Raw genomic sequence first — 81,349 nt, 5'->3', positions numbered from 1 at the left:
GTAGATGCCCGGGGCGTCGGACGGATGCCCGCCCAGCGAAGCGGTGATCACCGCGATCGGCATCCGCGACACGTACAGGTCGGCCCGCTGCTGCGGAGTCGGTGTGCGCCATCCGCACAACCTGCTCGTCAGCAGCCGACCCGCCCGCAGCAGCGGCCGCCGGGACGTCCGGGAAACCTTCTCAACACCGGTAACACGGTGTGCAACAACAAAAGCCATGATCTTCTCCTGCCTGGTCGCCGACCGGCTCATGGCATTTCAGAACACACACTGCGCGTCTCAGGCGGGCAGTTTGGCGTTCGGGAAAGCTCAGGCAATAGCGAGAATGCCGGAACCGGGTCGGAACAAGATGGATTTCGGATGCGGACAATCGCTAGGACTCATCTCGCCCTCACCTCCTCACGGCCAAGACACACGCGGGTGTCACCACATTCACCGGCACGGAAGAGGCAACCGCCCGGCAGGTACGTTGTCGAACCCGCCGACCGTACACCCCTCTCGTCGGAGCTTCGGCACTGCACGGCGTATCTGGACCGTCGCCCAGAAGCCACTTGGGCTCAACCCTTAAGCCGGGAAGAGCTGTCCTGACCCGGGGCGTCTCTCGACGTTCGGGGTCAGTGGCCTGTATCCATGCAGACGCCTCACCTACCGAGGTGCATGCAGGTTCCATGCTCGCACCGTGACCCATTGCTCGTCAAACGCAGCAGGCAATCGGCTCGCCCGGCGTGTCGCGGCCGGCGTGTCGCTTGCCGCCACCCGGAGTTTGCCGGTGCCGGCCCGCTTAAGTGCAGGGCCTACGCTGTCAGATCGTGGCTATTACATTGCAGGACCCCAAAGTCGCGACCGCACTCGACCGGATGTATACCGAGGCGAAGAACCAGATGTCGCTGTTGCACGAGAAGCGCGACGAGCTGGGCCGTCCGATGACCGCCCAGGAACGCACCGAAGCGCTGAGCGAGTTCTACATTCCGGTGACCCCCGAAGCCGGCCGGTTGCTCTACGCGCTGGTACGCGGCACCCGCCCGACGACCGTGGTCGAATTCGGGATGTCCTTCGGCATCTCCGCCATCCACCTGGCCGCGGCGGTGCGCGACAACGGCAACGGCCGGGTGGTGACCACCGAACTCAGCGAGACCAAGATAGCTGCGGCCAAAAAGACATTCGCCGAGACCGGTCTGGACGACGTGATCACCATCCTCGACGGAGACGCACTGTCCACGCTCGCCGAGCTGGATGGGCAGGTTGATTTTGTCCTGCTGGACGGGTGGAAGGATTTGTATCTGCCGGTCCTCGAGCTGCTCGAACCGCGCCTGTCCGCAGGAGCGTTGATTGTCGCCGACAACACCAATGCCGAAGACACCCAGCCTTACCTTGATCGGGTGCGCAACCCCGACAACGGTTACGTCAGCTTCAACTTTCTGGTTCGCGACAGCGACAGCATGGAAGTCAGTTGCCGGGCAAGCGATTAGCCGCTACCTCAGCGACTCCTCGAGCCACGGCGTCAGCCATTTCACGCCCTCCTGGGTGAGGTGGACGCCGTCGCTGCGTACCTTGATGCCGTCGACCTTGGCGGTGTAAACGCCGTCCGGGCATAGCTTTTTGTTCAGGTCGATGATCTGGACATTCGGGTGATGGCTAACCGTATTGCGCAGCATGGTGTTCCACTGGTTGACGCGATCCGGTTGGTCTTCCGGATACAACCGGCCGTCCGGCTTTTCGCCACCGCGGCTGTAGGGAACCGTGGCAACCACCACTCGAACACCGGTGGAGCTAGCGATGTTCAGTGCCCGCTCCAGTTCGGCGTTGAGGTAGCCGTCGAAGGTCGGATCGCCGATGTGCGTCCATTTTCCTTCGTTGACCCGGTCTACGGTCTCCCAGCGGCCGATAATCAGCAGCGCGACGTCGGGCTGGTCCTGGTTGATCTGCGTCGACCACCTACCCGGCCAGGTGTCGCATTCCGGTCTCTGCTCCAGGGTTTGGCCGATGTACCGATACGGAGTGCCGCGCACCAGGCTGCACCCGATGACGGTGTGGTCGAGAAACGCGAATCCCGGTGTCGGCGGCAGATAGTGCATCCACGTCCACCCGATCGAATCGCCGAATACCGAAACGGTGAACGGACGCTTGGGATCCCGGGGCCGGGGCTGAGCGGGTTTCGGCGGAGACGGCGAGATGGCCGCGACGGCCGAGACACCCGGCGGCAGACCGACCTCACGTAGCCCGGTGCCCGTTCCGACTGGAACCACCATGATGGTCGCCGCGGCAGCGGAAGCCACGGTCGCCGCGGCCAGCGGCAGCAACGGCACCCGAGTCGGTCGCCAACGCCGGATGGGCTGTTCGAACACCCACCAGGACGCGGCGGCGACCGCCACTGTCGCGACGCACCGAGCGGCCAACAATGCAGATCCGGACCATCCGGTGCGTTCGCCGTTGAGCGCCAAGAAGATCGGCCAGTGCCACAGGTAGACGCCGTAGGAAATCCTGCCCAGCCCCACCAGCGGGCCCCAGGCCAAGGCGCGGGCAACGATGCCGCGTTGCTCCATCGCCACCGGGGCGATCACGAAGACGGCCGCCACGGCCACCCCGATCAGCAGGCCGTGACGGAACTCCCGTGCGCTGCCCGTTGCGTAGTGAGTCGCCGCCGCCAGACCTGCCAGGCCGAGGACCGGCAGCACCCGGGCGATCCGCCGTCCCCAGCGGGTCCGGATCAGGCACCACCCCCGGTTCAGCGACGGCCAGTCCCGTACCAGGAGAGCCGCTGCGGCGGAACCCGTGAGCAGTGCCTGCGCACGGGTATCGGTTCCGAAATAGATTCGGTCGCGAGTGGCGTCGGAGGTAAGGACGATGGCGGCCGCGGCCGACGCCAGTGCCCCCAGCGTGGCAATCAGGAAGATGGCGAACCGAACCCCGCCCACGGTGGCCCGCTGGAAATAGCGCCTGGCCCGCGCCGCCAGCAGCAGGGTCACCCCAATGATCAGGACGGGCCAGACGAAGTAGTACTGCTCCTCCACCCCGAGCGACCACGTGTGCTGCAGCGGAGAGGGCGGGGCGCCTTGGGTGAAGTAGTCCGTCTTCTGGGACACGAACCGCCAGTTCGCCATCCACAAGAACGCGGCGATCGCGTCGCCTCGCAGTCCGGCAAGCGACTGCTGCGGAAGAAGTTCGCGGGCCGCGCCCACGGTGAGGACCATCAGCACCAGTGCCGGCAGCAGCCGTCGGGCCCGGCGAATCCAGAACCCCGTCAACGCGATACGGCCGCTGCGGCCGAGTTCGTCGAGCAGCAGCGACGTGATCAAAAAGCCGCTGAGGACGAAGAAGACGTCGACGCCGATGAACCCGCCGCCGACACCAGGGATGCCGCCGTGCCCGACGAGCACCAATGCAACCGCTATCGCACGAAGGCCATCCAGTGCGGGAATGCCGTCGCGACGCTCGGCCCGATCCCAGATAGCCAGCCGACCGACTCGGCGGACCGGGGCCACCCACCGGCGGCGCCGAGCAGAAGGCGCCGGCGCGGGTTGAGTCCCGCCCGGCTCAGCGCTCGCGGTTAGCGCGCCCTGACCACTATGTTGTCCGGCGCCGTAGTTGCTGCCGATACGTCGCTGCCCCTCCTCTTGATCTCAGCCAGCCTAGGGGCGGTGAACGCGGTTTCCGCGGAGACACGCGCAGGCAAGCGAGCGAGCACCCGCGTCCGGAGTGGAGTTGAGGGCGTCCAGTGTGTACTGACTGCGTTCAGTGTGTACTGAGGGCGTTCGGTGTGCGTGTAGGGCGAGCCCGAGGCGCGGATTTCCGCCCAGACTTCACACACAAAGCGATGGATTCACGCGCTCAGCGCGGCTCAGCGGCTACGTCGGCGACGGCCAGGCCGAGCTCTTCGAGCACGTCCGCGGTATCGGCGCCCAGCTCCGGAGCGGGCCCGGCGACCCGGCCCGGTGTTCGGGAAAACCAGGTCGGCACGCCGGGGAAGCGCACCGGACCGTGGGGGGTGTCGACCGTCTGGAAAAAGCCGACGGCGTTGAGGTGCTGATCGTCGAACAACGTTGCGGGACTGGACAACGACGCGGCAGGTATCTCCAACTCGCGGAACAGCTCGAGCCATTCCTGGGTGGTTCGCTGCACCAGCGTTTCGGCCAGCAACGCGTACACCGTGTCGATTTGCCGCGCCCGCCGCTCGAGTGTTGCGTACAGATCGCTGGCCCACGGCGGCCGGACCGCGTCGATGAACGCGGTCCAGTGCTTGTCGTTGTAGATCAGGGCGGCGATGTAGCCGTCACTGGTCCGGTACGGCCGCCGGTTCGGTGCCACCGTGCGGGGATAGACTGCCGGGCCCAGTGGTGGATCGAACATGGCGCCATTGGCATGCTCGACGAGCATGAACGACGCCATCGTTTCGAACATGCCGATTTCCACCTCTTGGCCCTCACCGGTGCGCTCGCGATGGAACAGCGCCATCATCGTGGCGTAGAGCGCGGTGAGGCCGGCGACCTTGTCGGCCAATATCGTTCCGACGTAATTGGGCTCGCCGGTCAGTTGCTCTTGGACGAACGGCAACCCGCATGCGGCCTGAATCGTGTCGTCATACGCCGGCAGGTCCCCGTCGGGCCCTCGTCGGCCGTATCCGTAGCAATTCGTGTAGACGATCGCCGGATTGATGGCAGCGACCTCGTCGTAGCTGAATCCCAATCGGGCGATCGCCTTGGACCGCATCGAGTGGATGAAGATGTCGGCCTGCTCGATGAGCGCCCGCATCACGGTTTTGCCGTAATCGGACCGCAGGTCGACGGTGATGCCGCGCTTGCCGCGGTTGACGTTGACGAACACTCCGCTCATGCCGCGTGCCGGTCCCACCGAGACGTATCGGGTGTCGTCGCCTTGCGGGGGTTCGACTTTGATGACGTCGGCGCCCATATCGGCCATGATCTGGGTGCAGTAGGGCCCCATCACCATCGCGGTGAGGTCGACGACACGCACACCCGAAAGCGGGCCTGAGACAGGCCCTGAGCTAACCATGATGGGCTTCTTGCCGGCCGGCCGCTGCCGCGATCTCGAAGCTGTACCGGATGTGGTCGGCGTGACCGTCGGGCACGACCGGAAAGACCACTGGCTCAGCGAGATAACGGATGGCGTCGATCTGTGCGGCCACGTCTTCGATAGACCACGACGGACGATGCACGCCCGGTGTCTCGACCACCATGGCTCTGGCCACCCGGCCGGCGATGGCCACCAACATCTCACCGTTGACCGGGCACGTTTCGTGAGCCAGCAATCCCACCGCCGGCGCGACCAGCTCGGTGCCCATCGGCGGATATGCCGAGATATCAAGGCCATCAGCCATTCTCGTGACAGCTGACGGAACGATGACGTTGCAGAGCACATTGTCGCCGGCGCCCTCGAGTGCGGCGACGTTGGACAGCCCAATCAAGCCCGCCTTAGCGGCGGCATAGTTGGCGACACCGTGGTTGCCGTACAGACCGCCGATCGACGACGTCAAGACGATGCGGCCGTACTGCGCGTCGCACATCAGCGGGAACGCGGGCCGCACCACATGGAAGGCGCCCCGCAGATGCACATCGATGACGGCGTCGAAGTCCTGGTAGCTCATGTCTTTCAAAGAGCCCCGACGGACGGTGCCGGCATTGTGGATGAGGATGTCGATGCGCCCGTAGTGGTCGAGTGCGGTCTGGATGATCGCCTGTCCGCCCGCGGCCGTGGCCACCGAGTCGACAGATGCCGCCGCCTGGCCACCGGCGGCCCGGATCTCGGCCACCACGTCGTGCGCGGGAGTGCCGTCGGTGCCGTCCCCGGTCAGGGTGCCACCGGTATCGTTGACCACGACTTTGGCTCCCCTGGAAGCCAATAGCAGCGCGTAAGCGCGGCCCAGTCCCCGGCCGGCGCCGGTCACCACGGCGACGCGATCGTCGAATCTGAGCTCAGCCATCACGATTCCAGCACTAGACCGTCCAGGTCGCCCTTGCCGCGCCATGCGGCCAGCAGGTCGCCGAAGACATAGAACCCAGGCCCGTAGGGCTCGCCGAGGTGTGAGCGGATGCCCTCGCCGTCAGTCGCTCCGGTGCCGCCGCCCTCGTTGTTGTAATAGCCTGGCGTGCATTCCAAGTCGAACTGGCTGTTGTCGATCGCGGTCTCCCGGATGGTCCTGCACCACTCGTCCTGCGCCTCTTGGCTGGGCTCCACCGTCTGCGCGCCGCGTGCCAGAGCTTCGGAGATGATGTAGGCGATGTGCTCGCCCTGTAGCTCATAGTTGGCGGCGATGTTCGCCGAGATACCCACCTGCGTGAAGCCGGTGAAGAACTGGTTGGGAAATCCGCGGCTGGTAAACCCGTGAAATGTCTGGTAGCCGTTGCGCCAATAGTCGAAGAGCGACAGCCCGTCGCGCCCTTCGACAGCGTCGATGGAATAGCGGCGGCTGATTTCCGTCGTGATTTCGAATCCGCTGGCGTAGATGATGCAGTCGAGTTCGTACTCGACGCCATTGGCGACCAACCCCTTTTCGGTAGCTCGCTCAACGCCTTTCGCTGAAGACACGTCGACCAGCGTCACGTTGGGACGGTTGAACGTCTGCAGATAGTCGTCGTTGGTACAGGGTCTCTTGCAGAGGAAGCGGTAGTAGGGCTTGAGCGCTTCGGCGGTGCTCGGGTCATCGACGATGGCCTCGACGCGGCGCCGGAGGCGCTCCATGACCCGGTAGTCTTCCTCCTCACGGATGGCCATGAATTGCTCTGGGCTCATCGCGGCCGGATCCGGAAGCGCAAGAACCCGCGCGGCGGTGTTGCGTCCCAGTTCCGTCCAGAAGTCGCAGACGTAGTCGGGCTGGCCGAGCGCCATCCCTTCGAAAGTCCAGGCGTGGAAGTTGCGCTGCCGCTCCTTCTGCCAGCCCGGTTTCAACGAGTTCGCCCACTCCGGGTCGGTCGGCGTGTTGTTGCGCGGGCCCACCGACGAAGGTGTGCGCTGAAAAACGTAGAGGTGCTTGGCATGCCGCCCGAGGAACGGAACGATCTGGACCGCGGTCGCGCCGGTTCCCACCACCGCGACCCGCTTGTCGGCCAGCCCGTCCAGGCCGCCGTTGCTGTTCCCACCGGTGTATTCATAGTCCCAGCGTGACGAGTGGAAGCTGTGTCCTTTGAAGTCCTTGATCCCGGGAATGCCGGGCAGCTTCGGCCGGTGGAACGGGCCCGACGCCATGACCACGAAGCGGGCCCGGATGTCGTCGTCGCGGTTGGTGCTGACTCGCCAGCGCTTGATCGACTCGTCCCACTGCAGCGCGCGCACCTGGGTGGAGAAGATGGCGGAATCGTAGAGGCCGAAATGCTTTCCGATGCGCCGGCAATGCTCGTAGATCTCGGTGCCGTCGGCGAACTTCTTGCTCGGGATGTAGTTCAGCTCTTCGAGTAGCGGTATGTAGCAGTAGGATTCGTTGTCGCACTGCAGGCCCGGGTACCGGTTCCAGTACCAGACGCCGCCGAAATCGCCGCCCAGCTCGATGATGCGGACATCGTCGACACCGGCCTTCTTCAGGTACGCGCCGCACAGCAGACCCCCGAAACCACCGCCGAGGACCGCGACGTCGATGTCCGCCGATATCGGGTCGCGGACCAGTGGTGGTGTATGCGGGTCGGTTTCGTAGTATCCCGCGAAGTCGTCGGTGAGCTCGATGTACTGCTTGGACCCCTCTGGGCGCAGCCGCTTTTCGCGCTCCCGACGGTACTTTTCGCGCAGCCCGTCCAGATCGATGTCGTCCGGCGTATGGGTCGGCGGGCACTCAGAAATATTGGTCATGCCAGCGCGTTTTCCGGAAGCGCCGCAGGGTGCAGCGGCGCCTCCATCTTGTGCACGGCGGGCAGCACCTCTTTCGCGAACAACTCGGTACTGGCCATCGCCTCCGAATACGGCATGGTGCCGAACTGCGGGACGATCGTCAGCTCGCAGAACGAACAGGCCTGCTGGGCCGCGGCGATCCGGTTGAAGATCTCTTCTGGTGTGCCGATCAGCAGATTCGACGCGTGGTAGCCGGGCGTCTTGGGCGGTCCGCCTTTAGCGTCGCCGGTTACCGACGAGGCCAGGACCGCGGTCGCGCTGGCTTCGCGCGCCGCATAGGCTTCATATCCTTTGACGCCCTTGAAGTTCGAGGCATCGGCGAAGCCGTAGTGCACGGTGACGTCGCGGTTAGCGGTCCAGATCCATTCCTCGGATTTGGCAGGGTCATCGGTGGTGCAGTACATGAACATCACGTTCTTCGGCTGGCAGGGCGGCAGGCCTTCTTCCTTTCGGAAGATGTTCACCTTGTGCACTTCTCGCCCGGCATCCTCGATCGGCTTGTTCCCCACGAAGAGCGGAACCATCCCGCGCCGCGCCAGAATCTCCAGCGACTCGGCGGTCGACGACGAGCTGTAGATGCGTGAAAAGAGGTCGCTGCTCAAAGGCTCGGGACGAAGCGACATTTCGGGAACGGTGAATATCTCTCCTTCGTAGGAGAACCGTTCTCCGGACAGCGCCAGCTGCAGGATGTCGAGGGTTTCGTTGAACCGTTGCCTGCTTTCCTCGCGGGGTACGCCGACGGCGTCGAATTCTCCCTTGGAGACTCCGCGGCCGATTCCGATTGTCGTGTATCGGCCGTTGGAGAGGATGTCGAGATAGGCAATCTGGTGTGCCAGCCGGACCGGATGCCACCATGGCGCGACGACGACGAAGGTGCCAAGGCCCACACGCTCGGTACGTCCGGCAAAATAGCTCAACGCCTGAATCGGGTTGGGCGTCATGCCATATGGGGTGCCGCAGTGCTCCGGCATCCAGATGCCGTCGAAACCGAGCGGTTCGGCCAGATCGGCAATCGCGAGCGTGGCCTGGACGCATTCCCAGTCCGCCGTCGCGGGTGGGTGGCTGAAATCCCCCGCCAGCACGCGTTCCCAGTCGTGCGAATTGTGCGATCCGAACCCAAGATTGACTTTCATCGATCCATCACTCTTCCTATTTCAGTGCTTAGCTCTCTAGGTGTACCGGTGTCCATGTATCGGGCGAGGTTGCGGTGCAGGTTGGCGGTGGCGCGCTCCATGTACGGGTTGGGCTTCGGGCCGCGGAAGCCCAGCGATTTCATGCCCTGCTGGACGGCGGCCATGTTGGAGAAGTCCTGCGGCAGCACGCTGCGCCAGTTCGGGTCGTCGGGCGGAGCGTATACCCATTCGGTCTGCGGCTCTTCGCCTTTCGGATACAGTTCGTAGCACGACGCTTCGAAGACGCACTTGTCCGGGTCGTAGCCGTAGGGCCGGGCGCTGTAGCACAGGGCGGTGGTCAGGCCTTGCCCGATCTGGAAATTCGGGAAGATCTGCCACGCGGTCCCGCTCTCCGCCAAGTGTTCGGGATCGATCGTCGGCCAGATCACGCCCCGCGCAGCGTCATCGCGCCGCGCCGCCGACAGCCAGTGATTGAGCACCTGATCGGAGGGGGCACCCTCGGGCAGCTCCTCGACAAGGCGCAGCGCCGCGTCCACCAGCGTCTTGGTAGTGGTGGCGTTCGTTTCCTCCAACGTGTAGAGCTGCATCTCGGCGGTCGAGACCCGCGGGTCCTCGCCGGTGCCGAGCCGGATCTTCGATTTGGTTTCCTCCAGATCTTTGGGCGCGTCGTAGCCGATGTTGCTGTGCTTGCCGCGCGCGGCCGCCCAGCCGCGAAAGTTGCCGAATTTGTTGAACTGCGGATGCGTGGTGGCGACGTGGTATGTCTCGTTGAAGGCCTCCATTGCGACCTTCCAGTTGCACTCGAAATGCAGCCACTTCCGCCATTTGCAGCGCATGTCAGCCAGATTGAACGGGTCGAGCATGGTGGCGGCGGGTTCGAGGTAGTCGCGTAACGGCTCGGCCGCGGGATCCATGTTGATCCAGATCCAGCCGCCCCAGGTGTCGACGTTGACCACCGACAAATGGGTGTTCTCCGGTGTCAGCGCGCCCTGCCAGTCCGGTTCCTCGGGTATGTGGATGCAATTGCCGTCCTGGTCATACGTCCAGCCGTGAAAGCCGCAGACGAACGACTTCTTATGTCCGCAAGCACTTTTCGCTCCCGCAGGGATGTCCACCAGACGACGGCCACGATGCATGCAGACGTTGTGGTACGCCTTGAGCGTGTCGGGCCCGGTGCGCACCACCACGACGGAGTCGTCGAGAATGTCGTAGGTGAGGAAGCTACCCGCCTTCGGCAGATCTTCGACCCGCCCGACCTGCTGCCACACCTTGCGCCACAACTTGTCCCGCTCGGCGCGGGCGTACTCCGGCGAAATGTAGGCGTCGACACCGATCGTCACCGGTGCGGTCAGTTCGTCAGTGTCGTTTTCCGGCAAGTCCATTGCATCTCCTTTCTCGTCTCGCGCCGCTCAGGCCTTTTCCCAACTCTTTATCGCCGCTCGGAAAGACTCGTCTTTGAGGAACAGCGAGGTGTTGTCGCCGCCCAGGTGTGTCCATCGCAGGTTCACGCCACCGTCCACCAGCAGGGTCTGCCCGGTGATGTAGCTCGACAGGTCGGAGAGCAAAAACAGTATGGTGCCCGCGATTTCGTCGGGGCGGCCGCGTCGTCCCATTGCGATGGCACGGCGGTCACGTTCCAGGTCGTCGTCCACGTACGTGCGCGACGCCGGGGTCTCGGTAACCCCGGGTGCCACTGCGTTGACCCGTATCGCGCCACCGTCGTCGCCGGCGGCCAGTTCGAGCGCCATGGTCCGGGTCGCCGCCGCGATCGCGGCCTTCGCTGTGCCGTAGGCGATGTGGAATGGCGCGGTGTTCATCCCACTGATCGACGAGATCGAAACGATTGAACCCGGCTTATTGCGACTCTTCAGCTCGGCGGCCATGGCCTGGCTCATGAAGAACATCGTCTCCAGATTCCGGGTAAACAGCTCGCGCCAATCGCTGCGCGTCACCCGGGTCGACGGCATCCAGGTCGACGGGTCCGCGCCGCCCGCGACGTTGACCAAGCCGTACAGGTCGCCGTCGGCGCTCCGCGCTGCGGCCAGGGCGGCGCTGACGCCGACGTCGGTGGAAACGTCGGCCATGACTGGCACGACCGTGAGGCCATCGTTGAGCAGGGGGCCGAGATGCTGGTCGAGGTTGTCCTGATTGCGGCTCACCGCGACCACGGTCGCTCCGGCCTGGGCAACCACGCGTGTGACAGTGGTACCGATGCCACCGCCCGCGGCACCGGCGACCACGACAGTGCGGCCTTGGAGACTCAGGCGGTGGCTCAGCGGTTCTGGACTCATTCAGCTAATTGTCCGGACAAGATAACGGCATGCAGTCATTAGAGAGCATGATTCTCTCTGGGCAGCGCGCACGTCAAGGCCTAACCTCAAACTCCGCGCCAACTATTGTCTGGACTATTGGTTGATTGCTATCGTGCGACCGGTGACAGCCGGATCCTCCCTGCACAGTGTCGGCTCTCCAGCCCGCTACCAGACCGCCCGCCCGCCCGGCGTCGCGGACGGCTGGAGCCTGCAACGCCTCACGGCGCCCAGCCGGCTCTTCGGCGCCAACGGCCTGCGCACGGGTCCGGACGGGCGGGTTTACATCGCGCAGGTGACCGGCAGTCAGATCAGCGCGCTCGATGTCGCGACCGGCCGGCTCGAGACCATCAGCGCCAAGGGCGGCGACATCGTCGCACCCGACGACGTGGCCTTCGATCCGACCGGCAACCTCTACGCCACCGAGGTCATGGACGGCCGGGTGAGTGTGCGGGATGCTGCGGGCCGCACCCGAGTACTGCGCGACGACGTACCGGCCGCCAACGGCATCACCGTGCACCGAGGCCGGTTGTTCATCGGGGAGTGCCGGGAGGGGGGCCGCCTGCTCGAGCTGGACCTGGACGGCGGCGAGCCGCGGGTGTTGCTGGAGAGCGCGCCTTCCCCCAACGCCATGGAGGTCGGACCGGACGGCTTGTTGTACTTCCCGCTGATGGGGGCTAACGAGATCTGGCGCATCGACCCCGAAGGTGGTGCGCCACAGCGTGTTGCCGGCGACCTCGGTGTGCCGGACGCGGTGAAGTTCGATTCCAGCGGATGCATCGTTTCCACCCAGGTGCACAGCGGTCAGGTGCTGCGCATCGATCCGCGCAGCGGCGAACGCAGCGTCCTGGCGAACCTGAATCCCGGCCTGGACAACCTGACTTTCGTGGGTGATCGGCTGTTCGTCTCCAATTTCACCGGCGAAATCACCGAAATCCTCGGCGGCGGCGAAACCCGGACGGTGCTGCCGGGCGGTCTGAACTGGCCGCTGGACCTGACGGTCGGCGTCGACGGGAACCTCTATATCGCCGACGGAACCTACTTCTACGCGTCGTCACCCACCGGACCCTCCACATTGCGGACCGTCGGAATGCTGTTCAGCCCAGGGTATCCGGGATTCCTGCGTGGGGTCGCCAGCACGGGCGCCGGCGAGTTCGTGGTCACCACCTCCAACGGACAGGTGGCACGCTATCGGCCGGATAGCAACGAAAGCGAGGTGCTGGCAGACGGTTTCGATCAACTCTACGGAGTGGCGGTCGATTCAGGCGGGACGGTGCTGGCAGCCGAACTCGGCGCGGGACGCGTGCTGTCCATCCAGCCCGGCGGCGTCGAGGTACTGGCATCCGGCCTCAGCGAGCCTAAGGGCGTGGCGATCGCCCCCGACGGGGCTTGCCTGGTCTCTGAAGCGGGTGCCGGCCGGGTGGCCAAGTTAGACGGCACCGGTCCGATTTTGGACGGATTACAGTGTCCCCAAGGCATTGTCGTGCTCGAGAATCAGGTGTTTGTCGTCGATGCCGGCGCCAAAGAGCTCATCGCATTCGACCTGGGCACCCGGACCCGGCGCACCATCGCATCGGCGCTACCGGTGGGCGCCCCGCCCGGCGTCGTGCCCAAGCCGCTGCTCAGCATGCCGCCGTTCTCCGGCCCGCAGGGGCCATTCGCGGGGATTACCGCCGGGCCGGACGGCACCCTGTACGTCTCCGCAGACGCCGAGGGCAGCGTGCTGGCGTTGCGACGGGAATCGTGAAGGGCCGCAAGTAGATGCCTGATGCAGCGAACACCCGAGTCGTCGACCATCGCTATCTCCAGGTCGCGCGCACACTGCGTAAAGAGATAGTCGACGGGGTGTACCCGGTGGGCTCGCAATTGCCGACCGAACACGAGCTCTGCGAGCGGTTTGCGGTCAGCCGCTACACCATTCGGGAAGCGCTGCGGCGGCTGCGTGAAGACAATCTGGTGTCGTCGCGTCCGCGTACCGGAACCCTCGTCGTGCCACGGCCGTCGTCGGATTCTTATGTCCAGCACGTCATGTCGATCAACGATCTGGTGGCGTTTGCGACCGGTGCACGATTCGCGATCGAGTCCATCGCCATGGTCACGATCGACGACGAGTTGGCAGAGCGGACCGGCCTGAAAGGCGGCGAACAGTGGCTGACCGTGCGGGGCTTTCGGCGGGCCGACACCGCTGAGACTTCCGGGCGGGTGCTGTGCCGCACGGAGTACTACATCAACCGCGCGTTCGCGGCGGTCGGCCGACTGCTGCAGCGTCACGAGGGTGCAGTCTTCCCGCTGATCGAAGATCTTTTTGGCCTGAGTATCGTTGAGGTTCATCAGGAAATCGCCGCGGTACTCATCTCGCCGGCGCTGGCCGACGGGCTCGAAGTCGAGTCCGGAGCGGCAGCGCTGCAGGTACGACGTACCTATACGACATCTGACGGACAGGTCGCCCAGGTCACCATCAACACCCATCCGGCGTCCCGCTTCCGGCACTCGATGACAATGCGGCGGATCAAGGGCTAATCGGCGCCGTTGCCATGTCAACACCTCACAATCGAAAGCTGATCGGCGGACGACAGGTTCGTTGGAGCGACGAACGCGCGGCCAATGCCTATGCGCGGGGATGGTGGGTGCATTCCACGCTGGCTGATTCGTTGCGCGAGGCCGCGCAGCGCACTCCGCGGCGGGTGGCGCTGGTAGACGGCGATCTGCGGTTGGACTGTCAGGATCTCTACGAGCGGGCTACGTCGCTGGCGCATGCACTGCACACGCGGATTTCTCCGGGCAGCGTGGTGTCGTTCATGTTGCCCAACTGGCATGAGGCCGCGATCATCTATCTGGGCGTGACACTTGCCGGAATGGTGGCCAATCCGATCCTGCCGTCCATGCGGGACCGGGAGCTGCGTTTCATCCTCGAAGACGCCGATAGCCGCATGGTGTTTGTCCCATCGAGTTTCGGCAATCACGACTACACCGCGATGCTTCATCGGGTGACCGCGCAGATGGAGTCGCCGCCGGACGTCGTGGTGGTGCGCGGCGATCCCGATGCGGACGACGTCGGGCTGGAATCGTTGCTCGCACCGCAATCCGTCACTCGAGAGCTGCCCGCGTTGACTCCCGACGCCGTGCGCATGATTCTCTACACTTCCGGGACCACGGGACGCCCGAAAGGTGTGCTGCACACTCATAACTCGATCCACGCGCTGATCTGCCAGATCCGTGATCACTGGCTCGTCGAGCCGGGTGACGGGTTCTTGGTCGCGTCGCCGATCGCTCATATCGGTGGATCGATCTATGCGTTCGAATGCCCGTTGCTGCTGGACGCGACGGCGGTGTTGATGGATCGCTGGAATGCCGAGGAAGCGGTGCGGCTCATGCGGTCCGAACGGTGTACCCATATGGCGGGCGCGACGCCGTTCCTGGAACAGATGCTGGCGGCCGCTCAGCGTGCCGATACCCGGCTGCCGGATCTGAAGCTGTTCATCTGTGGCGGCGCCGCCGTGTCGCCGTCGTTGATACGCAGCGCGGCAGCGTATTTCGAGCCGACGATCGTCACCCGCGTGTACGGGTCGACGGAGGTGCCGGTCACCACGATCGGTGCACCTCAGCACGCCGACCACGCCGCCGACACCGATGGCCGGGTCGGGTTTGCCGACGTGAAGCTGGTTTCTGGGGAAATCCGTGCGTGCGGGCCGCAAATGCTGGTCGGCTACCAGCACCCCGAAGACGAGGCCGAATCGTTCGACGCCGAGGGATATTTCCGTACCGGCGATCTCGCGCGCTGGGTCGACGATGAGTACCTCGTGGTCACCGGACGCGCCAAAGACATCATCATCCGCAATGGCGAGAACATTTCACCCAAGGAAGTCGAGGACGTCCTGGCCGGTCACCCCGGCATCGCCGAGATCGCCATTGTCGGCCTGCCCGATGACCGAACCGGAGAGCGCGCCTGCGCCGTCGTCGTGCCGACGACCGCGCCTGGCCCAGACGTCGCCAGCGTGCGAGCATTTCTGGAGGCTTCGGGCGTTGCCCGGTTTAAAGTGCCTGAGCAGGTGGTTATCTGGGACGTCCTACCGAAAAACGACGCGGGAAAGATTCTCAAGCATCAGATCAAGGCGACGCTCATGGAGGCAGGCCAGTAACATGCAGGTAGCGATCGTTACCGGGGCAAGCGGCGGGATCGGAACCGGTTGTGCGACAAAGCTCGTCGAGGCGGGCATGGCGGTGCTGGCGACCGGTCGAAGTCAGCACAAGCTCGCCCAATTGGCGGACGGCGTCGGCAATCCGGACAGCGTGGCGACGCTCGCTGTGGACCTCACCGACAACGACGCGCCCAGGCGGATCACCGACCTCGCCGTCGACCGGTGGGGGCACGTCGACTTCCTGATCAACGCGGCCGGAGTAGGCAGTCCCCAGCCCATACATGAGACCGACGACGAATCACTGGATCATTTCCTGAATTTGATGCTGCGCGCACCCTTCCGGCTGATTCGCGAGGTGCTGCCGCACATGCGACCCGGCTCGGCCATCATCAACGTCACGTCGACCTTCGCTGTCGTGGGCGGTCTTCGCGGCGGGGCTTACTCGGCAGCCAAAGGCGGACTGACCGCACTCACCACCCATATCGCCTGCCAATACGGAGCATCCGGAATACGCTGCAACGCAGTCGCTCCCGGGGTGGTTCAGACACCGATGACCGAACATCGGTTGGCCGACGCAAGGTTTCGCCGGATCAATACCGAGATGACGCCGCATCAGCGGCTGGGCACGGTCGAGGACGTCGCGAGCACCGTGGCGTTCTTGTGCTCCCCCGGCGGGTCTTTCATCAACGGCCAGACCATCGTCGTCGACGGCGGCTGGAGCTCCACCAAGTATCTGTCCGAGTTGGCGCTGACGTCGGAGTGGAAGCCAGCCGAATAGATGCTCAGTTCGTCCGCGAGGGCAGCGCGGCGGCGAACAAAGAGACACCCGCGACCAGCACCGTCAACCGGTCTCGAAGTGACGCCGGATGCCGGCCAGCATCGCGACATGGGCTTTCACCGCCTCACGGGTGGTGAAACCCGCCAACGGCCGGGGCGCGGCTATCCGTATGCGTTCGGTGACGCAAGTACCGTCGCCGATCGGCTCGAAGCTCACCGTGCCACGCAGGCGCACCCCGGGGGACTGGTCGGCCTCGGTCAGCACGTCGCCGTCGGCGGGAACCTGCAGCCGCGCCTGATAGGCGGTCCGGATAGTGAACGGCCCCAGTGGAATTCGATCGACCACCCGATACGTCTGTAAGTAACCGCCGTCGGGGCTTTCGCTACGCGACACCACTTCCACCGACACGATCAGCGGGTGCACGAGCTTAATGTTGTCCAGGTCTACGTAGAAATCGCGAACCTCGCGCGGCGGCCCCGGCACCTGTTCGGACAACGTCCGCTCGGCATGCGCAATCCACCAGCTCATGCCGACCCGAGCTTGATGTAGCCACCGAACTCGGCAAGAAGAACGCCTGTGCGCCACCAAACGAGCCCGACGAACACGGCTAAGAGAGCTATCGTCACCCCAGCCTGAACCAAGTTCCGGCTGGCCCTGGGCGCATAAACGTAGGCAGCAGCGACCAGGGCGCCGGTGACCAGCCCGCCGATGTGCCCTTGCCAGCTGATCTGATGCGAACTGATGGCCGGGACCACGAAGGTGAAGACCAGGTTGACGACGATGACGGCGACGATCCCGCGGACGTCGAGCTCTAGTCGCCTTGCCACCACGAAAATTGCGCCGAAAAGGCCGAACACCGCGCCGGACGCGCCAGCGGTTGCCGAGTTGAGCGGCGAAAGCAGGTAGACCAGCACCGAACCGCCCAGCGCGCTCAGCGCGTACAGCGCGCCGTACCGCAGCCGCCCCAGCCACATCTCCAGCGGCGGACCGACCACAAACAGCGCCCACATGTTGAACAGCAGATGCATCGTGCCGTAGTGCAGGAACGCCGAAGTCACCAGACGGTACAGCTGCCCATCGGCGACGGCCGGCGGCCACAGGGCGAGCCGCTTTTCCAGATCCTGCGACGACAACTGAAGGATGAAAACCGTGACGTTCAGGGCGATCAACACATACGTGACCACCCGGGTGGCCGACCGCTCCCGCCCGCCGAACCGCGTCCGCGGCTGGCGAATGGTCTTGGCCCCTTCGCGGACGCACTCCACGCACTGGTGGCCGACTGCGGCGCTACGCATGCAGTCCGAGCAGATGGGCCGTTCGCAGCGGGTGCAGCGCACGTACGTCGGGCGGCCGGGATGCCGATAACAGCTCGCTGACTCCGGCGCACTCGGCATGCTCATCGCACCATTGTTGCCTGTGCCGGTGAGCCAGGCCGTTCGCCGAACGTATTCACTCGCACAGCGCATTGACCTAGCGTGTCTGTCGTGGCCGAAAACGACGGCTCGAATGGCTCAAACGGCACAGTCGAGCGCTACCTGTCGTGTCTGGCGGCCCACGATTGGGACGGCCTGGCGACCACGATCGCCGATAAGGGCTTGACCCGAGAAGGCCCGTTCTGCGATCGCATCGAAGGCAAGCAGCACTACCTGGACTACCTTCGTAAAGTTCTCACCGAACTGAGTGGCCATCGGTTGGACGTAACGCGGGTCTCGCATGTCAACGACCGGGTTTCCTACGTCGAACTGACCGAAGCCTTCGAGATCAACGGCGTGCCCGCCGCGTGGCCCGAATGCCTCCTTTTCGAGCGAAATGACGACGGCCTGATTTCTCACGTCAGCGTGTTCTTCAAGCAGCGAGGCGCAGGCCCCGGCACGCCGCGCAGCAGCGCTGGCTGATTGGCAGCCGCTCCACGAACTATTCCCTCGCCCGCGGAGTTGACCTACTGTGTCTTGGGTGGAGGCAGACGGAACACCGGAGCTTGTGCCGGTCGAAAAATTACACTCAGGCGACCCAATCACCGATTGCGGTCAGCGATACATAGTTCTCGAGTCAAAAGCCGTCGGCGACAGCTGCGTGGTTTTGGAACTCGAGTCCAGAGTGGATCACCAATTGCAGGTCATCGAGAAGTCTTTCCCCGCCGGTTACCACGTTGGCAGGGCAAACCACCGATACCTTTAGGCGAGATTTTTCGGCCGAATATTGCGATGCGTAGCCGTTAGGCGGCTACCGTTCTGCCACGTAATTCGGCATGCACTCGGGCGGACCCAGGTACACGAACGCAGGAATATTTCTTTCCGCCACGACGTCCACACTGCCCACCCGCCGCCACCCGAGGCCCTCATAGAGACCAATTGCGGCCACGCTGTCTTGCGCTACGTCGAGCACCGGCAGTGCGCCCTGTTCCTGCGCATAGCGCGTGGTCGCGGCTAGCAGCACCTTGCCGACACCGCGCCGTCGACGCGCCGGCTCAACGATCAGTCGGCTCACCACCATGAGCCGGTCGGCGGGGAGACCCGATGCGGCAGTCCAGATTTCGCCCGCTACGTTCTTATTCACCAGGTGCGCGGCAACGTGCCCGACGATGCCCGCCGTTTCGGCGTCCCGCGCCACCCATGCCGCAACCTCGTGCCGTGACGCGAGCCAGCGGGTCGGATTCGACGGCCAGAACATCGGATAGCCGTCCTTGAGGTGGACGGCCCAGAGGAGATCGATGCACTCGGATAGATCGTCCGGCTGTCTGCGAACCGCCGTCAACATAGTCGCCGCCCTCTAGGTTTGCTAGATCCTTACAGGTGCCGAGGCGCAACCGCAGCCGGGATGCGACAATATCGCCGGTAAGGCGATGACGACGCAGGAAGCCGGTGCAAATCCGGCGCGGTCCCGCCACTGTCATCGGGGAGCGACCCTCATATGCCACGGCCAATTGGCTGGAAGGCGAGGCGAGCGGCGATCCGAGAGCCAGGAGACTCGCGTCATCGCGTCCTGCTAACCCGGGGCGGTGCACCCTGGAGAAAGCGATTCTTCATGACGCTGCACGTCTTATTGCGCGGTCCAGGCACTGCCAGACAAATCGCGGGATGCCGCCGATGACCGCCCCCATCTGGATGGCTTTCCCGCCCGAAGTGCATTCGGCGCTGCTGAGTTCCGGGCCTGGACCCGGCCCGTTGCTGGCCGCAGCCGAAACGTGGACCTCGCTGAGCAGCGCGTACGCGGAGGCGGCCGAGGAGCTGGCCGCGCTGGTGGCCGCGGCGCAGGCCGGGGCATGGGACGGTCCGACGGCCGAGGCATACGTGAGTGCCCACGCCCCGTATCTCGCATGGCTGACACAAGCCTCGGCCGACGGGGCGGCGACGGCGGCCCAACAGGAGACCGCGGCGACCGCCTACTCCACCGCCCTGGCCACGATGCCGACCCTGGCCGAGTTGGCCGCCAACCACGCCACCCATGCCGTGCTGCTGGCAACGAACTTCTTCGGCATCAACACCATCCCGATCGCGCTCAACGAAGCCGACTATGTGCGGATGTGGATCCAGGCCGCCACCGTGATGAGCGTCTATCAGACGGTCTCGTCGACCGCGGTGGCGTCGGTGCCGGAGACCACAGCGGCGCCACAGGTCATGAAAGCCGACACGCTGGCGTCGACTTCCGACGAGGCGTTACCGCTGCCCCCCGACCGGCAGAACGAGATTTATCAGTGGTTGGAGCAGAGCGGCTTTATCGACTTCTACAACAACAGCCTGCAACCGTTGATTGACGGGCTGTCCAACATCCCCTTCCTCCAAGGGATGTTTGGCGGATTCGATCCGTGGCTGCCCATCCTGGGCAATCCACTCACCTACTTGAGCCCGTTCAATATCGCGTTCGCCCTCGGCTATCCGATGGACATAGGTACCTATGTCGCTCTGCTGTCCCAAATGTTCAGTTTTGTGGCGCTAGATCTCACAGCGGCGTTTGCTTCGGGTAATCCCGCGACTATCGGTCTCACCATTCTGTTCACCACCGTCGAAGTTATCGGCACGGTGATCACCGATACCATCGCGTTGCTCAAAACTCTGCTCGAGCAGACTATTTTGCTGCTCGTGGTTTTTGTGCCCCTGCTGACCGCCCCGTTATTGCCGTTGGCCGCCGGCGGGGTCTTGGCGCCCATCGGCGTCAAGGCCTTTGCGGCGCTACTCTCCGCGACACCGGCGCCGCCTGCCCCGCCGCCCGTCACGCCGCCCCTCGTGGCGCTTGGCCCGACCATCCCGACTTCCACGTCGTCCCCGGCACCTGCTCCGGTGGAGGCGACGGCTCCGGGGACCCCCGCCTCGTCACCTCCGCCGGCTGCCTCGCCCCCGACGCTGACCGGTTCGGCCCATATCGGCGCGGGCCTGGGCGCGGGCATGGAAAACCTCGGCTACCTCGTGGGCGACCTGAACTCCCCCGCCAGCGCCGCGGCACGCGCCGGCGCCCGAAGGAAGGTGTCGGAGCCCGAGGGCGCCGATACTTCAGCGGTCGCGGCGCCGCCTCGAGAACAGACGCAAACGCAGCGGCGGCGGCGAGCGAAGGTGCAGATGCTCGGCCGCGGCTACGAATACATGGACTTGGAGCCAGACTCGGAGCTGGTCGGCGCGGTGGCGGGCTCGGACACGGGTGCGGGCACGCAGGGATTCGTCGGAACCTCCTCCAAGGCTGGTCCCGGCCAGGCGGCCGGGTTGATCACGCTGGCCGATGGCATGTCAGGGGGCCCCCGCATGCCCATGATGCCCGGCACCTGGGGGTCCGACAGGGCGGACGACGACGCCACCTAACACTGCTCGTCACACCAGCCACTCGGGTACCAGAAAAGCAAGCCATGTTGCAGTCTGCGAAGCGATATCGCGGGTGATATCAACTTTGCGACGACGTGGCTGATGTGACTAGGTATTCCGGCGCGGCGGCCGTATGTCGTTGGGATCGTCCGGGTCGGGCTCGCCGAACCAACGTGACGGCTCGTGTTGGCCGTAAGCGTCGTGCCACGCCCACCATTCGTACGGCGCGGTCTGCGGATAGCCCTCCGGCGAATCCTCCCAGTACTCCTGGCGGCCCAACGCGGTCATGTCCAGGTAGCTCCAGGTGTTTCCCAGTGCCTCGTCACCCCGGTTGTTGATGAAGTAGGTACGGAATACGCGGGCGCCGTCGCGGATGAACGCGTTCGTACCGTGCCACTCATCCACGCCGAAGTCGGCATCGAAGCCGTCGGTAATCGTGTACCAGGGAATCCGCCAGCCCATCCGTCTCTTCAGCTGTTCGATGGCGGCCTGCGGTGCACGAGATGCGAACACCAGCGTGGTGTCGCGGGCGTTGAGATGGGCGAGGTGGCCGACGTGGTCGGCAATCATCGAGCAGCCGGGGCAAGCGTGTTCCGGCCAGCCGTGCACGCCCGGCTCGAAGAAGGCGCGGTAGACGATCAACTGTCGCCGCCCAGCGAACAAACCCAGCAAGGTCGCTTTGCCGTCGGGACCGTCGAACTCGTACTCCTTGTCCACCGCCAACCACGGCATCCGTCGGCGCAGTGCCGCCACCGCGTCGCGGGCACGCATCACCTCTTTCTCCTTGACGAGCAGTTGCCGGTGCGCTGCCTCCCACTCCTCCGCCGACACAATCTGGGGTGCGCTCATTGCGATCTCCTTCCGTTGCGATCAGGCCAGCGGCGACAGGCCCGCGGATGTGAGCAGATATGCATTGTGGGCCTCGGAGTCGCCGGCGATCTCGAGTACCGCCTTGCCGACTTGGTCCGGGCTGAGTGCGGGTCCCGACGACCGCACGAAGGTGTCGACATCGACGCCCTGCCGCTCGGCATAGGCGGCGACGGCTTCGGCGCCCAGGTCAGTAGCCGGCGTGAGCCGCGGCAACAACGACACGAAGCCGATCCCCAAGCCGGCCCGTTGCGATTCGACGGCGGCGTAGCTGGTGATGAATCGGACGGTGGCCTTCGCCCCCGCGTAGCCGCCGCTCAGCGGAGACCCGTTGACCGCGGCGCCGCTCGACAGAGCAATCACCGAACTTCCCGGCGCGAGCGGGGACCGCAGCGCCTGCCGGGTCCAGTGGAACGCCTGCGCGACGTCCACGTTCCAGTTCTCGCTGAAGGTCTCCCAAGTCTGTTCGTGCAGCGGACGCATCTGGGGGGTGGCGCCGGCGCACAGCACCAGGGTGCGCGGCCGGTAGTCACCGAGCAGTCGGCTGGCCACGGCCGGGTCGGCGGCGTCGGCGACCACCGGGGTGAACGCGTCGCCCAGCTCGTCGCGCAGCTCGCTGAGTGGCGCAGGCGTGCGTGCGACGCCAACGACACGCGCGCCGGCCGCCGCTAGCGTCAGGGCGATGGCGCGGCCGAACCCGCGGCCCGCTCCGGTCACGATTGCCGTTGTGCCGACGAGGCCGTCGGATGGGGTCTGAGGCGGTTGGTTCATGCTGGTGCTCACTTTCCGAGGTGTGCTGGTCACTAATTGAGATACGGCGAACCGCCCGGATTCATCGCTGCGGACCGATGAATTTCCACCCGCGGATGTATCCGTACTAAGGGAAGACAGGAGAACGACCGTGCCCGCTCAGCAGGAATTCATCGATCAGGCTGCGCCGTATCGTGCCGAGTTGATCGCGCACTGCTACCGCATGCTCGGCTCGGTGACCGACGCCGAGGACCTTGTCCAGGAGACGTACCTGCGAGGCTGGCGCGGATATGAGGCGTTCGAGCAACGCGCGGCCTTGCGGACGTGGCTGTACCGGATCGCCACGACCGCATGTCTGCGGGCGCTGGAGAACCGCGCCCGCCGGGTGCTGCCGGCCGGGGTGGGTGACGCCTCGGTCGACCCGGACGCCGGCCTCGGCTCCGGCGCGCATCAAGGTGGCGTTCATGACTGGCTGGAGCCGATCCCCGACGAGCTGACGGTGCAAACCCCCGAATCAGCCTTCACCGCAAGGCAAAGTGTCCGGCTGGCCGTGATGACCGCAATGCAGGAGCTTCCGGCGCGCCAGCGAGCCGTGTTGATCCTGCGCGACGTCGTGCAGTTCAGCGCCGCCGAGGTGGCCGAACTCCTGGAAACCACACCCGCCGCGGTGAACAGCGCGCTGCAACGCGCCCGCGCGCATCTGGCCGAGGTCGCACCCAGCGAGGAAAGCGTGGCCGAGCCCGACGACGCCGAGCTCCGCGCACTGCTCGACCGCTACTGCGCCGCATTCGAAAGCGCCGACATGGCCGCCCTCACCGAACTTCTGCAAGCCGATGTGAAACTCGAAATGCCGCCTATGCCAGTGTGGTTCACCGGCCGCGAAGCCGTCACCCGCTTCCTTGCCGTACGGGCCTTCACCAAGTCCGGCGACATGGCGCTGATCCCGACGGCCGCAAACGGGCAACCCGCCGTCGCCGAATACCGGCGCGCCGACGACGGCGTCATGCGGGCCCATTCGATTCACGTCATTACCGTCGGCACCACCGGAATCGCTGGCCTTACCGTCTTTCTCGACCCGACTCTCTTCGCCGCTTTCGGCTTACCGCCAAGCCGATAAACTGCGCTGCGCCTACCCTCGAGTTCACACGCGGTTCAGATGTGGACAGCGTGGTAACACACGATGAGTATTAGGCGCGGTACGGGTAGTTGAAGGGTGACTGAGTGAAAATTCCGGGTATCGGCCTGGTGGGCAGTTTGGCCGATGGTGTGACCAGCGGAGCAGCCCAGGTGGTGCGAGCCGGCGCGCGGGCCGCGGCGGATGCTGGGGGAACCGTGCAGATGCTGGCCAGCCCGGTACTGGAGCTGGTCGGCCCGGTGGTGGAGTCGGCGGCTCAGTCGACCGGGCGGATGCTGGGGACCACCAACGGCTCGACTACGCACCCCGTGCCACCGGTGCGCTGGCGCAGCGGCCGGCGGGTGCACCTGGACCTGGACCCGCTACTTCCGTTCCCGCGGTGGGACGAGCACGCGGCCGTGGTGGAGGAGCCGGTTCGCCGGATTGCGGGCGTCGCGAAGGCTCACGTCGAGGGTGCGCTGGGCCGGCTGGTGGTCGAATTCGAGAACGACGCAGACACCGAGGCCGTCTTGGACGAGGTGCTCGACGTGGTCGGCGCCGTGGCGGAGGACTTGACCCTGGTGGGGTCGGGGTCGTCGGCACCGGCCGCGGCGTTCGCCGACCCGGGCAACCCGTTGGCGATCCTGGTGCCGCTGACGGCTGCCGCGATGGATCTGGTCGCGATGACCGCCGCCATTACCGGCTCGGTCGCCAAACTGCCCGCCGCACCCCAAACCACCCGGGCCGTCGTCGCTCTGATCAACCATCAGCCGCGCATGGTCTCAGTGCTGGAGTCGCGATTGGGGCGAGTGGGCACCGATATTGCGCTCAGCGCCGCCACGGCGGCGGCCAACGGGCTTACCCAGGCGTTCGGCACGCCGATGCTGGATCTGGCGCAACGGACCCTGCAAATCTCGGAAGCGACGGCGCACCGGCGTGTGTGGCGAGACCGGGAGCCGCAGTTGGCGTCGCCCCAGCGGCCGCAGGCCCCCGTCGTACCCGTCATTTCGTCGGCCGGAGCCAAGTCGCATGCGCCGCGGCATGCCTGGGCGGCCGCGGCGGCGGGCGACGAAGCGCACGTCGTGGTCGGTGGAGCCATCGACGCCGCAATCGACACCGCGAAAGGGTCGATGAAGGGGCCCGTGGAGAGCTACGCCGACTCCGCGGCCAACGGATCGCTGATTGCCGCTGCCAGCGCCCTACTGGCCGGCGGCGGCACCGAAGATGCGGCCGGCGCGATCCTGGCCGGGGTTCCGCGGGCCGCACACATGGGCCGACAGGCATTCGCGGCGGTACTGGGTCGCGGCCTGGCCAACGCCGGACAACTGGTCCTCGACCCGGGCGCGCTGCGCCGTCTGGACCGGGTGCAGGTGGTAGTCATCGACGGTGCCGCGCTGCGCGGCGACCATCGCGCCGTTCTGCATGCAGAAGGAGACGAACCCGGCTGGGACGACGACCGCGTCTATGAGGTCGCGGACGCGCTGCTGCACGGTGAGGAGGCCCCCGAACCGGACCCCGACGAACTGCCTGCCACTGGCGCGCGGCTGAGATGGATTCCGTCGCAGGGACCTTCGGCGGCACCCGCCCAGGGCCTGGAACGCGCCGACCTGATGGTCGATGGCCAGCGGGTCGGCGGCGTCGCCGTCGGGTGGGAGGTCGACCCCTACGCGATCCCACTGCTGCAGACCGCACACCGAACCGGAGCCCGGGTGGTGTTGCGCCACGTGGCCGGCACCGAAGACCTGTCTGCCAGCGTTGGTGCGACGCATCCTCCGGGCACGCCGCTGCTGAGGTTGGTGCGTGAGCTGCGGGCCGATCGTGGACCGGTATTGCTGATCACCGCGGTGCACCGCGACTTCGCGTCGACGGACACGTTGGCCGCGCTGGCCATCGCCGACGTCGGCGTGGCCCTCGACGATCCGCGCGCGGCCACACCTTGGAGCGCCGACATCATTACCGGCACCGATCTCGCCGCGGCGGTGCGCATCCTGTCGGCGATCCCGGTAGCCCGGTCCGCCAGCCAATCTGCGGTGCACCTGGCCCAGGGCGGCACGACGTTGGCCGGACTGCTGCTGGTCACGGGCGGGGAGGGCAAGAGCAGTAGCTCAGTCGGCTTCCGACGCTGGCTCAACCCGGTGAACGCAGCCGCCGCAACGGCTCTGGTATCGGGAACCTGGTCGGCGAGCAGGGTGCTCCGGCTGGCCGATCCCACCCCGCAACCGCTGACCGCCTGGCATGCGCTGGATCCCGAGATCGTCTATTCGCGGCTGGCCGGTGGCGCGCGGCCGTTGGCGGTCGAGCCGGGAGACCCGGCCTGGCGGCGCATTCTGGACGACCTGTCCTATGAACCGGTGGCGGCGCCACTGCGCCGGCCACTTCAAGCCCTGGGGCGCCTGGCGGTGGCCACTAGACACGAACTCGCCGATCCGCTCACCCCGATCTTGGCGGTCGGTGCCGCGGCATCGGCGATCGTGGGCAGCAACGTCGATGCGCTGCTGGTTGCGGGCGTGATGACCGTCAACGCGATAACCGGCGGGCTGCAACGGTTGCGCGCCGAAGCGGCGGCCGCGGAGCTGTTCGCCGAGCAGGACCAACTGGTGCGCCGCGTCGTCGTCCCGGCGGTTGCCACGACACGGCGCCGGCTGGAGGCTGCCCAGCACACCGCCCGCACGGCCACCGTGTCCGCGAAGTCGCTGCGGGTCGGCGATGTCATCGACCTGGCCGCTCCCGAGGTGGTTCCCGCGGACTGTCGCTTGTTGGTGGCCGAGGACCTCGAGGTCGACGAGTCCCTGCTCACCGGTGAGTCGTTGCCGGTCGACAAGCAGGTGGAGCCCGTCGCCGTCAACGACGCCGACCGGGCCAGCATGCTGTTCGAGGGCAGCACCATCATCGCGGGACGCGCCCGCGCGATCGTCGTCGCCACCGGAGTCGGCACTGCCGCGCAGCGCGCGATCTCGGCCGTCGCCGATGTCGAGACGTCGGCCGGTGTGCAGGCCCGACTGCGCGAGCTGACCAGCAAGGTCCTTCCGCTGACGCTGGCCGGTGGCGTCGCGGTGACCGGTTTGGCGCTGCTGCGCCGCGCGTCGCTACGGCAGGCGGTTGCCGACGGCGTCGCGATCGCGGTGGCCGCCGTCCCGGAGGGATTGCCGTTGGTGGCGACCCTGTCGCAGCTCGCCGCAGCGCAGCGCCTGACGGAACGGGGTGCCCTGGTTCGCGCGCCTCGTACCATCGAGGCCCTCGGCCGCGTCGACACCGTGTGTTTCGACAAGACCGGCACGCTCACCGAGAACCGCTTGCGCGTCGTGTGCGCCGTCCCGGCGAACACCAAAGCGGAGGGGCCGTATCCCGACAGCAGCGATCCGCAATCGGCTGCGGTGTTGCGCAAGGCCGCGTGGGCGTCCACGCAGCCCCATGACGGCCAGGGGCACGCCCACGCCACCGACGAGGCGATTCTCACCGCGGCGAGTTCGCTTAACGGTCAAGCCGATTCGGGTTGGACCGTGCTCGCGGAGGTCCCGTTCGAGTCGAGTCGTGGTTTCGCCGCCGCGATCGGAACGATGAGCAGCGACCCCGATACGCCGCTGCTGATGCTCAAAGGCGCTCCCGAAACGGTGCTGCCGCGCTGCCGGTTCGCCGACCCGGACGCCGAACAAGGGCACGCCGAGTCGGTGGTCCACAGCCTCGCCGAGCAGGGCTTGCGGGTGCTCGCGGTGGCGCAGCGCCGTTGGGAGCACGACACCGACGACGACGATGACACCGATGCCGACGCCGTCGACGAGGCAGCGCACGACCTGGAGCTCATCGGCTATGTGGGATTGGCGGACACCGCTCGACCGTCTTCGCGACCGTTGATCGAAGCGCTGGTGGACGCCAGACGCAACGTCGTGCTGATCACCGGCGACCACCCCGTCACCGCGCGGGCGATCTCCCGACAGCTCGGCCTGCCGGCCGATGCGCGAGTAGTGACCGGTGCCGAGCTCGTCGGCCTCGACGAAGACGCATCCGCCAAACTGGCCGCCAATGTCCAGGTGTTCGCCCGGGTCAGCCCAGAGCAGAAAGTACAGATCGTGGCTGCGTTACAGCGCTGCGGTCGGGTGACCGCCATGGTCGGCGACGGTGCCAACGACGCCGCCGCCATCCGGATGGCCGACGTGGGCATCGGGGTCAGCGGTCGTGGTTCTTCGGCCGCACGTGGCGCCGCCGACATCGTGTTGACCGACGAAGACCTGGGCGTCCTGCTCGACGCGCTGGTCGAGGGCCGCAGCATGTGGACGGGCGTGCGCGACGCGGTGACGATCCTGGTCGGCGGCAACGTCGGCGAGGTGCTGTTCACCATCATCGGGACGGCGTTCGGCAACGGCCGGGCACCGGTGGGAACCCGGCAACTGCTGCTGGTGAACCTGCTCACCGATATGTTCCCCGCGCTCGCGGTCGCCGTGACCTCGCAATTCGAAGAGCCCGACGAGGCCGACTATCCGTCGGAGGAGGACGCCGAGGCGGCACGTCGTGCCTACCAGCGCGCGGTCCTGACCGGGCCGACGCCGTCACTCGACGCGCCGCTGATGCGCCAGATCGTCAACCGCGGCGTGGTCACGGCTGCCGGCGCAACCGCGGCCTGGGCCATCGGACGCTGGACGCCGGGAACCGAACGCCGCACGGCCACGATGGGCCTGACCGCAGTGGTGACCACCCAGCTGGCGCAGACGTTGCTGACGCGCCGGCACAGCCCGCTGGTGGTGGCGACGGCCCTGGGCAGTGCGGGGGCCTTGATCGGCATCATTCAAACCCCGGTGCTCAGCAACTTCTTCGGGTGCACGCCGCTGGGCCCGGTCGCCTGGATAGGCGTGCTGGGCGCGACGGGCGGAGCCACCGCGATCTCGGTGCTGGCACCGCAGTGGTTGACGAAGACGGTCGGGGCTGTAATACCCGAACAGGAGTGAGAGTTTAAGCCGGCGCCATTTCTCAGGCATTGTTGAAAGGGCGGGTTTTGTAATTACATGCGTGGTATTTCGCATCGAATCATCCGGCTAAACTAAGCGAAATTCTTTCGTCTCCGAAATGTGATGTTTAATGCGGTGACCTGTCGGCAATCCACTAGAGTTCTCCCGAAATACCTTGTCGCAGAACGTATTCTACGTACATACTCCCGCAGGCCAGCACGCCAACACGTGTCAAGACCACGCGGTAGGTCACCATTCGGAAAAGACGCAGTCACGGCGCGGCCCTTGCTCCGTATCAGTTCTGCAACCAATTCAGTCGCCCATCTAGGCAAAATTTCCAGAGCGCGATACGGTTCCGCTGTACCATTTGACACAAGAATAACTAAGCAGGGGTAAAAGGAGCATGTTGAACATGTTCGATCGATTCAACATCACGATCGTTGTCGGCACCGGGTTGTGCGGGGCGGCTTTGGCGTTCAGCCCTGACTCGGCGGCCGCCCCACTGCCTATGGTGCCGATGGGCGGGCCCACGTGCATCGAGCAGATGGCGGGCACCGTATTTCCCGTCGACGCTGCCGCGCCAGTGCCGGCGGTGCTGCCCGGTCCCCCTGTCGCTCCCGTACCGCTCGGTGCGCCTGTTGCACCGCTCGGCGGGCCTGTTGCGCCGGTCCCGGCGGGTGCGCCTGTAGCTGCGCCGGCGGCAGCTCCGCTCGAAACCATGGCGGGTGCCGTTCCGCGGGCGGGCAAGGGGGTGCCGACCGTCCCGGCGGCGCCGGTGTCCGCTCCCGTGGTGCTGCCCGGGCCGCTGCCGCCGCCGCCTCCCGCCATCTCGTCAGTGTTGGTCGGGGTCGTGGCTCCGGATGCTCATCCGGGTTGCGCGCCACCAGCAACCGGACATTAACGACCCCCTTTCGGGCGGCCGGGAAACCTAGTCCTGCACGATTACCGGGTCGCCAATGTTGACCGCGTTGTAGTACCACTCAGCGTCGGCCGGGCTCAGGCTGATACAGCCGTGGCTGACGTTCTCGGCCCCCATCGATCGGAGCGCCCACGGAGCTGAATGCACATAGAGGCCACGGCTGCTGATGCGGACGGCATACTCCACCTTGAGCCGGTAGCCCTCTGGATCGTCGACGGGAATGCCGACGCTGCTCGAATCCATCGTCACCGAACGGTCTTTGGCCATCACGGTGTAGGAGCCGACCGGCGTCGGGAAGGCCTCCTTACCCATCGAGGCCGGCATCACCCCTTCCTCTCCCCAGTGCGGCCGGTGATGCGGAGCTGGTAGCGGAGGCGCCGCTCCCGGCTCGACTCCGTCGATGCTCACGGTAAAGGTGTGTTCCGAGATTTTGGCAATGCCCACGACAGCGGGACCTGTTTTGAACTCCGTGGGCAGGCCTCCGACCGACAATGCGATCGTGCGATGCGCCGGCCAGTATCGGTCCGGAACCCATTGCACGACATCGCTGTCAAGCCACTCGAACCTGCCGGTCATCGCGGGCGCCGATTTCACGTCAACGGCGCGCTCGGCCGCCCGCCGGTTCGCGACGGGCCCATTGAACTTGACCACGATAGGGTGCGCGACGCCCACCACCTGCCCCCGCGCGGGCAGTACCGATGCGATGGCAAAGTCATGCGGCTGGTTCACCGCCGTCAGACGGACGCGCACTGGTCCGACGACCAATGTCGCGGCGATAGCGACCACCACAAGAACAGACCGAACTAGCGCCCGCATCGCTTACCGTCACTTTTCAGGATGAATTGCTGCTGCCGTTGGTCGATGGTAGGGAGTCCGCGACGAGTGGATGCGCAAGCGCGCGTCGGCATTTCGGTCAAGTCTCGGTCAAGATTTGATTACGGCCGGGGGCTCGGCGTCGGCGTGAGCGTGCACAAATGCACGCCGTCGCTCGGCGCGTCGCGTACAAACACGCACGCTCGCGGCGAAGAAGGCTGCTCGCCCTAGGAGGTGAGTTGCTTGCGCAGCACCTTGCCGGCCGGATTGCGGGGAATACTGTCGACGAGGTTGATGTCCCGCGGCTGTTCGAACCGAGATACCTTGCCTTTCAAGTACTCTCGTAAAGCCGGCTCGTCGATATCGCTGCCGGGCCGCGGGACGATGAACGCGGCCAGTCGTCGCCCGAACTTCTCGTCGGGGACCCCGATGACCGCGTTTTCGGCGACACCGGGGTGTTCGGCAAGTGCGTTTTCCAGTGCCCGCGGATAGACGTTCTCGCCGCCCGAGACGATCATGTCGTCCTCGCGGCCGACGATGTACAACCGTCCCGAATTGTCGAGATAGCCCATGTCGCCGGTGCTGGTCATCCGGTCGATGACCGCTTTGCCTCCGCCGCCGGTGTAGCCGTCCGCTCCCAGGTCACCGCCCACGAAGATGCGGCCGGTGACGCGGGGTCCGACCGGCCGTCCGTTTCTGTCGAAGATGCGCACCGGACATCCCGCGACCGGACGCCCTACCGTCTCCGGGGCATTACGGACTTCGACCGGTGTGGCCAGCGCGCCGATACCAACCTCCGTGGAGCCGTAGGCGCTGTAGATGACGTCGCCGTAGGCATCCATGAAGCGCCGCGCCAGGCTGGGATCGAGGCGATCGCCGCTGGAGATCACCACCCGCAGACACGGCAGCGCGTTTCGCGCCCGCACCCGCTGCGGCAGGTCCAGAATGCGCGCCAGCATGATCGGGACCACGCTCATCGCGTCGGCCCGCTGCAGCGACGCCTGCGCGAGTGTCGTTTCGGCATCGAAGCGTCGATGGGTCAACACGGTGCCGCCCAGGCTCACCGTCAGCATCAGGATGCCGAATCCCAGACCGTGAAACATCGGTACCGCCAACGCGATTCGCGATCCGACCCGCAGTCGGGTGCGTTGCAGAATCGTCACGCCGACGCCCACTCCCGAGCTCAATCGCGGTGCCCGCGGTACCCCCTTGGGTACGCCGGTGGTGCCCGAGGTGAGCAACACAATGCGGCCCGACGCCGCGACCTTCGGCCGCGAACCGCCCGGTGGGGTCTCGACGGTGGCGGGATCGATTACCGCGACGGACTCGGCGGCATCGCGTATCTGCTCGCTGAATTCCTGGTCCGCGAACATCGTCCTGATTTGGTGTGTATCCAGTGCGCCGCCAAGGGCATTCAGGCGGAACTCCGTGTTCACCAGCACCACGTCGGCACCGACCAGACCCGTCGCGAATACCGCCGCCACGAAGTTGCGGCCGTTGCGGCACATGACTCCCACCGCCTCGCCCGGTCCGGCACCGGCACGGGAAAGCTCGCGAGCCAGCGATTCGGTCTGGGACTGCAGCTCGCGATAGCTGAGGGCGCCGTCGTCGTCGATGATCGCGGTCCGGTCCGGCCAGCGTGCGGCCGCAATGGCAAGCAAGGTGTAGAGATTCGTACCGCCCCGGTACACCTCGCGGATCAACCGCGCCACCGCGACCGGAGCGGGTGGACTGAGTAAACCGGAACCCGCCACTGCCCGCGCCGCGGTGGCGGCGACGCTGCCGGTCACGCGTCATCCCCCTGCTTGCTGCCGGATTCGGCGAAAAGCCTGCGATGCCAGAACCGGGCCGCGTAGTCGGCCGGCCCGGCCAGCAGAACCGACGCAATCTCGGCCGGCCACATCCAGGGCGGTTCGATGCTGCGGGGCCGCTCGATGATCGCTTTGGCGATCGCGTCGGCGGCCTCATCCGGATACAAGCCCGGCAACCTTCCCAGCATCGGCGTCGGCTCGATCATCCGGGTGCGGACCAACGCGAAGTAGACCGACGTGACGTCCACGCCGTCACCGTGCAGCTCCGGTGCCACGCTGCGCAGCCAGCGATCGAATGCGCCCTTGGACGCCTGGTAGGCACCCCACTGCGGACCGGGCACCACCCGAACACCGACACTCGACACGTTCACGATGTGGCCACGGCCGTTCTCCCGCATGCCCGGTAGCAGGCCGAGGAGCAGCCAGATCGGCCCGAGGTAGTTGATGTCGATGGTGCGCTGAAAATCGTGCGGCCGGTCGTACTGGTCGTGCAGCGAGCGGCGCAAAGACTTGCCCGCATTGCTCACCACGATGTCCAGCGTTCCGTGCTGCTCGGTCAGCTGCTTGGTCAGCGCGTTGACCGCGGTCTCGTCGGTGAGATCGGTCGGGTAGGCGACGGCTGTTCCGCCGCCCGCGTTGATCGACGCCGCAAGGTCGTCGAGTCGTTCCGCCGATCGCGCCACCACCAGCACGGTCGCGCCCGCCGCGGCCAGTTTGCGGGCGGTCGCCTCGCCGATGCCATAGGAAGCCCCGGTGACCAGGACGGTCTTGCCTGAAACGGCCTTGCGCAGCCGGTCTGGATCCGATACCTGGCTCGGGTTGGCCACTCTGTCGAGTGCCGCATCGAAGGCCTGCGTAATCACATTCATCTTCACTGCCGCATTTCGCTTTGCACGCCGAGGCCTGCCGCTGCTGGACCCTGCTCTCGACTCGTAACCTACCCTCAGCAGAACACAACCCGATGGGGATGCGGCGCCCAGCCCGCCTGTCGGGTGACGCCGACCGGTTAGGCCGCGGGGCGGTTATGCAGCCCGCGGGGATCGACGCCCGCGCGGCGCCAGGCCGTGACCGCCCAGGGCGCGTAGACGAACCACAGCGGCATCCGGTTGATGAGCGGGTTCAGCGCGCGCATGACGGCCGCAAAGCGCTGAAATCGCTTCTCCTTCTTGTTATCCCAGTCCAGCTCGCAAACCGCGCGCATCTGCGGCGGCAGGGTTCCGACCAGGACGAGGCGGGTGTAGGCGTTGAGCGGCGCAGACAGAATCTTCCACAGTGGTTTGGGCATCCAGCGCGGGCCCGGTATGCCCTTACGGATGTAACCGGTGCCGTAAAGAATGGTTTTGTGCGGGACAAACCGCTCGAGCATGTCGTCCCAGTACTCGACGAAGTCGTCATATGTCTGGGGCTGGCCGCGGTCGCTGACCCCGTAGAGGCTGTACCAGATCTTGCCTTCGTTGAAGATCTGTTCCTTCTCGGCGTGAGACAGCCGCCGGATGAACATGTCGGCGTTGTAGATGACCTGGTCGACGAAGGTGGCATGCGCCCAGTAGAACAACTCCGGATTCAGCGCGTGGTACCTCGAGCCGTCGCTGATCGTGCCCTTGATCGGCTTGTGAAAGTCCCGGACCTTGCGGCCCCACTCCTGCGGCGTTTCGGAGTAGACGGTCTTCATCAGTGGGGGCGCGGTGCGCTTGGCCCGGCCCAAGGTGTCGCTGAAAACGACCGAGTGGTCGAGCACGCCCTGGGCAAGCTGTTCGATGCAGTTTTCGACGCCGGCGACGCGCTGGAATCCGAAGAACTGGGTGCGGTTATCTCCGTAGAACTTCCAGATCAGCGAATCCGGCCCCAGCCGCGACGAGCCGATTTCGCTACCGTCGGCCGGGCCGTCGGCAAGAACCGGCACCGCTTCCCGCACCCCGGTGTCGAAACGGGCGCCGGCGCTTGACCCGGCCAGCTGGTCATTCTGGGCGGTCATACCGACCTCCTTGTGACGATCAGATCCGGTCACGTCTGCGACAGTGAAACAAAGTGATATCTTTGTTCCAAGCTAGCAACCGGTTCCAGCGTTCGCAAAGCAGGTGAGTCATGCAGTCCGACATGGACATCAAAACCAGCCGAGCCGCAACCGAGTCCATCACCGAACTCGATCGCGCCATTCTGGACACCGCCCGAACGGTCTTCGAGACCTACGGCGTGCGGCGCGCCAACATCGAGGACGTCGCTGCCCGGGCAGGTGTCAGCCGCAGCACCATCTACCGGCGCTTTCCCACCAAAGACGACCTGTTCGCACATGTCGTGCGACGCGAAGCGCAGCTCTTCTTCACCACCCTGGACCAGGCCACCACCGGCTGCGATCCGCAACAGGCGGTGATCGAGGCCTTTGCCCTCGGCGTGCGCCTGGTCCAAGACTCGCCGCTGTATTCGCGAATCGCCGAAAGCGAACCGGAGCTGTTCGGCCTGTTCTCCCGATCCCACGTCTTCCCGATCGGCCAATTCGCCGACGGAATCGCCCACACCCTGCGACGATGCGGTGCCGACATCCCCGAGCCCGACCTGGCCAACATCGCCGACATCCTGCTGCGCGTCGCGCTTGGCATCATCGTGTTTCCCACCGACCGCCTCGACACGTCGGATCCCGCGGCCGTCCGCGAGTACGCCGCCCGCTATCTGGTCCCGATCATCGGCCAAGCGGGCCGCTAGCGGTCTGCAACTTGTCGGTGCGCTGAATTAGCCTGTACCCGTGGCATCTGCTGCGGCCCCTCGAACCCGCTACGCCAGTTGCGGCGACACCGACATCGCCTATCAGGTCGTCGGCGAGGGACCCATCGACCTGGTCCTGCTGCCGGGGCCATCCATCCCGATCGACTGCATCGACGCCGAGCCGTCGATGTACCGCTTTCACCGGCGGTTGGCGTCGTTCGCCCGGGTTATCCGCCTCGACCAGCGCGGAATTGGCCTGTCGTCGCGCGTTTCCTCGCCGGACATGATCGGGCCCGAGTTCTGGGCGAAGGACGTCATCGGAGTCATGAACGCCGTCGGATGCGAGCGGGCGACCATCGTGGCCCCGGGCTTCACCGCGCTGACCGGCGTTGTGCTTGCCGCCGATTACCCCGACCGCGTCAGCAGCCTGGTGATCATCAACGGCGGTGCTCGCACGCTGTACGCGCCGGACTACCCGATCGGTGCCACCATCGACAGCGTCGACCCGTACACCACGGTCGCGGTGGACCCCGATGCCGTCGACCAGGGCTTCGACATGCTGAGCATCATTGCTCCCAGCATCGCGCGCGACGACGCGTTCCGCGCGTGGTGGGACATGGCCGGCAACCGTGCCGCCTCGCCCAGCATGGCGCTGGCGATGATCAGAACCATCCGAGGCAGCGACGTGCGCGACAGGCTGCCGCGTACCACCGCACCGACGCTGATCGTGCATCGCACCGACTCGAGCTTCACCCCGGTCGCGCACGGTCAATATCTCGCCGAGCACATCGCCGGTTCGCGTCTCGTCGAACTGCCCGGCGAGGACACCCTGTACTGGGTAGGCAACACCGCGCCGCTACTCGACGAGATCGAAGAGTTCATCACCGGCATGCGGGGCGGTTCCGATACCGAGCGCCTGCTCACCACCATCATGTTCACCGACATCGTCGGCTCCACCGAGCGCGCCGCCCTGCTGGGCGACGGCCGTTGGCGCGACCTGCTGGACAATCACGACACCATCGTGCGCCATGAACTGCAGCGCTTCGGGGGGCGTGAAGTCAACACCGCGGGCGACGGTTTCGTCGCGACATTCAGCAGCCCGAGTGCCGCACTCGCCTGCGCCGACGAAATCGTCGACGCGGTTCGAGTGCTGGGTATCGAGGTGCGGGTGGGAATCCACGCCGGCGAGGTGGAGGTCCGCGGCGGCCTGAAAGATGACGTCGCCGGCATGGCCGTGCATATCGGTGCGCGGGTTGCGGCTCTGGCAGGTGCCGGCGAAGTTCGGGTGTCCTCGACGGTGCGTGACATTGTCACCGGATCGCGGCACAGGTTTTCCGACCGCGGCGAAAGCGCGCTCAAGGGGGTACCGGGCGTGTGGCGAATGTACGCCTTGGAGCCCGAGCACGCCGTCGTCAAGCGGTAACTACAGTGGCACGGTGAATACCTCTCTGCCCCCCGCGTTGCGTCGGACCCTGGATCTGCTCATCGACCCACCCGCCGACCCGGACGTGAGCAAGGGCTATCTCGATCTGTTGGGCACCGGGTCCGCCGAGGATCACGCGGTCCCCACGAACCGTGGTCCGATCCAGGCCGCCTGGGCGTCACCGATCGGCTCGATGCTCTACGACAACGCACAAGCCCTGGGCCGTCGCATGCTCAGCGCATGGCAGCACCCAGTGGAGTGGCTCAACATCCCGCCGGGCGGAATCGCCCTGGACGTCGGCTCAGGTCCGGGTAACGTCACCGCGTCCCTGGCCCACGCCGCCGGACCGGACGGGCTGGCCCTGGGTGTGGACATCTCCGAGCCGATGCTGTCCCGCGCCGCGCGCGCCGAAGCCGGACCGCAAGTCGGGTTCCTGCGCGCCGATGCACAACGACTTCCGTTGCGCGACAATACTTTCGACGCTGTAGTCTCAATCGCTGTGCTGCAACTGATCCCCGACCCGACTGCCGCCCTGGCCGAGATGGCGCGGGTACTGCGACCGGGCGGGCGGCTGGCCGTAATGGTCCCCACCGCGGGGCGCGCCGCACGGTTCTGGCGCATGCTGCCCAACGCCGGAGCTCACGCATTCGACGACGACGAAATCGCCGACATCCTGGAAGACCACGGCTTTGTGAGCGTGCGAGTGAAGAACTTCAGCCTTTTCCAGTGGGTGCGCGGCAAACGCGGGTGAGTCCTATCTGTCCCGCTTCATGGCCGGGTGGTTGCGAGACAACAGGGGCAATAGCAGCTCAGGTGGCGTGACCCGGGAAAACGACGCGGCTACCCGGTTGACTCGCCCGGGGATCACCACGGCTTTGCCGGCGGCCAGACCGTCGATGCCGGCCTGCGCCACCTGGTCGGCGGGAATCCACATCACTTTCGGCAGCGCCGCTTCGGCTTCCTCTTTGGAAAAACCGGCCGCCTCGCCGAACCCGGTGTCCACCGGCCCGGGACACAGCGCGGTGGCGCTGACCCCGGTGCCGCGCAGCTCGCCGCGCAGGCTGTGGGTATACGACAGCACGAACGCCTTGGCGGCGCCATAGGCCGCTTGGCCCGGCAGCGGCGTGAATGCCGCCGTCGACGCCACGTTCAGCACCGCCCCGCGACGTCGGTCGACCATTCCCGGCAGGAACCTGCTGCACAGATCGACCACCGCCGCCACGTCGACCTCGACGAGGTTCAGTTCCTTCTCTGGAACCGATTTCGCGACGACACCGGTTGTCGACAACCCGGCGTTGTTGACCAGAATGTCGGGAACCAGGCCCAGCGCCGCGACCCGGTCCGGCAGAGCCGCCCGGTCGTCTCGCTTCGACAGGTCAGCGGGTAGCGGGTGCGCTTGAGCGCCCAACCGCCCGGCGAGTTCTTCGAGGCGATCGGCACTGCGGGCTACCAGCACGACTTGATAGCCGCGTTGGGCGAGTATCCGCGCGAGCTCCTCGCCGATGCCCGACGAGGCGCCGGTGACGATGGCCGCACGGTCATTTCCTGGTGGTGGGAGAGCCATATAGGGACCCTACCGGGACGCCGGCCGTCAGCCCGCGGTGCCCGCGCCGGACTGTGCGAGCACTGCGAGCCGGTCCAGGGAAGCGCGCAACATCTCACGCGTCGTCGCACGAGCACGAGTCAGGCGAACGTCGTCGGTCAGCTGCGTCCAGTCGTAGGTGTGGGTCACGCTGGTGAGGTCGGCGCTCACCGACTCGAGTTGCCAGCGCCATAGATGCCCAGGCGGCAGTTTGCCGGGTTCTGCTGGGCGCCAAGCGATCTGGGCGCCTTCAATGAATTCCACGACGTGGTTCTCCCGCACGCCACCCTGGGTCAACGTCATCTTGAACACGTCGCCGGCCTGTCGGACACGCTGTCCCGGCGCAGCCGAGGCGAGGTTATTGTTGCCATCCCAACTGGGCTGCAGCGACGGATCGGCGATCAAGTCGAAAATCCGCCGCGCGTTGGCCGCGATGATGCGGGTAACGCTCACAACACGTTCTTCGGGTTCCATGGCCCCATCCAAACACGTCACCGCGCCGGAGTCGGTCTTAGCTCCGTCAACAGCGCTCGGCGCCCGTTTGCATGAGGCGCGGGCCGGTGCCCGATTGGGTCGGCTTCCGCCTCAGCATGGCGTACAGCGCGTCACACGCCCGCGCCTTGATCGGGGCGACTACGTCAACGTTGTTAGGACTCTGGCTGATCCAGTCCTGAATTGTCGGCAATGGCCTCGTCCTTTCAAACAGTGGTCCGCTTCAACGAATTTCACCTCGAAGCTCTTACGATCATGCCGCCTCAGGGTGAACGGCTCGAAAAGCCGCACTGTGGTGTCCGGCACAGCTTGCCGCGTGACGACGAACTCGTCACAATCTGCTGAGCCTCACAGCTACCCGGCCGACGAGCGTCCGCTTCGAAACCGACGCAGATAGCCGAGCATTCGGTGCGCCGGCACCGGCTTTGGCCAGTCGTCGGCCCGGAAGTACGCGTCGGTTCCGCCGTCGACGAAAATCACGGTGCCGCACAGGAATTCTGCGGCGTCGGACAGCATGAAGCACATCCAATCGCCCATCTGGCCGGCGTCGCCGAACCCGCCGACGGGTATCGGGAACGATCGGACCGCTTTGGCCTCCCGAGGATTCGACAGTTGCTGCTGCAGCAACGGCGTCATGATGGCGCCGGGCGCAAGGGCATTCAGCCGCACCCCCGATCCAGCCCATTCCGGCAGCACCGCATGTCGCCGAACCCAGTGACTGACAGCGATTTTCGATGCCGCATACACCATCACCGATGCCGCCTTGCCGAATAGCTTGACCGAGCGCACCGCCTTGTCAGCGTCATGGGCCAGCAACGCTCGCACGGTTCTCCTGGGTACCACGGGCACCGTCGTCGCAGAGTTGCTGGCCACGACGACGACCTTGGCACTTTGTGCGGCAGCCAGTGCCGGTCGCCATGCCTCGAGCAGTTCGACGACGCCGAGGTAATTGACCTGGGCGATCTGGCGCGGACGGTCTCGGCCCGGGCCCGGACCCAGACCGGCGGCCAGCACCGCCCCGTCGAGCCGGCCACCGGATGCCGCCAGGACCCCCTGGGCGGCCTCGCTACGCCCCTGCGGTGTCGACAGGTCGGCCACGACGTCGGCGGCCTTGATGTCCACGCCGATCACAGAGTGGCCGTCATCGCGAAGTCGTTGTGCGGTCTCGTGACCCATGCCGGACGCAGATCCGGTTACCGCATAAGTGCCCATCGGTCAACCCTGCATGGCGGCTCGTTCGACGTCGAGCAGCTGCTCCCCGCGCCGTTCCTCGTCGTAGGCTTTGCGGCCTCCGCGCAAACCGAACAGGCGCTTGGAGACCAGCAGGTAGATCACGGCGGCCACGTTGATGGTGAAGGTCACCACGCGGGTCATGGTGATGCCCTTGGTCAGGTCATAGATCTCCAGTGGCAAAAAGACCGAGGTAGCGACCACCGCGAAGTACTCACCCCAGCGTTTCAGCAGCCAGAGGCCGGTGCCTTCGACGACCTGCAAGATCGCATAGGCAGCCAGCATGAAGGTGATCAAGGCCAACGTGGATGGCTTGGCGGCAAGCGCCTTCTCCAGCTCGTGTATGGCAGACATCTGATCGACCTTGAATCCGGCGGCGCGAAAGATCGGCAGGTCGCGGTCCAGGGTTTCCTGGATGGCCCCGCGCGCGCCGCGGAACTTCCACACCGCCCATGCGGCGAGCGCCAACACAATAGCGCGGAAAAAGCGTTCGATGCCGAGCGCACGAACGATGATGGCCTGACGTAACGCCTTGCCGCGCATGATCAGTGGCGCTTCGTTGGCGTGACCGCGTCCGTGTGGCTCGCCGAGCGCGAAGTCTCCGCAACGCAGGCAGCGCCATACTTCACCCAGCCCGGTAGTGCCGCTGAGCCGTTGCGCGAGTGCCTCTTCTTCGGGTGCGTAAGTCACGTGCCCAGCCAGCGCACAGGTGACCAACTCCAACCGGTTGCCGATGCGGTTTTCTTTCTTGGCCACGTGCACTCCTTTGCTGCCAGGATGGGCCGATCATTCAGTGCCGGGGGCGATACACGCAAGCGTGGCGAGACGGGTGTTCTAAACGACTCGGTCGATGGCCGCGGGATGCTGCTGAGATTCTGTGATGGCCGCCGTTTCCTCGGTGAGCCGCTTGCCGATGGCCCGGATCTGCTTTGCGCTGAGGGTGCAGAGCGGATGCACGGACACGATCAGCGCAACCCGTCCACGATGGTCGAAAACCGGTGCGGCGATGCTCACCACGGGCTGCTTCCGACGTCCGGGGTTGTCGTCGGACAGAAAGCCGATGGTGGTGAACTCCGCGAGTAACTGGTCCATGATCTGACGTACCGGAGCCGGTACCTCATGGCTGTCCAAGGTTACGACCAGCTGGGCAGCCTGCGCCAGCGCCGGTGTGGTCCAGTCGATGTCGAATCCGCGCTCGCGGGTGCGAGCCAATACGTCTTCCAGGCGCTGCGCGCGATCGGGGTTATTGCCCGCGCCCCGACGAATCCACTCGCGCTTTCCCTCGTCGGTGTCCCACGCGGCGAAAGCGACACCGAATGGCGGGGAATACGGAATGCGGTCACCCGGTATCCCGGACGGCTCGGTGACCGGCTCACCCTCGAAGGCGGTGACCACCAGCGAATCACCAAATCGCTCCACCACCGAGCCGGCATAGCCGAAATCACCGGAAAGCCGCAGCGCTGCATCGCGAGCCAGGTGCGCCAATGGCCTGGCGGTGTCGGTCCGGGCAGCTACCACGGCGAGTGCGGGGCCCAGGGAAAAGGTCTTGGCCACCGGATCGCGGCTGGCCCATCCGCGGTCACACAGCGTCTTCAGGATCGCGTGGGCCGTCGCCTGCGTGAGGTCGAGCTCCCGCACGATGTCAGAAAATCGCAGCTGCCTATTTCCCGAGCGCGCCAGCAGCTCGACAACGTCGAGGACCCGGGCGGTCGGCGCCGACGGCGATCCGCGAATGGATTGACTCCTTCATGCCGTGGTTCTTACAGTAATTCCGAACATTCGAGAGTATATATCGACTATTCGAGAAATGTGAAGGTTGATGCATTGCGTGCCGTGGTGTTGAGAAATGGCCGGCTACAGGTCCGCGAGACACCGGACCCCCAACCGGGCCCGGGCGAGCTCTTGCTACGCACCCTGAGCACCGCGATCTGCGCCTCGGATGTGCACTTCATGGACCACCCCGATCTCGGTATCAACGATCCGACCGGCCGCTCACTGTATGACGCAGACCAAGACATCGTGCTCGGCCACGAGTTCGTCGGCAAAGTCCTTAGCCATGGACCCGGCTGCACCGATCAGTTCGCGGTGGGCTCCCGGGTGACGGCCATGCCAGTGCGTCTGGTCGACGGTGGCGCCGGAGGCCTGCGGATCATCGGCCAGCACCCCGAAGCGCCGGGGAGTTTCGGTGAGCTGCTGGTGGTTTCGGAGGCAGCGGCCAAGCCGGTCGCAGGTGATGTCTCCAGCGACGCCGTCGCATTGACCGACGCGTTCGCCGTCGGCGAGTTCTACGTCCGCTCAGCGAACATCCAATCCGGTGAGATCGCCATCGTCATCGGCGCGGGGGCGATCGGCCTCTCGGCCGTCGCCGCTCTGGCCGTCCGCGGCATCGAACCGATTATCGTGGCGGACTACAAGTCCGATCGCCGCGAGCTGGCCCGTGATCGCTTCGGCGCGCATGTCGTGGTCGATCCCGCCGAGCAGTCGGCCTTCGACGCATTCAACCAGGTGCGAGCCGAACGTGGGTTACCCGGCCCGGCAGTCGTTTTCGAATGTGTCGGCGCCGCCGGCCTGATCCAGACCATCGTCGAGTCCGCCGAAATGGCCACCCGGATCTACTGTGCGGGCGGGTGGTACACCGGCGACACGTTGGACATCACCACCGCGACTCGCAACGGTGTCACAATCCAATTCGGCGGCGGACCACACCCCCAGGACTGGTATGGAACTCTCGACGCCATCGTGTCGGGACGACTGGACCCGCTACCCAGCGTCGGCAAGATCATCACCCTCGACGAAGTGCCGGGCGCCCTTGAGCTCGCCCGTAGATCCGAGGGGCCACCCCGGATCATGGTCCATCCCAATGGACCCAATGGAGACTCCGCATGACCGAACATGAAGACCGCCAGGACATTTCCGATCTGCTGGTGCGCTACGCCAGTGGGATCGACCGCCGCGACTGGCCGCTGTTTCGATCCGTGTTCACCGATGACTGCCAACTCGACTACGGCGAGATCGGCGCGTGGAATGGCGTTGACGCCGTCGCTGACTTCATGGAGCAGGTCCACGCAATGGCAGGACACACGATGCACCGCTTGAGCAATATCTCCGTCACACTCGATGGCGACCACGCACAGGCACGCACCTACATCGACGGGCTGATCATGGCCGCCGACAACAGATCCGGGGTCAACGCAATCGGGTTCTACGACGACGAGATCGTCCGCACCGCCAAGGGATGGCGCATTGCACGCCGCAGATACACCCAGGTGCGGCTGACCACGGTTGGTGAGCCGTAACGGGCAGGAGGATGCCGGTGTCATTCGCATCGAAGTACGGGCCGTGGGCGCTGATCGCCGGTGCCTCGGACGGCCTCGGCGCCGCGTTCGCCAAGGGACTCGCCGATCGCGGCGTCAACGTCGTGTTGCTGGCACGCCGCGAGACAATGCTGGATCGTGTTGCAGCAGAGATCAATTCGACGGCCCCAGCGCAAACTCGCACTCTGGCCGTTGATCTCGCGCAGTCTGGGGCAGCGGCCGCTGTCGCCGCAGCGACCGGCGATCTGGAGATCGGGTTCCTCGTGTACTGCGCCGGTGCCGACCCGAACTACCAGCCGTTCCTTGCCAACCCGATCGAGGCCGCCGAGGCGATGGTGCAACGCAACTGCGTGGTGCCCATGCAGCTGAGTCACCACTTCGCTCCGGCGATGGTCGAGCGTGGCAGCGGCGGCATCGTGATCTTCGGGTCCGGCGCCGGATTGGCCGGCGGAGCCAACATGGTCGCTTACGGCGCCTCCAAGGCATTCGACATGGTATTCGCCGAAGCGTTGTGGGCCGAACTGCACGACAAGGGGGTCGACGTCCTGGGCCTCATCCTGGGCAAGACCGATACGCCCGCACTGCGGAAACTCGAACACAGCCGGGGCCAGCTACGTTCGCTCGAGGAGGTGCCGCCGGGCGCGGCCGCGGTGGACGACGCGATCGCGGAGGCGTTCGAGAACCTGACCAACGGCCCCACCTGGTTCGTGGGCGAAGTGATGCGCGCGGCCGAGCAATTGACCAGCTCACTGACCCGCAAGCAGACCGTCGAGCTCTTCGCCCAGGCGGCCGCGGCCTCGATGGGTCCCGGCTAGCCGGGCGCACGCCAGGTAATCAACACGCGGCCGTACCAGAGCCGGCGGATGCGGGCACCGGGAAGTGTCGCGCGCACGTGCGTGCGCAGCTCCCGCAGAGTTTCCGGTGGCGGCCATTTGATGGGTGCGGTGTGCTCCCACTTGCCCTTGACGCGATTGACGATGGCACAGGCCGTCCAGGTCGTCACGTGCCACAGGCCGTTTCGGAGCGCCGGTTTGACGAAGGTGACCAGCGCCAGTGTCCCGCCCGGACGCAGCAGAGCCGCGAGCCGTCGCAGCGCGGCGCGGCTGTCCCCGATGTGGTGCAGCGCGGCATTCGAGACCACCGCATCGAAACTGGGCAAATCTGCCGTCATGACGTCGCCGTGCATCCACCGGATTGGTGCGCCGGCGAACCGGGTCTGGGCACGTGCGAGGACCGGCGCGTCGACATCCAGGGCCACGACGTCCGGTGTACGCCGGGCCAGACGGGCAGCGAGGAATCCGTCTCCGCACCCGACGTCGAGAACATGCCGGACACCTGGCGGAACCTTTGCTTCCAGCAGCGCGTCGTAATGGATGTTGATGTTCCACGGGTCGGCGGTCGTCGCTTGGGACACTCACTGAAGATATCCAACGCCGCGAGCAGGTTTGCCAAAGTTAAGAATGAGGACGACCTAACTTTTAAAGTTGCAGGGTCTGAGCAGCAAAGATGGGACCGGACATGCTGTCACTTGTCTAACCCGCAACGTTGCTGGGGTCACGGTAAGCGGGTAGCTTTGGTAACCAGTGCGTCACGGCCGCGTCGAACCGGCCGGCAGCGATCGTCATCCGACGTCAAGTGAGGATCAAATTGGTCACCAGAGACAGGGCCGTCGTCACGACGACGGAGTCCCGCCCACGGTGGCGCATCCTGACCCGTTCAGCCCTGTTCACCGGGGCGTTCATCAGCCCCGCGGTGGCGGTCCGGATCTTCGGCCTGCATCCAGATCCGGTCTCCGCGCTGCTGATCTTCGGCGCCGCGGTGGTGGCGGCGAGCTTCTTGCTCGCCTGGGCCGCCGAAGCCGCCCAAATCGACGTGTCGGGCGGGCTGGCGATCGCGGTGCTCGCGCTGGTGGCCGTGCTGCCGGAATACGCGGTCGACCTGTATTACGCGTATGCGTCCGGCCACCATCCGGATTACACGCAATACGCCGCCGCCAATATGACCGGGTCCAACCGGCTGCTGATGGGGCTTGGCTGGCCGGTCGTGGTGTTGGTCGGCATGGTCGTGGCGCGCAGGGCCGGCGCCGGCGGCAAGGCCGGTTTGACGCTGGAACCCGCAAACCGCGTCGAACTCGGGTTTCTGCTGATCGCGGGAGTGGCCGCGTTCGTGATACCCGTGGACGGCCAAATCCACCTGGCATTGGGGTTGACGCTGCTGGCGTGGTTCGGCTTCTACCTCTACAAGGTCAGCCACGGCGACGTGGAAGAGCCCGACCTGATCGGCACCGCGGCCGCCTTGGCGGGGCTGCCGGACCGGATCCGGCGAATCGTCGTGTTCGGTCTGTTCGCGGCGTCCGGCGTGGTGATCCTGCTGTGCGCCAAGCCCTTCGCCGACAACTTGGTCGCCGCCGGGACCGAGCTCGGCATCGACCGGTTCCTCCTGGTGCAGTGGCTGGCCCCGCTCGCCTCTGAAGCACCGGAGTTCATCATCGCGACGATCTTCGCGGCCCGTGGCAAGGGCACAGCGGCCATCGCCACGCTGATCTCCGCCAAAGTCAATCAGTGGACGTTGCTGATCGGGTCGTTGCCGGTTGCCCATCTGCTGGGCGGTGGCGGATTCTCGTTGATGCTTGACTCCCGCCAGATCGAGGAAGTGCTACTGACCGCGACGCAAACCCTGATGGGTGTCGCGTTGATCCTCGCGCTGCGTTTCCATCGATCCAGCGCCTGGGCACTGCTGGCGCTGTTCATCGTCCAGTTCCCGATTAACTCAACCCACGGGCGGCTGCTACTTTGCGGCATCTACACCGTGGTCGCCATCGCGGGATTGCTCATCAACCGCCACCACCTGGCTGCCACCATCAAGGCGCCGTTCACCGGGAAGGCCATCCGGCACAGCGGTCCTCCCCACCAGCCGTCCGAAGCTCCCGAACTAGTGGCGTAGCCGGCATCCACTCGTAGCAAGCCCCCTATTCTGTACCGACTGGGCGTCGGAAATGGGGTAAGCACGTGACGGTGCATCGAGAGGTGCTGACAGTCATCGGCGTGGGCGGCATGGGTCAGGCAATTGCCCGGCGGCTGGGCGCCGGCAAGACGGTGCTGTTGGCCGACTACAACGACGAGGCGCTGACGTCGGTGGCCGAATCGCTTTCCGCGGACGGCCATCACGTGGAACGCCGAAGCGTCGACGTGTCGTCACCGGAGTCCGTTCACGGCCTCGCCGAGTACGCGGCGTCGCTCGGCAGCCTCACGCAGGTGGCACATACCGCCGGGCTGTCTCCGGCGCAGGCGTCGGCCGAGGCGATCCTGGCCGTGGATCTGCTCGGCGTCGCGCTGGTACTGCAAGAGTTCGGTGAGGTCGTCGCGTCCGGCGGCGCAGGTGTGGTGATCGCCAGCATGGCCGGCCATATGTTCCCACCTCTGGCCGCCGAACAAGAGCGTGCGTTGGCCCACAGCCCACCGTCCGAATTGTTGCAGCTGGACTTCGTCAGCCAGATCACCGAGCCAAACTTTGCCTATCCAATTGCCAAGCTGGCCAATCATATTCGTGTCCGAGCTGCCAGCGCGCAGTGGGGCCGCCGCGGTGCGCGCATCAACTCGATCAGCCCCGGCATCATCTCCACGCCGATGGGGCAGCAGGAACTGGCTTCCCCGGTCGGCGATGGCATGCGGGCGATGATCGCCATGTCCGGCACCGGCCGAATCGGAACTCCCGACGACATCGCCGCGGCAACCGCATTCCTGCTCGGCCCGGACGCCACGTTCATCACCGGCACCGACCTGCTGGTCGACGGCGGCGTCGTCGCGGCGGTAAAGGCCGGCAACCCCTGACCGAGGAAGTCACCACACGAGGTAGCAGATGCCACAGCGAGTGTTGCGTGAACGCCTGCGTGGCTACGTCGGTACCAACGACACTTTGCACAACGCGGTAATCGAATGGTCGTATGCATACGCGGACAAGTCGCTCGACGACTTTCACCAGCTGAAGGCCGCCGCCGCAGCCGGTGAGATCGAGGTAGCCGACGATCCCGCACGATAGTTTGTGCTGAGCAACTTAACTTTTCGGTGTGGCTAGTGGCCTGCGCGCGGTCCTAGGGTGATGTCCGAGGCGAGGAGCAAGGATGCGGTTCCCAAACACTGCAGCGCGGGCCGGCAGCCGCTGGCCGCGGGTGGTGGGCGCCGTCGCCCTTGCCGTGCTGGGGGTTTGCGGTGTGATCGTGCTGGTGATCCCGTCGCGTGCGAGCGCGCCGACGAGCCTGGCTTCGCGCTCGAACTGGGTGCTTGCGGGCGCCCTGCCCGCCAGCCACGACTTCCCGGCTAACTGGGGCTACGGATTTTCCGGGCCGGTGCGACGGACCGCGCTACCACCGGACAACGTCGTGTCGACCACTCCGTCGCCGGCGGTCCCGAGGGTGGTCTACGCACCGCCCGCGTGCACGACCATCCCGAAAATCCTGGATCACTCCGACGCGGGTTTCGGCCCAATCCTGAGCGTCGATCGGTACACCGAGCTGTGGCCGCATTCCGCCTTAACGACGGATTCTGCTGCGACCGGAGAGTATGAAGAGGTCGGACCCAGTGCCCTGATGGAGATCTGGATCGTTCCCGACGGCCCTGCTCGAATTGCGAATTATGTTGACTGGCTGGGCCACTGCGGGACTTACCAGGTCACCTATAACAACGAATTCACGCACACCACGACCGTGCGCACCGCTACCACGGTGGTGGAAGGACGCTCGGCCGACGGCGCCGACGCCGCCGTCAACGTAACCCGCACGTTTACCACCGCAAGCGGCCGCAAACCACCCACGACCTACCAGGTGAGCTATTACGCGGTGCGCGGCGTCATCTTGGAAAGCTCCATCTATGGCATGGAGCAGGCCGACCGAGATCTGGTACAACGCCGCACCACCGAAACTGTGCGAAGGCTGCGCGCTTTATGAGCACCGCTCGGCCTGGTCCATGGTGGCCGCGGCTGATCGCGGTCATGTTGTGCTTAATCGCCACGGCCGCAGTGCTGATCGCCATCCCCACCCGCAGCTGGCGCCAAGACGCGCCGCGCACCGAAGATCCGCTCGCGCCCGGATTGGCTGCGCTGACCGACGAGCAATTGGCCGAGTTGCTTCCTAAGCAGACCGAGTTTCCGGCGTCGTGGACCGTCAAAGCCGAGAAGTACTACGACCGGTTCGGGTACTCGAGGCAGCAGGTGTTTCGCGATCCGTTTCCCACCGTCCCCCCCGAATGCGTGAATCTGAATGAGCGCATCGTGGGCGCCGCCAGTGCCGCAGACGTGGCCGGGCATGACGTCGCCGATCGATCCGGCGCCGTTTCCAACCGTCAAGACATCCGCTTGACGATCGGCCGTGAATTCGACCGTGGCGGGTTCGATGTCATGATCAACCGGGTGTCCCAGTGCTCGCAGTTCACCACTGCCCGCATGTTCATCAGCAGGACTCGCATCATGGAAGACTCTCGTCCGGCGAACGGACCCCAACGCTTCCGGATCGCGGTCACGGAAGCCAGCCTCAGAGAAACTCGCAGCGCGACGCGGACCGAGTACTTCTCCTATGCGCGCACCTCGCGTTTAGTCCTGATCGGTTACGCCAGCACCGGGAACCAGCAGCTCTTGGACACCCTCTTCGACAACACGCTGCGCCGAATCAGCGCTCCCTGACCCGCGATGCACCCAGTCTCGCGGCCGTAGCCGCCAGGTACGGCGTGCGTACTCCAATTCGGTGTAGGGCCACTGGGTGATGATGCGGCCGGTCGGTGACCGAAAGTAGCTGTCGCAAAGGGTCCAGATGCTGCGCTCGAGGTCCGCGGAAAGCTGGTCGTTATAACGCTTTTCGGCCTCGGGGCGCACGTCGACGTATCCGCCCCGACGCGCCAGCCGGCCCACGGCGCTGGCCACCAGCCGTGCACTGGCCTCGAGGATGTAGACGATCGAGTTTCCGCCCTGGTTGGTATTGGGTCCATAGAGCATGAAGAAATTCGGGAACCCGCTGACGGCCACACCCAGATACGCGCTCGGGTCAGCGCCCCAACGGTCGTGCAGGTGCTGGCCGTCGGTGCCGATGATGTCGATGCCCGACAAGTAGCGTGACGTTTCAAATCCGGTGGCCAGCACGATCGTATCGACGTCAACGACCTGACCGCCTTCGGTGACTACCGACGTTTCGCTGATCCGGTCGATGCGGTCGGTAACCAGCTCGACGTGGTCTTGCTGCAGCGCCCGATAGTAGTCGTCGCCCAGCAGTACGCGCTTGCAGCGAAACGGATACTGCGGTGTCAGCGCATGGCGCAGCCGTTCGTCGGGCACGGTGCGCTCGAGAAACGAGGTCGCGATGTGGCTGCGCGCGGTTACCACGGGGTCGTCGGCCATTGTCGCGGTGTTGTCGTGCTGGAACTTCCAAATCTGCCAGCGGGTACGCCGCACGGCCAGCGGGTCGCGCCGAAACTTCTCCAATTCCGTTGCGCTGTAGGGTCGGTCGTCCTTGGGTACCATCCAGGGCGGGGTGCGCTGGAACACGGTCACGTGTTCGGCGATTTTCGAAAGCTCGGGAACCACCTGCACCCCGCTGGCCCCGGTACCGATTACCGCCACCTTCTTACCTGCCAGATCGATGCTGTGATCCCAATGCGCGGTGTGCATCAGAGCGCCGCCGAAGTCTGCTAGGCCCGTGATGTCGGGCAACTTCAATGACCCGAACAAGCCCACGGCGCAGACGATTGCGTCGGCGGTCACCGTCGCTGTGTGGTCTCCGCAGTCCGTTAGCAGGTCCCAACGGGTGGTGTCCATATTCCAACGGGCGGTGCGCACCCTGGTGTTGAGCATGAGGTGGCGGCGCAGGTCGAAGTCGTCGGCCACCGACTCGAGGTAGCTGAGGATTTCGGGTTGTCGGGCGTAGGTGCGGCTCCAGGATTTGTTGGGTGCGAAGGAAAATGAGTACAGATGACTTTGGATGTCGCAAGCCGCGCCGGGATAGGTGTTTCGCCGCCAGGTTCCGCCGACGCCGTCGGCCCCCTCGATGATCATCAGGTCGTCGATGCCGGCACGGCGCAGTGCGACCGCCGCGCCGAGTCCGCCGAATCCCGCCCCGATGATCGCCACCTTGGGGGAACGGCGGTGTCGTGCGGACGATCGCAATCGGCCTAGCAGGTACCGCCCGCGGGTCTTCATGGACCGAAGTCCCCACCGCGAATGTCAAATCCCGCCAAATCGCCGGTAGTTCGCCACTTCTCCAAAATGTCGGCGTACTCTGTCGGGCCGCCGAAGAAGAAGCTGCCCTGCCGGGTCTTGGCGTCGGCCTTGCCTTCCCGGTTGTAATAGCCGGGCGTGCACGTTTTAGCCCGCTCGGCCGTCAACGACGATCGGGCCAAAACCGTGTCGACCCAAGCCGCCTCGGCGTCCGACGATGCCTCGACTTCGGCGACACCATGTTGCAGGGCCCATGCGATGATCCACGCGGCATGCGTTGCCTGCACGTCAAGCAGATAGGGGAAGTTCACCGTAAGCCCCGCCTGGGCAATGCTTTCGATGAAGCAGTTCGGAAAGCCGTTGGCGCACAGGCCCTGGAAGGTACGGACACCATCGCGCCACCGTTCGGTCAGTGTCATGCCGTCGCGACCAATCAGCTCGAATCCGGTACGACGGCAGTAGTCGGTGCCCACCTCGAATCCCGTCGCGAAGATCAGACAGTCGAGTTCGTGGTTCGCCCCGTCGACGACGACGCCGTTCTCGGTGATGCGCTCCACTCCGCGGCCGCGGGTGTCGACCAGAGTGACGTTGTCGCGGTTGAATGTGTGCAGATACTCGTCGTGGAAGCAGGGCCGTTTGCAGAAGTAGCCGTACCAGGGCTTGAGCGCTTCCGCCGTCTCCCGATCGGCCACGATCTCGTCGACCCGCGCCCGGATTTCCTCCATTTTGGCGAAGTCTGCGATCTCAATATTGCGGGTGCGCTGCGCGGGGTCCACCAACGGATCGATGTCATGGCGCATAACCGGAAGCTTGCGGGTGATACTGGTCCAGGCGTCGGCAACCAAGTCCTCCTCAGCCTGCCCTCCGGCCGTGAGGATCTGAAAGTTCTGAATCCGCCTGCCCTGCCAGCCGGGCTGTAATGCGTTGGCCCACTGCGGGTCCGTAGGCCCGTTGGCGCGCACGTCCACCGACGACGGTGTGCGCTGAAAGACGTAGAGGTGGCCCGCAGCGGCTGCCAGGTGCGGCACGCACTGGACCGCGGTCGCCCCGGTGCCGATGACCCCGACGCGCTTGCCCGTGAGGTTCTCCAGCCTGTCACCGGTGTAGTCGTAGTCCCATCGGCTGGTGTGGAAGGTGTGACCGCGAAACGTGTTGATCCCGGGTATGCCCGGCAACTTAGGCTTGGCCTGATACCCGTTGGCCATCGATACGAACTTGGCCCGCATCTCGTCGCCGCGGTTGGTCTTGATGACCCATCGGGAAGTGCCAGGTTCCCAACGGATCTCATGCACGTCGGTGTGCAGGCACGCGTCGCGGTACAGGTCGTAGTGTTCGGCGATGCGACGGCAGTGCGCAAGGATCTCGGCTCCCTTCGCGTACTTCTCCGCGGGGATGTAGCCCAGCTCCTCCAACAGCGGGATGTACACGTAGGACTCGACGTCGCAGGCGATCCCCGGGTAGCGGTTCCAGTACCAGGTCCCCCCGACGTCGGCCGCCCGGTCGATCAATCGCACGCTTTCGACGCCGAGCTCGCGTAGTCGCACACCAGTCAGCAGCCCACCGAAACCCGCTCCGACGATCGCCACGTCCACCTCGTCGGTCAGCGGATCGCGCGCGAATTCACCATCCGCCCAAGGGTCCTCTTCGAAGCGGGCGAACTCACCCGCGATCTCGACATACTGCCCGATGCCGTCGGGCCGCAGTCGCCGCGCCCGCTCTTCGGCATATTTCCGGCGCAACGCATCGACGTCGAACGTCACGCCTACGGTTTCGGTCAAGGCCTCGACTCCGCTCTTCGTCAGGCCGACTCTATAATTAATCGCTTGATCATATCAAGGCGTTTATCCTCGCGAGCAGACACAAAAGCCCCCAACACGCCGAGCCGTTGGGGGCTTTTGCGTCTGCTCGGCACTAGGACCGGCGGAACAGTGTGCCGCTTACCAGCTCCTTGGCCGAGCCCAGCGCCACCTGGAAGTCTTCTGGCGGCAAGGTCGCGGCCAGCTCCGTCAGGCCGTAGATGAGCGCGTAGATGGTCTCTACCGTGCCCCGCGTATCAGGGTCAGCGCCGAGTTCCCCGCGCTGGTACGCGTCGGCGACGACGTCTTCGATGATCTCGCGGAACGTTTCGAACCCGCCTCCCAATCTTGGGCCCACTTCCCCGCCCGCCCCCGTAGCAGTGCCACCCTCCGCACGGATCGCCCACTCGAACGCGGCCAGGTCCGGGTACTCGCGGATCAACTGGCCGCACTCCTCGAGCACGGCCCCGATTCGGTCGACGATGTCGCCGGGGCCTTCTGCGACCTTCCGCAGCCGTGGCATTGCCGCGTCGGCTCGGGCCGCGATCGTGGCGTTGATCAGTTCGGACTTATTCGGAAAGTAGTTGTACAGGCTGGCGCTGGTCACGTTCGCCAGACGCGCGATTTCACGGATCGTCGCTCGTGAGTAGCCCACGTTGGCCACACAGCGCATCGTTGCGATGATGATCCGCTGGCGGGTCTCCTCGCCGCTGGCGCCGACGGGCCGGCCCAGCTGCGTGCGGGTCATGGCGGTCGTGTCCTCCTCCGGCGGCCCCGCCTGCGACAGCGGTGCGCCTACGTCGTCGAATATATTCGACCGATCGATTAGTTCCGACGTCTGCGGAGGTGGCATGACCGTCACGTCGTCTCCGTCGGGGTCTCAATTGGGCCGCCCGGTCGGGGCCAGCGGCGAGCAGACCCGCCAGCGGATCTTCGTCGCGGCGATGCGGTGCGTGGCCGAGGCCGGCTCTGCCCAGGCGTCGATCCGTGAGATCGCCAAGGCGGCCGGCATCACCAGCGGCAGCCTGTACCACTACTTTCCGAACAAATCCGAACTCCTCAAAGCGACCGGTGCGGAGATCGAAAAGATCGTCTTGCCGCGATTGCGCGCGGCCGCGTCGCAGTCCAACGATGTCGCCGACCGGCTCGATGCGATGCTCGACGAGTCCACACAGTTGAAACGCGACTATCCCTACCTGGACGCGTTCCTGCGGGCGATTCACGCCGAGAGCACGCCCCAGCCAAGGCACAGCGGCCCGAAATACCCTGGCTCCCAGGCATTGCGCGACGTCGTCACCGAGATTCTCGAGGACGCCCGGGTCCAGGGTGCGCTGTCCCCTAACACCAGCGTCGCCGCCGCGGTGGAAGCCATTTGTGTGCTGGCCCGCGGCCTGTCGGAGCGAGCGGCCACGCTGTCGCCGCAGGCCTACGGCGCCACGCTGATCTCGGCCAAACGCATGATCAGGGGCACACTGTTCACGCGGTCAAGGCAGCGATGAGCCTGCTCATCGCGCTGAGGCTGAACATGACCAATGTCGCCGATCCGGCGGCAGCTGATCGACCAGATCCGTTGCGGCAAGCGCGGAGTGGTCATGAGTTCGCTGGTCGGCGGGCTTCCGATCGGCGAGGGCTGGGCCAGTTTGCAGCTGCTGGCCGACCTGCTGACCGACGGGGTCCTCCCAAACGTGTGAAGCGTGCGGCGGCCAGCGAGTCGCCCAGTGTCCACAGCGCCACACCGATCAATACGAGATCTTTGAGCAGGAACTGGCCCGGCTGTGCTGACAGAACGGGCAGGCCGGCGGCGTGGGTCGCGACCACCCCCGGGGTCGTGAACAGAAAGCTCAGCGTCCCCAGGAAGAGCACCACGGCCAACGCGCCGCCCACCGCCGATGCGCGAGGCCACACCGGACGCAGCGCAATGAGAACCGCGGCAACGATTTCCATCGTTCCCAGCCCGCGTGCGACCAGCGTCACGCTGAATACGTCGTAGATCCAGCTCATCAGCGGACTGTGTTCGATGAGCACGCGGGCTTCCATCTTTACGTACTTGCCGAACCCGATCCAGGCCAGCACGACCACCAGACCGTAGCGACTGACTAACTGGCCGCATCGGGTCAGCGTTTGCGCCAGCGGGTTTGGGCTCGCATCGGTCGTCGAGTCGGTCATCGAACAAGTTCCTTTCGTTGCAGCGGTCTCGGGTGCGGGTTGTGCAGCTCCCCTCCCGCACCGATTAGTAGACGAATGTCTGTGCCGCTGAGTTCAAATCGGGACCTCAGGTACACCCATACAAGTCGTGGTTTATGATGGGTCATGTCGCGGATCACCATAGAAATCGATGATGGAGCCGCCGCGCAGCGAATGTACCGGCTGAACTCCAAGCGGAGTGTCGTCGGTGACGCGTTAAGCCGCGACGAGGTGTTGGCGCACCAGAACTCGAATCGCTTTCAGATGTGCAGCTAAAGTAGTCGACCCGAGCCGCTGTTCTAACGAAATACGCGGGACCACATGCGGTTACGCGTGCAAGCGCTCCAAGCCGGCAACAATGAGCCGCAACCCGAATGCGAACTCCTCCGCCAATGGGACGGGCAGCTCGTCGGCGACTGTCACCGTGGCGGGATACCGGATCGGATCGAGCTGGGCGAACCTGGCCGATATTTCGTCATCGCGGTACTCGGTGGTCGTTGTCGCGGAGAGCTGGATCGCGAAGCCGAGGACATAACGGGACAGCGTCGCGTATGCGTGAGCTGCGGCAGCGGGTGCGAAGCCGTTCTCCAATAACACCGACAGGATGAGCTCGCGCTGGGCCAGGGCATTAGGCCCTACCGGAACGTGCCCGATCAACAATGATGCGACATTTCCGTGGCGGCCCAACGCGTCAAACGTACTCTGCGCGAACGATGTACACGCTTGCTGCCAGGGCAGCGAGGAAACCGTACGCACATCGGCTTCGCCGAGCATCCGGTCGATTATCAACGCAACCAGTTCTGAGCGATTGGCGAAGTGACGGTACAGCGTGGCGGTGCCCGATCCCAGGCGCTGCGCCAGCGACCGCATGGACAGCGCGTCGGCCCCCTGCTCGTCGACGAGCTCAAGAGCCGCACCCAGGATCCGGTCGAGGGGCAAGGCCGGGCGCCCTCGGGGGCGGTTCAGCGGCTGGTCGATGGTCACTTGACATCCCTAATTATTTATGGGCACACTGTATCCAGAAATATCATTCGGGTCAACACCCTGACATCAAGGACATTTCGTCATGCTTCTACCGCTCGCCCGAGAGCCCTTCACGGCTCCGACCGACCGCGACATGCTTCCCTCCGAGCGGCGCGAATACGTGCGCACGCACCGAACCGGCGTGTTCGGCTACCGTCGCCGCAACGACGGTCCGGCGATGTCAATCGTGTACTACATCCCCACCGACACCGATGAATTGCTGGTGTCCACGATGGCCGGCCGCGGCAAAGCCCGCATCGTCGAACGCGACCCCAAGATCAGCCTGTGCGTCCTCGACGAGCGCTGGCCCTTCAGCTATCTGCAGGTCTACGCCGATGCGACCGTCGAACGTGATCGTGACCTGGCGGTCGACGTGATGATGGCGGTGGCCGGACGGATGTCCGGCGAGCCACTCCCCGACGAGGCGCGCCCGTCCGTGGCAGAGATGTGCGACCGCGAGAACCGTGTCGTCATCCGCTGCCGGCCGTACTCCAGCTACGCAACGCCGCCGCGCCACCTGCACCGCAACGACCAAGTCGAAAAACTGACCCACTGGGTTTCCGGCGTCGTCTCATGGGATGCCGCCGACCCAGAATGATCACCTACCGCGCGGCATACCTATCGCGGAGCTTGCCCAGCGTTGCCTCGATACCCGCCGTGTTGGCTTTTGCGAACCCCATCAGCTCGTAATACTTCAGTTTGTTCTTCAGCGCCCCGGCATCGTGGTAGTCGAAAGTCTCCGTCACGCGGGTCGAAGTCGGTGAGAGCGGCTCGAATTCCCAGCGCCAGCGATGACCCAATGGATGGCGCCATTCGACCAACTCGTTCGGCTTGAGGGCGGTCACCGTGCTGGTGATGCGGTACGGCAAGCCAAACATCTTCATGTGTGTGGAAAACTTTGACCCCACAACGACTTCCGGCGGCACTTTGATGTTGTCGCGCACCGTGCCCGATCCGTCCAGTTCTCGGTGTCGTTGGGGATCGGCGGCCATCGCAAACAACTCAGCCGCTGGCGCGTTGACTTCAACCGATCGGCTCACCTGCCGCGGTCCTGCGTCGACAACAGTGACGGTCATGGTGCCTCCTTCAGTGCCGGCAGCGCCTGTTCGACGCTACGCTTCGCTAGTTGGTCTTATGCACGGAGGGTTGATGGCAAGCGCGGTCGAGTCGATGGACGAGGCGATTGCGCAAACGGGCCTCACCGACTTCGGCGATGACTCGTTTCGCGAAGGCCTGAACATCTTGTTGTCCTCATTGCGTGACGAGGCGCGATTGCATGAGCGCGGCAGAGCGTTCTTGCGTCACCGCATCGTGGGGTATCTGGCACAACGGCTGCAGATCGAGGACTGGTACCGCCGGCACCCGGAGATCGACGACGTGCCTATAGCCGCGCCGTTGATCGGCTTGGGGTTGCCGCGAACCGGGTCCACCGCGTTGTCGATGCTGTTGGCTCAAGATCCCGACGTGCGCTACCTGCGCCGGTGGGAGTCCTCCCAACCGTGTCCCCCGCCGTCGACGGTGCACGGCGTCGATCCCCGCATCCCACCCGACAAGGGCGAAATGGTCGGCACTCGCTACCACGTCCCCGGTGATACTCATGGCCCGATGGAGTGCCATGAGCTGATGGCGCTGGATTTCAAGTCGCACATCTTTCAGTCGTTCGCCGAAATACCTTCGTACTCAACATGGTTAGTGGAGCGGGCGGACCTCACCTCGACGTTGCGGTATCAGCGTCGGGTCATGAAGCTACTGCAGTGGGGTGAGCCGGAACGTCCGTGGCGGCTGAAATGCCCGTCGCATGTGTTGTGGCTCGATGCTCTGAATACCGTGTTCCCCGACGCGCGTTTCGTGATGACGCACCGCGATCCCACCGATGTCATCCTGTCGGTGGCCGATCTCTATGCGGACATCATCGGATCGTTCAGCTCCGAGATCGACCGTTTGTATATCGGCAGGCTCAACGTCGAACACTGGTCTCTCGGCATGGAGCGCGCACTGCAATTCCGCGCTGAGGGTGCTGAGGATCGGTTCTACGACATCGATTTTCGTGCGATGCAGGACGACCCGATCGGTGAGGTTGCCGGCTTATATGCGTGGCTGGGAGTACCCATGGGTGCGGCGTTCGAAGCGCGCATGCAGAGTTGGTGGACCCATGCCGCCGCGGAGCGTGAGCCGAGTTCGCATGCCGATCCAATCGCTTTCGGCATTGACCTGGATAAGGTGCGACCCCGGTTCGCCCGGTACGTGGAGTGCTCGCGCCGTTGGACTGCCCACTGAGAGAAAGACATTCGATGGCTGTTGACCTGACCGGCAGTATCGACCCGTCGCGCGAGCACATGTTGGCCCAGCGTCCGGACAACCCGGAGATGCGCGACTCCGTCAGCTTCTGGGTGGTCGACGACCGCGGCGAGATCGGCCTGCCCCGCATCGGAATTGAGGCGGTCGGCGCCAATTGGGATGCCCACGACATTCAGGTCAACGTGGCTTTTCCCGACGGACGCGTCTACCGTGCACGGACCAACGGGCCGTCGCTGCCGGCGCAGGGCCCCGACGGGCAGCCCAGCGTCTTGGGCGCGGGAGGGCTGGTGTTCCGGTGTATCGAACCTTTCGCCAGCTGGACGATGTCGTACGACGGGCCGGCGGTGCAGACGTCGTCGTCCGATTTAGCCGAGGGCAACAAAGATGGTCCTGCGGTCGACATCGGTTTCCAGGTCGAAGCGACGATGGCCGTGCCCCCGTGGGTGCAGGGCGCGCTGCAATCTGACGCCGCCGCGCGGCTGAAGACTTCCGTCGAAGGCGGCCTGATGGGCGGGCCGCGTTATGAGCAATTGTTCACCGCAACAGGCGAATTCCGAGCGCCCAGTGAGCATCGCACGTTCACCGGTACCGGCCTGCGGATCCGTCGCACCGGCGTGCGTAAGCTCGCCGGATTCTGGGGACACTGTTGGCAATCGGCGGTGTTTCCCAGTGGGCGCGCGTTTGGCTATATCGCCTACCCGCCTCGTCCTGACGGCCAGCCGACCTTCAACGAGGGATACATCTTCAGCGGCGACGGCGGACTCGTCCCCGCCCGCGCAATCGCAGCGCCCTGGCTCACCCGGCTGCAATCCGTCGGCGAGGACGTCTCGCTGGTGTTGCAGACCGCCGACGGTGTGCACGAGATCAAGGGCCAGACCGTCTTTTCCACGCACGACATCCATCACAACGACGACATGTACTCGATGCAGGCCCTCAAGGAGGAGATGCCCAGCTTCCCAGCACTGCAGCAGGCGGGTGTGCGCTACTCGTGGGACGGTGAGCAGAGCTATGGCATGCTCGAGCGCTCCAACCCGCTGGAGAAAATCGCCAGAGACTGATTTGTCCGCGCGGCATCTCTGCGGTGCTGCCGCCGACCGTGGGCGCTATGGACGAGCGGGATAAGAAATTCGTACCTAAGCCCCACGTTCGATGAGCTCGATTCTTGACGGGGATACCCCATGGGGGTATATACGTTTATAGTCGCAGTACCGATACACGGCGCTATTAGTCCAGGGAGCGGCATGAAAGCACCAGCGAAGCTCGCGCTGTTCGGGGTCGGATTGGCGGTTGTGTTCGGTTTTGCCTTCTTGGCAGGTGGAGCGGTCATCCCCCACCACGTCGCGTCAGTGAACTCCGGCCACCCCGGGCACGGTGCCGAGCCGGTGCGTGGGGTTTCGCTCAGCGCCGGCGACCTGATGCTGGGCGCGGTTACTGCCCCCGCAGCCGTCGGATCCGGCGGCGTCCTGTCGTTCCGGATCCAAACCGTCGCGGGCGTGCCAGTGACGAAATTCGACACCGAGAACACCAAGAAGCTGCATCTGATGGTGGTGCGCAGTGACGGCACCGAGTTTCGGCACGTGCATCCCACGATGAACGACGACGGCCAGTGGTCGATCCCCTGGACCTGGGCTGCGCCGGGACCCTATCGCATCTTCGCCGACTTCGTCCCCAGCACCGGCGCGCTTGCGGGCAAGAACACCGTGCTGTCGGCCACGATCAACGTCGAGGGCACTGTCACGCCGCACCGACCGTGGACTCCGACGGCGGTAAGCCACGTCGACGGGTTCACCGTCACCATCGACGGCAGTCTGACGGCCGGCACCGCATCGACGCTGACCACGACCATCACCCGCGACGGCCTGCCCGTCAGCGTGCAGCCATACCTGGGTACCTACGGGCACCTGGTCATACTGCGGGAGGGCGATTTGGCCTACCTGCACGCGCATCCGCAGGATGACGAGGCGGCCGGGCCGACGCAAAGAGCCGGGAGGATCTCGTTCATGGCCGAGCCGCCCACCCCCGGACGGTATCTGCTCTACCTCGACTTCCAGGTCGACGGTCAGATGCACACCGCGCAGTTCGTCGTCGATGCGCTGACAACACATCACTAGAGGAATGCGATCATGCCCGAGATGACTGGTTCTCCCGCCGCGATGAACAACATCGAGCTGCAGATCGCCGGGATGACGTGTGCCTCCTGCGCGATCCGGATCGAAAACACGCTGAACAGCCTCGATGGCGTCAACGCGACGGTCAACTACGCGACCGAAAAGGCGACCATTCTGATCCCGGCCGGCTACGACCCGCAGGCGCTGATCGCCGAGGTCAAAAAGACCGGCTACACCGCGGTGCTGCCGGACCATCGCGAAGAACCACTCGCCGGGCCGGAGACGGATGAATCCGAGCTGAGATCGCTGCGCAACCGCCTGATTACCGCGGTCGTGCTCGCGACCCCGGTCATTCTCATGGCAATGATTCCCGTCCTGCAATTCCGCTACTGGCAATGGGCGTCCCTGGCCCTGGCGGCGCCGGTGGTCGTATGGGCGGGCCGGCCCTTCCACGCGGCCGCATGGGCCAACCTCAAGCACGGCGTCGCGACCATGGACACCCTCATCTCGGTCGGCACCCTGGCGGCATTTGTGTGGTCGCTGTATGCGCTCTTCCTCGGGACGGCCGGGGAACCGGGTATGCGCCACCGCTTCGAGCTGACCGTCACGCCCAGCGACGGCGCCGGCAACGTCTACCTCGAAGTTGCCGCCGGTGTGACCTTGTTCGTGCTGGCCGGCCGATATTTCGAGCAGCGCTCCAAGCGGCGCGCCGGTGCAGCGTTGCGTGCTCTGCTGGAGCTCGGCGCCAAAGACGTCGCCGTGCTGCGTCGCGATATTTCCGACGCAGAGATCCGCATCCCCGTCGACCAACTCGAGGTGGGCGACGAGTTCGTCGTGCGCCCGGGCGAGAAGATCGCCACCGACGGGACGATTGTCTCGGGCTCTTCGGCCGTGGACGCCTCGATGCTGACCGGCGAGTCCGTTCCGGTCGAAGTCGGTCAGGGCGACGCGGTCACCGGCGCCACGGTTAACGTCGGCGGGCGCCTCGTCGTGCGCGCCACGAGAGTCGGCGACGACACCCAGCTGGCGCAGATGGCCAAGCTTGTGGAGGCGGCCCAATCGGGCAAGGCGCAGGTCCAGCGGCTCGCCGACCGCATTGCCGGCGTGTTCGTCCCGGTCGTTATCGCCCTCGCCGTGGCCACGTTCGGGGCCTGGCTCGGAGCCGGCTTCCCCTTCACCGCCGCGCTGACGGCCGCGGTTGCGGTGCTGATCATCGCCTGCCCGTGCGCACTCGGATTGGCGACTCCGACCGCGCTACTGGTCGGCACGGGACGGGCCGCTCAGCTCGGGATCCTGATCAAAGGACCGGAGATGCTGGAGTCCACTCGCAGAATCGACACGATCGTGCTCGACAAGACCGGCACCGTCACCACCGGCAAGATGACCCTGGTCGATGTGATCGCCGCACCAGACGCCGACCGCGCCACGGTGCTGCGCTACGCCGGAGCCCTCGAGGATGCCTCCGAGCACCCCATCGCCCAGGCAATCGCCAAGGGCGCCAAGGCAGAACTCGGTACCCTGCCCACACCCGAAGACTTTGCGAACGTGGAAGGTAAAGGCGTCCAGGGGATTATCGACGGACACGCGGTCGTCGTCGGGCGGGAGAGCCTGCTGTCCGACTGGGCACAGCACCTTGATCCAGAATTGTCGTCCGCCAAAGCCCGCGCCGAGACCGAAGGCAAAACCGTCGTGGCCGTCGGTTGGGACGGCCGCGCCCGCGCGATTCTGGTGGTCGCCGACACCGTCAAACCCACCAGCGCAGAAGCCATTCGGGCGTTCAAGCGGCTGGCACTGACACCGGTGCTGTTGACCGGCGACAACAAGAATGTCGCCGAGCGCATCGCCGAGGAGGTCGGCATCACCCACGTCATCGCGGACGTGCTGCCCGCCGACAAGGTGGCCGCCGTGCGGCGCCTACAAGCCGAAGGCAAGATCGTCGCCATGGTTGGTGACGGCGTCAACGACGCCGCCGCGCTGGCAGCCGCCGACCTCGGACTGGCCATGGGCACCGGCGCTGACGTCGCGATCGAAGCCGCCGACCTGACCCTGGTGCGCGACGACCTACGCGCCGCGGCGGACGCAATTCGGCTCTCCCGCAAGACGTTGGACACCATCAAGACAAATCTGTTTTGGGCCTTCGGCTATAACGTCGCCGCGATCCCGCTCGCGGCACTGGGCCTGCTCAACCCCATGCTGGCCGGCGCCGCGATGGCTTTCTCCAGCGTCTTCGTCGTCGGAAACAGCCTGCGCCTGCGTAGCTTTACCAGCATCATCAAGGATCTGAACTGGGCCTGAAGTACCTGGCGGAAGCGGCGCCCGCTGCGCTGCGATTGACGATGGGCTGACGACGCCGCCGTCGCAGTTCAATCAGCCGGCAATCGAGCCAGTCGCTCCCCAAGAGTGGCGTGGAAGTGCCCGATCGCGCTCTCGTGCCGTCCGAACTCGAGGAAATCGTTTGCCCCGGAGTGCAAACCGCGTTGCACGCCCGCCGACATCTCGTTGTCCTCTATGGCACCGCGCGCGACGAGAGTGCCCGCCGGATTGATGGGAGGGTCGTGCGATGCGCGCTTCGCAAACTCGGCTTTGGCCATCGAATAGACGGTGAATATACTGTGGCCCACATCCACTGGATCGATGACCGCCACGAGCACCAGGTCCGGAAATGTGGCCACCATGACGTTGGGGAACAGGTGATACACGTACGTCACCCGGGCGTCGGCCGTCCAGGTGCTCTGCGGGCGGTCGCGGAGTCGCTCAATGTTGCGGTAGGGGAAGGCGATACGACAATTCGGGCCAAACGTCTCGATGACGTTGAGGTCGTCGTATTGCAGCGGGTAGAAGGTGTCCTTGTGGGTCGAGCGCAGGTGGTAACCCTCCAGGAACTGCTCGACGAGCACCTTCCAGTTCATCGCTCGCAGAGTGGAATCCACATAAACAAGCTGCCGCGCCGGGTCCAACTTGTCCCGCCACGGGCTCCCGTCCTTCAGCCACGCCATCGCCTCGTCAGTCTGCTGCCGATCACCCACACCTGAAAGCGGGCCAACGACGATAAGGGCGTCCACCTCTTGGCTTTCGACCTCGACCAGGCCGCGCGTCGACATGTCCAGGTCGGGAAAAGCGTCGTCGTGGGGCACGTGTGAGAGAGAACCGTCCAAACGATATGTCCACCCGTGGTAGCGGCACACCAGCGCATGCGAGCATCCTGCGCCTTCGACCAGCGCGAAACCGCGATGCCGACACGCATTGCGAAACACCCTCGCCCGGTGATCGGGTCCGCGGACCGCGAATAGGGGCACCCCGAAGACGGTTCGCTCGACATGGTCGCCCGGGTTGGGGATGGTCGCCGACGGAACGAAGACGCTCGGCATCGCGCGCAGCGCTTTGAGCTCCGCAGCGAAACGCTCTGGTTTCAAATAGTTTTCGACGGGCTCGCGCCACGCCCCACCTTCGTCGGTGGTGCCGCCGTCGATATGAGCGAGGAGGCGACGAACGACCTCTAGATCGTCCGCGATCGTCGGCGGCCCAATCGGCGGTCCAGTCAGCTGCGTCGCGGAACTCATGGTTTGTCAGTATCACACTATTTCCGTCACGCGTCAACGATTTAGTGATACCGTGGCGCGGTGTCGCAATCGCGGGTGAAAAAGCTGATCGGTAACCGGCCGCTGAGTGCGCGCTCGGTGCTTGCGTCGGCGCTGCTTGGGGCCAATCAGCCCCACCTCACGGTGGGCGAGCTCGTCACCATGGCCTCCCTCTTCGGCATCACGCCCGGCGCCGCGCGCACCTGCCTCTGGCGGATGGTTTCCGCCGGCGAACTGACCGCCGACGACGGCAACTACGCGCTCGCCGGCCGCCTGCTGGAACGTCGCGAACGCGTCGACGACGCATCCCGGATCGACGACGCGGCAGGTTGGGACGGAACCTGGGAATTGGCAGTCGTTTCGCTGGAACGCCGTTCGGCGGCCGATCGCCTCGAGCTTCGGAAAGCGGCCATCGCGCTACACCTCGCCGAGCTCCGCGAGGGAGTCTGGATACGTCCGGACAACCTTGACTCACAACGACTTCCGGGCTCGCGGGCAGTGCTGGACCAGCAGTGCATTCACTTTCACGGCGCCGCCACCGATATTTCCGCCGACCAGATGCGGTCGCTATTCTCCCTGGACGGATTGGCAGACGATGCCAAGGCGCTCATCGAGGCGATGAACGCCGAACTCCGCCACAACATGGGGGCGGACTCGGCCAAACGTTTCGCCGACGAATTCGCACTCTCGATCGCTGTCGTCCGGCATCTGCAGCTAGACCCACAGTTACCGGTCGAGCTCATCGGCGACGACTGGCCGGGGCATACGCTGCGCGACACCTACCGTCGTTTCGACGAAGCCTTCAAGCAACGAATGAACAATGCCTACCGCCGCCCATAAACCAGCTGGCCAAATAGTGGTCTTCACATCCTTGGTGTAGGAAGTATCTGTGTCGTCTTTACAAATCGACGGGATCCTGTAATGGATCGCCCTGTCGTCACACCCCTACCCGGGAAACCTGCCCTACTGCTCGGTGCTTTTGACCTCGGCTCGGTCGGCTATGTCGCCGAGGAGTTCTTCGTTTCCGGAACAGCATCCTGTTACGAGCCCACAGCCGAGCTCGGACCGGATGGCCGATGGGGCGTAACCCCTTCGGGCACCGCCGATTACACCACTCGGATCGTCGTGGTAAAGCCAACGGACAGCGCGCAATTCAACGGGACCGCGCTCGTCGAGTGGCTCAACGTGAGCGGCGGCATCGATGCTCCGGCGGTGTGGTTCATGGCGCATCGCGAAATGGTGCGATCCGGTTACGCGTACGTCGGAGTCTCGGCCCAGCAGGTGGGTGTTCAGGGCGGCACCAGCCTGATGGGCATCGACATGTCGTTGAAGAGCCAGGATCCGGCACGGTATGCGCCCCTGAGCCACCCCGGCGACTCCTTCTCGTACGACATGTTTTCTCAGATCGGCCGGCTCGTCAGGGACGGCGTTGTAGATGAGCTTCGCCCGCAACATCTCGTCGCCCTGGGCGAGTCTCAGTCAGCTCTGTTCATGACGACGTACGTCAACGCCGTCGACCCGCTCGCACAGGTCTACGACGGGTTTCTGGTGCACTCCAGATTCGCGGCTGCCGCGCCGCTGGACAACAGCTCCATGTTCGACGAGTCACAGGCCAACACGCCGCCAGCCGCCAGGTTCAGCCCCGAATTGCGTGTCCCGCTCGTCGCCGTCATCACCGAGACCGACCTCTTCGGGGGCATCCGATCGGGCTATTACCTTGCGCGGCAGCCTGATAACGATCGGTTGCGGGTCTGGGAGATCGCCGGAACCGCACACGCCGACAACTACACGATTCAGGTGGCGCCGATCGATGACGGGTCGGCGCCGGTGAGCGACATCGTGGCGGCATACGCGCCGACCGACATGCTGATGGGTCAGCAACTGCAGCACTGCATAAACTTCGCCCCGCAACACCACTATGTGTTGCAGGCAGCGCTGGCGCAGCTCTGCCGGTGGGTCGAAACGGGCGAGCCGGCCTCCAGCGGCGCGGACATTGCGCTCACCGATGCCGACCCGCCCGAGCCGATTCTGGATGCCAACGGACTTGCAACGGGTGGTATCCGGACCCCGTGGGTGGATGTGCCGGTTGCCCGGACATCCGGGACGGGCAGCGTCGAGAGCATCATGGCGGCCATCTTCGGCTCGGGCGAGCTCTTCGACGCCGCCACCCTGCGTCGGCTCTACCCTGGCGGGCGCGAGGACTACCTGGAACGCTTTACCGCTTCCCTCGACACGGCGATTCAAGCGGGATTCATCTTGCCGGCAGATCGGGCGGAGATTATCGAGATCGCTTCCGCGTCCTATCCCGCGTTGTGATTCGTCATTCGGCGGCGATCTCGACGAGACTTCCGTTCCGCACCTGGGCGTCGCCGCACCAGATCCGGCGCGCCTGTGGCGCAATGTCGGCGGAGCGGCCGTCCAGCTGTTCGAGGGTCAGACTGCTGATCGGATGAGTTGCCACCGCAGGTTCCAGGCCGGCCATTCCCCGCGACTCGCGTTGCAGTCGGGCTTCGTGCTCGAATTCCGTTGTCACGATTACCACTGTCGGCAGTCCGGCCTCTTCCAGGCGTACCGCGTCGTTCACACACGCCGAGCAGCACGAGCCGCAGTCGCCGATTGCCGTTAGTGCGACATCGTTTTCGGCGGCGATCTGGCTGATCAGCTCGGGACTTGCGTCCGAGGAGAAGTGGTCCTTGTCGTAGTAAGTGACCGAGGTGAACGTGAGACCGTGATCGGCCAGCTCACGAACGGTGGCGCGCAACAACTTTGCGGCGTTCCATTTGGTGTTGCTCAGCACGCCGAGGCGCAGGCCCGACGGGTTGCCGGTCCGGGGCGCCATGGGGATGGCCTCCACCTCGACCACCCCGCATGGGTCGTAAACATGGTCAGTCATTGAATCTCCTTGGATTGTTTTGCCGAGCAGACGCAAAAGCCCCATTTTGCGGACGCAAATGGGCGCTTTTGCGTCTGCTCGCGCGTGGTTCGGTGCTTCAAAGTCGGCAGGTTCCGTCGGAGCACTCGAGCTCGCTCCCGGCGCCACTGGCGCCGACAACCCCGTCGTCAATGGCGCGCAACACCGGCGTCGTTGCCGTGCTCCACCCCGGCAGGAACGCCGAGAAGCGGCCCGCGGATCCGCCGGCGACGAACAGGTGGATGTCGTCGGGAGTGAAGACGATCGGAACCCGTCGACCCGGTTCGCGCGCATACCATTTCGGCAGATTTCGGTTGTAGGTGCGCCCTCCGGGCGGCGCGTAGCGATTGCCGTAGCTCACCTGGTCCCAATCGTTGGTGCCGTTGAACCACAGGTAACGACGCACGTCGTCTCGGGTCCAGCCGAAGGAGGCGATAGTGCGCGCATGCTCGACACCGATGACGACCGTGCAGGAGCCGCCGAGGACCGCGTTGTTGTGCGCGACGGTGCTCATCGCCGAGGCGATGGAATCCAGAATCCCTTGCGGGTCATCGGAAATGTGGTTGGTGACGCTGTGCGGGGCTTCGGCCCCGATGACCAGGACGGTGCTGTCTTCGGCTGCGAATCCGTGCTCGACGTGATAGGGGGCCCACGGGCTCGCCTCCTCGTTTTCGGCGATGCAGAAGGTGTACTTACCGGGGTGGCCCAGGGTGCTCTTGTCGAGCTCACCGGGGATGCCGCCACCGACGCTGAGCAGGATCAGCCGAACCGCGCGGCCGATGGTGGCGTTGGCGCGGTTGCCGGAGCCAAACACGTTGCCCCCGGCATTCATTCCGATCTGACACGCGATCGGTCCGTTGACGACGATCAGCGGTGAGACCACATGCGTGGTCGCCTGGATGCCATTGAGGTTGAACCGCGCATCGGCCAGGGCGAGAATCGCCGCCCGCACGACGGGCGCGTATTCGGGTCTGCAACCGGCCATCACCATGTTGACGGCCAGGAGTTCGCGGGTCAGGCTGCCCCACCGCGGCGGGATGCGCGCCACTAGTTCCTGGGGGTCTCCGCCCAGTACGTGCAGCACTGCGGCCACACGCTCGGGCGTCGGAGGGACCACCGGCAGGCCGTCGCTCCATGGTTGGTCGAAGTAGTACTCGACGAGGTCGCGCTTGTCGGTGATTGGCGTCGCCACGGTCACTTCGGTTGCCTCCTACGTTGCTTATTGAGGCAACCGTAGGACTGCTGCATCTTTACTGTCCAAGACATATTTGGCTAGCTACTATATTTGCCAGATATGACAGATCCGGAGCTGCGCCTGCTGCGCTATTTCGTGGCCGTCGCCGAGGAACGACACTTCGGCCGCGCCGCCGAACGGCTCCACATTGCCCAGCCGCCGCTGAGTCAGCAGATTCAAAAGCTGGAACGTCAACTGGGAGTGGAGCTGATCGATCGGTCCCGGCGGCCGATCGAGCTCACCGACGCCGGCAACGCACTTTTTGCCGAGGCGCGGCTGGCGCTCACCCACGGCGAACGGGCGTTCGCGGCCGCGCGCAGGGCCGCCGCAGGTCAGCTCGGGCACCTGCACATCGGTGCCCTGCTGGCCGCGGTCGACGGCGTCCTGCCGTTTGTCATGCGCGCCCACCGCCGCGACTACCCCGACGTCAAACTCGAGCTCACCGAACTGAGCACCGCCGAGCAGGTTGCGCGTTTGGTGGAACACCGCCTCGATGCCGGCTTCCTGCGCGGGCCCGTCGACGAACGGTCGCTGACCATCCAGACTCTCATCGACGATCCGCTTGCCGCGGTCGTGTGGGACGACCACGTACTTGCCGAGCACGAGCGGATCGCCCCGTCGCTGTTGGCGGATCAGCCGATCATCATGTGGACTCGGGCCACTGCGGCCACTACCTATGCCGACGTCGTCGAGCTGTTTCGCATGCATGACATCGAGCCGCTGATCGTCGACGAAGTGCCGCGAATCCAGACGGTTCTCGCCCTGGTGGCATCCGGAGCCGGGATAGCTTTGCTACCAACGTCATTCATCAACCTCAGCCGAAACGGCGTCCGGTTCATCCCGCTACACGGACCGCTGCCGCACCGGCCACTGGCACTGGCATGGCGCACGACGGACCAATCACCAACCCTGCGTTGCCTTCTCGATGTTGCTGTGCAGGCGTCTCCGCTGTACTCAAGTGATCTCGGCCGGCGCTATCCGCAACTCGCTTCGCCGTCGCAGGACCAGCGCTAGATCAGCTCACAGATGCGAAGCGAGGTTTTGCAGGATGTCGGCGGTGGGTTCGGCGGTGGCGTGCCGCCATCCCGTTCCTGCCCACAGGTGGACGAACTCGGGTTTCCCGGCCGCCGCCGCGGCTTTGCGCAGCGGGCTGGTGAGGTGGTGCAGCGCCGGATAACCCAGTGGTGCCTGCGCTTCGTGGGCGTCGATGAAGTTGTTAAGCAGGCCGCGGGCGGGCCGGCCGGTGAAGGCTTTAGTCAGCACGGTTTCGGTGCGCTGTGCATCGGTGAGGGCCGCCTGATGGGTGGCCGAGGCGCCGCTTTCGGCGGCGCGCAGCAGCACGGTGCCGACCATGGCCGCCGCGGCACCCGCACGGATCACCTCGACGACGGCCTGCGGGGTGGCGATGCCCCCGGCTGCTACGACGGGGACGTCTACCGCCTCGGTGATGCTGCGGACCAGGTCGGCGATCGGCGTCGGAATCACGGGCTGACGTGGGGTGAGGGTGGCGGAGTGACCCCCCGCCGTCGACGCCTGTACTGCGAGCAGGTCAACGCCGGCGGCACAGGCCTGCGCCGCTTGATCTGCGGTCGTCACGGTTTGCATCACCAGGCTGTTGGCCTGCTGCAGTGCGGCGATCACGTTGCTTGGCGGAATGCCGAAAGTAAAGGAGACGACCGGCACCGGGTCGTCGAGCAGCAGCGCGATCTTGGCGTCGAAGTGATCGTCGTCCTCGACGGGCTCCGCTGGCAGGGTCAGGCCGAACTGGTCGGCTTCGCGCTGGATGATCGTGGCATACGTTCGGTAGCTTTCCGGGTCGACAGGCAGCGGGTTGGGTGCAAAGACATTGATCCCGAACGGGATACCCTCGCCCCGTACCTGGGCGATTTCAGCTGCAACGGCGTCGGTGGATTTGTAGCCGGCGGCGAGCATGCCCAGGCCGCCGGCCCGGGTCGCCGCGCATACCATCGCCGGGGTGGTCGGACCGCCCGACATCGGAGCGGCCACGAGGGGGAACGACATTCCGAACTGCTCGAGCATGTGTGCACCTGCCGTCGGTGTGTGATCCATTTCATGGCGCCCGTTCAGTCCAGCATGAACCTAAGGGGCCACGCATCGCCGGGCAAACTTTCGGGCCGGCTGTCAGCTCGCGGTAGGTAAGCTCGACAAGGCCGGCCAGCACACATTTCGATTTGATCTCAGCGCTGACCTCCCGCCACGGATCCGACATATCGGGCCTGGTGATGGTACGGTTCGCTGCTGTGGCGGCGTCATTTTTCAACCCGGGCATTGCTTGCGGAAGCATGCCCGCTGCGCCGCGCGCCGCAAACGACATGCGAAGCACCGGGGGCGTACGGTGCCAGACCTGAACCGTCGTCGCTTCCTCGGGGCGCTTGCCGCGGCCACCGTGGCAGGCGTGGGCGCAGCTCGCTTGGTAGTCGACCCGCAACCGCGGACATTCGCCCAAGCGCCCGCGGCCGCGGCGGCCCCTCCCGGACCGGCCACTGCCGCCCCAGCAGCGCACGTATTGCCGCCTCCGGCGGCGGCCGCCCGCATCCGGCTGCCCGGTGGCGGGGCACTGATGAAACTTCCCGGCCAGGGCGACCTGCTCGCGCTGACCGTCGACGACGGCGTGAACAGCGAAGTAGTGCGCGCCTACATACAGTTCGCCAAGGACACCGGCGTGCGGCTGACGTTCTTCGTCAACGGCGTCTACGACTCCTGGACCGAGAACATCCAGTTACTCCGGCCTCTGGTTGATTCCGGACAGATCCAGCTCGGCAACCACACCTGGTCGCATCCGGATTTAACGACCCAGACGAAAAGCCAAATTGCCCAACAGCTCACGCGCAACGACGACTTCTTGAAGAAGACCTACGGCGTGGGCGTGAAACCCTATTGGCGACCGCCGTACGCAAAGCACAATGCCGACGTCGACGCCGTGGCGGCCGACCTGGGCTACACCGTTCCCGTCTTGTGGTCAGGCTCGTTGTCGGATTCGACGTTGATCACCGAGGAATACATCGTGAAGATGGCCAACAAATACTTCACTCCTCAGGCCATCGTGATCGGGCACCTCAATCATCTGCCGGTCACCCACGTCTATCCGCAACTCGTCGAGGTCATCCGCGCCCGCAACCTGCGTACCGTCACCCTCAACGACGTCTTCCTCAAAACTCCTTAGCCGCAGCCCGATTCGGTTACGTAGCCGATGTCACCAACGGACACAACCGCTGCCGAGGTTGCATCGCACCTCCCAGTGTCGCTGACAAGTTTCATCGGGCGTGCAGCGGAAATCGCCGAGGTGCAACGGCTGCTGACCACGAACCGGTTGGTAACCCTAAGCGGCGCAGGCGGTGCGGTGCTGGTGGAACCGGTGGCCATGCGACGACGGAGCCTGCCCGGACTCATAACGATGCAATTTGTGTACGGGATCCGTTGTGCCAGTGACACTTTAAATTCCGCCGGCAAAAAGGCACCAACCGCGCGGTCGCGCGCTCGTCTGAACATGTAGGTTTGATCCGTTGCGGCGCCGACACGCGCCGCGCCAGCAGAGCATTACTCCCCCCGGCAATCCCCCAGTTGTGGGCACTTCGTAACTGATCGTCGCCCGGCGCTCACGGACCGGTGAGCGGGCAGGTGCGGGCCGGGGGCCGGGAGTCGGCCAGGAACACGGTCTGAGCGGTCATCTTGTAGCCGGACATGCGTTCGCGGAAGATCTCGATGGATTCCTCGGGGTGGACAGAGTCGATCACGGCATGAGGGCCGATGGCGTTGAACTGGTGGCTGGTGCCGCGGGGGATCTGCATGTCGACGAAAGAGCAGGGCGGGACCACGAGGTTGTAACGGATCCGGCGGATGTCACGCGGGGCGTCGGGCAGGTCGTCCTGAAACTGGCTGGGACGGAACGGGGTTACTCCCGCGATGTCGGTGACCTCGAACGGTGAGAGGCTACTGACACGGATTTGGGTGTTCGGGCCCGTCATCATGCGGACCAGTCGCAGCCCGGTGTGCAGGTGCATGCGCGAGCAAATGCCGCGGTCCTCAACGTCGTAGAAGTCCATCAGATAGCGGTCGGCGAAGTACCCGTCGAAGGGCTTTTCGATCATGTACACGTCGCCCTCTTCAAACGTCTGCGAGCGCACGATGCCGTCCACATCCGGCGTGGTCGCGGCGCGACTCGACTTGGCGCGGTGGACGATTCCCGCTAAAGCCTGCACGACCGCGAGTGCGACGTCGGCGGGAAACTGTGCCACCGGCGTCACGACAATGCGTGCGGGGTCGACGAACTCGGCGATATCGTGGATCTCGTTCTCGTCGTCGGCCGTAGTCTTGATTCTCGGTTCGGGCATGCGACACGAACTCCTCAATGTGTCAATCGGTTCTGTCGGCAGCGGTGCGGATTCGTCACGGCCTCACGGGTCCACCCCGAAGGAACGTAACCACAGCTCCAGCGACAGCAGCAGCCACAACTTGCCGCCCGGGCGCGGCAACAGCGCACCCTGACCGCGAAGCCAGGCGTGGATGGTGTCCTCCCGGAACAGGCCCCTGGCCCGTGCTGAGCGACCCAGCAGCAGGTCGTGGCTGAGGTCGCGCAGCGGACCGGCCAGCCACTGCTGCACCGGAACTCGCATTCCGCTCTTCGGGCGATCGACGATCGTGGCCGGAAGCAGGTCGCGCACCGCCTGTTTGAGAATCCACTTCTCGACTGTCCCGGCCAGTTTGTAGTGCGGCGGCACACAGAAGGCGTGGTCGATCACCGCTCGGTCGAACAGCGGCGCACGCCCTTGGACGCCGGCAGCAGTGGTGATGCGTTCCACCTTGGTAAGAATGTGATGGGCACCCTTGGTGCGCAGATTTGCGTGCAGCAGCTGGTTGAGCAGGCTATGCATTCGGCCCTGCCGCAGATACGGCGTGAACACCTCGGTGAGCGGCGGCGCATCGGTGAGTGCGGCGAGCACCTCTGGGCTCAGCAGCACCGGGAGGTCCGGGTAGCACTTGCGGTAACTGTCGAGGTATGCCTGCGCCCGGGCATTGGGATCGGGATCATCGCGAGCCAGTTCGAAGATCAGCATCGGCAGGTTTTTGGGGCCGCCGAATACCGGGTCTCCGCCCTCGCCGTTGAGAACCACCGTAGCGCCGTCTGCCGCAACGGCTTCGGCGAGCATCAGATTCGGGACAGTCAGCGGGTCTCCGACAGGGCTGTCCAACAGCGCCACCGTTTGCGCGAGCCGGGCCGCGACCGCCTCGCCGGAGACCGTGAGCACGCGATGCCGCGTGTTGCAATGCGCGGCAACCAGTCCGGAGTACCCGAGCTCGTTGGGCGCATGACGCCCGAAACTGATGGAGTAGGTGTGCACAGTGTGGTCGTGCAGTTTGGCGGCAAGGGCAGTGACTAGGCTGCTGTCAATCCCGCCAGACAGCAACACCGCGACGGGCTCCCCGGGTGGCAGTCGCCGGACCGTCGCATCCTCGAGCAGGGCGCGCAGTTGCAGCGCGTGAGCGTCGGCCGGTCTGCCGTCGGTGACTTCGCACGGCTCCCAATACGTTTCCTCGGTGGATGAGCCGTCTGCGCGCACCCGGACACAGCGCCCTGGCAGCACCTCGGCGACGTCGCGCAGCAGCGTCTCGCGCCCTGGCAGATAGGCGAAGCTCAAAAACGACCGCACCGCTGAAAGATTCAGGCCGGTCCGAAGCTTTGGCCAGCGCGCAAGCGTTCGCAGCGATGTCGAGGCACACCAGTTATCACCCACCGACGCATAAAACAGGGTGCGAGCACCCACATGGTCGTGTACCAGCAGCAGCTCGGTTCCATCGACGATGGCGAGGGCGAACATGCCCTCCGCGGCGGCGATTCCGTCGAGCCCGAAGCGGGCGTAGGAGTGCAGTAAGAGTTCACCGTCGCTGCAGCCGGGCGAGGGTGCGTCGGCGCCGAGGCAGGCGCGCAGCCGGTCGATGTTGTGCAGTGTGACCTCTCCGACTGCGACCAGAGCGCCCCGGCCACGGCGATCGGCGCGGTACGGTCCGGCGGCCGCACCCGGGCCGCTGACCAGACCCAGGGCATAGCGCCCGGTCACCGCTATCGGGTCGGCACCGACCGCGCGAACCTGGCCCGGCAAATCGTCCGGACCAAGGAATGCACACCAGCGAGACATCTGAGCACCTCAGCCGAAGTCGCAGCCGTCGGCCCAGCAGTCCGCGGTGTCGCCCCAGTCGGCAACGCTCGCAGCGTCCCAACCCCCTCCGCCCGAATCCGACGGTTCCTTCGCAGCCTGCGTGCGCAGCTCTTCCTCCTGCGCCGCGGTCAGGCTGTCCGGCGGCATCGCCAACCCGCCGAGCAGGGCCCCGCCGGCCACTGCGGCCAAGATTGTGCCGATCCGCCAACCGAACGAGGACCGATTCGTGGTCAGAACACTGTCGCCCCACAAAGTTCGCCCGTATCCGCCTTCACGCCCGTAGATCACCCTTCCGTCGCGGTACGTCCGCTTGACCAGCCCACGGCCCAGTGGTTCGTCGGTGCCGGCGTCACCGCGGTGGTCGTGCCACTGCACTGCCCCCGCAGCGGATCGCCGCCGCCACTCTTGGCGCCCGTCGGAGTACTGCCGATGCACGGTGTCGTCGCTGAGCAGTTCATCGGTATAGGTGATTTGCCGCTGCATCGGCATCGAAAGCCCCTCTCAGGCGGCAGGCCAGGTCAGGAAGCCCGTCGCGCGGACGCGGCGCACCTCATCGAAAAACGCTGGCGCTGGCTGTACTTCGCGCACCAGCCGGTGCACGGTGCGCAGCAGCGAGGCCGGGTTCACCGCCTCGAGGTGGACGAATCGCCCACGGCGCAGCCAGGCGCGCTCCCACGCGGTGACCGTGGCCTCGACGGGCTGCGGGCGGCCGTGGCAGTGAAAAAGGTGCAGCCGACCTGCATGGTGCGGCCGCAAACCGAGCGGGATCACGCGCACGCCTGCGGGAATATCGGTGAGTTCGCAGACTCGCGCGGGGAAGGCGAGTCCCCGCGGGCTGGCGTCGTGCACCACATAGATCGCCGCACGCTCGGCTCGGGTGAGCATGTTCGCCATCCGCGGATCCAGCGGCAGCTCGGCTGTCCCCAGCACCGGACAGGCCGATTCCATCGGTACCCCGTTGGCGCGCAACATCTGTGCGACCGCATCGGACTGGCAGACCAGCAGTCGCGGCAGACCGTAGTCGAACAGGTCCGGTTCCGGGGTGTGCCGGCCGGCGGGTTCAGAGCAAGGGGGTGCGGGCCTTAGCAGTCCGGCCACCTCGCCGTGGCGGCGTAGCGCCTCCTGGAACGCTCGGTAGTTCACCGGCGGCGCGACGGTGAACGCAGGCCGGTGTGGCAGCCGTTGCGCCGGCAGCGCCAGTCGGCAAAGTTCGTAGTAGAGCTGGCGTTCGGTGAACCACAGTCTTGCTGGTGCGCCCGCCCGCTCGGCCGCGATGCGCAGCAGTCGGCCCAGCAGCCGGTCCCTCACGACGCCGGCCAGGTGAGAAAGCCGATCGCCTCGGCACGACGCTGGTCGGGATCCGGCATTCCCTCAACTCGCTGCACGGCCCGATCCACCGCGGTGATCAGTTTGGCGGGTGGAACCGCGGCGATCGGCGACCACCACCCCTCGGCCAGCCAGTCGATTTCCGCCTGCGTCAATGTGTCTCGGCGCAACCGGGCCAGATCCTCCTGCGCCGGTGCAGGCTCGCGCAGCCGCAGTGAGGACCGGCTGACCAGCACCGTTCTCGGCGCCAATCCGGCCACAACAGCTCGCGGTCCCAGTGTTGCGCGGGCGGAGTCCGCGAATTGCAACCCGGCCAGGCTCGCATCGTGCAACACGATCACCGGGATCTGCGGGGGGATTTCCTTGATGCGCTCCGCCAACATGATGGCCCGTGTGTTTGGCACGTCGTTGGCGGCAAGGCAGGTGCGCACGGAGGGGTCCGGACACAGCAGCGCGAAGCGCGGGTTCTCTACCGGCGGCGGCAGCGGCGTGCGCGGATCCACTTCTCCCGGCGGCAGCCCGCTGTACACCTTCGTCCACCGAGCATCCACTTCCCGTTGAAAGAGTTGGTTGCTGATGGGGATCCGGATCGGCGCGCGGCGGTAGGCCCGGATCGCCGCCAGTATCGTCACATAGGCGAGCAGCGCGACCACCGCGGCGGCGACGAGTGCAATTAGGGGGCGCAGGCCCGCGATCAGGCCCGCGACGAAGATGAGGCCCAGGACGGGGACCCCGGCGATCGTCAGACCGATGGGGACCGCGTTGGATCCTGTGTGGGGACGACGCACTTTCTTCCAGGCGGCTGCATACCAAAGTTGCGTCGGCGTGTAGCGCAGACCGCGCCCGTCACTGAGCCGCTCGGCCAGCCTGTGAAGCCTCAGGTCGTGCAGCCCCAACGGGTCTGTCTTGGGCTCCAGTGCGAACGTTCGGCGGCACTTCGAACAGCGCCGTTCCGGACGCTGCTTGTACAACAGTGTGTGGCGGCAGTGCGGACAGATCACGATTCATCGACCCCGCTTGGGCTCGCCCGGCATGTGAGCCTCAGTGTCGCACGATGATCGATCTCGTGACCGCTGCTTTGCTGCATCCTGGTTCGATCCTGTGGGCGGACCGCTGGCCGACAGGGGGTGCGGTTGCGGTTTGGAGGAGTCTCCACATTCGTTCTCGGTTACCGTAGCGATGCCCAGTAATTCGTCATAACGACGATGAAGGTTGACATCGTCGCGATGCCCAGGAAAGCCTCAAAGCCATACAGGAACTGATAAATGAAAGCCGCTTTCTCCAGATAGTAGGTATTCGCACCGAAGGTGAAGAAACCGCCGGCACTGAGCAGGAACCCTGCTTCGCCGAATGCACTGACAAAGATCGCGGTGAATACGAGTAAGAGTGCCAGCGCGGTAAGCAGCACACGTATCGGTTTGATGCCATACCCGGTCGTATATTCCAGGAAGTAGCGAGCCAACCGCTGGTGTTGGTTTGGAGTGTTATACCGCGTGAGTGAGCGTTTCTCGAGAAATAAGTTAATCCGAGCCAAATGGCTTATGCGTCCAGCCTCATAGGCGTCACGCAAGCTACGATGAAAGGGTGCTTCATATCGCCGGTCGAAGATCGCCGGGGATGATCCTTCGCGGCCGAAAGTGTACGAACGCCGTGCACGCTGTACTACCTTCGTAAGCTCGTCGAACTTGCAATCTACAAACACATCGGTTTCAAAGAAACAGTCCCTGAACTCCACGTTTTTAAAGGTGCAGTTGGAAAAAGTATTCCGCTGAAGAAAGTTACACTTGGTAAATCTACAGTCTTCGAAGTCAGCGCCATAGGCGTTGAACCTCATAAGGGTGACTGAATCGAAGTGCACTCGGAGGGCGTCGATGAAATTACCCGTGACCGTCCGCCATGTGCCGTGATCAAAGACCACATCGCGCCAGCGCGCGTAGTTTAGGATCAGATTCTTGAATAGCTCATCATCGGGCGCTCTGATGGTTAGCTCCACCAGGCGCAGTCCCCTCATGTCGGAATTATCCTCAAAAAACCCCGGCGGCCCGTCAGTGACAATGTCGTTGAGTCGATTACCCCCGCCGTCTTTTATTGCGGAATCTACATCGGTGAATACTTGTTCTCCGCGCGGTGTCTTCCAACGGTCCTGGAACTTTTGCCGCCGTTTATTGATTTCAACGTAATTGGCGAGCAGGTTCAGGGGTGTATACATGGGCAAGTTGTAGCACAACTTGTCGACTGACGCCGGGTGACTCGGATCAACGCGAGGCGATCCGCGCCCCGCGCCCGCAAAAGCCCCGCCAAGTCACCAACGGACCCGGTCGCCTGGACGAATCATTGCTCCTCCGATGTCATTGCTAGTCAAACTCTTGCAAGTCCTGTCGGAGGACGAACTCGTGCATGCCGGGCACCGTGAAGGCCAACATGCCGCGGTCGGGAGGGTAGATCAGTCCTTTATTGATGAGTTCGTTGCGAGCGACGGACAGGTCGCTGGCACGCGATTTACGCATACGAGATGCCAAGGTGGACACCGTCGCCGGGCCGTCATTCCGTATATAAGAAATCGTTATACGGCCTTAGAAAGCTTTAGTATTGGGCCGCTTGCGAGCGACCTGAGGCTCCGCCGTGCTGCACCTGAACGACACCGTCGCCCAGTGTGTCACCGGTGTGTGACGAGCGCTTCGGCGCATCCGGTGTGTCCTCTGAATGCCAGGACGACCAGTGACGAAACCCTTTGTACGAGCGCTGGACTGTGTGAGGCGTTCTTGTAGCCGAGCATTAGCTTGCCACTTTGCAGCCCGTCCACGCCGTAGACAATCGAGCCGAACAGGTCGGCGCAGTCGCGTCCCTAGGAGAATGCGCGCGGGTAACGACGGTGGTAGCCGTCTTGCATCATGGTGCCCCGGCACTTTTCGCATGTTTCGCCTGGGATGTGGACGGTGTTTCTCAGGTACCCGGGTGCCGTCTTGCCCGTTAAACTGCAACCCTCCGTTGGCTCATCGCGGCGCGAACAGCGACGCCGGCAACCAGAACGTGTAGTTGTCCTTGCATTCGTCGTAGCCGTGCGTGCCGGTCGGCTGGTATCCCGCCACGGAACTGAGGCGCTGCGCGTCGTCACTGCCCGCGCGGATCTCGATCCAGTGCGCGGCACACCACCGGTACGCCATGTCGGCGTTGTGTGGCAAGGCGTTCCGACGGCTGCGACACCGATGCCGGTGCCGCGGGTCCTGGTCCGCCTGCGCACCTGTGCATTTGCCGGGCAACGACGGATGCTGCAGCACATCCTCGATGCCATCGAGCCGTTGCGGGTGGAGGCGACTGTGACGGTGGGACCGGCCATCGACGCGTCCGGATTGCGCGTGCCGGCGAATGCTTCGCTGCACGCCTGGCTCGATCACGATGAAGTGCTGGCGACCGCGTCGTTGGTGGTGGGCCATGGCGGACACAGCACGACGATGCGAGCGTTGTCTTTCGGTGTGCCCCTTGTGGTTATGCCCGCGAATGCGTTGATCGACCAGAAGTGCGTCGGCGCAGCGCTGGAGAACATCGGCGTCGGCATCCTGCTGCGCAAACACGCGAGCGTCAGGCGAATACGCGCGGCAATCAGCACGGTACTAGGTGATCCGAGCTACCTCGCGGCGGCGGTTCGACTCGGCGAGAGCATCCGTCAACGTGACGGCGCCCAAGAAGCCGCCGACGCCATCAACGAGTTCGCGAAAACTTATGTGGCACAATGAACTACTTGTTCTCTGCGGAGAGCAACATTGTCAGGGTCTTTCGAAGTTCGCCAAATCGCCTTGGTCCCAGCGTCTGCTGCCAGCGCTCCTCTAAATCGAGTGCACTGGAACGCATTACCCGCAGCGCCTTTCGGCCGCGCGGAGTCAACTCGATGATCTGAGCGCGCGCATCGACTGGATCGGGCACCCGGCTCACATAGCGATGGCGTTCCAGCGCGGCGACCGCCTGGGCCACCGCCTGGCGAGTCACCCCAAGCCTGTCGGCCAGATCTGACGCATGCAACCCGCCGGTTATCAGCGGCACCAGGGCGACCGATTGCGCCGGCCGGATCCCGTCGAGCCCGGCTGCGGCGAAAGCCGCTCTCAGGCGCGGGGCACCGGATACGGCCACCAATTGCACCAGCGCCGGCACCGTCGGCTCCCAGTCGGCATCCAGAACACGTCGCATGGCCCTGAGTGTGCCACCCGACGGCAGATTGACAAGCTGCTTGTCAAAACCCGCCACGGCTGCCACCATGGGGTCATGCGGTCTGGCAGCGTTCGGACACTCGGCGTGTGCGTGCTCGGAACCCTGATGCTGTTGGTGGGCGGATGTCTGGGCGGTGGTCATGCGGTGGGGACGCCGGATCCCAAGTCGATCCCGGTCGGACAGTCCACCCAGTCCTTCGATTCGGGCGGTGTCACCCGGACGTTCCACGTCTACCGACCGCAGGAACTGAGCGGGGGCGTGCCCCTAGTGATCATGCTCCATGGTGGCTTCGGCAGCGGCGCACAGGCGGAACGCGCCTATCACTGGGACACCGAAGCCGACCACGGCCATTTCCTGGTCGCCTATCCCGATGGTCTCAATCGTGCCTGGAATGCCGGGTCGTGCTGCGGTAATTCGGCTCGCACTAACGTCGACGACGTCGGGTTCATCAGCGCCATGGTGTCCGTGATCGAGCACGAGACGTCCATCGATCCGGGCCGCGTCTACGTCACCGGCATGTCCAACGGCGCCATGATGGCGCTTCGGCTTGGGTGCCAGACCGACACATTCGCCGCGATCGCGCCCGTCGCGGGCACACTGCTCACCGACTGCTCGCACGCGCGGCCGACGTCGGTTCTCCAGATCCACGGCACCGCCGATGACAGGGTTCCCTACGACGGCGGGCCGGGCAAAGCCTTCGCGGGCGACGGCAGTCCACGTGTCGACGGCCCCTCGGTGCCATCGGTGAACGCCACCTGGCGTTCCATCGACGCGTGCGCAGAACCGACATCGAACACCTCCGGGCCGATAACGACCTCGACGGCCGGATGCGCGGACGGCCGGACGGTGGAGTTGATTTCGGTGGCGGGGGCGGGCCATCAATGGCCTGGTGGTGAACGCAACCCGGCCTCGGAAAGGCTTGGTATTCCTTCGCCGTCGACGGCGCTGGATGCCACCGACACCGTTTGGCAGTTCTTCACCCAGCACCACCGGTAGGTCCGCCGAACAGACGCAAAAGCACCCTATTTCGGCACGAAATGGGTGCTTTTGCGTCTGCTCGCCGTAGCTAGGCTGAAGCGGTGGAAACTCCGGAACTGCGAATCTCTAACGTCAACGTCTTCGACAGCGTCGATGCTCACGTCGTCGGGCCGATGGACGTCACCATTCGGGACGGGCTGGTGGCGTCAGTCGCGCCGGCCGGCTCGGCCGGGCCCGCCAGCGATGGCCTGACGATCGACGGGACCGGCAAGACGCTGCTTCCGGGCTTGATCGATGCGCACTGGCACGCAATTTTCACTACCATCCCGGCGGCTGTCGGTCAGCTCAGCGAGGTCGGCTACGTGTTCGCCCGAGCGGTCGTCAGCGCCCGCGAGACCTTGCTGCGCGGCTTCACCACGGTCCGGGATCTCGGCGGCCCGGTGTTCGGGATCAAGCAGGCCATCGACGAGGGCGCCATCCTCGGCCCGCGCATCTTCCCGGCGGGCGGTTTCATCTCCCAGACCGGCGGGCACGGCGACTTCCGCCTTCCCAACGAAGTCCCCCGCGGTGTGGTCGGGCATCTGAGCTACTCCGAAATCATCGGCGCTGCCGTTATCGCCGATGGCGAAGCCGAAGTACTCCGTGGTGCGCGGGAGATGTTGCGGCGCGGGGCATCTCAGCTCAAACTGATGGCCGGGGGTGGCTGCGCCTCGCCGTACGATCCGCTCGACGTCGCCCAGTACACGGAAACCGAGATGCGCGCCGCGGTCGATGCCGCGCAGAACTGGGGCACCTATGTCACGGTGCATGCCTACACTCCCCGTGCGATTCGCACGGCCGTCGCCGCCGGTGTCCGCTGCATCGAACACGGCCACCTCATCGACGAGGAGACCGCCGCGCTGCTCGCTGAAGAGGGCATCTGGTGGTGTCTGCAACCGTTCCTCGACGACGAGGACGCGGTACCGCTGCCCCCGGCGAGCCAGGCGAAATTCCAAGAGATGGTCGCCGGCACCGACACCGCCTATCAGCTGGCTATCAAGCACCAGGTCAAGGTGGCGTTCGGGACGGACATCCTGTTCGACGCCAAGCTGGCCAGCCGACAGGGCGCTCTACTTACCAAGCTCACCCGCTGGTACAAGCCGGCCGAGGTGCTGCAGCAGGCCACCATCCGCAACGCCGAGCTGCTGGCCATGTCCGGGCCGCGCAACCCGTACCCGGGACGCCTCGGCGTCGTGGCCGAAGGGGCGTTGGCCGACTTGATTCTCGTCGACGGCGATCCGGTCGCCGACATTTCGTTGATCGCCCGGCCCGACGAAGCTTTCACCGCCATCATCAAGGACGGCCGCCTGGTCAAGGGCTAATGGCGAGCAGACGCAAAAGCACCCGCGCGCTCGGCGTGT

Annotated in this window: 78 protein-coding genes, 1 pseudogene and 2 riboswitches; of the genes and pseudogenes, 37 read left to right on the top strand and 42 right to left on the bottom strand. The window is 65.2% G+C overall.

Annotation, left to right across the window (positions count from 1 at the left end; translation table 11 throughout):
- A partial coding sequence (locus AC5Y21_RS19570; protein ID WP_499914837.1) for a hypothetical protein occupies positions 1–219 on the bottom strand: 219 nt, incomplete at its 3' end.
- 267 nt (positions 220–486) lie between these two features.
- Positions 487–660: riboswitch (M-box (ykoK) riboswitch) on the bottom strand.
- 149 nt (positions 661–809) lie between these two features.
- On the opposite strand from AC5Y21_RS19570, the gene AC5Y21_RS19565 reads away from it, so the two are divergent.
- Positions 810–1,469: an O-methyltransferase gene (locus AC5Y21_RS19565; protein WP_499914835.1), complete on the top strand. Its 660-nt coding sequence runs from the start codon at positions 810–812 to the stop codon at positions 1,467–1,469.
- A gap of 3 nt (positions 1,470–1,472) precedes the next feature.
- Here the strand turns inward: AC5Y21_RS19565 and AC5Y21_RS19560 are convergent, their stop codons facing one another.
- From AC5Y21_RS19560 to AC5Y21_RS19530, 7 genes are all read right to left on the bottom strand, one after another.
- A complete protein-coding gene (locus tag AC5Y21_RS19560) occupies positions 1,473–3,482 on the bottom strand; it encodes an acyltransferase family protein (protein ID WP_499914834.1) in 2,010 nt (669 codons plus the stop codon).
- A 346-nt stretch (positions 3,483–3,828) separates the two neighbouring features.
- Positions 3,829–5,010 carry a CaiB/BaiF CoA transferase family protein gene (locus tag AC5Y21_RS19555; RefSeq protein ID WP_499914833.1) on the bottom strand — a complete coding sequence of 394 codons (1,182 nt, stop codon included), beginning with the start codon at positions 5,008–5,010 and terminating at the stop codon, positions 3,829–3,831.
- The gene (locus tag AC5Y21_RS19550; protein WP_499914831.1) at positions 5,003–5,938 is read right to left on the bottom strand and encodes an SDR family NAD(P)-dependent oxidoreductase; all 936 of its coding nucleotides are present in this window, start codon (positions 5,936–5,938) and stop codon (positions 5,003–5,005) included. The genes AC5Y21_RS19555 and AC5Y21_RS19550 overlap by 8 nt, the downstream gene beginning before the upstream one ends.
- A complete protein-coding gene (locus tag AC5Y21_RS19545; protein ID WP_499914830.1) occupies positions 5,938–7,794 on the bottom strand; it encodes a flavin-containing monooxygenase in 1,857 nt (618 codons plus the stop codon). The genes AC5Y21_RS19550 and AC5Y21_RS19545 overlap by 1 nt, the downstream gene beginning before the upstream one ends.
- Positions 7,791–8,966: an LLM class flavin-dependent oxidoreductase gene (locus AC5Y21_RS19540; RefSeq protein WP_499914829.1), complete on the bottom strand. Its 1,176-nt coding sequence runs from the start codon at positions 8,964–8,966 to the stop codon at positions 7,791–7,793. Before AC5Y21_RS19540 ends, AC5Y21_RS19545 begins: the two co-directional genes overlap by 4 nt.
- Positions 8,963–10,348 carry an aromatic ring-hydroxylating oxygenase subunit alpha gene (locus AC5Y21_RS19535; RefSeq protein ID WP_499914827.1) on the bottom strand — a complete coding sequence of 462 codons (1,386 nt, stop codon included), beginning with the start codon at positions 10,346–10,348 and terminating at the stop codon, positions 8,963–8,965. The genes AC5Y21_RS19540 and AC5Y21_RS19535 overlap by 4 nt, the downstream gene beginning before the upstream one ends.
- A 27-nt stretch (positions 10,349–10,375) precedes the next feature.
- Positions 10,376–11,257 (bottom strand): SDR family NAD(P)-dependent oxidoreductase, encoded by an 882-nt coding sequence (locus tag AC5Y21_RS19530; RefSeq protein WP_499914826.1) that lies wholly within the window; start codon positions 11,255–11,257, stop codon positions 10,376–10,378.
- Positions 11,258–11,417: 160 nt separating this feature from the next.
- Between AC5Y21_RS19530 and AC5Y21_RS19525 the strand changes: the two genes are divergently transcribed.
- The 4 genes from AC5Y21_RS19525 to AC5Y21_RS19510 are packed head-to-tail and all read left to right on the top strand — an operon-like array spanning position 11,418 to position 16,192.
- Entirely contained in the window at positions 11,418–13,022 is a 1,605-nt protein-coding gene (locus tag AC5Y21_RS19525; RefSeq protein WP_499914853.1) for an SMP-30/gluconolactonase/LRE family protein, read from the top strand.
- 14 nt (positions 13,023–13,036) lie between these two features.
- The gene (locus AC5Y21_RS19520) at positions 13,037–13,795 is read left to right on the top strand and encodes a GntR family transcriptional regulator (RefSeq protein ID WP_499914825.1); all 759 of its coding nucleotides are present in this window, start codon (positions 13,037–13,039) and stop codon (positions 13,793–13,795) included.
- 14 nt (positions 13,796–13,809) lie between these two features.
- The gene (locus tag AC5Y21_RS19515) at positions 13,810–15,414 is read left to right on the top strand and encodes an AMP-binding protein (RefSeq protein WP_499914823.1); all 1,605 of its coding nucleotides are present in this window, start codon (positions 13,810–13,812) and stop codon (positions 15,412–15,414) included.
- A gap of 1 nt (position 15,415) precedes the next feature.
- Positions 15,416–16,192: an SDR family NAD(P)-dependent oxidoreductase gene (locus AC5Y21_RS19510; protein WP_499914822.1), complete on the top strand. Its 777-nt coding sequence runs from the start codon at positions 15,416–15,418 to the stop codon at positions 16,190–16,192.
- Positions 16,193–16,255: 63 nt separating this feature from the next.
- On the opposite strand, the gene AC5Y21_RS19505 is transcribed toward AC5Y21_RS19510, so the two are convergent.
- On the bottom strand, positions 16,256–16,720 hold the full coding sequence (locus tag AC5Y21_RS19505) for an SRPBCC family protein (protein WP_499914821.1): 465 nt from the start codon (positions 16,718–16,720) through the stop codon (positions 16,256–16,258).
- A complete protein-coding gene (locus AC5Y21_RS19500; RefSeq protein WP_499914820.1) occupies positions 16,717–17,592 on the bottom strand; it encodes a rhomboid family intramembrane serine protease in 876 nt (291 codons plus the stop codon). Before AC5Y21_RS19500 ends, AC5Y21_RS19505 begins: the two co-directional genes overlap by 4 nt.
- 84 nt (positions 17,593–17,676) lie before the next feature.
- On the opposite strand from AC5Y21_RS19500, the gene AC5Y21_RS19495 reads away from it, so the two are divergent.
- Together AC5Y21_RS19495 and AC5Y21_RS19490 are read left to right on the top strand one after the other, a co-directional pair.
- Positions 17,677–18,087 carry a nuclear transport factor 2 family protein gene (locus tag AC5Y21_RS19495; protein WP_499914818.1) on the top strand — a complete coding sequence of 137 codons (411 nt, stop codon included), beginning with the start codon at positions 17,677–17,679 and terminating at the stop codon, positions 18,085–18,087.
- A gap of 58 nt (positions 18,088–18,145) precedes the next feature.
- On the top strand, positions 18,146–18,370 hold the full coding sequence (locus AC5Y21_RS19490; protein WP_067241768.1) for a hypothetical protein: 225 nt from the start codon (positions 18,146–18,148) through the stop codon (positions 18,368–18,370).
- Positions 18,371–18,415: 45 nt separating this feature from the next.
- Here AC5Y21_RS19490 and AC5Y21_RS19485 read toward each other — a convergent pair whose 3' ends face one another.
- Positions 18,416–18,949: a GNAT family N-acetyltransferase gene (locus AC5Y21_RS19485; RefSeq protein ID WP_499914815.1), complete on the bottom strand. Its 534-nt coding sequence runs from the start codon at positions 18,947–18,949 to the stop codon at positions 18,416–18,418.
- Positions 18,950–18,998: 49 nt separating this feature from the next.
- Positions 18,999–19,183, top strand: a riboswitch (cobalamin riboswitch).
- Positions 19,184–19,278: 95 nt separating this feature from the next.
- Between AC5Y21_RS19485 and AC5Y21_RS19480 the strand changes: the two genes are divergently transcribed.
- Complete coding sequence (locus tag AC5Y21_RS19480; protein WP_499914812.1) at positions 19,279–20,982, top strand: PPE family protein; 1,704 nt, start codon at positions 19,279–19,281, stop codon at positions 20,980–20,982.
- A 108-nt stretch (positions 20,983–21,090) separates the two neighbouring features.
- On the opposite strand, the gene AC5Y21_RS19475 is transcribed toward AC5Y21_RS19480, so the two are convergent.
- Positions 21,091–21,831 (bottom strand): DUF899 domain-containing protein, encoded by a 741-nt coding sequence (locus AC5Y21_RS19475; protein WP_499914809.1) that lies wholly within the window; start codon positions 21,829–21,831, stop codon positions 21,091–21,093.
- Positions 21,832–21,852: 21 nt separating this feature from the next.
- Positions 21,853–22,620, bottom strand: coding sequence for an SDR family NAD(P)-dependent oxidoreductase (locus AC5Y21_RS19470; protein WP_499914806.1), 768 nt, complete (start codon positions 22,618–22,620; stop codon positions 21,853–21,855).
- 67 nt (positions 22,621–22,687) lie between these two features.
- Here AC5Y21_RS19470 and AC5Y21_RS19465 point away from each other — a divergent pair, with 67 nt between their 5' ends.
- From AC5Y21_RS19465 to AC5Y21_RS19455, 3 genes are all read left to right on the top strand, one after another.
- Complete coding sequence (locus AC5Y21_RS19465) at positions 22,688–23,716, top strand: sigma-70 family RNA polymerase sigma factor (protein WP_499914850.1); 1,029 nt, start codon at positions 22,688–22,690, stop codon at positions 23,714–23,716.
- Positions 23,717–23,820: 104 nt separating this feature from the next.
- Positions 23,821–28,653, top strand: coding sequence for a cation-translocating P-type ATPase (locus AC5Y21_RS19460; protein WP_499914803.1), 4,833 nt, complete (start codon positions 23,821–23,823; stop codon positions 28,651–28,653).
- A 412-nt stretch (positions 28,654–29,065) separates the two neighbouring features.
- The gene (locus AC5Y21_RS19455; protein WP_499914801.1) at positions 29,066–29,554 is read left to right on the top strand and encodes a hypothetical protein; all 489 of its coding nucleotides are present in this window, start codon (positions 29,066–29,068) and stop codon (positions 29,552–29,554) included.
- A gap of 27 nt (positions 29,555–29,581) precedes the next feature.
- Here AC5Y21_RS19455 and AC5Y21_RS19450 read toward each other — a convergent pair whose 3' ends face one another.
- From AC5Y21_RS19450 to AC5Y21_RS19435, 4 genes are all read right to left on the bottom strand, one after another.
- On the bottom strand, positions 29,582–30,388 hold the full coding sequence (locus tag AC5Y21_RS19450) for a L,D-transpeptidase (protein ID WP_499914797.1): 807 nt from the start codon (positions 30,386–30,388) through the stop codon (positions 29,582–29,584).
- Between the two features lie 224 nt (positions 30,389–30,612).
- A complete protein-coding gene (locus AC5Y21_RS19445; protein ID WP_499914794.1) occupies positions 30,613–32,175 on the bottom strand; it encodes an AMP-binding protein in 1,563 nt (520 codons plus the stop codon).
- Complete coding sequence (locus AC5Y21_RS19440) at positions 32,172–33,065, bottom strand: SDR family NAD(P)-dependent oxidoreductase (RefSeq protein WP_499914791.1); 894 nt, start codon at positions 33,063–33,065, stop codon at positions 32,172–32,174. The genes AC5Y21_RS19445 and AC5Y21_RS19440 overlap by 4 nt, the downstream gene beginning before the upstream one ends.
- A gap of 137 nt (positions 33,066–33,202) precedes the next feature.
- Complete coding sequence (locus tag AC5Y21_RS19435) at positions 33,203–34,171, bottom strand: oxygenase MpaB family protein (protein WP_499914789.1); 969 nt, start codon at positions 34,169–34,171, stop codon at positions 33,203–33,205.
- A gap of 110 nt (positions 34,172–34,281) precedes the next feature.
- On the opposite strand from AC5Y21_RS19435, the gene AC5Y21_RS19430 reads away from it, so the two are divergent.
- Genes AC5Y21_RS19430 through AC5Y21_RS19420 form a run of 3 tightly spaced genes read left to right on the top strand, consistent with a single transcriptional unit; the run spans position 34,282 to position 37,070 of the window.
- Positions 34,282–34,896 (top strand): TetR/AcrR family transcriptional regulator, encoded by a 615-nt coding sequence (locus AC5Y21_RS19430; protein ID WP_499914788.1) that lies wholly within the window; start codon positions 34,282–34,284, stop codon positions 34,894–34,896.
- A 40-nt stretch (positions 34,897–34,936) separates the two neighbouring features.
- Positions 34,937–36,319, top strand: coding sequence for a bifunctional lipase/adenylate cyclase LipJ (lipJ, locus tag AC5Y21_RS19425; RefSeq protein ID WP_499914786.1), 1,383 nt, complete (start codon positions 34,937–34,939; stop codon positions 36,317–36,319).
- A gap of 13 nt (positions 36,320–36,332) precedes the next feature.
- Positions 36,333–37,070 carry a class I SAM-dependent methyltransferase gene (locus tag AC5Y21_RS19420; protein ID WP_499914783.1) on the top strand — a complete coding sequence of 246 codons (738 nt, stop codon included), beginning with the start codon at positions 36,333–36,335 and terminating at the stop codon, positions 37,068–37,070.
- Positions 37,071–37,073: 3 nt separating this feature from the next.
- On the opposite strand, the gene AC5Y21_RS19415 is transcribed toward AC5Y21_RS19420, so the two are convergent.
- The 5 genes from AC5Y21_RS19415 to AC5Y21_RS19395 all read right to left on the bottom strand — a co-directional run bounded on the left by AC5Y21_RS19415 (position 37,074) and on the right by AC5Y21_RS19395 (position 41,357).
- Positions 37,074–37,883 carry an SDR family NAD(P)-dependent oxidoreductase gene (locus tag AC5Y21_RS19415; RefSeq protein WP_499914781.1) on the bottom strand — a complete coding sequence of 270 codons (810 nt, stop codon included), beginning with the start codon at positions 37,881–37,883 and terminating at the stop codon, positions 37,074–37,076.
- Between the two features lie 27 nt (positions 37,884–37,910).
- Positions 37,911–38,375 (bottom strand): SRPBCC family protein, encoded by a 465-nt coding sequence (locus AC5Y21_RS19410; RefSeq protein ID WP_499914780.1) that lies wholly within the window; start codon positions 38,373–38,375, stop codon positions 37,911–37,913.
- Positions 38,376–38,747: 372 nt separating this feature from the next.
- Positions 38,748–39,605 carry an SDR family oxidoreductase gene (locus AC5Y21_RS19405; protein ID WP_499914778.1) on the bottom strand — a complete coding sequence of 286 codons (858 nt, stop codon included), beginning with the start codon at positions 39,603–39,605 and terminating at the stop codon, positions 38,748–38,750.
- A gap of 3 nt (positions 39,606–39,608) precedes the next feature.
- Entirely contained in the window at positions 39,609–40,379 is a 771-nt protein-coding gene (locus AC5Y21_RS19400; RefSeq protein ID WP_499914777.1) for a DUF2127 domain-containing protein, read from the bottom strand.
- Between the two features lie 78 nt (positions 40,380–40,457).
- Complete coding sequence (locus AC5Y21_RS19395) at positions 40,458–41,357, bottom strand: IclR family transcriptional regulator (RefSeq protein WP_499914847.1); 900 nt, start codon at positions 41,355–41,357, stop codon at positions 40,458–40,460.
- Between the two features lie 99 nt (positions 41,358–41,456).
- On the opposite strand from AC5Y21_RS19395, the gene AC5Y21_RS19390 reads away from it, so the two are divergent.
- From AC5Y21_RS19390 to AC5Y21_RS19380, 3 genes are read left to right on the top strand one after another with little or no spacing between them, the layout of a single operon-like run.
- A complete protein-coding gene (locus tag AC5Y21_RS19390) occupies positions 41,457–42,509 on the top strand; it encodes a zinc-binding dehydrogenase (RefSeq protein WP_499914845.1) in 1,053 nt (350 codons plus the stop codon).
- Complete coding sequence (locus AC5Y21_RS19385) at positions 42,506–42,919, top strand: nuclear transport factor 2 family protein (RefSeq protein WP_499914776.1); 414 nt, start codon at positions 42,506–42,508, stop codon at positions 42,917–42,919. Before AC5Y21_RS19390 ends, AC5Y21_RS19385 begins: the two co-directional genes overlap by 4 nt.
- A 17-nt stretch (positions 42,920–42,936) precedes the next feature.
- Positions 42,937–43,752 carry an SDR family NAD(P)-dependent oxidoreductase gene (locus AC5Y21_RS19380; protein WP_499914775.1) on the top strand — a complete coding sequence of 272 codons (816 nt, stop codon included), beginning with the start codon at positions 42,937–42,939 and terminating at the stop codon, positions 43,750–43,752.
- On the opposite strand, the gene AC5Y21_RS19375 is transcribed toward AC5Y21_RS19380, so the two are convergent.
- Positions 43,749–44,351 (bottom strand): class I SAM-dependent methyltransferase, encoded by a 603-nt coding sequence (locus tag AC5Y21_RS19375; protein ID WP_499914773.1) that lies wholly within the window; start codon positions 44,349–44,351, stop codon positions 43,749–43,751. The two genes, AC5Y21_RS19380 and AC5Y21_RS19375, sit on opposite strands and share 4 nt — an antisense overlap.
- 227 nt (positions 44,352–44,578) lie before the next feature.
- On the opposite strand from AC5Y21_RS19375, the gene AC5Y21_RS19370 reads away from it, so the two are divergent.
- The 5 genes from AC5Y21_RS19370 (at position 44,579) to AC5Y21_RS19350 (ending at position 48,610) form a co-directional block, all read left to right on the top strand.
- Positions 44,579–45,880: a calcium:cation antiporter family protein gene (locus AC5Y21_RS19370; RefSeq protein WP_499914844.1), complete on the top strand. Its 1,302-nt coding sequence runs from the start codon at positions 44,579–44,581 to the stop codon at positions 45,878–45,880.
- Positions 45,881–45,951: 71 nt separating this feature from the next.
- Positions 45,952–46,767: an SDR family oxidoreductase gene (locus AC5Y21_RS19365; RefSeq protein WP_499914843.1), complete on the top strand. Its 816-nt coding sequence runs from the start codon at positions 45,952–45,954 to the stop codon at positions 46,765–46,767.
- Positions 46,768–46,795: 28 nt separating this feature from the next.
- Positions 46,796–46,975 (top strand): hypothetical protein, encoded by a 180-nt coding sequence (locus AC5Y21_RS19360; RefSeq protein ID WP_499914772.1) that lies wholly within the window; start codon positions 46,796–46,798, stop codon positions 46,973–46,975.
- Positions 46,976–47,057: 82 nt separating this feature from the next.
- Complete coding sequence (locus tag AC5Y21_RS19355) at positions 47,058–47,879, top strand: hypothetical protein (RefSeq protein ID WP_499914770.1); 822 nt, start codon at positions 47,058–47,060, stop codon at positions 47,877–47,879.
- Complete coding sequence (locus AC5Y21_RS19350) at positions 47,876–48,610, top strand: hypothetical protein (protein WP_499914768.1); 735 nt, start codon at positions 47,876–47,878, stop codon at positions 48,608–48,610. Before AC5Y21_RS19355 ends, AC5Y21_RS19350 begins: the two co-directional genes overlap by 4 nt.
- On the opposite strand, the gene AC5Y21_RS19345 is transcribed toward AC5Y21_RS19350, so the two are convergent.
- From AC5Y21_RS19345 to AC5Y21_RS19335, 3 genes are all read right to left on the bottom strand, one after another.
- The gene (locus AC5Y21_RS19345; protein WP_499914766.1) at positions 48,521–50,116 is read right to left on the bottom strand and encodes a flavin-containing monooxygenase; all 1,596 of its coding nucleotides are present in this window, start codon (positions 50,114–50,116) and stop codon (positions 48,521–48,523) included. The two genes, AC5Y21_RS19350 and AC5Y21_RS19345, sit on opposite strands and share 90 nt — an antisense overlap.
- A complete protein-coding gene (locus AC5Y21_RS19340; protein ID WP_499914764.1) occupies positions 50,113–51,912 on the bottom strand; it encodes a flavin-containing monooxygenase in 1,800 nt (599 codons plus the stop codon). Before AC5Y21_RS19340 ends, AC5Y21_RS19345 begins: the two co-directional genes overlap by 4 nt.
- A gap of 133 nt (positions 51,913–52,045) precedes the next feature.
- The gene (locus AC5Y21_RS19335) at positions 52,046–52,678 is read right to left on the bottom strand and encodes a TetR/AcrR family transcriptional regulator (protein ID WP_499914761.1); all 633 of its coding nucleotides are present in this window, start codon (positions 52,676–52,678) and stop codon (positions 52,046–52,048) included.
- A 103-nt stretch (positions 52,679–52,781) separates the two neighbouring features.
- On the opposite strand from AC5Y21_RS19335, the gene AC5Y21_RS19330 reads away from it, so the two are divergent.
- Positions 52,782–53,429, top strand: a complete 648-nt coding sequence (locus tag AC5Y21_RS19330; protein WP_499914760.1) for a TetR/AcrR family transcriptional regulator — start codon at positions 52,782–52,784, stop codon at positions 53,427–53,429.
- Positions 53,430–53,520: 91 nt separating this feature from the next.
- Here the strand turns inward: AC5Y21_RS19330 and AC5Y21_RS19325 are convergent, their stop codons facing one another.
- Positions 53,521–54,096 carry a YkgB family protein gene (locus AC5Y21_RS19325; protein WP_499914758.1) on the bottom strand — a complete coding sequence of 192 codons (576 nt, stop codon included), beginning with the start codon at positions 54,094–54,096 and terminating at the stop codon, positions 53,521–53,523.
- Between the two features lie 144 nt (positions 54,097–54,240).
- Here AC5Y21_RS19325 and AC5Y21_RS19320 point away from each other — a divergent pair, with 144 nt between their 5' ends.
- Positions 54,241–54,390, top strand: a complete 150-nt coding sequence (locus AC5Y21_RS19320) for a type II toxin-antitoxin system VapB family antitoxin (RefSeq protein WP_499914756.1) — start codon at positions 54,241–54,243, stop codon at positions 54,388–54,390.
- 51 nt (positions 54,391–54,441) lie between these two features.
- Here AC5Y21_RS19320 and AC5Y21_RS19315 read toward each other — a convergent pair whose 3' ends face one another.
- Entirely contained in the window at positions 54,442–55,098 is a 657-nt protein-coding gene (locus tag AC5Y21_RS19315) for a TetR/AcrR family transcriptional regulator (protein ID WP_499914754.1), read from the bottom strand.
- An 82-nt stretch (positions 55,099–55,180) separates the two neighbouring features.
- Between AC5Y21_RS19315 and AC5Y21_RS19310 the strand changes: the two genes are divergently transcribed.
- Positions 55,181–55,735 (top strand): pyridoxamine 5'-phosphate oxidase family protein, encoded by a 555-nt coding sequence (locus tag AC5Y21_RS19310; RefSeq protein WP_499914753.1) that lies wholly within the window; start codon positions 55,181–55,183, stop codon positions 55,733–55,735.
- 4 nt (positions 55,736–55,739) lie between these two features.
- Here the strand turns inward: AC5Y21_RS19310 and AC5Y21_RS19305 are convergent, their stop codons facing one another.
- Positions 55,740–56,213 (bottom strand): SRPBCC family protein, encoded by a 474-nt coding sequence (locus AC5Y21_RS19305; protein ID WP_499914751.1) that lies wholly within the window; start codon positions 56,211–56,213, stop codon positions 55,740–55,742.
- Between the two features lie 73 nt (positions 56,214–56,286).
- Between AC5Y21_RS19305 and AC5Y21_RS19300 the strand changes: the two genes are divergently transcribed.
- From AC5Y21_RS19300 to AC5Y21_RS19285, 4 genes are all read left to right on the top strand, one after another.
- On the top strand, positions 56,287–57,414 hold the full coding sequence (locus AC5Y21_RS19300; protein ID WP_499914747.1) for a sulfotransferase family protein: 1,128 nt from the start codon (positions 56,287–56,289) through the stop codon (positions 57,412–57,414).
- Positions 57,415–57,428: 14 nt separating this feature from the next.
- Positions 57,429–58,493: a DUF7064 domain-containing protein gene (locus AC5Y21_RS19295; protein ID WP_499914744.1), complete on the top strand. Its 1,065-nt coding sequence runs from the start codon at positions 57,429–57,431 to the stop codon at positions 58,491–58,493.
- 183 nt (positions 58,494–58,676) lie between these two features.
- Complete coding sequence (locus tag AC5Y21_RS19290) at positions 58,677–59,546, top strand: DUF8832 domain-containing protein (protein WP_499914742.1); 870 nt, start codon at positions 58,677–58,679, stop codon at positions 59,544–59,546.
- A 12-nt stretch (positions 59,547–59,558) separates the two neighbouring features.
- Positions 59,559–61,838, top strand: coding sequence for a heavy metal translocating P-type ATPase (locus AC5Y21_RS19285; protein ID WP_499914740.1), 2,280 nt, complete (start codon positions 59,559–59,561; stop codon positions 61,836–61,838).
- Between the two features lie 68 nt (positions 61,839–61,906).
- On the opposite strand, the gene AC5Y21_RS19280 is transcribed toward AC5Y21_RS19285, so the two are convergent.
- On the bottom strand, positions 61,907–63,103 hold the full coding sequence (locus tag AC5Y21_RS19280) for an aromatic ring-hydroxylating oxygenase subunit alpha (RefSeq protein WP_499914738.1): 1,197 nt from the start codon (positions 63,101–63,103) through the stop codon (positions 61,907–61,909).
- 60 nt (positions 63,104–63,163) lie between these two features.
- Between AC5Y21_RS19280 and AC5Y21_RS19275 the strand changes: the two genes are divergently transcribed.
- Complete coding sequence (locus AC5Y21_RS19275; RefSeq protein ID WP_499914736.1) at positions 63,164–63,961, top strand: PaaX family transcriptional regulator C-terminal domain-containing protein; 798 nt, start codon at positions 63,164–63,166, stop codon at positions 63,959–63,961.
- Between the two features lie 81 nt (positions 63,962–64,042).
- Entirely contained in the window at positions 64,043–65,437 is a 1,395-nt protein-coding gene (locus tag AC5Y21_RS19270) for an alpha/beta hydrolase domain-containing protein (protein WP_499914732.1), read from the top strand.
- Between the two features lie 4 nt (positions 65,438–65,441).
- On the opposite strand, the gene AC5Y21_RS19265 is transcribed toward AC5Y21_RS19270, so the two are convergent.
- Together AC5Y21_RS19265 and AC5Y21_RS19260 are read right to left on the bottom strand one after the other, a co-directional pair.
- Positions 65,442–66,014: a UGSC family (seleno)protein gene (locus AC5Y21_RS19265; protein ID WP_499914731.1), complete on the bottom strand. Its 573-nt coding sequence runs from the start codon at positions 66,012–66,014 to the stop codon at positions 65,442–65,444.
- Positions 66,015–66,111: 97 nt separating this feature from the next.
- Entirely contained in the window at positions 66,112–67,230 is a 1,119-nt protein-coding gene (locus tag AC5Y21_RS19260) for a hypothetical protein (protein ID WP_499914730.1), read from the bottom strand.
- A 96-nt stretch (positions 67,231–67,326) separates the two neighbouring features.
- Between AC5Y21_RS19260 and AC5Y21_RS19255 the strand changes: the two genes are divergently transcribed.
- Entirely contained in the window at positions 67,327–68,280 is a 954-nt protein-coding gene (locus AC5Y21_RS19255) for a LysR family transcriptional regulator (RefSeq protein ID WP_499914728.1), read from the top strand.
- Positions 68,281–68,286: 6 nt separating this feature from the next.
- Here the strand turns inward: AC5Y21_RS19255 and AC5Y21_RS19250 are convergent, their stop codons facing one another.
- The gene (locus AC5Y21_RS19250) at positions 68,287–69,306 is read right to left on the bottom strand and encodes an NAD(P)H-dependent flavin oxidoreductase (protein ID WP_499914726.1); all 1,020 of its coding nucleotides are present in this window, start codon (positions 69,304–69,306) and stop codon (positions 68,287–68,289) included.
- Between the two features lie 325 nt (positions 69,307–69,631).
- Here AC5Y21_RS19250 and AC5Y21_RS19245 point away from each other — a divergent pair, with 325 nt between their 5' ends.
- Positions 69,632–70,450 (top strand): polysaccharide deacetylase family protein, encoded by an 819-nt coding sequence (locus AC5Y21_RS19245; RefSeq protein WP_499914840.1) that lies wholly within the window; start codon positions 69,632–69,634, stop codon positions 70,448–70,450.
- A gap of 54 nt (positions 70,451–70,504) precedes the next feature.
- A pseudogene (locus AC5Y21_RS19240) lies at positions 70,505–70,624 on the top strand (hypothetical protein); the annotation flags it as partial.
- Positions 70,625–70,883: 259 nt separating this feature from the next.
- Here AC5Y21_RS19240 and AC5Y21_RS19235 read toward each other — a convergent pair.
- From AC5Y21_RS19235 to AC5Y21_RS19200, 8 genes are all read right to left on the bottom strand, one after another.
- The gene (locus AC5Y21_RS19235; RefSeq protein ID WP_499914724.1) at positions 70,884–71,618 is read right to left on the bottom strand and encodes a hypothetical protein; all 735 of its coding nucleotides are present in this window, start codon (positions 71,616–71,618) and stop codon (positions 70,884–70,886) included.
- Positions 71,619–71,681: 63 nt separating this feature from the next.
- Entirely contained in the window at positions 71,682–73,421 is a 1,740-nt protein-coding gene (locus AC5Y21_RS19230; protein ID WP_499914723.1) for an asparagine synthetase B family protein, read from the bottom strand.
- 9 nt (positions 73,422–73,430) lie between these two features.
- On the bottom strand, positions 73,431–73,931 hold the full coding sequence (locus AC5Y21_RS19225) for a hypothetical protein (RefSeq protein WP_499914721.1): 501 nt from the start codon (positions 73,929–73,931) through the stop codon (positions 73,431–73,433).
- Positions 73,932–73,943: 12 nt separating this feature from the next.
- Entirely contained in the window at positions 73,944–74,750 is an 807-nt protein-coding gene (locus AC5Y21_RS19220) for a hypothetical protein (protein WP_499914720.1), read from the bottom strand.
- Complete coding sequence (locus AC5Y21_RS19215) at positions 74,747–75,664, bottom strand: hypothetical protein (protein WP_499914718.1); 918 nt, start codon at positions 75,662–75,664, stop codon at positions 74,747–74,749. Before AC5Y21_RS19215 ends, AC5Y21_RS19220 begins: the two co-directional genes overlap by 4 nt.
- A gap of 272 nt (positions 75,665–75,936) precedes the next feature.
- Positions 75,937–76,977: a hypothetical protein gene (locus tag AC5Y21_RS19210; protein WP_499914717.1), complete on the bottom strand. Its 1,041-nt coding sequence runs from the start codon at positions 76,975–76,977 to the stop codon at positions 75,937–75,939.
- Positions 76,978–77,122: 145 nt separating this feature from the next.
- On the bottom strand, positions 77,123–77,320 hold the full coding sequence (locus AC5Y21_RS19205) for a DUF8462 domain-containing protein (RefSeq protein ID WP_499914838.1): 198 nt from the start codon (positions 77,318–77,320) through the stop codon (positions 77,123–77,125).
- Between the two features lie 441 nt (positions 77,321–77,761).
- The gene (locus tag AC5Y21_RS19200) at positions 77,762–77,932 is read right to left on the bottom strand and encodes a hypothetical protein (RefSeq protein ID WP_499914715.1); all 171 of its coding nucleotides are present in this window, start codon (positions 77,930–77,932) and stop codon (positions 77,762–77,764) included.
- 42 nt (positions 77,933–77,974) lie between these two features.
- Between AC5Y21_RS19200 and AC5Y21_RS19195 the strand changes: the two genes are divergently transcribed.
- Positions 77,975–78,502 carry a glycosyltransferase gene (locus AC5Y21_RS19195; protein WP_499914714.1) on the top strand — a complete coding sequence of 176 codons (528 nt, stop codon included), beginning with the start codon at positions 77,975–77,977 and terminating at the stop codon, positions 78,500–78,502.
- A 1-nt stretch (position 78,503) separates the two neighbouring features.
- Here AC5Y21_RS19195 and AC5Y21_RS19190 read toward each other — a convergent pair whose 3' ends face one another.
- Positions 78,504–78,950 carry a MarR family winged helix-turn-helix transcriptional regulator gene (locus tag AC5Y21_RS19190; RefSeq protein ID WP_499914712.1) on the bottom strand — a complete coding sequence of 149 codons (447 nt, stop codon included), beginning with the start codon at positions 78,948–78,950 and terminating at the stop codon, positions 78,504–78,506.
- 75 nt (positions 78,951–79,025) lie between these two features.
- On the opposite strand from AC5Y21_RS19190, the gene AC5Y21_RS19185 reads away from it, so the two are divergent.
- Complete coding sequence (locus AC5Y21_RS19185; RefSeq protein ID WP_499914711.1) at positions 79,026–79,967, top strand: extracellular catalytic domain type 1 short-chain-length polyhydroxyalkanoate depolymerase; 942 nt, start codon at positions 79,026–79,028, stop codon at positions 79,965–79,967.
- Positions 79,968–80,050: 83 nt separating this feature from the next.
- On the top strand, positions 80,051–81,310 hold the full coding sequence (locus tag AC5Y21_RS19180; RefSeq protein WP_499914709.1) for a metal-dependent hydrolase family protein: 1,260 nt from the start codon (positions 80,051–80,053) through the stop codon (positions 81,308–81,310).
- Positions 81,311–81,349: the final 39 nt, after the last annotated feature.

The sequence above is a fragment of the Mycobacterium sp. NGS41 genome (assembly GCF_059812725.1).
Note: the sequence above shows the minus strand (reverse complement) of the source record. Positions and strands in the feature narration are given on the sequence as shown.

What these genes read in the sequence shown, in the direction of transcription:
- AC5Y21_RS19555 (WP_499914833.1), bottom strand. Translation starts at nt 5,010, where the DNA reads ATGGTTAGCTCAGGGCCTGTCTCAGGCCCGCTTTCGGGTGTGCGTGTC.
- AC5Y21_RS19550 (WP_499914831.1), bottom strand. Translation starts at nt 5,938, where the DNA reads ATGGCTGAGCTCAGATTCGACGATCGCGTCGCCGTGGTGACCGGCGCC.
- AC5Y21_RS19545 (WP_499914830.1), bottom strand. Translation starts at nt 7,794, where the DNA reads ATGACCAATATTTCTGAGTGCCCGCCGACCCATACGCCGGACGACATC.
- AC5Y21_RS19540 (WP_499914829.1), bottom strand. Translation starts at nt 8,966, where the DNA reads ATGAAAGTCAATCTTGGGTTCGGATCGCACAATTCGCACGACTGGGAA.
- AC5Y21_RS19535 (WP_499914827.1), bottom strand. Translation starts at nt 10,348, where the DNA reads ATGGACTTGCCGGAAAACGACACTGACGAACTGACCGCACCGGTGACG.
- AC5Y21_RS19530 (WP_499914826.1), bottom strand. Translation starts at nt 11,257, where the DNA reads ATGAGTCCAGAACCGCTGAGCCACCGCCTGAGTCTCCAAGGCCGCACT.
- AC5Y21_RS19520 (WP_499914825.1), top strand. Translation starts at nt 13,037, where the DNA reads ATGCCTGATGCAGCGAACACCCGAGTCGTCGACCATCGCTATCTCCAG.
- AC5Y21_RS19515 (WP_499914823.1), top strand. Translation starts at nt 13,810, where the DNA reads ATGTCAACACCTCACAATCGAAAGCTGATCGGCGGACGACAGGTTCGT.
- AC5Y21_RS19510 (WP_499914822.1), top strand. Translation starts at nt 15,416, where the DNA reads ATGCAGGTAGCGATCGTTACCGGGGCAAGCGGCGGGATCGGAACCGGT.
- AC5Y21_RS19505 (WP_499914821.1), bottom strand. Translation starts at nt 16,720, where the DNA reads ATGAGCTGGTGGATTGCGCATGCCGAGCGGACGTTGTCCGAACAGGTG.
- AC5Y21_RS19500 (WP_499914820.1), bottom strand. Translation starts at nt 17,592, where the DNA reads ATGAGCATGCCGAGTGCGCCGGAGTCAGCGAGCTGTTATCGGCATCCC.
- AC5Y21_RS19485 (WP_499914815.1), bottom strand. Translation starts at nt 18,949, where the DNA reads ATGTTGACGGCGGTTCGCAGACAGCCGGACGATCTATCCGAGTGCATC.
- AC5Y21_RS19480 (WP_499914812.1), top strand. Translation starts at nt 19,279, where the DNA reads ATGACCGCCCCCATCTGGATGGCTTTCCCGCCCGAAGTGCATTCGGCG.
- AC5Y21_RS19475 (WP_499914809.1), bottom strand. Translation starts at nt 21,831, where the DNA reads ATGAGCGCACCCCAGATTGTGTCGGCGGAGGAGTGGGAGGCAGCGCAC.
- AC5Y21_RS19470 (WP_499914806.1), bottom strand. Translation starts at nt 22,620, where the DNA reads ATGAACCAACCGCCTCAGACCCCATCCGACGGCCTCGTCGGCACAACG.
- AC5Y21_RS19455 (WP_499914801.1), top strand. Translation starts at nt 29,066, where the DNA reads ATGTTCGATCGATTCAACATCACGATCGTTGTCGGCACCGGGTTGTGC.
- AC5Y21_RS19450 (WP_499914797.1), bottom strand. Translation starts at nt 30,388, where the DNA reads ATGCGGGCGCTAGTTCGGTCTGTTCTTGTGGTGGTCGCTATCGCCGCG.
- AC5Y21_RS19440 (WP_499914791.1), bottom strand. Translation starts at nt 33,065, where the DNA reads ATGAATGTGATTACGCAGGCCTTCGATGCGGCACTCGACAGAGTGGCC.
- AC5Y21_RS19435 (WP_499914789.1), bottom strand. Translation starts at nt 34,171, where the DNA reads ATGACCGCCCAGAATGACCAGCTGGCCGGGTCAAGCGCCGGCGCCCGT.
- AC5Y21_RS19430 (WP_499914788.1), top strand. Translation starts at nt 34,282, where the DNA reads ATGCAGTCCGACATGGACATCAAAACCAGCCGAGCCGCAACCGAGTCC.
- AC5Y21_RS19415 (WP_499914781.1), bottom strand. Translation starts at nt 37,883, where the DNA reads ATGGCTCTCCCACCACCAGGAAATGACCGTGCGGCCATCGTCACCGGC.
- AC5Y21_RS19410 (WP_499914780.1), bottom strand. Translation starts at nt 38,375, where the DNA reads ATGGAACCCGAAGAACGTGTTGTGAGCGTTACCCGCATCATCGCGGCC.
- AC5Y21_RS19405 (WP_499914778.1), bottom strand. Translation starts at nt 39,605, where the DNA reads ATGGGCACTTATGCGGTAACCGGATCTGCGTCCGGCATGGGTCACGAG.
- AC5Y21_RS19385 (WP_499914776.1), top strand. Translation starts at nt 42,506, where the DNA reads ATGACCGAACATGAAGACCGCCAGGACATTTCCGATCTGCTGGTGCGC.
- AC5Y21_RS19360 (WP_499914772.1), top strand. Translation starts at nt 46,796, where the DNA reads ATGCCACAGCGAGTGTTGCGTGAACGCCTGCGTGGCTACGTCGGTACC.
- AC5Y21_RS19355 (WP_499914770.1), top strand. Translation starts at nt 47,058, where the DNA reads ATGCGGTTCCCAAACACTGCAGCGCGGGCCGGCAGCCGCTGGCCGCGG.
- AC5Y21_RS19350 (WP_499914768.1), top strand. Translation starts at nt 47,876, where the DNA reads ATGAGCACCGCTCGGCCTGGTCCATGGTGGCCGCGGCTGATCGCGGTC.
- AC5Y21_RS19345 (WP_499914766.1), bottom strand. Translation starts at nt 50,116, where the DNA reads ATGAAGACCCGCGGGCGGTACCTGCTAGGCCGATTGCGATCGTCCGCA.
- AC5Y21_RS19335 (WP_499914761.1), bottom strand. Translation starts at nt 52,678, where the DNA reads ATGACCCGCACGCAGCTGGGCCGGCCCGTCGGCGCCAGCGGCGAGGAG.
- AC5Y21_RS19330 (WP_499914760.1), top strand. Translation starts at nt 52,782, where the DNA reads ATGACCGTCACGTCGTCTCCGTCGGGGTCTCAATTGGGCCGCCCGGTC.
- AC5Y21_RS19325 (WP_499914758.1), bottom strand. Translation starts at nt 54,096, where the DNA reads ATGACCGACTCGACGACCGATGCGAGCCCAAACCCGCTGGCGCAAACG.
- AC5Y21_RS19320 (WP_499914756.1), top strand. Translation starts at nt 54,241, where the DNA reads ATGTCGCGGATCACCATAGAAATCGATGATGGAGCCGCCGCGCAGCGA.
- AC5Y21_RS19310 (WP_499914753.1), top strand. Translation starts at nt 55,181, where the DNA reads ATGCTTCTACCGCTCGCCCGAGAGCCCTTCACGGCTCCGACCGACCGC.
- AC5Y21_RS19305 (WP_499914751.1), bottom strand. Translation starts at nt 56,213, where the DNA reads ATGACCGTCACTGTTGTCGACGCAGGACCGCGGCAGGTGAGCCGATCG.
- AC5Y21_RS19300 (WP_499914747.1), top strand. Translation starts at nt 56,287, where the DNA reads ATGGCAAGCGCGGTCGAGTCGATGGACGAGGCGATTGCGCAAACGGGC.
- AC5Y21_RS19295 (WP_499914744.1), top strand. Translation starts at nt 57,429, where the DNA reads ATGGCTGTTGACCTGACCGGCAGTATCGACCCGTCGCGCGAGCACATG.
- AC5Y21_RS19290 (WP_499914742.1), top strand. Translation starts at nt 58,677, where the DNA reads ATGAAAGCACCAGCGAAGCTCGCGCTGTTCGGGGTCGGATTGGCGGTT.
- AC5Y21_RS19285 (WP_499914740.1), top strand. Translation starts at nt 59,559, where the DNA reads ATGCCCGAGATGACTGGTTCTCCCGCCGCGATGAACAACATCGAGCTG.
- AC5Y21_RS19280 (WP_499914738.1), bottom strand. Translation starts at nt 63,103, where the DNA reads ATGAGTTCCGCGACGCAGCTGACTGGACCGCCGATTGGGCCGCCGACG.
- AC5Y21_RS19270 (WP_499914732.1), top strand. Translation starts at nt 64,043, where the DNA reads ATGGATCGCCCTGTCGTCACACCCCTACCCGGGAAACCTGCCCTACTG.
- AC5Y21_RS19265 (WP_499914731.1), bottom strand. Translation starts at nt 66,014, where the DNA reads ATGACTGACCATGTTTACGACCCATGCGGGGTGGTCGAGGTGGAGGCC.
- AC5Y21_RS19255 (WP_499914728.1), top strand. Translation starts at nt 67,327, where the DNA reads ATGACAGATCCGGAGCTGCGCCTGCTGCGCTATTTCGTGGCCGTCGCC.
- AC5Y21_RS19250 (WP_499914726.1), bottom strand. Translation starts at nt 69,306, where the DNA reads ATGCTCGAGCAGTTCGGAATGTCGTTCCCCCTCGTGGCCGCTCCGATG.
- AC5Y21_RS19235 (WP_499914724.1), bottom strand. Translation starts at nt 71,618, where the DNA reads ATGCCCGAACCGAGAATCAAGACTACGGCCGACGACGAGAACGAGATC.
- AC5Y21_RS19230 (WP_499914723.1), bottom strand. Translation starts at nt 73,421, where the DNA reads ATGTCTCGCTGGTGTGCATTCCTTGGTCCGGACGATTTGCCGGGCCAG.
- AC5Y21_RS19225 (WP_499914721.1), bottom strand. Translation starts at nt 73,931, where the DNA reads ATGCCGATGCAGCGGCAAATCACCTATACCGATGAACTGCTCAGCGAC.
- AC5Y21_RS19210 (WP_499914717.1), bottom strand. Translation starts at nt 76,977, where the DNA reads ATGTATACACCCCTGAACCTGCTCGCCAATTACGTTGAAATCAATAAA.
- AC5Y21_RS19200 (WP_499914715.1), bottom strand. Translation starts at nt 77,932, where the DNA reads ATGGCGTACCGGTGGTGTGCCGCGCACTGGATCGAGATCCGCGCGGGC.
- AC5Y21_RS19195 (WP_499914714.1), top strand. Translation starts at nt 77,975, where the DNA reads ATGCCGGTGCCGCGGGTCCTGGTCCGCCTGCGCACCTGTGCATTTGCC.
- AC5Y21_RS19190 (WP_499914712.1), bottom strand. Translation starts at nt 78,950, where the DNA reads ATGCGACGTGTTCTGGATGCCGACTGGGAGCCGACGGTGCCGGCGCTG.
- AC5Y21_RS19185 (WP_499914711.1), top strand. Translation starts at nt 79,026, where the DNA reads ATGCGGTCTGGCAGCGTTCGGACACTCGGCGTGTGCGTGCTCGGAACC.